A 115,343-nucleotide genomic window follows, 5' to 3' on the forward strand; every position below is an offset into this window, starting at 1 on the left:
GCCCGGTGCAACGCGCGGGACCTCGTCGTCGTTCCCGCTCGCGCTCACTTCGCCTCCCCCGTCCGCTGACCGTTTGCAGGATCGTCGAGGCGCGCGGGGCACAGCTCGCCCGGGAGTCTGCGAACGCGTTGCCCAGCCCCGCCGGACGGTCCTGCAAACGGTCGCACGAGGCGGCTCACTCCGACACCTGCCGGCGGGGCACGCGAGGTCCGACGCGCGTGACGATCTCGTAGTTGATGGTGCCGGCGGCGTCCGCCCAGTCGGTGGCCGACGGCACGCCCAGGGTCGGGTCGCCGAACAGCACCGCCGTCTCGCCCACGGCGACGGGCGCGTCGCCCACGTCGACGACGAACTGGTCCATCGCGATGCGGCCGGCGACGGTGAAGCGGCGTCCGCCGATCACCACGGGCCCGGCACCCGAGGCCTGGCGCGGCACGCCGTCGGCGTAGCCGAGGGGTACGAGCGCGAGCGTCGTGTCACGCTCGGCGCGGTAGTCGTAGCCGTACGACACGCCCTTGCCCGCGGGCACGCGGCGCACCGCGGCCACCGCGCCGCGCAGCGTCATCGCGGGACGCAGGCCGAGGTCGGCCGAGGTGCGGTCGTCGAACGGCGAGAGTCCATAGATGCCGATGCCGATGCGCACGCAGCCCAGGCGCGCCTCCGGCAGGTCGATCGCGGCGTGGGTCGCCGCAATGTGCCGCAGCGGCGGCGCGAGGCCGAGCGAGGCGGCGACGGCCACGCCGTCCTCGAACGCGCGCAGTGCGGCGCGGTCGTCCTCCGTCGAGGCGTTCGAGAGGTGGCTGAACAGCGCGATGACGCGCACCCGGCCGATCCGTTCGAGGCGCGCGGCCTCGGCGAAGACGACGCGGTAGTCCGCGGGTGCGATCCCGTTGCGCGAGAGCCCGGTCTCCAGCTTCAGGTGTACACCGACGGGACGATCGGCGGATGCTGCGGCCGCCGCCTTCTGCAGCTGCTCGAGGCTCGAGACGCCGAGCTCGATGCCGAGTGCGGCCGCCTCGGCGAAGTCCGCGCCCGGGGCGTGCAGCCACGCGACGATCGGGGCATCGATGCCTGCCCGGCGCAGGGCCAGCGCCTCGGTGATGTCGGACACGCCGAGCCGCGACGCCCCGCCCGCGAGCGCGGCGAGCGCCGAGCGCACCGCGCCGTGCCCGTACCCGTCGGCCTTGACGACCGCGATGATCTCCGACTCGGTGAGCCGGCGGAGGTGCCGCACGTTGTCCTCGATCGCGCCGACGTCGACTGTTGCCTCGCGCAGGGCCCCGGTGGGCAGGCGGCTCACGCGTCGGCTCCTTCGGCGCCGCCGGTGCCGCGGGACTCGCGGGTCTCGCGGGGCAGGGGATTCGCACCGGGACCGGGGACATCACCCTCGGTCTCGCGGAGAATCCCCTGGTTCGCGGGCCCCGGCACGGCCTCCGCGATGACGTACGCCGTCGCGAGGCCCGCGTCGTGCGAGAGCGACAGGTGCAGCGCGGTGATGCCCCGCTCGGCGACGACGGCCGCCGTCGAGCCGCGCAGCGAGAACACGGGACGACCGGAGGCCTCGGACGCGATCTCGATCTCGGTCCAGTGCACGCCGTCCGAGCCGCCCAGCGCCTTGATGAGCGCCTCCTTCGCGGCGTACCTCGCCGCCTGCGAGTGCGGCTTGAGCTGCTGCTCGGCCTCCGAGAAGAGTCGCGGCAGCAGCTGCGGGGTGCGTTCGATCGTCCGCTCGAACCGAGGGATGTCGACGATGTCGACGCCGATACCGACGATCATGTGGTCCTCCTGCGCGCTGCGGCCGCAGCATCCGCCACCCTATCGCGCGGCCCCGCAACCGCCGCCTGCCGCCCGGCAGGCGGGACGGATGCTGCCGCCCCGGCGCTTACTCGACCGTGACGGACTTCGCGAGGTTGCGGGGCTGGTCGACGTCGAGGCCCTTCGCCGTGGCGAGACCCATCGCGAAGATGTGCAGCGGAACCACCGCGAGGAGCGGCTCGAAGAACGGGCCGGCCAGGGGGATGCGGAGCACCTCGTCGGCCTTGGGCAGCACCGCGGCGTCCCCCTCTTCGGCGATCGCGATGACGCGGGCGCCCCGCGCCCGGATCTCCTCGATCGAGGAGATGACCTTCTTGTGCATCTCCGACGACTTGCGCGGGGACGGCACGACGACGAACACCGGCTGGCCGGGCTCGATCAGCGCGATCGGGCCGTGCTTGAGTTCGCCGGCCGCGAAGCCCTCTGCGTGGATGTACGCGAGCTCCTTGAGCTTGAGCGCACCCTCGAGCGCGATCGGGAAGCCGACGTGACGCCCGAGGAAGAGCACCGAGCGGGTGTCGGCCATCCAGTGGGCGAACTGCTCGATGCGCGGCTGCTCGCGCTCGAGGATCTGCGCGATCTTGGCGGGGATGGCCTCGAGCTCGCGCACGTGGTCGGCGGCGTCCGCCGCGGTGATCGCGCCGCGGACGCGACCGATGTGCAGGGCCATCAGGTACAGCGCCGTGATCTGCGCGACGAAGGCCTTCGTCGAGGCGACCGCGACCTCGGGGCCCGCGTGGGTGTAGACGATCGCGTCGGACTCGCGCGGGATCGTGGCGCCCTGTGTGTTGCACACCGACAGCGTCTTCGCGCCGTGCTCGCGGGCGTACTTGACGGCCATGAGCGTGTCCATGGTCTCGCCCGACTGGCTGATCGAGACGACGAGGGTGTCGGGGCCGATCACCGGGTCGCGGTAGCGGAATTCGTGGGCGAGCTCGACGTCGACGGGGATGCGGGTCCACTGCTCGATCGCGTACTTGCCCACCTGGCCGGCGTAGGCCGCGGTGCCGCAGGCGATCACGATGATGCGCGAGACGCCGGCGAACAGCTTGTCGAGTCCGTCGAGCTCGGGGATCACGACCTCGCCGTCGCGGACGCGGCCGCGCAGCGTGTTGGCGACCGCCTCGGGCTCCTCCGAGATCTCCTTCGCCATGAACGACGACCAGCCGCCCTTCTCGGCGGCCGAGGCGTCCCACGTGACCTCGAACGGCTCGACCTCCACCGTGTTGCCGGCGAAATCGGTGACGGTCACGGCGTCGGGGGTGATCGCGACGATCTGGTCCTGGCCGATCGCGAGGGCGTTGCGGGTGTGCTCGACGAACGCGGCGACGTCCGAGCCGAGGAAGTTCTCCCCCTCGCCCAGGCCGATGACGAGCGGCGAGTTGCGGCGCGCGCCGACGACGAGGCCGGGCTGGTCCTCGTGCATCGCGAGGAGGGTGAAAGCGCCCTCGAGACGGGAGACGACGGCACGGAAGGCCTGCTCGAGGTCACCGGCGCGGCGGTACTCGCGACCGAGGAGCACGGCGGCGACCTCGGTGTCGGTCTCGCTGCGGAAGGTGTACCCGTCCGCGATCAGCTCGTCCTTGAGCTCGGAGAAGTTCTCGATGATGCCGTTGTGGATCACGGCGAGCTTGTCGTCGTCGGCGAGGTGCGGGTGCGCGTTGCCGTCGGTCGGCCCGCCGTGCGTTGCCCAGCGGGTGTGTCCGATGCCGGTGGTGCCGTCGGCGAGCGGGTGGGCCGCGAGGTCGTCGCGCAGCACCTTGAGCTTGCCCGCGCGCTTGCGCATGCCCAGTCCGCCGTCGCCGTCGATCACGGCGATGCCCGCGGAGTCGTACCCGCGGTACTCGAGGCGCGAAAGCCCCGAGATCAGGACGGCCTGGCTCTGGCGCGGGCCCACGTATCCGACGATTCCACACATGCGGTCAATGGTAGGCGGGCGGTTTCGCAAGGAACCCTTACGAATAGAGATGCCCTGTTCACGGGCGAGAACGGATGCTGCGCCCCCGCCACCGCTCGGGCGTTTTGGCGACTCGCCAAGAAGGGCACCCACCGCGCCGCGTTCTTGGCGACCCGCCAAATGCCGCCGAGGGTCCTGTATTGGCGATTCGCCAAGAAGTGCGGCTGAACGCGCGGAATTCGGCGACTCGCCAAAAGGCCGCTGACGGCCGCGCCGACACGGACGGGCGCGCCGACACGGACGGGCGAGTTGGCGAGCGAAACGCCCGGACGCGGTCGCAACCCCTCGCCGCGGGGCACGCAGGCCGGGGGTCAGAGCTTGCGGAGGAGGACCGTCTCCACGGTGTGGTCGGCCGCCTTCTGCAGCACGAGGTTCGCGCGGTGGCGGGTGGGGAGCACGTTCTCCTCGAGGTTCGGCAGGTTGATCGTGTTCCAGAAGCCGAGCGCGCGCTCCACGGCCTCCTCGTCGGACAGCTTCGCGAAGACGTTGAAGAAGGAGCTCGGGTTGCTGAACGCGGCCCGGCGCAGGGCGAGGAAGCGCTCGACGTACCACTGCGCGATGTGCGCAGCATCCGCGTCGACGTAGATGGAGAAGTCGAACAGGTCGCTGACGGCGACATCGTTCGGGGTGGGCGGCGGCTGCAGCACGTTGAGGCCCTCGACGATGACGATGTCCGGGCGGCGCACGGTGACGACCGCGTCGGGCACGATGTCGTACCGCATGTGGGAGTAGAACGGCGCCTTCACCTCGGGAGCCCCGCTCTTCACCTCGGTGAGGAACGACACGAGCGCGCGGCGGTCGTACGACTCGGGGAAGCCCTTGCGATCCATGAGACCGCGGCGCTCGAGCTCGGCGTTCGGGTACAGGAAGCCGTCGGTCGTGACGAGCTCGACGCGAGGCGTTCCGGGCCAGCGCGAGGTGAGCTCGCGCAGCAGGCGCGCGATGGTCGACTTGCCCACGGCGACCGAGCCGGCGACGCCGACGATGAACGGGGTGGTCGAGTCCGCCTCGCCGAGGAACGCGGACTCCTCTCCGCCGAGACGCTTCGTCGACTCCGCGTACAGCGACAGAAGTCGCGACAGCGGCACATACACCTGCGCGACCTCGGCCATGTCGAGGCGGTCGCCGAGTCCGCGGATCTGCACGATCTCGGTCTCGGTGAGCGGCTGCGTCATGCCCGACGCAAGGCGGGCCCAGTCGGCGCGGTCGATCTCGCGGTACAGCGAGAGTGCGGGGGCGACAGCGGTCGCTTCGTCGGCGGACATCGCGCCCATCGTAGTCGGTGCCGCGAGGGCGGTGGATTCCGCCGGCCGCGGCGAGTCGACGCCCCGACCCGTCGGGGGGGGGAACGGATCGGGGCATCGCCGTCGGCGTCGCGGCATCGGAACAGATCCGCGCCGCGCGCCGAGTCATCCTCGCGTCGGACCGTCCGCCTCATCTCGGTGGTCGAGTTCGTGCGCGGCGGCGCTCCCGGGCACGAGTCCTGCCGTCTCCGCCGCGGCCTGCACCGCGATCTCGGACGTGAGCGCCTGCTCCATGGCCGCTTCGTACCGGCGGCGGCGCCGCTTGAGCCACAGGCCGCCGACGATCAGCACCGCCAGCACCCCGTACGCCACTGCGGCGAAGGGGTGCAGGAACAGCGACACGACATCGCCCTGGCTCTGCTGCAGCGCCTTGCGGAGGTACTCCTCCCCCATCGGGCCGAGGATCATGCCGACCACGAGCGGCGCGACCGGGTACCCGTAGCGGCGCATGAAGAAGCCGAGCACGCCGATCACCAGGAGGATGAACACGTCCACCGGCTGGAAGCTCACCGCGTACGCGCCGAGCGCCGCGAACGTCATGATGCCCGCATACAGGTACGGGCGCGGGATGCGCAGCACCTTCGCCCACATGCCGACGAGCGGCAGGTTGAGCACGATGAGCATGACATTGCCGATGTAGAGGCTCGCGATGAGCGCCCACACGAGCTCAGGCTGGTTCTCGAAGAGCCTCGGACCGGGCTGGATGCCGTACGACTGGAACGCGGTCAGGATGATCGCTGCGGTCGCCGTGGTCGGCAGGCCGAGCGTCAGCAGGGGCACCAGCACGCCCGCGGCGGCGGCGTTGTTCGCCGACTCCGGACCGGCGACGCCTTCGATCGCGCCGTGGCCGAATTCGCTCTTGTGCTTGGAGAGCTTCTTCTCGGCCGCGTACGAGAGGAAGGTCGCGACGTCGGCGCCGCCGGCGGGGATCGTGCCGATCGGGAAGCCGATGGCGGTGCCCCGGAGCCACGGTGCCCACGACCGGCGCCAGTCGTCGCGCTTCATGGAGTGCCGCCACGAGCCGCCGACCGGCGTCACCGGGATGGAGCCGTGGCGCAGCCGCGCCGCGACGTAGAACGTCTCGCCGACGGCGAAGAGTCCGACCGCGACGAGCACCACGTCGATGCCGTCGGCGAGGGGCAGGAGACCGAGGGTGTAGCGTGCCTGGCCCGACAGCAGATCGGTGCCGATGAGGCCGATGAACAGCCCGATGCCGAGCGACGACATGCCCCGCGCGACGGACGACCCGAGGAGGGCGCCGACGGTGATGAAGGCGACCACGATGAGCGCGACGTAGTCGGCCGGCCCGAGGCTCACGGCGAACTGCGCGAGCACCGGCGCAAGGAGCGTGAGCCCGACGGTCGCGATCGTCCCGGCGATGAACGAGCCGATCGCGGCGGTCGCGAGGGCGGTGGCGGCTCGTCCGAGCCGCGCCATCTTGTTGCCCTCGATGGCCGTGATGATGGATGCCGACTCGCCTGGCGTGTTGAGCAGGATCGACGTGGTCGAGCCGCCGTACATGCCGCCGTAGTAGATGCCCGCGAAGGTGATGAGGGCGGCCGTCGGATCGAGCGTGTAGGTGAGCGGCAGCAGCAGGGCGACCGTCATGGCCGGCCCGATGCCGGGCAGAACGCCGACGGCGGTGCCGACGAGCACGCCGAGGAACGCGAAGAGGAGGTACTGCGGCTGGAGCGCCGTCGCGAATCCCTCCAGAAGGAGCGAGATGTTGTCCATGTCCGTATCCGTCGCCTCAGACGAGGGGGCCGAGCCAGCTCAGCAGGGGACCGAGCGGCAGAGAGAGTCCGAGCAGCTCGCCGAAGAGGATCTGCACAGCGAGGCCGATGATGAACCCGATCACGAATCCGAGCCACCACCGCTTGGTGCCGAGCGCCCACGCGACGCCGCCGAAGAGGAGCGTCGCCGACAGCGTCCAGCCGATGTACTCGATCAGCAGCAGCTGCGCGAGCACGAGGGCCGCGATGATCGCCAGGGTCCGCCAGTCGGTGCGGGCGTTCGGGTCGGTGTCCTCCGACTCCTCGGGCGTGCCGAGGTGTCCGCGGATCACTCCGATGAGCACAGCCGTGCCGGCTACCAGCAGGATCAGCGACACGAAGATCGGGAAGACGGTCGGCCCGACCCGGGAGCCCGCGGGCACACGGATCGTGAACGCGCCGATCAGCGCGAACACGCCGAGCCCGATGACGAGGAGCGCGAAGACCAGCTCGCCCACGCGTCGCGACGAGCGCGACGGCGTCGCCACCGCGAGCGACGGCTTGGTGATCGGGGGCGGACCCCCTTCCGATCCGGAAGGGAGCCCGCTCGAGGCCGGGGTGCTCATCCCACGAGCCCGATGCTCTTCAGCGTGTCGGAGACCGAGGTGACGTTCTCCTCGATGAAGTCGTCGAACTCCTCCCCGACCAGGAAGGCGTCGGTCCAGCCGTTCTCCTCCAGGACCGCGGCCCACTCGCCGCTGTCGTGCATCTCGGTCATGAGATCGGTGAGCGCCTGAGCCTCGGCATCCGTGATGCCTCCCGGTGCGAGCACGCCGCGCCAGTTGGTCAGCACGACGTCGTACCCCTCGTCGACGAGCGTGGGGGTGTCAGGCAGCAGCGCGGCGGGCTCCTCCGAGCTCACGCCGAGGGCGCGCATGGAGCCGTCCTCGACGAACTCGGCGAACTCCGCGACGCCGGAGATCCCGGCATCCGCGTTTCCGCCGAGGAGCATCGTCACGGCCTCGCCGCCACCGGCGTTGGGGACGTAGTTGAGCTTCTCGATGATCTCGTCGGAGTCGAGGCCCGCCTCGGTGAGGAGCAGGCCCGCGAGGATGTGGTCCGCACCGCCCGCGGAGCCTCCGGTGACCACGACGTCCTGTCCGTTCTCGGCGATGTCGTCGACCAGGTCTTCGAGCGAGTCGTAGGGCGACTCGGCCGGCACGACCACGACGAGCGGCTCGTCGGTGAGCCGCGCGATGGGCGTCGTGTCCTCGATGCGGGTCGCCGACGCGTTGGTCTCGACGGCGCCGACCATCACGAGACCGGTCACCATGAGCGAGTACGGGTCCCGCTCGTTGGCGAACGACGCGAGGCCGACCGTTCCGCCGGCGCCGCCCTCGTTGGTGACGGGCGCGGCCGAGACGAGCTCCTCGCCCACGAGAACGTTGCTCATGGCCCGGCCGGTCTGGTCCCAGCCTCCGCCGGGGTCGGCCGGCACCAGGATGCCGACCTCTTCGACCGCGGCGGCCTCCTCTTCGCCCCCGCCGCCGCCGTCGCCGCCCCCGCCGGTGCCGGCCGTGCAGCCGGCGAGCGCCAGGGCGCCTGCGGCGATCATCGTGGGGATCGCGTATCTGCGCATTCCACTCCTCCTCGAGTGCGTACGGGGCGACGTCGCCCCGCGCTGTGTGGACCCGACGGTAGGGGCGCATGGCCCCGCGATCGAGATTGCGTAAGTAATACGGAGCTTCGGAAACTATTGGTCACGGTCGACGGATGCCGCGACCCTGCCCCCGCGGGGATGACCGACCTACACTGGCCCCGTGACGCCGATGTCGCTCAAGGTGCAGCTCCTGGTTCTACAGGCGGTCATCGTGTGCCTGGCCACCCTCATCACCGGCGTCATCGCGGTGACGCTCCAAGAGCGCGCCATCCGCACCTCGTATCAGGACCGCATGATCGCGGTCGCGCAGTCGGTCGCCCGGCAGCAGGTGATCCTCGACGCGCTCGACGACGCCGACCCCGCGAAGGTCATCCAGCCGGTCGCCGAGCTCATCCGTCAGGCATCGGATGTCACCTACGTGGTGGTGACGGATGCCGACGGCATCCGTCTCTCGCACCCGGATCCGGATCGCATCGGGGAACCGGTGTCGACCGATCCCTCGGTTCCGCTGTCGGGCGAGACGTTCGTGGGCACGCAGGAGGGCACGCTCGGGGTCTCGTGGCGGGTGAAGGTGCCGATCTTCGCGGAGGTCGACGGCGGCGAGGTCGTGGGAACCGTGTCGGTCGGCATCCTGGAGTCCGAGATCAGCGCCCAGTTCCTCTCGCAGGTGCCGTGGCTGCTCGTGGCGATGGGCGCCTCGGCGGTGATCGGCGTGTTCGGGGCGGCGTGGGTGACCTCGGTGGTGCGCAAGCGCATCTTCCGGCTGGAGCCGGGCGAGATCGCGTCGCTGGTGGAGCAGCGCGAGACGGTGCTGCACCGCATCGGCGAGGGCATCATCACGGTGGACCAGCACGGTGTCATCACCACCGCCAATGACGCGGCCGCGCGACTGCTCGGGGACGACGACCTCGTCGGCCGTACCGCTGAGGAGGCGCTCGAGCCCGCGGTCGCCGACGTGCTGCGGCGGGGAGAGCCCGACGGCGCCCTCGTCCTCGTGGGCGAGCGGGTGCTCATCGCGCGCAGTACCGGCACCGACGTCGACGGCGAGGCGACGGCCGCGACGCTGCTGCTGCGCGACCACACCGAGCTGCACCAGGCGCTGCGCGAGATGGACGGCGCACAGTCGCTGACGGACGGGCTCCGGGCGCAGGCGCACGAGTTCGCCAACACGATGCACGTGCTGTCGGGCCTGCTCGAGCTCGGACTCGTCGACGACGCCCGCGAATTCATCGCCGGGTCCACGCCCGGCGGCGCCATGGGCGACGGAGAGACCCGGCCCGTCCTCGGCCAGTTCGAACTGTCGGCGCTGCTCGCGGTGAAGACCGCCCAGGCACGCGAGGTCGGCATCACGCTCGACGTGCGGCGGCGCCCGGGCGACGCCGACGATGTGCCGCGCCTGTCGGAGGACGTCGGCCACGACCTCGTCACGATCGTCGGCAACCTCGTCGACAACGCCGTCGAGGCCTGCGGTCTGGGCGACCGGGTCGAGGTGTGCGCTCGGGTGGACGACGACATGATCGTGGTCACCGTCGACGACAGCGGCCCCGGAGTGCCCGAGGAGGAGCGCGCACGCATCTTCGTGGAGGGCGTGAGCTCGAAGGCGCCGGCCGGCGCGCGCGGTCCGCATCGCCGCGGAATCGGGCTCGCTCTCGTCCGCCGCGTGGTGCGGCGCCGGCGCGGCGACGTCTCCGTCGCGGACTCGCCGCTCGGCGGGGCACGCTTCGTCGTGCGCCTCCCCATCGACACGCCGTCCCCCACGGCGAGCACACACGAGGCGGTGCCCGCGTGAGCCGTCCGGTCAGGGTCGTCGTCGTCGACGACGAGCCGGCGGTCGCCCGGCTCCACACGCGGTTCGTGTCGGCCTACGACGGGTGCGAGGTGGTCGCCGTCGCCAGCACCGGCCCCGAGGCGATCGCCACCGTGCACGAACTGGAGCCCGACCTCGTGCTCCTCGACCTGCACCTGCCCGGCTGCTCAGGGCTGGATGTCCTGCGGGCCGTGCGCGCCGGAAGCGGTCATCAGCCGGAGTTCATCGCCGTGACCGCCGCGAGGGACTTCGACAGCGTGCGGGTCGCGCGCCTCGCCGGCGTTCGTCACTACCTTGTGAAGCCGTTCTCCGCACAAGACCTCTACACACGCATCGACGACGTCGTGAGGGAGATCGCCGCAGCGACCGCGCCGGCCGCCGCCCTGGACCAGGACGATATCGACTCGCTCATCGGCGGGGCGCCGGCCGCGACGGTTCTCCCCAAGGGCTTGAGTTCCGAGACCCTCGCAGCCGTGCGCGACGCGCTCGCGTCCGCGCCGTGGTCGTCGGCTGCCGACATCGCCGGGGCTGTCGGCATCTCCCGCGTCACCAGTCGCCGGTACCTCGAGCACCTCGCGCAGACGGGCGCCGCCGCGCGGCGGCTCGACTATGCGACGGCGGGCCGCCCGAGCACGCTCTACGCGCCCCGCTAACCTGAACGCGTGCGCCTCGGAGTTCTCGACATCGGCTCGAACACCGTCCACCTGCTCGTCGCCGACGTCCGCCCCGGCGGCCGGCCTCTCGCCACGACGAGTCAGCGCACGGTGCTGCGGCTCATGCGTTACCTCGCACCCGACGGCTCGATCACCGAAGAGGGCGTCACGGCGCTCGTCGCCGCGGTGACCGAGGCGCGCAGGATCGCGGCGTCCGAGCGGGTCGACGAGCTTCTCGCCACCGCCACGAGCGCCGTGCGTGAGGCGAAGAACGGCCCCGAGGTCATCGCGCTGATCGAAGAGGCGCTCGGCCAGCCCTTGCAGGTGCTCGGCGGCGAGACGGAGGCACGGTACACGTTCCTCGCGGTCCGTCGCTGGTTCGGATGGGCAGCCGGGCAGATCCTGCTGTTCGACATCGGCGGCGGCTCGCTCGAGATCGCGGCCGGAGCCGACGAGCTGCCCGAGCGGGCAGCATCCGTCCCCCTCGGCGCGGGGCGCATGACGGTGCAGTTCCTTCCCGACGACCCGCCGGGTGAGGCGGCGGTCGAGAAGCTGCGCGACCACGCACGCAAGACGCTCGCGCCTGTGGCGAAGTCGTTCAGCAAGCTGCCGTCGCCCGACCACGTGGTGGGCTCGTCGAAGGCGATCCGGTCGCTCGCGAAGCTCGTGGGCTATCCGGTTCCCGGTTGGTCGGGAATCGAACGGATGCTGCTCCCCCGCGCCTCCCTCGGCTCGTGGATCCCGCGCCTGGCTCGCATTCCCGCGTCCGCCCGCCAGGAGCTTCCCGGCATCACGCCGGACCGGACGTTCCAGATCGTCGCCGGCGCCGTCGTGCTGCACGAGGCGATGCGCGCGATGGACGTCGACGAGCTCGAGGTCTCGCCGTGGGCGCTGCGCGAGGGCGTGCTGCTGCGCTACATCGAGTCGCTCAGCTGGAGCGCGCCGAGCGCCTGACCGCCTGACCGGCTGCGCGGCGGGTGCGCGCTACGCCTCGATCGCCTCGGTGTACGCGGTGTAGATGCCGTAGACGGCGATCCCGGCGAGATGCCACTCGCGAGGACCCTCGGGACCGAGCGCGGCGACACGCGGCGCGTCGACCATCGCCGGGTTGATGCGGCGGTGGTCGCTCATGCCGTCGACCATCGCCATGATCGCGACGGCCAGATCGCGTTCGTCGACGCCCTCGCGCATGCGGAGCCCGAAGGCAGCGTTGAGCGCCCGGTACGTCTCGGCCATCCGGGTCAGGTACCGGTCCTCGATCTCCGACAGCAGCGCGCGAATCTCCTCACCGCCGGGAACGGCGTCGCCACTGGAGAGCGCAGCAGACATCGCCCGGTATGCGCGGAACGCCACGATGTGCTCCACCGCGGTCATGTTGTGCGACACGGTGACCCGCAACGCCTCGCGGAGCGCCATCTGCCGGCCCTCGGGCGTGCTCATCGTCGCCGCGTCCCCGTTGACCGCCTGCTCGAGGTGCTGAAGCGTCTCGCTGTCGAAGCCGGTGTCGAAGCCCGGGTCGGCTTCGAACAGAGCGCGCACGAGGTCCGCGACGAAGGCCACACGGTCGGGCCAGATGCGGAAGACGGTCGATCGCGGCACCCCCGCGGTGCGGATCAGATCCTCGAGCTCGATGTTGGCGTAGTCCAGCAGCAGGCCCTCATCTCTGACGCGGTCCACGGCGACCGCGAGCATGAGTGCGCGCGTTTCGCCCGCGGGCCTCCGCGACCGGGATTCGGGTTGCTCCACCCCTTGATTATCGCCCTCAGCGCGCTGTCCGGTAGGCCACCTCGCCTCCGCAGAAACTCGCGGTGCCGGGTCCCCACAACCCGGCACCGACCAGATCGAACGCGACGACATGGGGCCGCCGGCAAGATCGTTGTGCGCGAGCCCCCCGACTCGTGCACCTCTCCAGACTAGAGACTGGAAGTCTCATATCTCAAGTCCATTTCCGAAGACCGTCGCGCTGCCTCCGTCAGTCCCTGCAGAAGGACCTGGCCGACCGTGAGGTGTCCCACTGTCCGGTCGCGTCGTCCACGATCTGGAGCTGCCGGCGCTCGTCTGCGAATCCCGGCCCCGAGCGTCAGGCGGAGGCGCCCACCGCCTCACGACGGACGAGCCGCCCGTCGTTCCACTGCACCGGCATCGGATCGGTGACGCCGCCCACGAACCACCCGTCCTCGCCGATGTTGCGGAAGGCGAACAGCAGCCACTCGCCGTCGGACCGGCGCTGCAGCAGGCGCCCGACGTACAGGCGCTCGTCGGTCAGCGGGTACGCGGCGTCGATGTCGAACGGTCCGAGGAGGCTCTCGGCCGGAGCCGCCCACGTGCCTGCGGCCGCGGCACGACGCGACTCGGTGCTCTGCTCCTTCAGGCAGGAGAAGATCACCACCGGCCGCCCGTCGACGATCTCGACCTGCAGGACCTCGAGCTGCCCGAACCCGTCGACGGAGGGCGCGCTGAGCGGTTCGCGCAGCTCCCACGTGCGCAGGTCCGCCGACCAGGCGTGCCCGATGACGCCTCGCCCGTCGACCGGCCCCTCCGGCGCACGGGCGGTGATGAGCATGTGCCAGCCGTTCCCGTCCGGGTCGGCGAACACCCACGGGTCGCGGAACGCCTCGTCGTGCCACGCGCCGCTGGAGAGCTTCTCGTACCAGGGGCCCGTCGCTTCGAGCACGGGTCCGCCCGCCTTCGTCCACGTGAAGAGGTCGGACGACGTTGCGTAGCCGATCCGCTGGACGTTCTGCGCGCCGGGAGCGAGCGTCGAGCCCGTGTAGAACATGAACCACGTCCCATCCGGGTGTCGCACGACCGACCCGGTCCACGTGGCGAGCTCGTCGAAGGCCGGAGCATCGCCGCGCACCAGCGCATCGGCGACCCGCGTCCACTCGACGAGGTCCGTCGAGACCGCGTGCCCGACGGACGCGCGGTAGTGGCGGGCTTCGGGGTCGTGGAGCGCGCGCGAGGCGTAGAGGAAGAACAGGTGATAGCGCTCGCCGTCGTCGGCGAACCAGTAATCCCATACCCAGGAATCAGGGAGATCGAACACGAGAGTTCCTTCAAGAGTCGTGCGCGGTGGATCGCGCGATGGTGTGCCCTCCGCCCGGCGGGCGGGAGTGCGGGTCGGAGATGCGGCGGGTTACCGCGTCGCGGCGGGCCACGCCGGCGCGACGCGCTCGGCGCGACGGGGTGGATCGACCAGGGCTTCGCCGACGACCACGAGGCGCAGCATCCGTTCGCTCATCCCTTCACCCCGCTCGCGGCGATGCTGCTGACGAACGCCCGTTGGAAGACCAGGAAGACGATGAGCACCGGGATCGTGATGAGCGAGGTGTAGGCCATCACCTCACCCCACGCCGTGTTGAGCTGGAAGAAGTACTGCACACCGACCATGACCGGCCGCAGCTCCTCCTTCTGCACGACCATGAGCGGCCAGAGGTACTGGTTCCACGCGGGCAGGAAGGTGAGGATCGCCACGGTCGCGAACGCCGGTCCCGACAGGGGCACGAGGATGCGGCGGTAGATCGTGAACCAGCTCGCGCCGTCGATGCGCGCTGCCTCGTCGAGCGAGGTGGGGATGGTCGAGAAGTACTGCGTGAACAGGAAGATCGAGAACGCATTCGCGATGAAGGGCACGATCTGCACCTGGTAGGTGTTCAGCCAGCCGAAGTCGTACTTCAGCACGCCGCCCTCGATCACCAGCGTCGGCAGCTGCGCGACCCAGTAGACCATGGGCACCGCGATCGTCTCGAAGGGCACGATGAGCGTGGCGATGATGACCGCGAGGACGACGAGCCGGCCCTTCCACGCGAGACGGGAGAGGGCGAAGCCGGCCATCGAGTTCACGATCAGCCCGAGCCCGACGGTGAGCACCGTCACGAGCACGGAGTTGAACATGAATTGCGCGACCGGCACCCGGTCGAAGACCCCGAAGTAGTTATCGAGGCTGATGTCGCCGACCGGCAGGAATGCCGCGGCGGAGTCGATGTCCTGCAGGATCTGGCTGTCGGGCTTGAGGCTCGACACGAACATGAACACCAGCGGGAACAGGAAGATGATCCCGAACAGCGACAGGGCGATGTAGAGGAACACCTTCCCCCATCGTCGCTGGGCCTTCGCGCTCCGGTCCGCAGGAAGCGGCCGCGCGATGCGGCGGGATTCGGCGGGTGCCGTCGTGAGGGTTCTGGTGGCGGTCACGTCAGTCCTTCTCTCGCGTGAGCCGGCGCTGGATGAGCGCGATGGCGAGGACCGCGACGAAGAAGATCAGAGAGATCGCCGCGGCGTAGCCGATCTCCTGCTGCGCATACCCCTTGCGCACGGCGTGGAAGACGATGGTCGAGGTGGAGTTCACCGGTCCGCCCTGGGTCATGACGCTGATCTGCACGAACAGTCCGAGCGCGGCGATGGTGATGGTGACGAGGACGAAGACCATGGTGGGCCTGAGGCCCGGCCAGGTCACGCTGGTGAATTGGCGCCACGGGCTCGCACCGTCCATCTTCGCGGCCTCGTAGAGCTCCTCGGGGATCGTCTGCAGGCCCGCGAGCCAGATGATCATGTGGAAGCCGACGGCCTGCCAGATCGACAGCACGATGATCGCGCCGAGCGCCGTGTTCGGGTCGTTGAGCCAGTCCACGCCCTGCCATGCGCCGAAAGTGAGGGCGTCGATCATCGAGTTGATGAGCCCGTCCTTCTGGTACATGAACTTCCACAGGATCGAGACGACGACGATCGAGGTCACGACGGGGATGAAGAAGATCACGCGGAAGGCGGTGATGCCGCGCATCCGGCGATTGACGAGCACGGCCAGAAGCAGCCCGAGCCCCGCCTGCAGCGGCACGACCACGAGGGCGAAGACCGCGGTGTTGCCGACGGACTGCAGGAAGACCGGGTCGGCGGTGAAGGCGCGGATGAAGTTGTCGAAGCCGACGAATCGCGGCGGGTTCGGCGAGATGAGCCGCGCGTTCGTGAACGACAGCGCGAACGCGAGGATCACCGGGACGATGAGGAACAGCACGAGGAGGATGCCCGCGGGGGCGATCATCCCGAAGCCGGCCCACGTCTCGCGGCCCTTGATGGAGCGGAAGCGACGGGAGGCGCGCCGAGGCTCTTCGGCGGCGACCGTCGGAGGAGTGACAGTCATGACAGATCTCTCGGGGAGTGCGCCGGCGAGGGCACGTGCCCTCGCCGGCGCGGTGGATCACTGGAAGCCGTAGCCGTCGTTCGACTCGATGTTGGCGTCGATCTCCGACACCGCCTGGTCGAGCGTCTGCTGAACGTCGGCGCCGTTCATGATGTCCTTGGCCGCCGTCTCGAACGTCGTCGAGATGACCGCGTACGCGGGCGTCTCGGGGCGCAGCACCGCGTACTGCTGCGAGAACTCGACGAACGGACGCAGGGCGCCGTCCTCGCCGAAGTACTTCGACGCCTCGGCCGCGGCATCCGTCGCAGGAATCACGACCTGCTTGTCGGCGAACTCGGTGAGGTACTTGTCCTGGAAGCTGAACTCGAGGTAGGCGCGCGCACCGTCCGCGTCGTTGCACGACGAGGAGATCGCCCACTGCCACGAGCCGCCGCCGATCTTCGGGCCGTTGCCGAGGTCCGGCGGGGGCAGGATCAGCAGATCATCGCCCACCTCGTCGAGCGCGGTCACGGCGTTCCAGACTCCGGTGTAGCTGAGGGCCACCTCGTCGTCGATGAACTCCTGGTTGCCGATCGTGCCGCTGTTGTTCGCGTATCCGTCGGTGAACAGGCCCTGGAACCACTCACCCCACGCGACCGCGTCGGGGCCGTTGAGGGCGCCGTCGGAGGAGAGCATGGTGGAACGGTCGATCAGGTCGCCGCCGAAGCTCTGCAGGAACGGCGAGTAGGCGTAGGGCCACCACTCGCCCTTGTCCTCGGCGCCGATGTCGATCGGCGTCTCGTACCCGGCGGACTTCAGCGTGGCCAGGACCTCGGCGAACTCGTCCTGCGTCCAGGGCTCCTCGACGGTCGGGATGCGGATGCCGTTGGCGTCGAGCACCGACTTGCGGGCGAAGATGCTGAGTGCGGCATCCCAGTAGCCGGCCGAGTAGATCTCGTCGTCCCACACGCCCACGGCGGTCGGCAGCAGCGCGTCGGTGATCTCGGTCGGCAGTCCGAGCGGCTGGAGGTACCCCGCCCAGGCCCAGTTCGGCATGATCGGGCCGTCGAGGTCGAGCAGGCAGGGAAGATCACCGGATGCTGCGGCCGCGACGATCGCGTCGTTGTACGCGCCCTGCGGGAACGACTCGTGCACGACCTCGTAGTCGTCCTGCGACGTGTTGAAGTCGGTGATGATCTGCTCGTAGACCTCGAGCTCGGCGGGGTTGCCCGCGGAGTGGGTCCACATCGTCAACTGGGTGCGGCCGTCGGCGGTGGTGGTGTCACCTTGGCCGGCCTGCCCGCAGCCGGTCAGGGCGATCGCCGTGACCAGGCCCGCGGACACGAGGATCGGGGTCCTTGTGCGCATTGTTGTGGTTTCCTTTTCTTGGTGACTCACGCCCGCGTGGGTCACCGATCGGGGGCCGCCTGCGGCGGCCGTTCGGTGCGTGAAGCCCGTCGCCGGTTCGGTTTGGCGACTTGCGCCGGCGGCGGGCCTACGGAGTCTCGTCGGATGACGGGACACTCCATGAGGTGCGTGGCGTCCTCATCCCCTTCCGCGCGGACGCCGAGCGCGACCTCCATCGCCCAGCGGCCCATGGCGTAATGGGGCAGAGCGACGGTGGTGAGTGGGGGATCCTGTTCCGACGCGATCAGCTGCTGGTCGTCGAAGCCGACGACGGAGAGATCGCGGGGGATATCGAGGCCGCGGCGGTGCGCGGCGATGTACACGCCGGCCGCCATGCGGTCGTTGAAGCAGAAGAGGCCGGTCGGCCGCTGCTCTTCGGGCAGGTCGAGCAGGAGCTCGGCCGCCGCGCGCCCGCCGTGGGCCGAGGTCTCGGCGGTGACGTGCAGCGCCGGGTCGGCGGCGATGCCGGCCTCGGCGAGCGCCTCGAGGTATCCCTCGTGGCGCAGTCGCGAGGCGATCGGAAGCGGGTCGTCGGTGTCGAGGTAGGCGATGCGCCGGTGTCCGGCGGCGACGAGCTCGCGCACCGCCGCAGCTCCTCCGGCACGGTCGTCGGGGACGACGCTGCGGTAGCCGCCGTCCGCGGGCCGGCAGTCCAGCAGCACGGTCTTGGGCAGCACGCCCTGCGGGACGTCGACGACCCGGTGCCACATGCACGCGTAGATCATCGCGTCGACCTGCTGCGCGGTGAGCGCGTCGATCGCCGAGCGCTCGATCGCCTCGTCGCCTCCGGTGTCGAGGAGGTAGACGAGGTACCCGCTGTCGCGTGCCGCATCCTGCGCGCCGGCGAGCATGCGCCCCGCGAACGGGGTGGTCGCGATCTGGTCGGAGATGAGTCCGACGGTGCGGGTCCGCTGCGTGCGGAGCCCTCGGGCCACGGAGCTCGGGGCGTAGCCGACGGCGCGTGCCGCCTCCCGCACGCGCTGACGTGTCTCGTCCGAGATGCGCGATTCGACGTCGTTCATGACGAGCGAGACCGTGGTGACCGAGACGCCGGCGGCCGCCGCGACGTCTGAGATCCTGGCCCTCGTCATCCGAGACACTCCCTTGTGATAAATCGATTTATCGAGCGGGATGATTATGACCTGCCCGACGGCGGGACGTCAAGTGCCCGGTGTCGCGAACTTCATGCACCTGGATCCACATGTGCGCTATCGCGTTGCACATGAGACTATGAGTTTGCGATGCAAATCGATTTGCATCGCTGAGAATCCAAGGAGCGAATCAGAAATGCACACTCCCCCGAAGAAGGTCGGGCGCGTCCTGACCGGCGGTCTCGCCGCCGCGGCGGTCGCAGCATCCGTGCTCGTCGGCCTGCCCGCAGCAGCCGTTGCGGCCCCCACCGCGACGGCCGTCCCCGACCTGCAGGACGGTCCCCAGCCGACCGTGCACACGCAGGAGGCGCACGCCCCCGAAGACGACTTCACCGCGAAGTGGACCCGGGCCGACGCCCGGCAGCTCAAGCGGCTGTCGGACCCGACCGCAGGCTCGAAGCAGAACTCGATGCCCGCCGAGCTCACCATGCCCGCGGTTCCGCAGGACTTCCCGGACATGAGCAACGAGCAGGTGTGGGTCTGGGACTCGTGGCCGCTGACCGATGAGGACGCCAACCAGTACAGCGTCAACGGCCAGGAGATCATCTTCTCGCTCGTGGCCGACCGCAACCTCGTGTTCGACGAGCGCCACGTGTTCGCGAAGATCGGCTACTTCTATCGCCCCGCCGGCATCCCCGCCGACGAGCGTCCCGAGAACGGCGGCTGGACGTACGGCGGCCTCGTCTTCGACGAAGGCGTGACCGGCAAGATCTTCCCCGACCAGTCGTACAGCCACCAGACCCAGTGGTCGGGCTCGGCGCGCATCTCGAAGGGCGGCGAGATCAAGCTGTTCTTCACGGACGTCGCGTTCTACCGCAACGAGGACGGCAGCAACCGCAAGCCCTACGACCCGCGCATCGCGCTGAGCGTCGGCAAGGTGCACGCCAACAAGAACGGCGTGAAGCTCACCGGATTCGACAAGGTCACCGACCTGCTGCAGGCCGACGGCACCTACTACCAGACCGGTGCGCAGAACGAGTTCTTCAACTTCCGCGACCCGTTCACGTTCGAGGACCCGGCTCACCCCGGTGAGACCTTCATGGTCTTCGAGGGCAACTCCGCCATGCCGCGCGAGTCCGCCACGTGCAACGAAGAGGACCTCGGCTACCGCGAGGGCGACCCCTTCGCAGAGACGGTCGAGCAGGTGAACGCCTCGGGCGCCACCTACCAGATCGGCAACGTCGGTCTCGCGAAGGCGAAGAACAAGGACCTCACCGAGTGGGAGTTCCTGCCGCCCATCCTGTCGGCGAACTGCGTCACCGACCAGACCGAGCGGCCGCAGATCTACATGAAGGACGGCAAGTACTACCTCTTCACCATCAGCCACCGTGGCACGTTCGCGAACGGCATCGATGGCCCCGAGGGCGTCTACGGGTTCGTCGGCGACGGCATCCGCAGCGACTACCAGCCGATGAACTCCGGCTCGGGCCTGGCACTGGGCAACCCGACGAACCTGAACTTCGCGGGCGGGCAGCCGTTCGCCCCGGACTTCAACCAGCCGATCGGGCACTTCCAGGCGTACTCGCACTACGTGATGCCGGGCGGACTGGTGCAGTCGTTCATCGACACGATCGGCACTGAGGGCGACTTCCGCCGCGGCGGCACGCTCGCGCCGACCGTGAAGATCGACATCGACGGCGCGTCGTCGGCGGTCGACTACTCGTACGGCAACGGCGGGCTCGGCGGCTACGCCGACATCCCGGCGAACATCAACATCAACCCGGGCGGCAAGGTCACGCCGCTGCCGTGACCTGACCTGTCCTGACGGTCGAGCGGATGCCTCGGCACGACCCCGTGCCGAGGCATCCGTTCTCCCGTTCCCCGAGTCGAGAAGGAGACCGAATGCCCACGCAGAACACCCGATCCGCGGCGCCCCGGCGCCTGCTCGTCCTGGTGGCAGCCGCAGCCGCCGCGATCCTGCTCGTGGTCGCGATCGCGGTCGCGCTCTCACCGCGGACGGGGACGGATGCCGCGCCCACGCCGTCCGCGACGACCGACGCGTTCGAACGGCCGGCGGACTGGTCGCCGCATCGACCCGCGATCCACCTCACGCCCGACGAGAACTGGATGAACGACCCGCAGAAGCCGTTCCTCCTCGACGGCGTGTGGCACTACTACTACCTCTACAACGCCGACTACCCCGACGGGAACGGCACCGCGTGGTACCACGCGACTTCGACCGACCTCGTGCACTGGAGCGACGAGGGTGTCGCGATCGACAAGTACACGAACGGGCTCGGCGACATCTGGACCGGCACCGCAGTCGTCGACGAGAACGGCACCGCGGGATTCGGCGAGGGCGCCGTGATCGCGCTCGTGACGCAGCAGGTCGACGGCGTCCAGCGCCAGTCCCTGTTCGTCTCGCGCGACGGCGGCTACCACTTCGACTCGTTCGAGGGCAACCCGGTGATGGACAATCCCGGCGTGGCCGACTGGCGCGACCCTCGCGTGTTCTGGGACGAGGCGGCCGGGCACTGGGTGATGGCGCTCGCCGAGCACGACCGGATCGGGTTCTACACCTCGCCGAACCTGCGCGACTGGACGTACACGTCGGACTTCGTCACCTCGGATCTCGGGGTGCTGGAGTGCCCGGACCTCTTCCCCATGGCGGTCGACGGCGACCCCGAGAACGTCCGCTGGGTGCTCGTCGCGGGCGCGAACGGCGCTGCGGAGGGCAAGACGACCGGCACCGCGTACTGGGTGGGCGAATGGGACGGCGAGCGCTTCGCCGCCGACGGCACCGGCCACCAGTGGATGGATCACGGGCCCGACTACTACGCCGCCGTCACGTGGGACGACCCGCGCCTCGACGAGGACGACCGCCTCGCGTCGCGGTACGGCATCGGCTGGATGAACAACTGGGCCTACGCGGGCGGGCTCCCGGGCGAGGACTGGCAGGGCGGGTCGGACTCGCTCGTGCGGCAGATCACGCTGCGGGATGACGGCGGGCGCGCGACGCTGCACTCGTCGCCGGCGCCCGAGCTGGCTGCGCTGGAGGGCAAGCCGGAACACCTCGACGATGCGCGGCTGGCCGACGGCGACACCGTGGACGTCGCGGTGCCGGCATCGGGTGCGTATCGACTGCGATTGGATGCTGCGGGCCAGGCCGGCGAGGTCCGGGTGAAGGTCCTCACGGGTGACGGCGGCTTCGCGACGGTCGGCTACGACTTCGAGGCGCGCTCCGTGTTCGTCGCACGGGATGCCGACGCCGTCGCCGACGCGATGCCGGAGGCGTACCGCGAGGTGCGCACCGCGGCGGTGGACCCGGCCGATGGCCGCATCGAGCTCGACATCGTCGTGGACGCCGCCTCGATCGAGGTCTTCGCGGGCGGAGGCCGTGCCGCGCTCACGATGGCGACCTTCGGGACGACGGGCGAGCGGGGTCTGCAGCTCGAGGGTGCCCGGGACGAGGTCGCGGTCACGGACGCGAGCCTGACGCCGTTGCGGGTTGCGCCGATTCGAAAGGGAGTCGCCGCGCGGCTAGCGGCTAGCGGCTAGCGAGGCGGCGGCACCGCGACGGACTGACGCTCGACGAGCCAGCCCCGGAGCAGGTGCACGCCGTCGCCGAGCGCAGGCGCGGTTCCGTCGATCCGGTCGAGCAGGCGCGTCATCCCCCACCGCCCCATCTCGTCGTGCGGCAGCGCGACCGTGGTGAGCCCGGGGTCGAGTGCGTCGGCGACGGGATGCAGATCGTCGATTCCTACGACGGAGAGGCCGTCCGGGACGGGGATGCCCCGGCGGGCGGCTGCCTGCATCACGCCCATGGCGATCTGGTCGTTGAAGCAGATCACCGCCGTCGGCGGGACAGGCTGATCGAGGAGCCGCCCGCCGGCTTCGCGACCGCCTGCGGCATCGGACGCGCAGAAGTCCAGGCGGCCGTCGGTCAGGGCGATGCCCGAGTCGCCCAGGGCGGATCGCACGCCGATCAGGCGGCCGCGCGCTGCGCGGGACTCGTCGGTGGTTCCGACGTACGCGATGTCGCGGTGCCCCTCTCGCGTGAGCCGTTCGCAGGCGAGGGAGGCGATCTGCGCCTCGTCGGGCACGACCGCATCGACCTCCCAGCCAGGTTCCGGCGCCGCGTCGACGAGCACGACCGGCACGCCGTCGGGCACGTCCGGCCGCTCGACGCGCTGGTGGTACATGCGGGCGATCAAGAGGCCGTCGACCCGCTGGGCGAGCAATCGCGCGACGAGGTCGCGTTCGGCCCCGGCATCGCCGCCGCTCTCGGCGACCATCAGCAGCACGTCGCGCTCGAGCCCGGCCCGGCGGGCGCCCTCGATGATCCGACCCGCGAACGGGGTCGCCGCGAGGTCGTCCCCGATCAGGCCGACCACGCCGGTGCGGCGGCGACGCAGGCCGCTTGCCACCCGGTCGGGGACGTAGCCGAGCTCACGGGCGACCGCGAGGATCCGCTCGCGGGTCTCGGCGTTCACCGCGCGCGCACCGCTCAGGGCATGCGAGACCGTCGTCGCCGAGACGCCGGCGGCCGCGGCCACATCGCTGACGCGCGCGCGCCCCCCGGCCTTCCCAGACATACACCCAGCCTATGGCGCTGGCCAGGCGCGATCCGGATTTCGGAGGAGGACCCTCGGCCACCTCCGAACTCCGGATCCGCGCTGATGCGACCGCGCGTGAGAGGGGACGGATGCTGCGGCCCTGCGCGCTGCCCGATCCTCAGCGCACCACGGCGGTCACGGTGGCGAGCCGCCCGAGAACCTCCTGGCTGATCGAGCCGAGGAGGAACCGCGCCAGCGCACCGCGGCCGTGCGACCCGACGACGGCGAGCCGCGCAGAAGCGGCGAGCTCGTTGATGACGTGCGACGGATAGCCGCGCTCGACGCGGCGCTCGATCTCGAGGTCGGGGTAGCGCGAGGCGAGTCCCCCGAGCGAGAGCGCAAGCGCCTCGCTGGTCAGCTTCTCCATGTTCTCGAGGTACTGCACGGGGTACGCGCCCATGTTGCGCGGAACCTCGAGCGGCGTCCACACCGCCACGGCGATGAGCGGCTCGCCGAGGCGGTCGGCCTCGGCCGCGGCGAACGCGACGGCCTTCTCCGACACCGACGACCCGTCGACGCCCACGACGACTCCGGTGCGACGGGAGACGTCCACGTCGGGCACGACCACCACGGGGCAGTGCGCTCCGGCCGCGATGCGCAATCCATGCGCGCCACGGCGGTGCGACCCGCTGCCGGTGTGATCGCTGCCGATGACGAGGAGCGAGGCGTGGGCGGAGGCCTCCGTCAGCACCGCGACGGGATTGCCGCGGTCGACGCGCATGTACACCTTGAGCCCGAGACGAGGAAGGACGGATGCGGTGGCTTCGACCCGCTCCCGCGCCGCCGCGACGGCGGCATCCAACACCTCGTTCTCACCGACGGCGCCGACGGCTCCGCCGACGACCTCGATGAGCTTGAGGGGCAGGCGATGGGCGGACGCGCGCTTCACCGCCCACTCGACGGCACGCTGCGCGGCAGGGCCGTCTGTGATTCCCACGACGATCGGTTCACCCACGTTGGCTCCTCTCGGATGCCCCCACGTTAGCTCGCCAAGGCGCCGCAGCGGTGGAGGTCGGACCGTGAGAAATTCGCGCGTCGATCAGGAGTTGTCGGGCCACGGCCAGGGCCACGGCCACTCGTCTCCGGGGTCCGGGCCCGGTTCAGGTTGAGGTTCGGGTTCGGGCTGCGGCTCCGGTTCGGGCTGGGGCGCCGGTTCGGGAACCGACGGCTCGTCTGCCCCCGGCGCCGGCTGCGGCGCGGGTGCGGGCCCAGCGTCTTCCGTTCGCGGAGCGCGTGGCGTCTGCGCGCGCTGCTCCTGCAGCTCGCGGATCCGCAGCTGCTCCGCGGCGATCCTCGCCTGCTCGTCGCGCAACGCCGCCACGGCGGCGACGTATGACCCCATCCCCTCGAGCGCAGCGGCCTGTTCCGTGGCTGCTGCCGCCGCTCCCGCTGCGGCACGAACGGCGTCCTGCAGGTGGGCGGCGGGCAGGGGGTTCTCTGCCACGATCCGGTCAGCCCACGCGGGCAGCGTGCCACCGAGGGCGAACAGCGCCGAATGCGCGTCGTCGATTCGGCCTTCGAGTGTCGCCGCGGCAGCGCGCGCGTCCGCCGCGGCGGCGCCGAGCTGCTCCCCATGGGCATCGGCGGCCGCCGCCGCGGCCGTGACCGCCTCGAGATCGGTGGTGTCGACCTCGGCCGGCGCGTATGCGGCAGTCTCGGCGACGGGCCCGGTGGCCCCCTGCGCCGTCAACGCGTCGAGCGCCGCCTGCACCGCGAGCCGTGCGGATTCGTCGCTCACACCCGCGAGCTGGGCGAGTACCGGACCGGCCGCGGCAACGGCTTCGGCACCCTGCGCACCGAGCGCGCTGTACTCGCCGATCGCGGCGTCCAGGTCGCTCTGCGCGGCGGCCGCCGCCTGCTCTGCGGTGTCCCATTGAGCGACCGCCGCCACGAGGCGATCGCGAGCCTGAGCGGACTGCACGGCGAAGGTTCCGGTGATGGCGATCGCGGCGACGATGATGACGGATGCCGCGGCCAGCCCCCACTTCACCGCACCCCTCCGGCGTGCCGGGCGAGAGACGCGGGGCGTGGCCGAGTCCGCGAATCGCGCCGTCGCGAGGGGGGAGGCAGACTCCCCCGTGTCCGCGACCGGCGCACCCGTCCCCTGCGCCGGCGTCACCGGCGCCGTCGGCAGCACGGCGGCCGGAGCCCCAGCTCCGACCACCGCGGGCGCCGCGGGCGCCATCCCCAACCCAGCGGTCGGATCTCCAGCCTCGACCACCGCGAGCACCTCGGGCGCCGTCCCCAACGCCGCAGCCATATCCCCAGCGCCGACCACCGCGAGCACCTCGGGCGCCGTCCCCAACGCCGCAGCCATATCCCCAGCGCCGACCACCGCAGGCACCTCGGGCGCCGTCCCCAACGCCGCAGCCATATCCCCAGCGCCGACCACCGCAGGCACCTCGGGCGCCGTCCCCAACGCCGCAGCCATATCCCCAGCGCCGACCACCGCAGGCACCTCGGGCGCCGTCCCCAACGCCGCAGCCAGGTCCCCAGCCCCGCCCCATGCAGGCATCTCGGGCGCCGTCGACGGCGCGGCGGCCGGGTCCCCAGGCCCGACCGCCGCAGACTGAACAGCGACGTCGAGCCGAGCGGGCTCGAGCATCGGATCCGCGACCTCAGAAGCGACTGCCGCGGGCGCGACGGCGACCGGCACGGTCGTGCGCACGGTCACCGCCCTCGAGGGAACGCTGACCAATCCGCCGACGGTCGGCGCCGACGGGGGCAGGGCCACCGCCGCTGCCCCATGGCGGGCCATCAGGCGAGCACTGGCAGCCGCCATCGCGATCGGCTGTTGGCGCTCTCCCTCTGCGAGCGGGCCGAACAAGCCGGCCAGCGCCGCTTCGCGCGCGCGCTCCGCCTCGAGGTCACTCTGATCCGCGGCATCCCGCGGTCGATCGCTCTGCGGCACGCCCCGCTTGCTGTGGACGCCCATGTCGATCCCCCCTCCTCATCGCTGAGAAGGACGCCAGTGTATGTCGGCGTCGAGACACGTCACATGGGGGTTTTCCCCTGAACCCCCTGCCCGACGATAGGGGTCGGCGGGGCTCCCATCGCGGCACCGAGTCGCACACGGCGGTGAACCCTCGATGAGCAGGCATCGATTCCGTTCGCGGCATACGCCCCGAATCGCGGTCAGCCCACATCTCAGGAACAGCGAAAGGCGGATCCTCGCACGACTGGGGCGCGAGGATCCGCCCTTCACGGTCGCGGGTGGGCAGACCCCGACCGAGGCGAACTACAGCGAGAGGCGGGCGCGGACGACGCCGGCGAGCTCGTCGGCGTGACGGCGGGCTTCATCCTCGGAGGATGCCTCGACCATCACGCGCACGAGCTGCTCGGTGCCCGACGGGCGCAACAGCACGCGGCCGGAGAGGCCGAGCTGGGCCGAGGCGCGGGCGACGGCATCCTGAACTCCCTCGTCGGTCGCGGCGCGAGAGCGGTCGACGCCCTTCACGTTCACGAGCACCTGCGGGTACACGGTCATGATCGACGCGAGCTCTTCGAGCGTCTTGCCGGTGCGGGCGATCTCGGCGACCAGGTGCAGGCCGGTGAGCAGGCCGTCGCCGGTCGTGGCGTAGTCGCTCATGATGACGTGGCCCGACTGCTCGCCGCCGAGCGAGAAGCCCTGCTCGTTCATGCGCTCGAGCACGTAGCGGTCGCCGACCGCGGTGGTCTCGACGTGGATGCCGTGGGCCGACATCGCGCGGTGAAGTCCGAGGTTGCTCATCACGGTGGCGACGAGGGTGTCGTCCTTCAGCTGGCCGCGGCTCTTCATCGACACCGCGAGGATCGCCATGATCTGGTCGCCGTCGACGACCCTGCCGTTCGCGTCGACCGCGAGGCAGCGGTCGGCGTCGCCGTCGTGCGCGATGCCCACATCCGCACCGACGCGGACGACGTGCTCGGCGAGCTGGTCGAGGTGAGTCGAGCCGACGCCGTCGTTGATGTTCCAGCCGTCGGGGTCGGCACCGATGACGGTGACCCGTGCGCCGGCGTCGCGGAACGTCTCGGGCGAGACCCCGGATGCCGCGCCGTGCGCGCAGTCGAGCACGACGTGGATGCCGTCGAGTCGGTGCGGCAGCGAGCCGAGCAGGTGGATGACGTAGCGGTCCTCGGCGTCGGCGAAGCGACGGATGCGCCCGACCTCGGCGCCGGTCGGCTGCAGCTTGGGGCCGGCCATGGCGGACTCGATGCGCTCTTCGACGACGTCGGGGAGCTTCACGCCGCCTCGTGCGAAGATCTTGATCCCGTTGTCGGGTGCGGGGTTGTGGGATGCCGAGACCATGACGCCGAAGTCGGCATCGATGTCGGCGATCAGGAAGGCCGCTGCGGGGGTCGGCAGCACGCCGGCGTCGAAGACGTCGACGCCCGACGACGCGAGGCCGGCTTCGACCGCGGCGGAGAGGAATTCGCCGGAGACGCGGGGGTCGCGGGCGACGACGGCGGTGAGCCGCTTGCCCGCGGCGCGGCGCGCCTCGGCGGAACGGCCCTGGCCCAGGACGACGGCGGTCGCCTGGGCCAGGGACAGTGCGAGATCGGCGGTGAGGGGGCCGTTGGCCAGCCCCCTCACCCCGTCCGTGCCAAAGATCGGCATACGGAGTGGACGCCGATCAGCGCTTCGAGTACTGCGGAGCCTTGCGGGCCTTCTTGAGACCGGCCTTCTTGCGCTCGATGACGCGAGCGTCGCGCGAGAGGAAGCCGGCCTTCTTGAGGGTCGGGCGGTTGTTCTCCACGTCGATCTCGTTCAGCGCACGGGCGATGCCGAGGCGGAGCGCACCGGCCTGGCCCGAGGGGCCGCCACCCGAGATGCGGACGATGACGTCGTACGCATCCGTGAGGTTGAGCACCGTGAAGGGGTCGGTGATGAGCTGCTGGTGGAGTTTGTTCGGGAAGTAGTCCTCGAACGCACGGCCGTTGACCGTGATGGTGCCCGAGCCGGGGACGACGCGCACGCGGGCGATGGCCTGCTTGCGGCGGCCGACTGCGGCGCCCGAGACCGAGAGCACGGGGCGCTCGGCGGCGACGACGGTCTCGTCGACGGTGGACTCGGTGGAGTAGCTCGTGGGGGTTTCTTCGATGTTCGCCATCAGTGTGTCCTGTTCTGTGCGGCGCTTACTGGGCGACCTGGTCGAAAACGTACGCGGTGGGCTTCTGCGCGGCGTGCGGGTGCTCGGCACCGCGGTACACCTTGAGCTTCGACAGCTGGTTGGCGCCGAGGCTGTTCTTCGGGAGCATGCCACGGACGGCCTTCTCGACGGCGCGGACCGGGTTCTTCTCGAGGAGCTCCGAGTAGGTGACCGACTTGAGGCCGCCCGGGTAGCCCGAGTGACGGTAGGCCTTCTTCTGCTCGAGCTTCTGGCCCGTCAGCGCGACCTTCTCGGCGTTGATGATGATGACGAAGTCGCCCATGTCGATGTGGGGGGCGAAGGTCGCCTTGTGCTTGCCACGCAGGAGCGCGGCAGCGTGCGAGGCGAGGCGGCCGAGGACGACGTCAGTCGCGTCGATGACCAGCCACTCGCGCTGGGCTTCGCCAGCCTTGGGGGTGTAAGTGCGCGTCACAGTAGTGCTGCTTTCTTGATTCGAACGGAGAGGTTCGTGAATCCCACTCCGGGGTGGTTCTGTCTTCGTCCCCTCGCTCGTGAAGCGAGTCGAAACGCAGAACACGCCAGTGGAGGGCTCACGTTCGCGGTACCGGGTCAGCTGAGCCGGACACCAAAGATCAATAGTACGCGACACGGATGCCTCGACCAAACCGGCGCATTACCCGCAGATCTCCTCACATCAGGAGCGCCACGCCGTGAGCGTCACGCGCCGGCTCGTTCATGCGGCACATCGTGCGACATCTGTCACACCTCGTTCACACGATGTCTCTAACCTTCTTCTCATGAATGCACCGTCGATCAAAGCAGTGATCCCCGCCGCAGGCTTGGGCACGCGCTTCCTCCCTGCCACCAAGGCGATGCCGAAGGAGATGCTCCCTGTCGTCGACAAGCCCGCCATTCAATACGTCGTCGAAGAGGCGGTGGCCGCGGGCATCGACGATGTGCTCGTCATCATCGGACGCAACAAGAACGCGCTCGCCAACCACTTCGACCGGGTCACCGAGCTCGAGGACACGCTCCACCGCAAGGGCGATATGACGAAGCTCGAGCGGGTCATGCATTCCAGTTCGCTCGCGGACGTCCACTTCGTCCGCCAGGGCGACCCGCGCGGTCTCGGTCACGCGGTGCTGCGCGCCCGCAAGCACGTCGGCAACGAGACCTTCGCCGTTCTCCTCGGCGATGACCTCATCGACGCGCGCGACCCGCTGCTCTCCCGCATGATCGAGGTCTCGCAGGGCCAGTCGGCGACGGTCGTCGCGCTCATGGAGGTGGATCCGAGCCAGATCCACCTGTACGGGTGCGCCGACGTCGAGAGCACCGACGAAGCCGACATCGTGAAGATCAAGGCTCTGGTCGAGAAGCCGTCGGCCGACGAGGCACCGAGCAACCTGGCGATCATCGGTCGCTACGTGCTCAAGCCTGAGATCTTCGACGTGCTCGAGCGCACGGAGCCCGGCAAGGGTGGCGAGATCCAGCTGACGGATGCCCTCGAGGTGCTCGCCGACGACGAGCAGGTCGCCGGACCGGTGCTCGGTGTCGTTTTCGGAGGTCGCCGCTACGACACCGGCGATCGTCTCGATTACCTGAAGTCGACCATCCGGCTCGCCCTCGACCGCGACGACCTCGGCCCCGAGCTGGCCCAGTGGATCAAGGAGCTCGCACCGCAACTCGACTGAGCCGGACACGGTGAGCACGGACGGATGCCGCGACCCGAGGCATCCGTCTCCGGCTGTGTCACCACGCGGTCTGCGTTGCAGAGGACGCGCAGGCTTCCTCCTGGTAGCCCTCTCCCCGGGGTACGGGCACAGCTCTCTTGCGCTACGAACACACCTCTCCTACATGTGCGCGCTCTCGTCTCGGTGTGCGCTCCGTCCGCCACCCCTGGCGTGCCCCGCGAGGTGCGACCCTTCGGGGATCCACGCGCCCGGGGTCCCGGGTCTCGGCGGAAGATCCGGTGGTTGCCGCCACTCGGCGCGGTCGGGTGGTCGGGGTGGATCCCACGCCCAGCTCCACGCCGACTTGGAGCCGAGCACGATCGGGCTGCCCTCGCCGGTCGGCGGGCGCAGCATGAACGGCCCTCTCCCGTCTCGGGTGATGCGCCACCCGGTGTTGTGCAGCTTCATATGGTGGAACCTGCAGAGCAGCACGCCCCGATCGACGTTCGTCTCCCCGCCCTCAGCGAAGTGGTCGCAGTGATGCGCTTCGCAATATGACGGAGGCCGGTCGCAGCCCGGCCACACACAGCCGCCGTCGCGGACGGCGAGCGCGAGTCGCTGCGCGGCGGAGTACATGCGGGCTTCACGCCCGAGGTCGAACGGGTTGCCCTCGGGATCGACGATGACCTCGACCAACCCGTTCGCGCATGTATTGCGGTCGATCACCGAACCGGGCAGCGCGCATCCGCCGTCCATGTCGTGTCCGACCGCGACAAGTCGACCGAAGGCATCACGGGGTCCGGCGTCCTTGACGACGACCATCCGCACACCTGGCTGCCGGGATCCGAACACACGCTTCGTCTCGGCGAGCGCGCCGGCGCGAGTCATGTCCATCAGCAGGTCATACGCGAGCTGGTCGTTCGTGCGCGGGTCGTCGATGAGGCTCTCCGCGGCCGCACGCTCTTCGTCGGTCATGAAGCGAGGTCCACCGCGGCGTGGGCGCAGTCCCGCGGCGAGCATGGACCGCACGAACGCCCCCATCTCATCGTCGAAGGCGATCGTGCCGCGTTCCTGGCCATCCGGGTCGACCCACATCCGGAATCCGCGATTCTCGAACCGCCGACCGTAACGCTCCTCGGCCCCGACCGGGTCGAGCATGTCCCGCATGGTCCGCGCGCGCTTCGCCAGCTCCTCCACCGGCAGCCGTGACGCCTCCGCCGCGAGCGCTTCCGCCGCCAGCGTCCACGCCTCACGCACCATCGCTTCGCGCACGGTCTGTTCAGCCGGGTCCACCGGCGGGAACAGCATCGACGCCGCCCCCGGATCCCCGTCGTCGCCGGGCGCATCAGCCCCACCCGGGCCCGCAGCACCACCCGGGCCAGACTCGCCCGGCGTGTCGATCGCGCCAGGCACGGCACCGCGCTCAGCGGTCGCCACCCGGGGCTCACCCAGCCCCCGTCGGATCGCGTCATGCTGTGCCGTCGTCAGCCGCCCATCGAGCAGTCCCCGCCGCAGCGGCTCGTCCCACGCCACCACCCGCACCGGCGTCTTCTCATCCGGCGTGCCACCGCCGACCTCGTCGTCAGCACCGGCCCCCGGATGTCCATCACCCGAGCCGCTGCCGACCCCGTCGGCACCGAACCCCGGCAGCCCGTCAGGCACCCCCGCAACCTCGCCACCCGGCGCGACCGCGGGAGGCGCAGCATCCGTTCCCTCCACGAGCGACTTGCCGACGCGCACCTGGCGCACGGCGTCGGCCCTCGTGCCGCCGGTGATCGACTGGATCAGCTTCTCGGGCGTGGAGAACCCCTGCCCCGCGGCGAGTCCGCCCTGACCGCGGTCTCGCGAGGAGCGCGTGGCCGCGACCCCGGCGAGCACCGCCTGCAACCGGTCGGCGTCGTTCGCGATCGCGCCGACCTCGGCGAGGACCTCGAGCACCGACGAATCACTCAGCCGCGCCGCGCTCGACGGGAGCGCCTCAGCATCGACATCCAGCTCCGACCATGCCGCGAGCCGGTCGAGCCGGCCCCGCAGATCGGTGAGGATGTTCATATCTGAAGCATCTCACCCACCTCCGACATTCGAATCTCTGTTCGCATATGCCGGACCCGAATGCCCCACCGCACCCGCGGCTTCACACTCGAACTCTCCCCGCTCTCAGCCGCACGCGACATTCCCCCTATATAGAGAGGAACGGATGCCGCGCCCCCGCCGCCTCACCAGATCAGCAGCGCCGCCCCGACCGCGTTGAAGACGACGTGCGCCGTCAAGGCCCCGGCGAGCCTCCCGGTCAGCAGCGTCAGCACGCCGCATCCCAGCCCCACCGCCACGGTGCCGAGAAGCAGCCCGACCGGCACGAACGGTCCTGCTGCAAGTGCGTGCAGTCCCGCGAACAGCGCCGTCGAGAACAGCACGGCGACCGCACCGGCGACCCACCGCCCCGCCCCCGCGAGCGCATCGCCCAACGCGCGCTGGAGCAATCCCCGGAAGAACAGCTCCTCTACTAAGGGGGTGACGAGCACGGCGCCTGCGAGGGCGAGGAACGTCGCAGCCATCACGCCCGAGTCATCCGCGGCGAACCCGCCTCCCAGGCCACCGGCGGAGGGCGCGACGAGCTCCACGAGCGCTCGCGCGATGAGCCCGACGCCCAGTCCAGCGACGACGTCGATCCACGAGAACCCGCGCAGCCCGGTGGCCACCGTGAATCGCTCCTGTGTCACCCGCACGGCTACGATGACAGCGCCCAGCAGCGGAGCCGACAGCAGCACCAGGTCCACGAGCGCGACCAGGACGAGCGGCCAGCCCGCGATCGCCGTGCGCATCGACGGCAGCCAGAGGATCATCGCCGCGGCGAGCAGCGCGCCGACGGCGGCGACCGCGAGGGCCACCCACGGATGCTGCCACGCGCGCCGGCGGCCCGGCGCATCTGCCGACACATCGGCCCCGTCGTTCACCACCGCACCCCCGAAGCTCGCCGGATAAGACGAAGACCCCGGGCCGGAGCCCGGGGTCTTCGTGATGTCGTAGGTCAGCGGTTGGCAGCCGCGCGACGACGGGCGACCGCAGCCGCGACGGCGATGCCGCCGAGGCCGATGGCGCCGACGCCGAGCCAGATCATTGCCCCCGGAACCTCGCCACCCGTGGCGGGCAGCTGGCCCGAGCCACCGGCAGCGGCCGTCCCGACGGTGAGCGTCTGGGTGGCGACCACGTTGCCCTCGCCGTCCGTGGCCGTGACCACGTAGGTGCCGGTCTGGCTGGCCGTGAACTGGACCGAGGCCGAGCCGTTTACGACCTGCTTCTCGACTCCGCCGCTACCCGCGGCGTGGACCAGCGAGGCGAGCGTGACGCCCTGGCCGGGGGTGACGGTGATGCGGATGAAGGGAACGTTCAGGTTGTTGAACGTGATGGTGATGGTCTGTCCCACGGCAGGCGTGGTGTCGCTCACGACAACCGTCGGAGGGTCAGGGGTGTAGTCGGCGGATGCCGCACCGGCGCCGCCGAGAACCAGCAGGCCGGCGACAGCAATCGCGGCGAAAGTCTTCTTGAACATGGCAGAGATCTCCCGAGTTATTTGCACGTCATCGGCTGGGGGGATTTGTGTCGGGCAAGCACTCCCCGGTTGCCCGACGCGTGCCACGCTATCGCATTCTGAGAGTTCAGTGAGAGGCCCAGGGTTTCCAGAAAGTAACAAATTGTCGTCCGTGTCCCCCGAATGGAGGACAAAAACCGAAATGCCTGTCCCCCATATGGGGGACAGAACCATTCGACATGCACCAATGCCGCCCTTTCGGGGGACAAATCAAGCGCGAGATGCGAAATGTCCCCCATTCGGGGGACAAAGCGAGCCGCACGGAAAGCCTGAACGTCTAGGTCAACGCGGTCGCGAACGCCATCACAGCGACGTACGAGGCGTTGTAGACCGCGTGCACGAGCACGGCTCCCCAGAGGCGTCCGGTCAGCAGCACGAGGAGCGCGCACACCATCCCCAGAAGCGAGAGCGACACCACGCCGCTCACGTCGCCGGCAGACGAGATCCCGTGCATCAGCACGAAGAGCGCAGTCGACGCGAGCGCGGCCGCGAGCCCCGCGGCGAACTTCCCGAACGGCCGCCGCAGCACCGTGTACAGCGCGACGAGCAGCACGCCACGGAAGAAGAACTCCTCCACCACCGGCGCGACGACGACCGGCGCGACCACGTCGAACACCACCGTCGACAACGGCACCGCCCCGTCCACCTGCGTCAAGGTCGGCAGGGCAGCCGGCGTTCCGTCAAGCCCCTCGAGCCACCCCTGAGTCGTGCGCAGCAGCGCGCCGAGCACGAGCCCGTAGAGCACGTCGAGCGCGCGGATCCGCAGCAGGCCGATCGGGCGCGACCGGGTGAAGGCCCACACGATGGGAAGGAGCATCCCGATCCAGACGATGACGGTGGCGGATGCTGCGGCCCACGGCGAATCCCACACCGCGGCGACGGCCGCCCCGAGCAGCACGCCGGCGCCGAGCGAGATGAGGGCGACCGCCAGCAGGCCTTCGCGCCACCGGTAGACCGTGCGCCCGCCGAGCCGCCAGTCCGTGCGGGCCTCATGCGCACCGCGCCGCGACCGCCGCGGAGCGGCCGCCTCGTCGACGGGCGCTTCCTCCGCGGGGACGGCCGCGGAAGCAGCCGCCGGCGGCTCCAGCGACCACAGATCGACCACGGGTGCGGCGTCGCTAGGCTGATCGGGCACGCGCCTACGTTACCCGCCGTGTGGAGGCCCCTCTTGTTCGACATCCTCACGGTGTGCACGGGCAACATCTGCCGTTCACCCCTCGCCGAGCAGCTTCTGCGCGCACGGCTCGCCGATCTCGCGCCCCACGTCTCGAGTGCCGGCACGCGGGGTCTGCCGGCCGCCCCGATGACCCCCGAGGCTGCACACATCGCCGAAGCGCTGGGCGTTCCGGCGTCCGAGACGGCCGAGCACCGGTCGCGATTCCTCACCGAGCAGCACCTCGTGACGCCCGACCTCATCCTCGCGATGACCCGCACGCATCGCCGTGCGATCGCCGAGCTGGCGCCGTCGCGCCTGCGCTCCACGTTCACGATCCGCGAGTTCGCGCGCATCGCCGCAGCCGTGCCCGAAGACGAGATCAGAGGGGCGACGGATGCTGCCGCCTACCCCTCCGAGAAGCTCAGGGCCGCGGCATCCGTGATCGCGTCTTACCGGGGTCTCGTGCCGTCGCCGGAGGATCCCGCGGACGACGACGTCATCGACCCGTACCGTCAGCCGTGGGAGACGTACCTGCTGTCGGCCCGGCAGTTGGAGCCGGCCGTCACCGTGGTCGCGGCCACCGTGCGCACCGCACTGGCGTAACGCTCTCCCGGCGTCGAGCTGGCCCTGTGCAACAATTCACGGAGCACACGCCCAACCCCCACGAGAGGCGACATGGAGCTCACCGACTACATCCGGATCCTGCGCAAGAACTGGGTGATCATCGTCGTCGCCACCCTGGTAGGGATCGGGGTGGCAGCCGCATGGTCGCTCACCCGCGCCCCTCAGTACGAGGCGCAGAGCACGGTCTTCGTGTCGACCCAGTCGGGCTCGACCATCCAGGATCTGCAGCAGGGATCGAACTTCACGCAGTCCCGCGTGCAGACGTACACGAACCTCGTCAAGACCCCGATCGTGATGAACCCGGTGATCGCCGAGCTCGGACTCGGCTCCACCGCAGAAGAGCTCTCCGCCACGGTCGACGCGACCGCTGCTCTCAACACGACCCTCATCACGATCACGGTGACCAGCACTGATCCGGTGAAAGCGGCCGACGTCGCGAACGCCCTCGGCGCGTCGCTCAAGTCCGTCGTCGAGCGGCTCGAGACGCCGAACGGCACCGACACGAGCCCGGTGCGCGTCGAGCGCGTGAAAGACGCGCTGCCGCCGCTCAAGCCGTCGAGCCCGAACGTTCCGCTCAACCTCGCGCTGGGCGCGCTGGTGGGTCTCGCGCTCGGCATCGGCGTGGCCGTGCTGCGCGCCGTACTCGACACGCGCATCCGCACGCCGCGGGACGTGGAGCAGGTCACCGACCGCCCGCTCCTCGGCGCGATCGCCTTCGATCCGAAGGCGAAGGAGCGCCCGCTCATCGTGCACGCCGACCCGCTCAGCCCGCGCGCCGAGTCGTTCCGCGCGATGCGCACGAACCTGCAGTTCCTCGACACCGACGGGCACGCGTCGTACGTGATCACCTCGAGCGTGCCGAGCGAGGGCAAGTCGACCACGACCATCAACCTGGCCATCGCACTGGCCGATGCCGGCAAGCGCGTCGCGCTGCTCGACACCGACCTGCGCAAGCCGAAGGTGGCCGAGTACCTCGGCATCGAGGGGGGCGCGGGCCTCACCGACGTGCTCATCGGCCGCGCGCGCCTTGCCGACGTCATGCTGCCCTGGGGCAACCGCAGCCTCTACGTGCTGCCCGCGGGCAAGATCCCGCCGAACCCCAGCGAGCTGCTGGGCTCGAAGAGCATGCACCAGCTGCTCGAGGTGCTCGAGCGCGACTTCGACGTCGTCCTGTGCGACGCTCCTCCCCTGCTTCCCGTGACGGATGCTGCGATCCTGGCGAACGCGACCAGCGGGGCGATCCTCGTGGTGCGCGCCGGTCACACCAACCGCCACCAGCTCACGGGCGCGGTCGAGGCGCTGAACGTCGCCGGCGCGCGCATCGCCGGTGTGGCGATGACGATGGTGCCGACGCGCGGCCCGGACTCGTACGCCTACGGCTACGGGTACGGCTACGGCGCGTACGGGTACGTCGCCGACGCCCCGGCCCCGAAGAAGGCCAAGCAGGCCAAGAAGGCCAAGCAGGCACCGCCGAAGGCACCGGTCGTTGAGCGAGCGAGGAACGAGCGAGTCGAAACGCCCCACGCCCCGGCACAACCGGTCGTTGAGCGAGCGAGGAACGAGCGAGTCGAAACGCCCCGGGTCTCCGCGGTGCGCTCGATCCCGGCAGCCGACCAGGCCGGTCAGCCTCAGGCCGCCCCCGACCCGAAGCTGACGATCGACGACATCGTCCGGCAGGCGGGCGGGTCGTCGCCCACACCCGGCCGCAACGACCCCCTCCCCTGACCCGGAGGCACGTCATGCAACGTCTGGGCGCCGCGAGATGGGTCGCGGTCGCGGGAATCGCCGTGCTCCTCGCCGCCGTCGCCGTGCTCGTCTTCGCCGCGCTCCAGCACGCGAGGCCGGAGGTCGCGAGGGGTAGCGCGGAGCCTGTCCCGACGTTCACCCTCGGTGTGCAGACCCCGACGCCCACCCCGACACCCACCGAGGCCGCCCCGAGCCTCGAGCAGACCCGCCTGCTCGCGCTCGGCTCCGAGGCGTGGTGGCGCGCCACGGCCGGCTCGTGCACCGGCCCCGCGCCGCTGATCGAGCGCTCGGACGACCAGGGCGCGACCTGGACCAACGTGACACCCGTCTACCGCGGCATCGCCCAGGTGCAGACGCTCGAGGCCTTCTCGGCCCGCGACGCCGAGATCGTCGCCGGGATGGCCGGCTGCGAGCCGCAGGCGCTGCGCACGTACACGCGCGGAGAGTTCTGGGACTCCTACCCCGACGTGCTCGCGGCATCGCGCTACGTCGACCCGAGCGACCCCGGCGCCGTCCACCTCCCGTCCGGCCCGGTGCCCGCGCCGTGCCCCGCCGCGTTCGGTCTGCACGCTGTCGGCGACGTGATCGCGCTGACCTGCGACGACCGCGCGTGGTCGTGGTCCGCCGGCGAGTGGGTCGCGCTGCCGCCCGAGAACGCACTGGCGGTGACGGTCGACGGGTCAGACGTCCTCGTCGCTCATCGTGCCGAAGACTGCGCGGGTGTGGCGATCGCGCGTGTGGCCGCCGCCGCTCCCGATGTCGCATCGCCGGTGGGCTGCGCGGAGGGAACGGATGCTGCCGCCCCGGTCGCGATTGCGGCTCGGGGTGATGGCGTCGTGGTGTGGACGGGCGACGCGCTCGTCGGCATCCCGTGACTTCTCACCCGCTCCCCCGCTTCCCGCTCGTTGAGCGAGCGAGGAACGAGCGAGTCGAAACGCCCCGGGCTGGCGAGTAACGCCGGCGCCCGCATTGCCCTTGACGTAGGCGGCGTCGGCGAGGAACATGTCTCGCGTCCGGCACACTGGGGCTGCCGGACGGGGCCGTCCGGTTTGCGCTCACCCGAGGCGCAGGACAGGAGCCGAGGTCGATATGCCGAGACAGCGACACCGCATGCGAGTCGCGCTGAGCGCCGTGGGCATTGCCCCGCTCAGGGGGACGGGCGCGAGCCTCCTGGCGATCGCCCTCGAGTAGCAGGCCCAGACCGAGTCCGCCGCGACTTCCCGAGAGCCGCGGCGGGCTCCCTTTTTGTCCGGTTCCCTCTGTGCCCGCCGGCTCGGTCGTTGAGCGAGCGAGGAACGAGCGAGTCGAAACGCCCCCTCTCCCCGCTCGTTGAGCGAGCGAGGTACGAGCGAGTCGAAACGCCCCCTCTCCCCGCTCGTTGAGCGAGCGAGGTACGAGCGAGTCGAAACGCCCCGAGCCTCCCAGCAACCCCGCCCCCAGACGTCCCAGCGCGCCCGCCCAACCCCGCTCCGTGCGCCACCCGACGGAATTCGACATTGTTACATTCGCGCGCGATATAGCACACCGCTCAGGCTGGTCAAAATCGACGCCGCGCGCCGGCACATTGGCCGCACCGGGGCCGCCGTCACCCTCGAGCCTTGAGCGAATCCTGAGCCCGAGCGCCACGGAGCGAAACATTGACGTGAGGAGGATGAGAGGGCTCTAATACTGGGTACGGCGCTTTCCCTCCCCCAAGGGCTCGAGTACCAATTTCGTCTATTCGGCCGTAACAACTAACTGATACCCTGCCCATGGTGGCCGGGTAATCCACCAAAAAGCGAGAAGGCACTGTGTCGTCGAATCCCCACATCGACGCGCCAACGGAGTCGCCAGCCCATCCCCAGGCACGGGCAGCCGCTCCTTCGGCGAGCCGTCCGTCCGCCCCGGGCTCGTCGTCCGCGGCATCTCCCTCGGATTCGTCGTCCCCGACGTCTCCCTCGGACCCGGCGCCGACCTCCCTCTCGGTCGTTGAGCGAGCGAGGAACGAGCGAGTCGAAACGCCCGACCTGTCCCCGCTCGTTGAGCGAGCGAGGAACGAGCGAGTCGAAACGCCCCGGGCCTCCGAGCAACACCGCCCCTGGCGCCGCGACTACGCCGCCCGCCTCTGGATGAGCGACGCCTTCGTCCTCATCTGGGCCGTCTACGGCACACAGCTGCTGTGGTTCGGCTGGGGCAATGCGCAAGTCGCCATCCGCGAAGACTCTCGCTTCAACGAACTCTCGTATTGGGGCTTCTCTGCGGTCGTGATCATCGCCTGGATGTGGGCTCTGTCGCTCATCGACTCCCGCGACCACCGCATCATCGGTGCCGGCAACACGGAGTACGTGCGGGTCGCCCGTGCAAGCTTCACCCTCTTCGGCGCCATCGCGATCCTCGCCTTCCTGCTCCGCGTCGATGTCGCCCGCGGCTACCTCCTCATCGCGCTCCCGCTCGGCATCTTCGTCCTCCTGCTCGAGCGCTGGCTGTGGCGCCAGTGGCTCATCGCCGAGCGTTCGCTCGGGCGGTATTCGGCGAAGGTTCTCCTGGTGGGATCGGAGGAGTCCGTCGCCGCAATCGCCCGCGAGTTGCACCGTTCACCGACAGCCGGGTACCAAGTGGTCGGCGCCTGCGTCCCGTCAGGCAAGGTCGCGGACGTCATCGCCGGGACTTCCGTGCCCGTGATGGGCAGCGTCGACAACGTAGGACTCGCTATCGCAGCTACCGGTGCAGACACGGTCGCGGTGACGAGCACCGACGACTTGCCACCGATGAAGGTCAAGCAGATCTCGTGGGCGCTGGAAGCGGGCCACCAGCATCTCGTTCTCGCGCCGAGCATCGTCGACATTGCTGGCCCTCGCCTCCACACTCGCCCGGTCGCCGGTCTGCCCCTCATCCACGTCGAGACTCCGAAGTTCAGCCGCGGTCAACGCCTCGTGAAGCGTGCTGTCGACCTTGCGGCATGTCTGGTTGGGGTCGTACTACTGAGCCCACTGCTGGCGTTCCTTGCCATCAGCGTCCGTCTCACAAGCCAGGGTCCGGTCCTCTTCCGTCAGACCCGCATCGGCCTGCGCGGCGACGAGTTCACGATGCTGAAGTTCCGTTCGATGGTCGTCAACGCGGAGGATCTGCTCGAGCAGCTTGCGAAGCAAGAGCGCGACTCCGGCAATGAGGTCCTCTTCAAGATGAAGAACGACCCCCGGGTCACACCCGTCGGACGCATCATGCGCAAGTTCAGCCTTGACGAGCTGCCGCAGCTCTTCAACGTCATCGGTGGATCGATGTCCCTCGTGGGCCCGCGTCCGCCTCTGCCCACAGAAGTCGCGAAATATGCCGACCACGTGCACCGGCGCTTCCTGGTGAAGCCCGGCATCACCGGCCTGTGGCAGGTGAGCGGCCGCTCAAGCCTGTCGTGGGAGGACACTGTGCGACTCGACCTCTCGTACGTCGAAAACTGGTCGCTCGTCAGCGACTTCGCGATCATCGCGAAGACCGCGAAGGCGGCCCTGGCCCCGGGAGAAACAGCATCATGACGACGATTCAACCGACGCCGACGAACAACGCTGCCTGGGCCGAGGTGCCGGCGCTCGAGCTGGCGGTGACGCCCTTGACCTCCGAGGAGGTGCTGGCGAGAATCTCGGCCGCAGTCGCAGATGAGAAGCGGGTGCTCCTCGCCGGGCACAACCTCCACAGCGCCTATCTTTTTCATGCCGATCCAGAGTTCAGGAAGTTCTACCAAAAGGCCGACATCGCCGTTCTCGACGGCTGGCCCGTCCTCGCACTCCTGAATCGAGCTCGCCGCCAGCGCGGCCACACCCCGCTGCCCTCGGACTACCGAATCGGCTCGACCGACTGGCTACCCGGCGCGATCGGATTGCCTGAAGTGAGTCGTGTGTGCGTCGTGGGCGCGACGGAAGCCGCGAACACCAAGTTCATTGAACGCGCACAGCAGTTGGCGCCGGCTACCTCGTTCCTGGGCATTCCCGGGAATCCCTGGGCGCCGGAACATCTGGACGCGGTAGCGACGAGGGTCGGAGATTTCTCCCCTCAACTCACTGTGATCGGCATGGGCATGCCGCTGCAGGAGTCGATCGCAGTAGAGCTAATGTCACGAGGGCTTGGCGGCGTTGTCGCCACCGTGGGTGGCGCGATCGACCAGCTCGCGGGCGAACAGGCTCATGCCCCCCGATGGACGGGCCGCCTGCGCGTCGAGTGGCTGTGGCGCCTCGCGAGCAGCCCTCGGCGCCTGGGACACCGATATCTCGTGGAGCCGTTCAAGCTCATCCGGCTCCTCCGTACCAACCGAGGGGCCCTGTGAAAGTCTCTGCTGTCATTCCTACGATTGGTCGCCCCGAGCTGGTACGCGCAGTCAAGTCGGTGCTCGATCAGACGGTGCCTGTAGAGCCGATCGTCGTGTTGGATCGCCCGGATATGGTGGCCGATGTCACGCATCAGCTCGACGGGCTACGTCACAAGCTCGTCCTCACCGACGGCTCACAGGGTGGGGGCGCGGCACGGAACATCGGCGTGGCAGAGGCCGACTCCGAAGTGATCGCGTTCCTTGACGACGATGACGAGTGGACGCCGACGAAGACTGAAATGCAACTTGAGCTGTGGCGGGAACGTCCCTCCGCCGTGATTACCAGTCGGGCACTTCTGGTGGGCAGCTCCGAGCGAACAGTACCGGAACGGCCATTCAGCCAGGCAGGGACGATGTCGAGCTACCTTCTGGACCGTTCCACGATCACCCTGCGACGGCACTTCATCCAGAGTTCGACCCTCCTCATGAGCCGGAGCATCGCCCGCGAGGTGCCCTGGAGCGAGTCCCTCGCGCGTCATCAGGACTGGGGACTCCTCATCGAGCTCGACCGCCGGGGTACGCCGATCCTCACTCATGATGACGCCCTGGTCCGTGTATATCAGGGGTCGGCCAGCTCCATCTCGCGCTCCAAGAACTGGCGGGCGAGCCGAGCATGGCTCGAGGACTACGCGGCCGACGCGAGCACGCGCGCCCGCGGTGACTTCATGTGCTCGATCGTGCTCCGCTCCGCGTTGGCTGCTGGTGCTTGGAGAGATTCGCTCGGCATCCTGGGCTCGGCGCTGACGATGCGACCTCATCCTGCAGCCGTCGTAGTGGGGCTTTCCGAACTGGCGCGCGTCCCCTCGCACAGGTCTCGGTCATGACACCCCGGCGAGGCCTCGTCTTCCCGGCAACCATCGCATCACGATCGGAACAGAGTTGAGACGCATCTTCGTCAATCCCGCGGGGCAGCGAGACAACCTCGGTGACTCGATTCTCCGCCGCCCCTACCTGGACGCCCTTCGAGACCGGGGCGAACTGCATGTTCTTGCCGGGAAGGACCGCGATTACAGCTCTGGCCTGGGTATCCGTGACGGCGACGTCGTCTACGAATCGCGTGCGAAGTGGTTCGCAGGCGCCTTGGCATCAGGGCTGGTGGGAAAGCTGATATTCGCGTCAAACGCCGGGGAAGTTGTGGGAACCGACGCCGAGAAGCGTCGAGCGCGCTGGCAGCCGCTGATCGCGAGCCTTGCGAGGCGGACCGGCGGCGACGTCATCGTTGCGGGGGTAAGCGTCCGACCGGGAACGGACGCCTCAGCGACTCAACTGCCGAGACTCGTTCGCTCGGCGACGGTCGTCACATGGAGGGACGAGGCTGCGAGACAAGCGCTACGGATAGGTAGTGTTCAACCTGACTGGGCCTTCGCTCTTGGTGGTACCGAGAGCTTCGCTGACCGCAGTCGGCTCGCGATCGCTCTTAGAGGCGACCGTCCGCCGCTCAGCGACAGGATGGTGTCCGTTCTCCGAACATACGCCGAGCAGCACGGCCTTTCCCTGTGGGTGGTCGTTCAGGTGCGCCGCGATGCCGCAGCAGCGCGAGAGTTGCGGTCACGGCTAGGCGCCGAGATCTTTGATTGGTCTGCCGACACCGATCATGCCCACCACGAGCGAGCGCTCCGCGAGTTCTATCGCACATGTCGAGTGATTGCGAGCGACCGGATTCACGCCCTGATCATCGCTGCCACGGAGGGAGCAACTCCGATCGGTTTGGCCACTTCAGATCCTGCGAAGCTCGCCCGCACCTTCGACCATGTGTATCCGCTGCCGATCATCGACGCGCGAAGCGAAACAGCGACGCTCAGCGATCTTCCCGTAGACGACCCGACGTTGAGCAGTCACCTCGCGGCGGCACGACAGGCTCTCGAATGTGTGCGCGCATCCATCGCCGATCCGGAGGGACGGCAGCCGCAGGACACGGGGATTCAACCAGTGAGGGCATCGCAGTGACTTCGCTTTCAAAATCGTTTCCTACATACACGGGCTTCGAACCGTCCGTTCCAGTCCGCCTCGTTTCGCGGCCTGGCGAGTCGGCTATCCATCGCTTCTACGACACATCGCCAGTCAGCCCCTCTGGAAGGCTTCTCGCGTTGACAGAGTTCGAATTCGAAGATCGTCTGCCTTCACCTGGCGACGAAGCGTCTGTCGTGGTCGTGAACTTGGTGAGTGGGGAGGAGGTCTTCCGCTCTCGCACAAGCGCTTGGGACACTCAGCTCGGGGCTCAGGCCCAGTGGGGATCCTCCGACGACGAGCTCTTCTTCAATCGGATGGCGCCCGACTGGCAGCCATACGGAGTCAAGGTAGATATAGCCCGAAAGACGGAGTTCGCGCTTGACGGGCCAATCTATGTTGTGTCGCCGGACGGCAGGACAGCGCTCTCACCGGATCTCGTGCGGATTTGGCTGATCCAGCCTGGCTACGGCGTGATTGTCCCATCGTCTGAGCTCACCGAGCCAGTCGGGGCCCCAGACAACGACGGCCTATTTGCGACCGACACGCTGTCTGGGACTACCCGACTCGCAGTATCGATGCGGGAGATCTACGATGCGTTCCCCGACGAGTTTCGGAGCGTCGATCTCAACCGCGGTGGGTTCTATGGCTTCCACGCAAAGTGGTCCCCCGACGGCCGCAGGATCATGTTCCTTGTCCGTTGGAAGGATCGGCTCGCAAGGAAGGGACACAGTCGCAACTGGATCATCACCATGCGTGATGACTTCTCGGACCTTCGCATCGCGCTTACGCCGGAACGCTGGGCTGGTGGACACCACCCGAACTGGTGCCCGGACAGCGAGCACATCGTGATGAACCTCGTGTTCCCCACGCGGAAGGCGCTCATGCCGAAAGTCGAAAGACTCGTCGATCGCGCGGCTCGGAAGTTCCGCATCCCGTTCTACCGGAGCCCGTACCCGTTGCGGTTCGCCATGTTCCGGTACGACGGCAGCCAGATGCGACCGATCTCCACTAGCCACATCGGATCTGGCCACCCGACCTGGCATGAGGAGCTCCAGGCAGTCCTGAGCGACGCCTACCCATGGGAGCCGGTGACCGCGGGCGATGGCACCTCACCGATCCGTCTTGTCTCGTCCCGGACCGACACGGAGGAAACGATCGTGAGAGTGAGGACGATGCCTGAGTTCATGGGGTCTCGCCGCGAGTGGAGGATCGACCCTCACCCAGCGTGGAGCCGGCAACTCGACACCATCGTGTTCAACGGATTCGCACATGGCAAGCGTGCCGTCTACGTCGCGGATCTCCGATCACGCCTAGCCTCGGCCTCGTCTCGGGTTTGAGTCGGGACCGTCGAGTTCCTGACCCGCCCGATGCCTCGCCTCCGACAAGCCGCCGAGAAGAACCTATGACTTCGTCCAACACGACTGACACCGCGACCGCGCGCCGCGAGGACCCTCCTACGACTGCTAAGAAGAAGCGCTCACGTGAGCTGATCATCGCTCAGTTGATCGGACAGGTGGCCCTTCTCCTTGCCATTCCTGTATTGACCCGTCTGTTGTCTCCTGCGGAGATGGGGATCTATCAGACCGGCCTCTCCGTTGCGTTGATTCTCCAGCCGCTCGCGACTCTTCGCCGCGAGCTCCTGATTCCGTTCGCGGGTGTGCGCGACGCTCGCAAGCACCGGTGGATCGGACTCGGTTTCGCAGCTACTCTGAGTGGCGCAATCGCGCTCGTTGCGCTCCCCGCGTGGGCGCTGGGTAATGCGACTCTCGCCGAAACCCTACTTGCGACGGCTCTCATACTGCCGTCGTTCGCGCTCATGTACGTGGAGAATGCGTTCCTGATTCGCCACAGCGCGCAGGGTCGACTTGCTGTGCGGAATCTGGTCGGCGGTGTGCTCTCGGCCGGGCTTCAGGTCGTCGCTGCACTCATCCTGCCGGGCGCCATCGCCATCGCGGCTGCGCTGTTACTCGGTCGTGCAGCAGCGACATTCGTGACCGTGGCGAGGCGCACACCTTCATCCGACGTGGAGAGTCCTGGAGAAAAGAAGAGCCAGCGATCGATCAGCGCGATCTTGTCCGCAATGATCGCGGCAGCGTCGAGTCAGGCCGTGGTCATCGTTTCCTTTGCCAGCCTAGGGCCTTCGGCGGCCGCGCAGGTTGCGGTCGGACAACGAGTAGCGGGCGCCCCTGCGAGCCTGATCGGTCAGGCTCTGACCCAGATCGCCCTTAGCTCGGCTGCACCGCTAATCCGCGAGCAACGGCCTGGGATGACTTCTCAACTTCGCTCTTTGACCATCCGAACGGGTGCGGCTGCCGCCGTGACCGCCGCAGCATTAATGATCGGTGGCCCGCTCCTGGCCGTCCCGATTCTCGGGCCAGGCTGGGAGGTCGCTGGCGTCATGACAGCTGTTTTCGCTGTCCCCCTCAGTCTGACGCTGGTTGCCCTTCCGGCTACCACTTTGCTGATCCCGCTCGGCCGCGAACGACTGCTCGTGTCGCTTCAGACGGTGCGGCTTGTCGCGATTGTTGCGGCGATCGTGGTCAGTTCGGCGCTCACGCAGGACGTGTTTACGACAAGCATCGTGACGGCTGCCGTCTGGACGCTCGCGTATGTACCACTGATGACTGCTGCTTTCACCGCAACGGTCGCCCACGACCGACTCTGCGCACAGGTCGTGAATCAGAGTTCAGCGCCGTAACGTCGCGCGGCCGACGAGTGATATCCGTTCTCGCTCGTCCGTTCGGGCGATCTAGTCCCATCCCTGGAAGGGCATACTCATGCGTCTGTCTGTCATCGGCTGCGGGTACCTCGGCGCCGTCCACGCGGCCGCGATGGCCTCGATCGGTCACGATGTCGTCGGCATCGACGTCGACGCGCGCAAGGTCGCGTCGCTGTCCAAGGGCGAGGCACCGTTCTTCGAACCCGGGCTGCAGGAGATCCTCACCGAGGGCATCGCCTCCGGACGACTCCGGTTCACCACCGACATGGCCGCTGCCGCCGGCGCGGCGGTGCACTTCGTGGGTGTCGGCACCCCGCAGCAGAAAGACGGCTACGCCGCCGACCTCACCTACGTCAACGCCGCCATCGACTCCCTGCTGCCCTACCTGTCGGCCGGTGACATCGTGGCCGGCAAGTCGACCGTCCCCGTCGGCACCGCCGCCGACCTCGCCCCCCGCGTCGAGGCGACCGGCGCGACGCTGGTGTGGAACCCCGAGTTCCTCCGCGAAGGGTTCGCGGTCAAGGACACCATCGACCCCGACAGGCTCGTCGTGGGCGTGCCCGCCGGCGAGGCCGGCCAGGCCGCCGCCGACACACTCCGCGAGGTGTACCACCCGTCCGTCGCGAAGGACACCCCGTTCATCGTCACCGACCTCGCCACCGCCGAACTGGTCAAGGTCGCCGCCAACGCGTTCCTCGCCACCAAGATCTCGTTCATCAACGCGATGGCCGAGATCGCCGAGGTCACCGGCGCCGACGTCACCCAGCTCGCCGACGCCATCGGCCACGACGCGCGCATCGGCCGCCGCTTCCTGGGCGCCGGCATCGGCTTCGGCGGCGGCTGCCTGCCCAAAGACATCCGCGCGTTCTCCGCCCGCGCCGAAGAACTCGGCCGCGGCGAATCGGTCGCGTTCCTCCGCGAAGTCGACGCGATCAACCTGCGCCGCCGCGAACGCGCCGTGCAGCTCGTCCTCGAAGCCCTCGACGGATCCGTGTTCAAGAAGAACATCACCGTGCTCGGCGCCGCGTTCAAGCCCTACAGCGACGACATCCGCGACTCCCCCGCCCTCGACGTCGCCGTGCGCCTGCACGGCCTCGGCGCCTGGGTCACCATCACCGACCCCGCCGCGATCCCCAACGCCCAGCGCCTGCACCCGCAGCTGAACTACGTCGAAGACCGCGACGAAGCCCTCCGCGAAGCCGACGCCATCATCCTCGTCACCGAATGGGACGAATACCGCCGCGAACTCACCCCCGAACACGCCGCCACCCTCACCCGCGGCAAAGTCGTCATCGACGGCCGCAACGGCTGGGACGCCACCGCCTGGCGCAACGCCGGCTGGACCTACCACGGCATGGGACGCCCCTGACCCCCACGACCGTCCCCGCGAGCCCGTCCGTTGGCGCAAACTCCGTTCGAGTGTACAACCAAGGATTTTCCGTCGTTTTACAGTCGACCGGCACAAGTGGCGACGTGGTCACGTTCAACCACGGGCGCTAGCCGCGCCGGATCCAGACGTGAGACCCGCCGACTTTCGGGACGCTCGGCGCCGGAGTTACCTAAGCGACGAGGGCGCTTCGCGCATGCCTCGGCGCGTGCGCTGCGGACGGTGGGCCGACGTCGTCCCGCGTGCCCGGGCGTACGCGAATTGCAGCACGCTTATCATCGTGGACTATGTGCGGCTCCACGGCGCATGGTCACGCCGATACATCCTCGACGAGCACCTGGCACTCCTCTGGACGTGGCGTTCCGCAACAGCGCACGGGCCACGGACGGCCGCGCGGGATGATCGATGGGCGCCCACTCCAACAATTGAGCTGTCCGAACTCAGGAAAGGCACACAGACAGGGTCGACCATCGGACCGGTTTAGGTGACGCGCGGCATCAAGGCGAACGCGTCCCAGCTTGCCCGGGTTCAACAATCAAGTCTCTGCGCGTTGGTGCCATCGAAGGTCTACGAGGGGTGCTGCTGGTAGAGCGCATCTGGCGCAGTCGTGTGTCGCTTGGACGCTGACGACCTCAACCGGTCGTAGAGGTCCGCGCCGACGGCCGCCTTCATCTTTCCGGCGACGAGGATGGCGAGGAGGATCGGGAACGCGACGTAGGGGTTATTGAGCCCTGACACGGAGACGCTGTTCGAGATCGCGATGCCGATGAGCGTGAGGGCGAGGCTGGCGCGCACGCTCGCTCGGCGCATCGTGAACCAGGCGACGCCAAACGCAATCGAGGCGCCGAGGATCCCAGCGTCGAACACAACGCGCATTAGGAACGCGTGAAGGATCACGGAGTAGCAAGATCCGTCCCCCTCGGACGAGAACAACGACTGGTAATACGAGAGCCGGAAGCACGCCCCTGCGCTCAGCGGCGTGATCGGAGTGGTGCCGAACATCCACTCGACGGGTCCCCACTGCGACGTCTCGGCGAGAAATACCTCGAGAAAGTTCAGTCGGTCGAGCTGGGTCGAGTTTGCTGCTCGCTCGGAGAAGATCCAGAGCGGGATGGCAAGCATGATTGGCACGGCTATCAACGTGAAATAGCGGATGGCGATATTCTTCATCGGCACCTGGGAGAGCGCGTACACTGCGAGCACCGCAAACGCGAGCGAGCCTGATCTGGAGCCTGACAGCAGGGTCGCGCCGCCGAGGAGAACCACCGCGAGCCACCGTCGTCGCCCTATGTGCGGGTAAAGGACCGCGACTAGTCCGGCGAACATCGGAAGCTCGAAGTTGTTCTCGAGCATGAGACCGGGTCGGTCGCCTGGCACGACGACATACGTCACGGCGCCCTTCAGCAGCGACATGGTGAGCAGGAACCACATCAGTCGGACCAGCGGTTGCACCGGTCCCCATTCGCGGCCCACTGCCACGGAGAACGCGATGAGGTACAGCAGCCACCTGTATGCCTGCGCAAAGTCCTCGAGTGGCGCATCCGTATACACCGCGGGCAGGATTCGGGTCATCAGGTAGGCGATGAGGAGCAGGAATAGACCCCACATCGCGGTGCGGCCGCGGATCACCGATGCGACAACGAAGAGGATGATCCACGTGTCCAAGATCGTCGTCATTGGCAGAGGGGTATAGTCGCCTATCCGCGGCAAACTCGTGACGACGCCGACGACGATCGCCGCGTAAAACAACACTCGCAGCACGCGTGGGATGACGAACGTACTCGTGTCCCGCTGAGCGCGCGCGTGTGGCTCGGATCTTGTCATGGCCGTCCCAGTATCGCCGACGGACGCGGCGGGTGGGTTTCAGCCCGGACGCGATACCGTGCTCGCCCGGGAGATCCGGTGGTTGAGCGCGCTACTGGCGCGTATCGTAATCGCCTCCCGGCGATCTGCGTGGGTGACGCCGTGATCGGGCGGCTCGTGCCTCCGGCCCTTCCCATCCGGTGGGGCCCATAGTGGCGATACTGCGCGCGTCTCCCCAGTTGGTCTACCGGTGCTCCGAAGTGCCGACCCGCGTTATGCCGCGACACTCGAGGCCAGCCTCGGCTGCATGCGAGTCTCGAGACGCTTGCGGACCTTTCCGAGTGGCTTCTCGACGGCGACGTACATCAATTGCGCACAGACGATCACGATCGCCAGAGATAGGACGTCAACGATCGGTGCGATGGGCAGGATCTGCTTGACGAGCGCGATCACTAGCCGGTGCAACAGGTAGATCGAGAACGATAGAACGCCGATATGTGCGACCCACCGATTGTTGAGCACGCGTCCGGAGAGCCCCTCGGGATGCGCGATCACGAGCCAGAACAGGGGAACCAGGCAGAGGTAGATGAGCGAGTCGCCCACCGAGAGCCCGAATGCAGACGGCGAGAGCGCGGCAACCACGATGAGGACAGCAGCGACCGGGCTCACGATGTAGCGCAGCGTGCGATCGCTGAGCCGGAAGGGACGGCCGTCGTGCATCGCCGGGTTCGCGAGGAGAGCCAACGCGGCTCCGGCGAGGAGTCCGTCAAACCGCGTGTCGGTCGACACATACAGGCGGTAGAAACCCGCGCCGGTCGCGCCCAAGTAGATCCGCCAGAGCGGCGCAACCAAGCACGCGCCGACCAGGATCCATCCGATGGTGCGGTAGTTCAACTTCCTCCAGAGGAGGCCGATCAGTACTGCGGGAAAGATCAGGTAAAAATGCTCCTCGACAGCGAGTGACCAGAGCATGCTCGTCTCGGGCGGCAATCCTAGGTGCGGGTCACCAGTGGTCGCGTTCTCGTAAACGATGTAGTAGTTCGTGTAGTTGAACACCTCGGCAAAGATGCCCCATACGTTCATCGTCGACGGCAGGATCCCGAGCACGCCGATCACGATGGCGATGCCGATGGTGATGAGCGCTGGCGGCTGGATGCGCAGGAGACGGCGCAGGTAGAACTTGCCGAGCGAGATACGGCCGGATTTGTCGTACTCGCGGCGCAGCAGTGTGGTGATCAGGTAGCCGCTGAGGAAGAAGAAGATCGTCACGCCCACGTCGCCGGGCCAGGGCCCCCCGATAGTCATCCCATGGCCGATGAAGACGATGAGCACCGCCAGGCATCGTATACCGTCGAGGGAAGGGATCGCGAACGATCCGTGGACGCTTTTCACCGGGCCAGCAGGCATTTGTCCAGCTTATGGGGTTGTCGGTTTCCGGCACGTAACACTCCAACCAACGAATGCGGACTACCGAATGGGCTGCACGCGCAGCCAGAGGGACGCCCTCGTTGGCGCCTGCACGAGATCGGACGCCGGGAGTGCAACCGGCGGACGCTGCCCGCGAGCTCCCATACGCCGCTCACCACACGCACGGCGGCATCCATGGGCGACAGGAGCCTAAGCTTGACCCGCACCCCGACCTCGCCGTCCCCCATCGGAGCCTCGCCCCCACTGTGATCCGAGTCCTCACCACCGTCGCGCTCGCGCTCGTCGCCCTCGTCGCGACGGCTGCCGTCACCCTCTACGCACTCCTCGTCATCGACTCCCGTGAATCCGTCCGGCACTACTACGGGGACACCCCGGCGCCCCAAACGCCTGAACACGGGGCTTAACCGAGACGAAACGCGGAGGTAACCCCCCGCGGGCTGGATCGCCGTAGCGTGGCACCCAGATGGGGCACTGCCGCCCGGAGCCGGAAGGGAACGGCCCCGGGCGTTCTCTTTGGGCTTGGGGAGCACATGTACAGAGGCAGACGAGTCACAATCCTGGCCGCCGCGATCACTCTCGGCCTCGGCGGCGGGGCACTCGCCGCCGTTCACGCGGCATCGGCAGAGAGCAGCGACGTGGTCGGCGACGTCAGCGTCGTCATCGAATTCACCTCGCCGAAGGTCGCAGAGATCTCGGTCTACACCCGCAACGCATCCTCGGTTCCCGCCTGGGGCACGGCACGCGTCAACGGCCCCGACGGCAAGGTGTACACCTTTGGGCCGACCCGCTTCGAACCGGGCGAAGTGCGTACCCACGACGTGACCATCACCGGGCACCCCTGCGCCGATCTTCACCACACCTCGGCGATCGCCTACGGGTACGCCGCGCCCGGCGATGCTGAGCCCTCGTGGACCACCGGTCTCATCACCTACACGAGCCCGCTGGTCACCGTCATCGGCTGCGGGCCCACCCCGACACCGACACCGACACCGACTCCGACACCCACCCCGACGCCGACTCCCACTCCGACCCCCACACCCACCCCGACGGCGTCGCCGACTCCCTCTCCGACGACCCCTGTGCCGACGGCCTCGGCGACGCCAGTGCCGTCGGCAGCGGCGACCCCCACGTCAGCCGCTGCCGACGGTGCGCTCGCCTCTACTGGCGCAGCCATCGGCTGGACGGTCGCCGCGACAATCGCCGCCGCGGCAGCCATCGTCGTCGGAGTCGCGCTGAGCCGGCGCCGGAGAACCTGAGCGGGGCCCGAGCCCCGGGAACCAGATGGCAGCGGTCGAGAAGTCGCGCATCGAGTGGATGGACGTCCTCCGCGGGACGTCGATCATCCTCGTGGTGTTCAACCACGCCGTGCTCTTCGCGAGCTCCTCCCCGCTCGGCGCACCCGAAGCCGCATGGGTGCTCAACACGATCTTCTCCCCCGTGCGCATGCCGCTCATGGTGTTCCTGTCGGGCCTGCTCGTCGCCGGCTCGCTCGCCCGCGGCCCGCGCGCCTACGTCACCGGCAAGGTGCGCCGCGTGCTCTGGCCCTACCTCGTGTGGTCGATCATCGCGCTCGCGCTGCTGTACGGGTTCGGCATCCGTGAAGGCATCGTCGGCGGCGTCACCGACCACACCGTCACCGCGTGGGACATGCTGCTGCCGCTGTACGACCCCGTCGAGCACCTGTGGTTCCTGTACGACCTGTTCCTCTTCTATATGGTCGCGCTCGTCACACCCCGGGTGCCGCCGCTGTGGATCGCCGGGGGCGCACTCGTCGCCGCGGCACTCGTGCCCGACTTCGGCGCTCGGCGCTTCTTCCTGCTGCTCGTGTTCTTCATGATCGGCGTGTGGTTCTCGCAGCACGTCGGCGCCCTCGAGCGCACGCTCGCCCGCCGTTGGGTGGTCTGGGCGTGCGCGGCGCTCGCCCTCGCCACCGTCGCCGCCGCGGCCGTGGGTGTGGGCCTGCGCTACACCGCCCTGTCGGCGCCGTTCGCGGCCGGCGGCATCGGCATCGCCATCGTGCTCGCGCGCCGGTTCGGATCGGCACGGATGCTGCGTCCCCTCCGCACCGTCGGACGCGACTCGCTCGTCTACTACATCGTGCACTGGTGGCCGGCGAGCGCCGGCGTGGCCCTCGGCGCCCTCACCGGGAACGCCTGGATCGCCCTCGCGGTCGGCTTCACCTTCGGGCTCGGCGCCGGCGTCTTCACGGTGCACCTGTTGCGCATACTGCCCGCCCTCGACCTGCTGTTCGCGTGGCCCGCCCGCCGTTCGGGAACCGTCGCGCACTCCTCCGGAACGTTCTCCACCACCGACGGAAGGCCCGCACCATGACCACGAACCCGTTCAGCCGCCGATCGTTCGTCCGACTTATCGCCGTCACCGCGCCGGCCGCGGCCACCGCCATGTGCGCACCGGCCAAGACATCGGGCGCGCCGACGGCGACAGCATCCGTCCCCTCCTCCTCCGCGACCGCCGTCGCGCCCACGGGCGCGCCCGCCGCGATCGTCGGTGGCGCCCGACCGGCGGTGGTGCGGTCGTTCGGACCCAACGGCACCCACTGGCCCGCCCACACGCCGTGGATCAACGACGCCGTCACCACCGTCGAAGTCCCCTGCGACTGGGCCGCGATCCGCACCGCGCTGCTCGCAGTGACCGCCTCGCAGGCCGCCGCCGGCGTGCACATCAAGGTGCGTCCCGGAACCCTCCGCGGCCTCGGCGCCTCGTCGGGGTCGAAGGCGGTGCTGCAGGGCCTCGGCAGCCCGCAGTGGAGCAAGAACGTGCTCGTCTCGCCCCGCGACGGCTGGGGCTCCGTCGTCATCACCGAGCCCGCGCGCCTGCGCGAGGTGTACGGCGTGACCTTCGCCCGCATCAACGCCGTCGACGTGCTGCTCACCAACTGCACGCGGAGCGCCTGGGCGCAGTCCGTCATGTCGGAGGGCCTCAGCATGGCCTCGTCGTACGGCGCGACCACCCGAGAGGTCGGCGCGTACGAGATCGTCATGAGCAACGTGAAGGCCGACATCTCCGACCCGCTCGGCTACGCCGCCGGCGCCGACTGCGTCCTCACCGACAGCGTCTGGGACGGATGCTATTCAGCTCCGGTGTTCCGACCCACCGGCGCCACCGACCACGTCGACACCCTGCAGATGTACGGGTCGGGCTGGTACCGCGGGCTCACGGTGCGCGACACGACGTTCTTCGGATCCCTCAACTGCGCCCTGCAGATCGGCGGCATGCGCGCCGACGACCCGAACAAGGGCACGCGGTTCCTCACGGTGGATCACAGCATCATCACGTCGCAGGCCACCGCGATCAAGGTGCGCTACCCCAAGCCCTCGGGCGCCGACACGCCCTCGCTCGCGCAGGCCATCAACGGCATCGGCGAGGACTTCCAGCTCTACGCGAACGACTCCTACATCTTCGGCTCGATGTACCGCAGCAAGTGGGGCGGCGTCTCGAACACGAAGGTCTCGTACGACCAGGCGCTGACGCGCAACCCGGTCGCCTCGGGCAAGTGGACGTACGACAGCTCGATGAACTCGTGGGGCGCCTCGCAGTTCGACGCGCTCGTGCCCACGCCCACCGACGCGTATCTGAAGTCGATCTGGACATGACCGACCTCGCCCACCGCGCCTCGCGCGGCATCGTCGTGACCATGGGCGGGATGTGGGGCAAGACCCTCATCCAGATGGCCGCGATCATGCTGCTCGGGCGCCTCCTCAGTCCCGAGGACTTTGGTCTGGTCGCGATGGTCACGGCGATCTCGGGCATCATCGACCTGGTTCGCGACTTCGGGCTCACGGGCGCGATCATCCAGGCGCGCGAGATCTCTGAGCGCGCCTGGCGAAGTCTCTTCTGGCTCGCGCTCGGGCTCGGTGTGGTCTTGGGTGGCGTATTGGCGGTGTGCGCGCCGCTCATCGCCGACCTGTACAACGAGCCCCAGCTCGTGCTGATCACGCTGGTGATCGCGCCGAGCCTCATCGTCAACGGGCTCACCATGCCCCTGCAGGCCCGCGCGACGCGCGAGCTGAAGTTCGCGCTGCTCGCCCGCATCGACGTCGTGTCGATGGTGGGAGGCGTCGCTGCGGCGATCACCGGCGGCCTGCTGGGGTGGGGGTACTGGGCGCTCATCCTCATGGTGGGCACCGGACTCGTCGTACGGCTCGTGATGCTGTGGGCGGCTCTCCGTCCTCACCCGGGCTGGCCGCGGATCCACCGCGACGTCGTGCCTCTCGTGTCGCGCGGCGGCAGCATCTTCGGCGCCGAGCTGCTCAACTACATCGAGCGCAACGCCGACACCGTGATCATCGGCCAGCAGCTCGGACCCGCCGTGCTCGGCCAGTACTCGCGCGCGTACGCGCTGTTCCTCATGCCGCTGCAGCAGCTGAACGGACCGATCGGCCGGGTCGCCCTCCCCGTGCTCAGCAAGCTGCAGGACGACGGGGACCGCTACCGCCGGTACATCCGCGGCGCCCTGCTCGTCATCGGGTACCTCACGCTGCCGACGTACGCGATCCTCGCGACGATCTCGGAGCCGTTGTTCGCGATCCTCCTCGGGCCCGGCTGGGAGCAGGCGGCCGTGCTGTTCAGCATCCTCGCGATCGCCGGCATCGCCCAGGGCATCGGCAAGGTGCGCGGCTGGCTCTTCATCACGATGGGCCGCTCGCACCAGCAGTTGCTCTACGACCTCGTCGCCCGGCCGCTCGTGGTCGTGGGCTTCTTCGTCGGGATCTGGTGGGGCGGAATCTACGGGCTCGCCCTGACCTACGGCATCCTGTCGGCCCTGCTCCTCATTCCCGGGTTCGCGTTCGCGATCCGCGGCACGTTCGTGCGTGGCAGCGACATCGTCTTCCCGGTGCTGCGCCCTCTGGTGTTCGCCCTGCTCGCGTTCGGCTCGGCTTACGCCGCGACGCGGGCGGTGGATCTCATCGCGATCCTCGAGATCCTCGTCGGCGGCGCCGCGGGCGCGCTGGTGCTGGGGCCGCTGCTGCTGATCCCGGCGTACCGTCGCGATGCGGCGCAGATCATGGGGTTCGTGAAGCAGATGCGCAAGCCGAAGCCCCGTGCCGAGGCAACGGAGGGGACCGACGCCCCGGCCGCTGCCGAAGCGTACGAGGCGGTGCTGCTGGAGGACGCCGCCACTCCCGGGGATGTGCTGGACGCCGAGATCGAGAAGCGCCAGCTCGAGCAGAACCGCTGACGCTCCTGACCCGTCCGAAGACCCGGGGCGTTTCGACTGCGGGCGCCAGAGCGCCCTCCGCTCAACGACCGGTTACCTCGACTCCCGTCGTTGAGCGAGCGAGGAACGAGCGAGTCGGAACGCGCCGTGCACTCCCGGACACCCGGGGCGTTTCGACTGCGGGCGCCAGAGCGCCCTCCGCTCAACGACCGGTTACCTCGACTCCGGTCGTTGAGCGAGCGAGGAACGAGCGAGTCGAAACGCGCCGTGCACTCCCGGACACCCTGGGCGTTTCGACTACGGGCGCCAGAGCGCCCTCCGCTCAACGACCGAGGACTCGGTCGTTGAGCGAGCGAGGAACGAGCGAGTCGGAACGCGCCCCTCCCGGACACCCGGGGCGTTTCGACTGCGGGCGCCAGAGCGCCCTCCGCTCAACGAGCGGTTACCTCGACTCCGGTCGTTGAGCGAGCGAGGAACGAGCGAGTCGAAACGCGCCATGCACTCCCGGAGACCCGGGGCGTTTCGACTACGGGCGCCAGAGCGCCCTCCGCTCAACGACCGAGGACTCGGTCGTTGAGCGAGCGAGGAACGAGCGAGTCGGAACGCGCCCCTCCCGGACACCCGGGGCGTTTCGACTGCGGGCGCCAGAGCGCCCTCCGCTCAACGACCGGTTACCTCGACTCCGGTCGTTGAGCGAGCGAGGAACGAGCGAGTCGAAACGCGCCTGACCCGTCCGGAGACCCAGGGCGTTTCGACTACGGGCGCCAGAGCGCCCTCCGCTCAACGAGCGTGGGGCGGCGCGGGGGGCTGCGAGCCGCGCTTGCTCCAGCCGATGACGGCGTCGATGCCTCCGGCGATGAACGCGTCGCGCTTGGCGTGGCTCCACCCTTGAATCCGCTTCTCCCAGGCGAAGGCGTCGGCGATGCGCGCGTACTCCTCCGTCCATGCGAGCTCCACTGGGAGCCGCCGTCGCGTGTATGCCGACCCCATGCCGGCGTTGTGCGCCTCAAGACGCCGGGTGAGGTTGATCGTGCTGCCGACGTAGAACGTGCCGTCGGCGCACCGCAGGATATAGACGAACGCCATGGGGTCAGCCTGCTCGCGGTGGACGCGCCATGGGCCGGTCCCGGGTGCTGCGTGGAGAGTGCGCCCGCGGGGGTTCCTGTGGAGGAGTAGTGCGTGGCCGGACACTCCCGAAGACCCGAGGCGTTTCGACTGCGGGCGCCAGAGCGCCCTCCGCTCAACGAGCGGGGGTAGGGGCGCCGGCCCTTGTCTCGGTCGTTGAGCGAGCGAGGAACGAGCGAGTCGAAACGCGCCGCACCTGCGAGCAACACCGCGCCGCAGCATCCGTCACCCACGACGCGTTTCGACTGCGGGCGCCAGAGCGCCCTCCGCTCAACGAGCGAGGAATCGGTCGTTGAGCGAGCAGACCCGACGCGTTTCGACTTCGGGCGCCAGAGCGCCCTCCGCTCAACGAGCGGGGGTCTTGGCACCGCCTCTCAGTTGCGGAGGGTGAGCGAGATCGTCGGGCTGTAGCCGGTGTTGCCGGCGGCATCCACCGCCCGCGCCTGCACGGGGTAGGTCGCGTTCGGGTAGCTGCGCGACGACAGCGTGCCAGCCCACGAGCCGTCGGACTGCTTCGCCAGCGTGCCGAGCTTCGTCGCTCCCGACCACAGCGTCACCCCGGTGACCGCCACGTTGTCGGCGGCCGTCACCCGCACCGTCACGGTGCCCGACACCGTCGATCCCGAGGCCGGAGCGGTGATCGTCGCGGTCGGCGCCTGCGTATCCGGCGTCGGAGTCGGGGTCGGCGTGGGAGTCGGGGTCGGCGTCGGAGTGGGCGTCGGGGTCGGAGTGGGCGTCGGGGTCGGGGTCGGCGTCGGGGTGGTGCCCGTCGGCACGGTCGACGCGAGCCAGCCCGCGTACCGACCCGAGATCGGACTGAGCGGGTCGCCCGCGAAGCGCTTGCCGCGCGTCGTGGCCGCCGCCTGCGCCTGGGCCTCGAGGATCTGGAAGACCTCGCGCGGAGTGCGCCCCTCGCACGAGCCCTCGGCGAAGCAGGCGAGCACGACGCCCGACATCACCGCTGCAGACATGCTCGTGCCCGACGCGATGTATCCGTACCGGTTGCCCTTCTTGGTCGTGTACGGGCACGTGCCCGGCGCCGCGATCGTGTGCGCGCGGTCGGCCGCGCTCACCGCCCAGTTGCTCTTCGGGTTGATCGTGTCGTCGGCAGGGGCCGACGACTCGGTGCAGGGCTTCGTTCCGCGCGACCCGGGCTTGCCGTCGTAGTCGGCCACGTTGGTGGCCGTGATCACCTCGTCGAAGTTGCCCGGCGAGTACTGCGCCAGGTCACGCGTCGAGTTGCCCGCGGCCGCGACCACGACGACGCCGTCCTCGACGAGCGCGCAGATCGCCTGGTGGATGACGTCGCCGTTCGCGTACCCGCAGTTGCCGTCGTCGGCCTGGCCGAACTGCATGCTCATGTTCATCACGGCGATGTCGTAGCGCTCGTGGTTCTCCATGACCCACTCGAGGCCGCACATGAGTGTGGCGAGCGTGCCCTGCATCTTGCTGTCGAGCACGCGCACCGACGTGATCGGCGCGCCCGGCGCGATGCCGACGAGGCCCACGGTGTTGTTGATCGCCGCGGCCGCACCGGCGACGCCCGTGCCGTGGCCGTTCGCGTCGGTGCCGTCGCCGCTGCCGAAGCAGTTGATCTGCCGGGCCACGTTGAGGTCGGTGTGCACGCTCACGCCCGAGTCGATGATCGCGAGACCGGGTCCGTCCCACGCGCCCGCCGAGGTGGCGCTCGTCGGGGGCAGATCGGCCTCCACCGTGCCCACGGCGGGCGGCACCGTCTGCGCGGCACCCGTTACGACCTTGTTCGAAGAGATGCCGCGCACCGTCGACGACACCCGCAGCAGGGCGACCTCGTCGGCCGTCAGATACCCGGTGAACCCCTTCACCACGCTGTCGTAGACGGCGTCGGGCTCTGCCGCGATCCCAGAGAGCGCAGCATCCAATCCCTCCGCCGACCGGAAGCTGACGGTGTACACGCCCGGCTCGTCGCCCGCGGCGAACGAGGCGGTGGCGATTCCGCCGCCCACGAGCGACGCAACGACCGCGGTCCCCACCGCGAGTCCCGCGATGCGCATCGCCCTAGCCGACTCTCTCCTCCTGAGCTTCCCCATGGCTCTCTCCCGCTTCCTGACCCGAGGGCCTCTCGCCGATGACCCGCGCCGGAACCCCTCCGACGATCGAGAACGCCGGAACATCCTTCGTCACCACGGCCCCGGCCGCGACCACGGCGCCCTCGCCGATCGTCACGCCCGCCAGAACCACCACGTTCGCCCCGAGCCAGGAACCCGCGCCGATCACCACATCGCGCTCGATCTTGGGCTGGTCCATGATCGGGACCGGGCCCATCTCGACGCCGTAGTTCGACGCCGTCACCATCACGTGCGGCGCGAACAGGCACTTCTCGCCGATCTCGATGCGACCGGTCTCGTTGCCCGCCCAGATGAGGCTGAACTCACCGATGTGGGTGCCCGCGCCGATCGAGATGCGCTCGCCGTTGCGGAACGACACGTTCGGTGCCATCGAGACGTCCGGCCCCATCTGGATCAGCGGCACCTGCCGCACGAACGAGTAGCCGTGGAAGTGGGCAAGACGCAGCCCGTGCAGCAGCGTGCGGGGGTCGAGCACCGACCCGAGCGCGCCCCGGAGGCGGCTCATCGCGCTGCCCCCGCAGCATCCGTCCCCACCGGAACGGGTGCCGGCGCAAGCAGCTCGCGGTAGACCGCCATGAGCGCGGGAAGGTCGACCGACGAGCGCGCGGTCACGCTGATCACGAGCTCGCGGCGGTACGAGCAGGCCAGGCACGCGACCTCGTCGCGCGGGTCGCCCGCCGGCCACCCGGTGACCGTCTCGACCGGAGCCGTGCCGAAGAACCGCTCGTCGCGGCCCCACGTCACCGAGGTGGCGTAGCCCACCCAGTCCTCGGCGCCCTCGACCACCGAGCCGCCGGACTCGACCGCCGCCTGAACCTGGGCCCGCACGCTCGGCACGATCTCTTCCAGCGGAGCGGATGCTGCGACCGAGACCTTCACGACGCTGATGTCGTTGCGCACCCCGCCGTCACCGGCCCCGCGTCGCGAGATCGGCACGAGGATCGACAGCGTCTCGGCGTCGGGGCGCTGACGCGCCATCGCGATCAGAGTGGCGGCCGTGACCAGGTCGTTGACGGTACCGCCGAGCTTGTACGCGCGGCGCGTGGCGGCGGCGAGGTCTGCGACCTCGTACGCCGATCGGCGACCCTCCCGCACGTCGGCGAGGAGACCGGTGCGCGCGATGCGCGCGTTCTTGACCGGGCGCAGCATGCGCCCGCCCCAGCGGCGCAGCCGCATGCGGAACGACTTGCGCCAGTACGCCCGCCACGCCTGCCGCAGACCCGGATTGCGCTCGCGCCACTGCGCGAACGCGAGGGCGAGCACCTCGAAGCCGTTGCGCGGCGCGATGCCGAGCTCGGCGTACTCCGCCTCGCCCGGCTCCGGCGGTTCGGGCGTGGGCGCGGTGCCGGCGATCACGTCGCCGATCCGCAGGCCGTACATCGCGTCGCCCACCACGTGGTGGTAGCGCATGACGATCGCCACGCGCCCGGAGTCGAGCTCGACGAACTCGAAGTCCCACAGCGGCCGCGACGGGTCCATCGTGGGGCTCAGGCGCCCCGTGAACCGCTCGACTCGGGTCGGGTCGTCGGGCTCGACGTCGTCGGCGAACCGCACGTGGTAGTCGAGGTCGAGGCTCGTCACGGGCACCCACGCCGGCGTCGTCAGGCGCAGCGGCGTAGACACCAGCCGCTGACGCATCGCCGGCGCGAACCAGCTGAGGCGCTCGACGCGCCGGCGGATCGCATCGCGGTCGAGGGTGCCGTCGGGCCCGCGCAGCGGCGCGCCGTCGACGATCAACGTGCCGGCGGCGTGCATCGCGGCGAACGTGACCGCGTTCGACACGTACTTCTCGTCGAGCGAGCTGATCAGCTGCGCCCGGCGGGCGAGTTCGGGGTGCGCGCTCATTACTCTCCTCCGTGCGTCGCGACGCCGAGGGTGATCGGCGCCGGCGGGTCGTCGTCGACGAAGACGCGCCCGTCGAGTGTGAAGCGCACGGCGGTGAAGAACCCGCCGAGGAATCCGCGGAACAGCGCGAGGTCGGCATCCCGGCGCCGATGCTCGCGCCGGTTGTGCACCGCGCGCGACAGGGTGCGCTTCGCGACCACCGCGAACAGGCGCACCCCCACGCGGACCCGCAGCCGCACCCACTTCGCGGTGAGCGCGCCGAGGCCCAGCCCGTAGCCGTGGTGCAGCTGCGTGTAGGCGTCGTCGGCGCGCGTGTGCACGTGGTGCACGACACAGGTCGGGTCGTAGACGATGTGCGCGCCGCTGTCGAGCACGCGGCAGAACATGTCGAGGTCTTCGGCGCCGGCCAGGCGCCGCCCCGCACCCAGCACCGGGTCGAAGCCGCCGAGCACGACGAGCTGCTCGCGCCGGAACGCCATGATCGCGCCGTGCCCGGCGTCGATGCCTTCGATCGTGCGGGTGAACCGCCGGGGCGGCGGCGCCTGCTGCGTGCCGACCAGGGTGTGGTCCAGCATCCGTCCCGTCACGGCGCCGACGGCCGGATCGTCGAAGTCGGCGAGGATCGGCGCCATCCAGCCCTCGACCGCCGCGCAGTCGTCGTCGGTGAACACCACGATCGGCCGCCGGCTCGTCTCGAGGGCGAGGTTGCGGGCGATCGAGAGCCCCTTGATGTCGCTGCGCACGTAGTCGACACTCGCGGTCTCGGCGACCTCCCGGGTCGCCGACGTCGTCGACGCCGAGTCGACGACGAGGATCTGCACGCCCGGCGGCGTCACCGCCGTGAACGAGGCGAGCGCCGCGGCGAGCATCTCGGGCCGCTCGCGCGTGCAGATGGCGAGGGTCACGTCCTCAGGCCGCGGCATCCGTCGTTCCCCTCACCAGGCGCGCCGCCTCGCGGTACGCCGCGAGCGTCGCCTGGGTCGCCGCGGCCCAGCTGAGCTGGTCAGCCCGTGCCATCGCGGCGCTCGACATGCCGGCGAGCACCTCCGGGCGTTCGGTCAGCAGGTCGAGCTGCGCCGTCAGCACCTCGACGTCGCCGACCTCGTGCGTCATCCCGGTGACGCCCTCGTCGATCACCGCGCCCGCGGCGACGGAGACGAGCGGGACGCACCCGGCCACCTGCGCCTCGTATGTCACGAGGGCACTGCCCTCCTCGATGGTCGGGAGCAGCATCACATCGGCCGAGGCCAGCACGCGCATCGGCTCGGACGTGACGCCCCGCACGTCGACGCTCGGGTGCGCGAGCAGCGGTGCCAGATGAGCGGCGTAGTCGTCGTCGAGCCGGCCGTAGACGAGGAACCGCCCGTCGGCGGCGGCCTTCGACGCCGTCCACGCCTGCAGCGCCGTGTGCAGACCCTTGCGCGGGGTGCCCCGGCCGAGGAACACGGCGGTGAGGCGCCCGTCGCCGGCGCGCGCGGGCGGCGTGGTCACCGTGCACCCGTAGCGATGCCGGAGCAGCCGGTCGTCGTCGAACCCGCGAGCGAGGAACGTGCCGGCGACCGCCTCGCTCGGCACGAGCAGCCCGGCTGCGGCCATGTACTCGCTCTCTTCGGTGGCAAGGCGTCGCGGGTCGGCGGTGTGGCTCTCGCCGCGACGCGGCTCGAGACCGAGGGACGCGTACTCGCGCGCCACGACCTCGTACGCGTGCGCGGTATGGGTGTTGGGCACCTCGCGCACGCCGGGGATGCCGAGCCGCCGCGCCGCCTGCAGCGTGCGGACTGACGCGAGCGGCCACGCGTGCACGACATCGCTGGTGTCTGCGCTCAGCAGCCGCTCGACGAGACCCGCTGCGACGGCGTCGTGATAGCGCAGGGCGCGGTCGCGCCCGAGGAGCCGATGCGGGACGCGCCGGCCGCGGAGGGCGAGGGTCGTCCGCACGGACGCCGCCCCCTCGACCGGCTTGGCCATGGAGGCCGCGACGATGTGCACGTCGACGCCGGCGCGAACGAGTTCGTTCGCCTGGTTCCACGCGGTCCAGCCGATGCCCGGGGCTCCGAGCGCATGCGGGAAGCTGTACAGGACTGCCAGAACGCCACCTCCCCCAGGACGAGGCCCGCCTCCATAGGAGCCGTGCCGGGCTCTCGTTCATCACTCTGTGGGAGCCCTCCGGACGGGCACAACCCGGGCCGTCGAATGTCGCCCAGTCTTTACAACCGTGCAACAAAGACACAGGGCGCCGTTAACAATCCGGCGCGACCATGGCAGAGCAAGTCTTGTCGCAACACCTGAGTTTCTGGGATCGGTGTGCGACGCGGACGGCCCGATGGCGTGCTGGGGGTTTCGGGCGGTCTGCGTCCGGAAGCACACGGAGAGAGGTGTCTGATGGAGACTCCGAAGTACCTGCAAGTGCTGTGGAACTACAAGTGGGTGCTGGTTCTCGGCGCCCTCGTCGCCGCGGTGGCCGCGTTCTTCGCCGGCTTCGCGATCGTCAACGGTCAGGTCGTGTCGAGAGCTCAGCAGACCTGGTCGGCCGCGACCACGATGCTGGTCACGAGTCCGGCCGACCGGCTGTATCAAGCCGAGGTGCCGGGCGTGCCGATCCAACAAGGCACCTCCGAGCCGCAGGTCATCGACCTGGCCTCGACGGCGCTCGTGTACGCGTACATCCTGTCGGGGGACATGATCCAGGACGCCGTCGAGGCCGAGATCGGCGCACTCGACGACGAGACCGAATCGATCACCGCGCTGCGCCGTACGACGCAGCCGACAGGCGACGAGCGCTTCCCGGGCCGCCTCAGCCTGCCGGTGCTCGAGGCCGTCGGCACCGCCGAGACCGCGGACCGCGCCGAAGAGATCTCGCGCGCCGCGGCCGCCGCCTTCACGACCTACGTCGTCGCCCAGCAGGAAGAGCAGCAGCTCGCGCCCGAGCTGCGCGTGCTGCTCGAGCCGATCGGCGCGAGCCCCGCGGTGGAGGGCGACTCCTCCAACCCCGCGATCCCGGTCGTCGTCACCTTCGTGGGCGTCTTCCTCGCGTTCGTCGTGCTCGTGTTCATCATCGCCGGCCTGCGCTCCCGGTCCGCGAAGCGCAAGGCCGCTCGCGCCGAGAAGGCTGCCGCAGCGGCCGAGGAGCCGGTGGATGAGACGGATGCTGCGCCCGTAACTCCTGCGAAGAGCACCGACGACGTGGCGCCCGAGGCCGAAGCCGGCGAGCTGGTCGGCGCAGGGCCGCCGTCGCGCCGATCCGGCCGAGCCTCCCGCGAGGACGAGACCGCGTAGGCGACGACGGCCCCTCCTCGGAGCACCGACATGTCGACCCGCACCGCGCACGCACCCGCGGACGAGACCGACGCGCCACCCGCCGAGATCGCGCCCGGCGACGGAGCACGGCCCCACTGGGCCACCGTCGCCGGGATCGCGATCCTCTTCGCCGCGATCGTGATCGCCGGGGTAATCTTCCTCCCGCCGATCGCCATGGGCGCGGCCCTCCTCGGCATCACGCTCATCGTGCTGCTGCGCCGCATCCTGTTCACCTGGCCGGCGCTGCTGTTCCTGCTCGCGGCGACCGTCATGTTCATCCCGGCCCGGCGCTATGCGCTGCCCATCCCGCTCCCGTTCGCGCTCGAGGCGTACCGCCTCATGATCTTCATCGCGATCTTCGCGCTCGGGCTCGCATTCCTGTTCGACCGGTCCCGCCGGTGGCGGCCCGTCGCGTTCGGCTGGCCGATCGGCATCTTCCTGGCCACCCTGCTGGTGTCGTTCATCGTGAACGGCATGCGCCTCGCGAACCTGGGACTGGCGAACACCTCGCTGTCGGGCTTCTTCCAGCTCGGTGTCCTGCTGTCGGTGTTCTATTCGGTGCGCCAGCTGCTCACGAGCGAGCGCATGGTGCAGGGCTTCGTGATGGTGCTCTCGTGGATGGCCGTGATCGTCGCCTTCTTCGCCGTCCTCGAGCGCGTGGCGCGCACCAACGTGTTCCTCATGCTCGCGAACTTCCTGCCGCTGATCGTGCTTCGCGACGACGGCGGCGACGCCACGCGGGCCGGTGTGAATCGCGCATACGGATCGGCGCAGCATCCGATCGCTCTCGCTGTCATGCTCTGCATGTTCCTGCCGATCCTCATCTACCTGGCGAAGTACGCGATCTGGCCGCGCAACATCTGGAACCGGCGCATCGCCTACGGGATCGGCACGTTCATCGTGTTCGGCGGCATCATCGCCGCCATCTCGCGCACGGCGGTGGTCGTCATGGGCGTGATGTTCCTGATCGCACTGGTGCTGCGGCCCAAGGTCGCCCTGCTGCTGCTGGCGTTTGCGGTGCCGGGGCTGCTGCTCGCGATGTTCGTCGTGCCGGCGCAGGTCGAGTCCATGCTGCTGTCGTTCCTGGACGTCGACACGCTCATCGCGTCGCAGTACACGTCGGCGGGCATGACGGGCGCCGGGCGCCTCGCCGACCTGGAACCCGCCTTCGTCGAAGTGCGGCAGTACCCGTTCTTCGGGCAGGGGTACGGCAGCCGGATCGTCGTCGGCGACGACGCGAACTCGTTCATCCTCGACAACCAGGTGCTCGGCATCCTGATGGAGGCGGGCGCGCTCGGCGTCATCGGCTATGCGGTGTTCATGCTCGCGCCCGTCGTCATGCTCATCGTCTACGCCTTGCGCTGGGCGGCCGAGCCGCGTCACGCTCTGCTCGCGTTCGCCGTCGCGGTCTCGATCGCCGGGTACAGCGCGGCGCTCTTCTTCTTCGACGCTTTCGGGTTCTTCCAGTCGTTCCTCGTGCACATGATGCTGCTTGCGGTCGCGGCGTGGGTGTACACCGAGGGCTCCCGCAAGGTGTCCGCGCCGAAGGCGGCGTGGACCCCGGAATCGGCGAGCGCGGGGGTCGTGCAGTGAGCGCGCGGGCGCAGTTCCCGCTCGTTGAGCGGAGCGCGCTCTGGCGCGCGCAGTCGAAACGCCCCGGGTCTACGAGATCGCCGGCGCGTTTCGACTCACTCGTTCCTCGCTCGCTCAACGAGCGAGAGTACGAGCGGGGGGACCGGCGATGAGCGCGCGGCTGAGCGTGGTCATCCCGGCGCACGACGAAGGCGCGGTGATCGACCGCGTGCTGGGCGCGCTGTGCGCATCCAGCAGGCGGGACGAGTTCGAGATCGTCGTCGCGGCCAACGGCTGCACCGACGACACCGTCTCGCGGGCGCGTTCGTACGACGGTGTGCACGTGGTGGAGACACCTCGCGCGTCGAAGGTCGCGGCTCTGCAGGCCGGCGACGACGCGGCATCCGTCTTCCCACGCGCGTACATCGACGCCGATGTGCTGATCGACCCCGATGCGCTCGTGGCCCTCGCCGATGCGCTCGACGAGCCTGGCGTCGAGGTCGCATCGCCCCGGCTGCACGTCGACACGTCCGGGGCGTCGTGGCTGGTGCGCCAGCACTACCGCATCTGGGAGCTCAGCGACTACCGCCGCCGCGGCCACATCGGGTCGGGGGTGTATGCGATGACGAGGGCGGGCCGCGCGCGGTTCGACGCGTGGCCCGATGTCATCGCCGACGACCGCTTCGTGCAGCAGCTGTTCGCGCCCGCCGAGCGCGCGACGCTCGCCGACCACTCGTTCAGCGTGCGCTCCGCCGCCGACATGCGCGCGCACCTGCGCCGCTCCGTGCGCATCGCGCGCGGCAACCGCGAACTGCCCGACCTCGTGCAGCACGAGGATGCCGCGCGGCCGACGGCAGGTACTCGCGGCGGGCTGGCGAGGCGCGTCGCGGGGCGACCGGGCCTGTGGGTGCCCTTCGCCGTCTACTGCGTGAGCTGGACACTTCCGAACGTGCTCGCCCGCCGCGACATCGCCCGCGCGCGCACATCGACCTGGAACCGCGACGACACGAGCCGGGTGGTGGCATGACAAGAAGACGCACAGCGACGATCGTGACGATCGGACTCCTCCTGGGGGTTCTCACCGCCTGCGCGGCGGCACCCCTGCCGGAGCCGGTCGACCTCGCGGAGCTCGAGACGAGTCCGGGGATCGGGGACGTCACGACGATCGGCGCCCTCGGAGACTCGATGACCCTCGGGGTGAACGCCTGCGCCGAGCCCGGCCGTTGCATGGCGGCGAGCTGGGCGACCGGAGACGACCCCGCCGTCGGCTCGATCGCGATGCGCGTCGGCGCGGCGTCGGGCGCCGTTCCCGAAACGGTCAACTCCGCGAAGGACGGCGGCACCGTCGCCGACGCGGTCGCCCGCGTCGACGAGGTGATCGCCGCCCGGCCTCAGCTCGTGGTCGTGCTGCTCGGCGGCAACGACGTGTGCGATGCCGACGTCGACGGCATGACGAGCGTCGACGACTTCCGCGCGTCGTACACGGCGCTGCTGGCCGCGCTGAGCGAGGGCCTCCCCGACGCCCGCGTGCTCGCGCTGTCGATCCCCGACCTGTACCACCTGTGGGAGGTCGGCCGCGACGACGAGGGCACCCGGCAGATCTGGGACAGCAGCCCGTCGTGCAGCAACCTGCTGGGCGACGCCGCCGCGACCGACGCGGCCGCCACAGAGCGGCGCGACGCCGTCGCCGCCCGCACGGTCGAGCTCAACGCGGTCATCGCCGAGGTCTGCGCGGCCGACAGCGCCTGCACCTCGGACGGCGGCGCCGTCTTCGACTACGAATTCTCGCCCGCGGAGATCTCGGCGATCGACCACTTCCACCCGTCGGTGGCGGGCCAGCAGGTCATCGCCGAGATCGCCTGGAACGCCCTCGTGGAGGCCGCACCATGACCACGCTCCTCGTCGCGATCTCGGGCGGCCACCTCACGCAACTCACGATGCTCGCGCCGCGCGTCGCCGACGGCGACGACGTCGTGTGGCTCACCGACGACACCGCGCAGAGCCGGTCGCTGCTCGAGGGACAGACCGTCTACCATGTGCCCACCCGGCCGCCGCGCGACTACGCCGGCGTCATGCGCGACACGGGCATCGCCCTGCAGGCGATGAAGCAGCACAGGGTCGACCGCGTCATCAGCACCGGCGCCCAGATCGCCCTGTCGGCGCTCGTGCCCGCGTCGGCGCGACGCCTGCCGTTCACCTACATCGAGAGCGCCACACGTGTCACCGGCATCTCGGCGACCGGCAAGGTGATGGAACGGGTGCCGTGGGTCGACCGGTACGTGCAGTACCCGCACGCGGTCAACTCCCGCTGGCGCTACGCGCTGTCGGTGTTCGACGGCTTCCGCGTCGAACCCGTCGACGACCCCGCGCCGATCCGCCGGGCAGTGGTCACGGTCGGAGGCAACGGCGACTTCGGGTACCGCCGGCTCGTCGACGGCGCCCGCGCCGCGCTCGACGACCTGGACGGCGACGTCGAGACCCTGTGGCAGGTGGGTGCGACCGACGTGTCGGACCTTCCCCTCGACGCCGTCGCGTCGCTGCCGTCGAGCGAGCTCGGCGCGGCGCTGCGGCAGGCGGACGTCGTGATCGGACACGCCGGCACGGGCACCGCGCTGGCCGCGCTCTCCGCCGGGAAGGTGCCGGTGCTCGCCCCGCGCTCGGTCGAACACGGCGAGCACGTCGACGCCCACCAGCAGGATCTCGCGCGGTTCCTCGGGGACCGGGGGCTCGCCGTGGTGTGCGATGCGGACGCGATCCGCCCGTCCACCCTCGACACCGCGCGGCGCTGGCGCGCCGTCCGATCCGAAGACCTCGCACCCGTGCCGCTCTGAGCCCCGCATCGCGCCGCGACAGCATCCTTGAGGAGGGCAGCACGTGCAGACCCCCGACGTCACCGTCGTCATCGTCAACTACGAGACCCGCGACGACACCATCGCCTGCGTCGCGTCGGTGCTCGAGCACGCCGGTCGCCTCGACGAGCAGGTGGTCGTGGTCGACAACGGCTCGCGTGACGGCAGCGCGGCCGCGCTGCGCGCGGCGCACCCCGGGATCGACGTGATCGAGGCCGGAGAGAACCTCGGCTTCGCCCGCGCTGTCAACCGCGGCGTCTCCGTCGCCCGCGGAGAGTTCGTGCTGCTGCTCAACCCCGACGCGGTCATGCTCGAGAACTCGCTCCCCCGGCTGATCGCCTTCGCCCGCGAGAACCCGCAGTACGGCATCGTCGGCGGCCGCACACTGCGTGAGGATCTCACACTGGAGCCGTCGTCGTGCTGGGGTGCCCCGACGCTCTGGTCGCTCACCATGTACGCGACGATGCTGTCGACCGTCTTCCGGCGCTCTCGCCTGTTCGACCCGGAGTCACTGGGCTCGTGGCAGCGCGACACGATCCGCGAGGTGCCGATCATCACCGGATGCCTGCTGCTCATCCGCCGCGACGACTTCGCAGCACTGGGCGGCATGGACGAGGACTTCTTCCTCTATGGCGAGGACGCCGAGTTCAGCATGCGGGCGGCCGCCCGGGGTATGGCCCGGGTCGTGTATCCGCCGGCAGCGATCATCCACACGGTGGGCGGGTCGTCAGCGGGCTCCTCGAAGGGCTCCATGGTGCTGGCGGGCAAGGTCACGTACCTGGAGAAGACCTGGTCACCCCGGCGGGCCGCGATGGGCGTGCTGCTGCTGAAGGCCGGCGTCGCCGTGCGCGCGGGGCTCGAGGCCCTGACACGGCGGCCGAACCGGCCGTGGTCGACGGTCTGGCGCCGGCGCGCCGACTGGGGCTCGGGCTACCCGCACGCCGAGGCGGCGCTGTTCGGCCGCCCGCTGCCGGAGCCCGCAGCCGCCAGTTCTCCCCCCGCGCGTTGAGCGGGGGCTCTCGGGCGCCCGCATTCGCTCGGGCCGGAGTCTCCCCCGGGTGTGGCGCGTTTCGACTCGCTCGTACCTCGCTCGCTCAACGACCGGAGGCCGGAGTACCGCTCGTTGAGCGGAGGGCGCTCCAGCGCCCGCAGTCGAAACGCCCCGGGGTGTGCGCCGGGTGCGGCGCGTTTCGACTCGCTCGTACCTCGCTCGCTCAACGACCGAGTCGCATACGGGAGCGTCGGGGCCGGGGTGTGCGCCGGGCGCGGCGCGTTTCGACTCGCTCGTACCTCGCTCGCTCAACGACCGAGTCGCATACGGGAGCGTCGGGGCCGGGGTGTGCGCCGGGCGCGGCGCGTTTCGACTCGCTCGTACCTCGCTCGCTCAACGACCGGCAAAAGGAGAGCGCACTCCCCTACCCCGCTCGTTGAGCGGAGGGCGCTCTAGCGCCCGCAGTCGAAACGCCCCCGGGCTTGCGCCGGGCGCGGCGCGTTTCGACTCGCTCGTACCTCGCTCGCTCAACGACCGAGTCGCATACGGGAGCGTCGGGGCCGGGGTGTGCGCCGGGCGCGGCGCGTTCGACTCGCTCGTACCTCGCTCGCTCAACGACCGGCAAAGGGAAAGGGACCGCCTTACCCCGCGCTCGTGCTCGGGCGGGCGTCTCTCCCGGGTGCGGCGCGTTTCGACTCGCTCGTACCTCGCTCGCTCAACGACCGAGTTGTACCGGTCGTTGAGCGGAGGGCGGCCGTGCGGATGATGTTCTCTCGCCGAGTGCACATGATCCCTACGCGCACAACGTGTGGTCTCGGCGAGAGCACATGATGTGAACGCGGGTGCGGGCGGCGCCAGCGGCGACGCCTAGGCCGAGACCCTCGCCCCGTCGGCTCGCTCGGAGTCCGGCGCGGCGGCGGAGGCCGAGGGCGCAGCATCCGTTCCGCCCAGCACCCACGTACGCACCGACCCGATGAAGCGGGAGATGTCGAACTCGGCGGCGCGTGCCCGGGCCGCGGCCGGGTCGATGCGGTCGAGACCTGCCACCGCCGCGGCGAGGTCGACCGGGTCGTCGGGGTCGACCGTGAAGCCGGTCACGCCGTCGAGCACCGACTCGGCGGCGCCGCCCACGCGGTTGACGATGACAGGGCATCCGGCGGCCATCGCCTCGACGGGGATGATGCCGAAGTCCTCGACCGGCGGGAACACGAACGCGAGGGCACGCTGGAACAGCGCCCGCATGAGGGCGTCCGAGACGAACCCCAGCATGTGCACGGGCACCGACGCCGACTCGGCGAGCGCCCGCAGGTAATCGCGCTCCGGTCCGGTGCCGGCCACGACCACGGGAACCCCCAGCCGATCGCCCATCCGGATCACGGCGTCGTGGCGCTTGTACGGCACCAGGCGCGAGGCGGCCATCAGGAAGCCGCGCTCGGGAAGCGCCTCGAGCACCGCAGCCTCCTCGGCGGTGAGCGCCTGGGCCCAGTCGCCGCCCTCGATGATCTCGTGCGCCTTCACCGGCGGGTGGATCACCCGGGCGTCGCGCCCCCACGAGCGGAGGATGCGGCGGCGCACGAACTCGCTGTTCGCCGCCAGATCGCCGGCGTGCCGGGCTGCTCCGCGGTCGACGCGCTTCAGCAGGCCGCGGGCGGCGGCGAGTGCCGGCGAGCTCCCCCGCCCGTCGAGCTCGGGCTCCCACAGGTAGCGCGCGGGCGAGTGCACGTACGAGAACTTGGGGACGCCGTCACGGCGCGTGCCGAAGTCGCAGTGATGCGCGAACACGTAGCTGCTGGTGAGCACCCAATCCGGCCGCGACCCCACCTTCGCCGCGCGCCACGTCGCGGGCATCAGGGGCAGCCCCATCGCCTTGTGGTGGCGCAGCGGCGTGCGCGCCATCCACGACTCGCTGACGGTGCTGCGCGGGAACCGCTCGCCGTCGTCGCTCCAGAGCGCGAACATCCGCGAGTCGGGCAGCGCCACCCGAAAGGCGTCGAGCACCTGTTCGGCGCCGCCCGAGCGTTCGATCCATTCCTGAACGATGAGACCAGACATGAGTGCTACGACCTCTCGGGTGAGGATTCAGTAGGCGCCGTCGCTGTGGAGGACGGCTTTGACGGTCTTCGCGAGCACGACGATGTCTCCGGTGATGGACCAGTTCTCGACGTAGTACAGATCGAGCCGGACGCTGTCCTCCCACGAGAGGTTGGAGCGGCCGTTGACCTGCCAGAGCCCGGTGATGCCCGGGCGGGTGAGCAGCCGGCGACTGACCGGGCCCTCGTACTGCTCGACCTCGCTCGGCAGTGGCGGGCGCGGGCCGACGAGGCTCATGTCGCCGCGCAGCACGTTCCACAGCTGCGGCAGCTCGTCGAGCGAGTACGCACGGAGGAAGCGGCCGGTACGGGTGACGCGGGGGTCGTCCTTCATCTTGAACAGCACCCCGTTTCCTTCGTCGAGCGCGCGCAGCTGCGCCAACCGCTCCTCGGCGTCGACGACCATCGACCGGAACTTGAGCATCGTGAACCGGGTTCCGTGGGCTCCGACGCGCTCCTGCCGGAAGATCACGGGGCCGGGGCTGTCGAGCCGCACCGCCAGCGCGATGGCGGCGAACACCGGCGACAGCAGCAGCAGGGCGACCGTGACGATCGACACGTCGAACAGCCGCTTCACCACGTGGCTGTAGCCCGAGTAGCGCGGCAGGTCGACATGGACCATGGGCAGGCCGTTGATGGGCCGCATGTGGATGCGCGGACCCGCGACGTCGGTGAGCCGCGACATGAGGATCAGCTCGACCTGCGAGTTCTCGAGGTCCCACCCGAGCCTGCGGATCGCGTCGTTCCCTCCGGGCAGGCTGCCCGCCACGATGACGGCCCGAGCGCGGCGATGCTTCGACACCCGCGCGACCTCGTCGAGCGGCACGAACGGCAGCACCTCGGCCCGCACGTCGACGGGATGCGCGCGGGGCTCGCCCGGCGTGCTCACCGCGATCGCGCGGTAGCCGATGCGGTAGTGGCTGCGCAGCTGCGACAGCACGCGTAGCACGTCGTCCCGTCCGCCGACGACGATCGCGCCGGTCATGCAGCGCCCCGCGCGCCGGAGCCGGTGCAGGTAGGTGCGCCACACCCCGCGGCTGACGATGAGGAGCACGAGCCCCAGCGGCAGCGCGATGGCGAGGTACCCGCGGGCCGTCTGCAGCTGCAGCAAGTAGGACACGATCGCGAAGGCGCCGAAGGTGAACAGGGTCGCCTGCAGCACGCGCTGGTACTCGACCATGCCCGTGCCGATGTTGCGCAGCAGCCGGCTGCGGGTCGCGGCGAGCGCCACGAGCCACAGCACGACGAGCGCGACGCTGGTGAGTGCGTAGGCGGCTTCGGCCGTCCAGGCGCTGCCCACGCCGGGCCCGCGGATCGGGTCACCGAACCTCAGCAGCTGCGCCGTGAACACGGCGATCGCGATGGATGCCGCATCCGTCGCGATCATTCCCCAGGCGAGGCGCCGTCGCCAGCCCAGCCGGCGCGGCTGCGGCGCGATCTCGGCGACCGTGGAGAAGAGCTCGACCGGAGAAGCGGGTCGGGCGGTGGAGCGAAGATCGAGAAAAGCGGATGACACGGGCGTACCCCCAAAGAACGCAACCGAACACGCATGCCGGGGCCATCGGCCCCAGTGCCCGTCGATGCGATCCCCGCTCGCGAAGGCCACGCTAGCCGCGCGTCCGAGCCGAAGCCAGGGTCGTCACCACCTGTTTACACAGGCTTCGGGCGCGTGTGACACGCGCGAAACACCGCGGGCGTCAGAGGCCGCGGGCGAGCGCGATGATCCGCTCGTGGCGGGCGGTCCACGAGTTGGCCTCGACGAATGCCACCCTCGCGGCCTCGTCGGCGGGCCCCGCCTGCAGCGCGGCGTCGACCACGTCGACGAAGTCCGTCACTGCGGGCGTGAGCCACACGCGGTCGCTGATGCCGCGGACCGGCGGCAGGTCGATCGAGAGCACCGGCAGCCCCGCCGCGAGATATTCGTAGAGCTTCAACGGGCTCATCGCCTCGGTCAGCGGTGTGCGCCGGTGCGAGACGAGCGCGAGGTCGCAGTTGCGCAGCGTCGCGATGAGCTCGGACCGCCCGACGCTGCCGTGCACGTACACATTGGCGAGCTCCCGCAGCGGTGCGATGTACGACGCGTCGGGCAGGGGACCGAGCAGCACCGTGTGCACGTCGGGCCGCGCCCGTGCGAATTCGGCGATGCCCTCGACGTCGAGCCGGCTGTCGAGCGTGCCGACATACACGGCGCGCGATCGCGGCACGCGGGCGAGCCAGTCGGGTTGCTTCGGCGGCGCCTGCAGCCATTCGGCGGGCTCGACGCCGTTCGGGACGACCTCGTGGGGTCCTGTCGGCTCGATCCGCTCGAGGATCTGCGCCGACACCGCGGCCACGCCGCGACCAGAGGCCGAGATGCGGCGGTACGCCTCGCGGAAGGCCGGCCAGTATTCGCTCCGCCCCGGCGAGCTCAGCCAGTCGTCGCGCGCGAAGAACGTGACGTGCCGCGTCCAGTCGAAGGGCGAGAAGCCTGCCACGAGCGGGTTGCACGTCAGCGCCACCGGGTCGCTGAGCCCCCGCCGCTGGGCTTCGCGCCGCAGCGACGCGTCGTACTCCGCGTACTCGGCCGCGACCTCCGCCGGGTCGAGTCGGTCGGAACGGCGGCGGCGGGCGGGCGAGTGGAGCCAGATCCGATCGGATGCCGGAAACCTGGCGTCGCGGTCGAGCATCGGCGACATCGCCACGCGGGGCAGCCACCGGAACGGGTTCGCGACCACCATACGGCCGACATTCGGGCTGCGCATGAGGCTGGAGACGATGCGGTCCGGTGGACGCATCATGCCGCGTCGCACCGCGTCGGCGTAGGTCTCGAACGAGAAGGTGAACACGAAGTCGTCGGTGCCTTCGGCTGTGCTTCCGGCCACCGTGCGGTGGACGCGCGGCTCCGCTTCGGTCACCCCGGCACCAGCTCTCTCACCACGCGCGCGGGCGCGCCGATGGCGACCGTTCGCGGAGGGATGTCGCGGGTGACGACCGCGTTCGCGCCGATGACCGCCTGCTCGCCGATCGTGACGCCGGGCATCACCACGACGTTCTGGCCGAGCCAGGCACCGCGGCCGATCCGGACGGGCCGGGGGTCGGTCAGCGGCTGGTCGCGGATCGGCACGTCGACGCGGTCGAATCCGTGGCTGTGATCGGAGATGTACACCCCCGCCGCGATGCCGACGGCCTCCTCGATGACGACGCTGCGCACCGCCGAGATCGACGCGCCGCGCATGCGCACACGATCGTGCAGCTCGATCACGGGACCGGGCTCGTCACGCGAGGGGACCATGAGCCACGAGCCGGCGCCGATGAGCACGCCCGCGCCGACGGCGATCTTGTCGGGGTTCGCGATGCGCGTGGGCAGCAGGATGCGCGAGCCCGCGCCGAACGACTGGAAGCCGCCGGCGACGAGCCGGCTGTATGCCGAATCGCGCAGGCGCTGGGCCCCCAGCAGCACCCCATACCCATTCATCCGCCCCACGTGGCTCAGAGTAGCCGCCGCGATCCGCGCCGCCAGGAGGGTGCCGGAGAGTTAACGCGCGTGTAACAGCGACGTCGCTTGCGTCGGCCACTCTGTACCACGAGGGTGCCGCAGTGTCGCCGCTGGATCCGTCGGCCGGCACGGCTATGGGGAATTTCGGACGGACTCGCGGGACGCACGGCGTCAGGACCGAGGGGAGTCCGCGATGACCGAAAGAGAAGTGCACATGCCGGGGGCCGAGGCGCCCGAGAGGGAGGGCGGCACCCAGGAACGCGGGAGCGAGTTCGTGCGGCGATTGCGCCGCACCGCCCTGACGTCCGCGGGGCGCGGCATCCGGTTCTATCGTTCGCCCACCGATTTCGCGGAAGCGTCCTACGCGGTGCTCGACGCCGATGCCCGAGCCCGCGCCGTCGAACTCGCCCGCGCCGGTCTCGCGCCCGGCGACGTCGCGATCCTCGCCTTCGAGCCGGGTCTGCCGTTCGTACGGGCGCTGCTCGCGTGTCTCTACGCGGGCGTCGCAGCAGCGCCGGTGCCGATCACGGCGATGCGGAACGCGGATGCTGTGCGCCAGCGTCTGCTCGCGATCCTCCAGGACGCGGGCGCCAAGGCCGTGCTCACCGAGACCGGCGCACTCGACGGGCTCGGGCTCGCGGGCGAGACGTCGATCGCGGATGCCGCTGTGATCCTGGTCGACGGGCCGGCTGCCGTGTCGCCGGATGAATGGGGCATGCCCGACATCGACGAGTCGGCGCTGGCGATCCTGCAGTACACGTCGGGATCGACCGGGCTGCCCAAGGGCGTCATGGTGTCACACGGCAACCTGTACGCGAACCAGCAGGCGATCGGCGGGATCGTCGGCATGACGGCCGACTCAGTCGCCGTCGGCTGGCTGCCGCACTACCACGACATGGGTCTCATCGGGCAGATCCTCCAGCCGATCTTCACCGGCGCGAGCCTGCACATGACCTCGCCGTCGCAGTTCCTGCGCCGGCCGGTGCTGTGGCTGCGGCTCGTCACCGAGCACCGCGCAACGCACACCGTCGGGCCGGACTTCGCGTTCGCACTGTGCAGCCGACTGGTGACCGACGAACAGCTCGCCGAGCTCGACCTGTCGTCGCTGGAGACGGTGATCACCGGCGCGGAGCCCGTGCGCATCGCCACGCTCGAGGCGTTCACGGCGCGGTTCGCCCCCGCCGGGTTCCGGGGCGCGGCTTTCGTGCCGGCGTTCGGCATGGCCGAGACGACGCTGCTCATCACCGCCCACCGCGACGCCCTGCCGCCGCAGGCGATCATCGTCAGCGCGGAGGCGCTCGAGCGCGACGAGATCGCCCCGGCGACCGGCGGCGAGCGCAGCGCGCAGCTCGTGCCGTGCGGCGCGCCCGGAGCGGGCATGGACATCGCCATCGTCGACCCGGCTACGGCGACAGAGCTCCGCGACGGGCGGATCGGCGAGATCTGGGTGCGCGGCACGAGCGTGACCCAGGGCTACTGGCGCCGGCCCGAGCAGACCGCGGCGGACTTCGGCGCAACCCTCGCCGGCGTCCCCGACGAGGTGTACCTGCGCACCGGCGACCTCGGCGCCATGATCGACGGCGAGCTCGTCATCACGGGCCGACTGAAAGACCTCATCATCGTCCGCGGGCGCAATATCTACCCGCAGGACCTCGAGCACAGCGCGGCGGCGCTGCTCGGAGCCGGGTGCCTGAGCGCGGCGTTCGAACGCCCGGGCGCCGCCCCGGAGGTCGGGATCGTCGCCGAGGTCGAGCCCTCGGCGACCCCGGAAGAGCTCGGCGCGCTCACGGCGGCGCTGCGCTCGCGTGTCGGCGGAGAGTTCACGCTGCCCGCGCTGGGCGTGGCGCTCATCCGCAAGGGCACGCTGCCGCGCACCACCAGCGGCAAGGTGCAGCGCGCCCTCACCCGCCGTCTCCTTCACGAGCAGCGCCTGCAGCTCGTGCACCTCGACGGGTTCGAGGCGGTCCCGGCATGACCGCGGTCGCGACCGGCGTGGGCGCCGGCACGCTCGCGCCCGTGCGCGCCTTCGACGCGTTCCTCGGCGATCCCGCCGGCGACGACGCGGTGATCTCGACCTCGCGGTCGGTGCTGCTCGACGAAAGGGCCGCCTTCCCGGACGATGAGATCGGCGCCGTGACCGCCTTCGGGCTGCAGCGGTGGTACATCCCCGCCGCCCACGGCGGGGCGTTCACCGACGCGCTCGTGCCGCTCCTCATGATCCGCCACCTCGCGCGCCGCGACTTCACCGTAGCGGCCGCGCACGGCAAGACCTTCCTCGGCGCGATCTGCGCGTGGGTGGCCGACGGCTCGATCGCGACCCGCATGGCGGGGCTCGTCGAGACCGGCCGGCCGGTGTCGTGGGGACTGACCGAGCGCGGGCGCGGCTCGGATCTGTCGCGTTCGGCGACGACCGCGCGGCTCGGTGCGGACGCCGTCCGCGTCGACGGCGGGAAGTGGCCGATCAACAACGCCGTCCGCTGCCGCGCGATGACGGTGCTCGCCCGCTCCGACGAGCGGGGCGGCCCGCGCTCGCTGTCGCTCGTGCTCGTCGACAAGGACGAGGCGGACCCCGCGACGATCGGGTACGAGCCGAAGGTCGCGTCCCACGGCCTGCGCGGCGCCAACCTCGCCGGCATCCGCTTCGAGGGATCTGTCGTCGGCCCGGACACCGTCGTCGGCCCGGAAGGCCACGGCCTCGAGATCGTGCTGAAGAGCCTGCAGCTCACCCGGCCGTTCACGACCGGGCTGTCGATGGGCGCCGTCGATCGGGCGCTGCAGACCGCGTTGGACGCCGCCGCCGTGCCCGACGGCGCGCACGGTCGCCTCCTCGACTCCCCGACCGCGCGGCGGTCGCTCGGCGTCGCCGTGGCCGACGCGCTCCTGGTCGAGTGCCTCATGCTGGTCGGGGTCCGCTCGGCCCACGCCGTCCCCGCGGAGATGGCGCTCGTCAGCGCGCTGGTGAAATTCCTCGGCCCCGACACGGCCGACCTGCTGTTCCGCGACCTCACCCGGCTGCTCGGGGCGCGGGCGCTCGTCGTGGGAACGGAGGCCTCGGGGGCGCTGCATCCGTCCGCCTTCGGCGCGTTCCAGAAGGCCGCCCGCGACAGCCGCGTCGTCGGCATCTTCGACGGCAACTCGGTCGTCAACCTGAACATGATCGTCAACGAGCTGCCGAATCAGCTGCGTCCGGCGCCCGCGCCGCCGCTGGCGGAGGTGCTCGCGCCCCTTCGCGCCGACGCGCATTTCGATGCGCTCGACACGACCGCGCTGCGACTGGTGACTCGGCACGGCTCCCGGCTGCTGCGATCGCTGCCGGCGTTCGTCGACGCGCTCGACGACGGGCGGACGTCGCGCGCCGCCGTCGACGCGGCGCGGTGGATCGGCCGCGAGTACACGGCGCTGCTCGCCGAGGCGGAGACGCTCCCCCGGCAGTCGCAGCCCGATCCGCTGGCCTTCCACCTCGCCGAACGGTTCGCACTCGTCTTCGGCGGGGCATGCGCGCTGGCCGTTCATCTCGCGCGGGCGGGCGCGGTGCCCGGCCCGCTGGGTGACAGCGACGTGTGGCTCGCGGCCGTGCTGGAGCGCGTGGCGAACCGCCTCGGCGCGGATCCGGTCCAGGCTCCGGTCGCCGACGCGCTGCTCGACGCCGCAGCCCGGGCGCACGCGGCCGGCGGCGCGGTGACGCTGCTGGGTTCGTGGACGGAGCGATCATGAGCATCGCGGAGAGCGTGGAACGGGCGCGCCTCGCCTTCGGACTCGACGTCGCCGTCGGGCTCGACGTCCTCGAGCCGCTCATCGGGCGGATGCGGCTCGTCATCCCCGGCGGCGGGCGCGCGGTGACGAGCGCACTGCGGACGTACCGGTTCGACGCCTCCGACGTCGCGCCGGAGTCCGATGCCGCCCTGGTCACCGCTATCCGCGCGGCGGTGCCGGCCGCGGCGCTCGGCGCGCTCGACGCCGCGCTGCGCGAGTCCGTGCAGTACTCCCATGCCCGCCACCTGTATGGCGGCGCGGTGCTCGACATCCCGCACGCTCGCAGCCTGCTGGCCGCGGCGCTGGCCGATGCGCTCACCGCCGACGCGCTGAGCAGCGCGGCCGTGTGCCTTGCGGACGCACGCGCCCCCGCAGCATCCGTCGCCGTCGCCCTGAGCGCCCACCTCTCGTGCCTGCTGCTCGCCGAGGCGGCCCAGCAGGTGTCGGTGCTCGCCGGCTCGACGTTCTACGCGCGCATCGCGCCGTTCGAGCTCATCGAGCAGCACGTGCGCGACCTCTCGGCGCTCGCCGTACTCGTTCCGGACCTCGCCGATCCGCTTCCCACGGCGCTCGACGGGCTGGGCGCGTGGTGCGTCGATACGGATGCTGCCGCCCCGGGCTCGCTGCTGCGGCCCGAGGTCGTGGCGGCCATCGCCATGGATGCCCCCGGGGCGGTCGAGGTGCACGTCGCGCTCGCGGCGGCAGCGGCCGAGACCGCGGCGGAGGCGGCGGGCTCGGAGTCACTCGACCCGCACCAGTCGCTCGAGCTCGCCCATCGGGTGTCGCTGCTCACCGCGGCCGCCGCGGTGGTCGACGGCTGGATGCACGCGCGCGGCTCGGAGGCGATCGCGGGCGACCCGCTCGCGATGGAGGCCTGCCTCAGACGCATCCGCGGGCGGGTGGTGCGGCGGCAGCCGCCGCTTCCCGCCGACCTCGTGGCGCGGCTCGTCGCGCACGCCGAAGCCCGCGCCGCGAGCGGCGAGGAGATGGCGATCGGCCCCGCCCGGGCGGCCGTCCCGCCGATGTGAGATGAGAAAGGACGACACATGCCTGTACAGCTGACCGCCACCGAGATCGAGCAGTGGCTCGTCGGACGCGTCGTCGCCTACGGCAAGATCCAGGCCGATGCGTTCACGATCGACACGCCGCTGGCCGAACTCGGACTCGACTCCGTCTACGCCCTCACGCTCTGCGGCGACATCGAGGACGAGTTCCAGCTCGAGGTCGACCCGACGATCGTGTGGGACCACCCCACGATCCGCGAGCTCGCCGAAGGCATCCGTCAGCGTGCCGATGAGTGAAGCCGGCGGCGACGCCCGGCGCACGCTCGTCTCCGCGCGGGGCGTGCACGTCGTGACGGGCCGCGTCCCCGGTATCGGCTCCGGCTTCGACGCCGAGGACGCCGCGCAGCTTCTCGGAACGGATGCCGCCACCCTCGGCTCGCTGGACGAGACCCGTGTCGCGTCGTACCTCACGGCGCGCCGGTGGGTGCGCGACATCGTCACCGTGCGCCTGCGGCGGGCCTGGAGCGGGTTCGAGGCGACCCCGCGCGGTGTGAAGCCGCGACTCGCCGACTCGACGCTGGATGTCAGCATCGCCCACGCGGGAGACCGGCTCGTCGTCGGGGTGGTCGAACACGGGCGGATCGGCGTCGACGTCGAGCTCGTGGCATCCGTCTTCGATCAGCCGTCGCTCGTCGGTCGCCTCTGCACCCCTGCCGAGCGCCGACGCGCCGACGCGCTGGGGCCCGCCGAGCGGCGGGCGTGGCTCACGCAGCTGTGGACGGTGAAGGAGTCGTACGCGAAGGCGCTGGGGGCGGGTCTGTCGCTGGACTTCCGGCAGCTCGACGGCGCCGGTCTGCGTCACAGAGTCGCCGTTCGCGGTGTGCTGACTCCCGCGACGGGGGCGAGTCATGCAAAGATCGCTGTCAGCTGGGTCGATGCTGCCCCTTCCCGTTCTCCCTCGTCCATTCGGGCGATCTAGTCCCATCCCTGGAAGGGCATACTCATGCGTCTGTCTGTCATCGGCTGCGGGTACCTCGGCGCGGTCCACGCGGCCGCGATGGCCTCGATCGGTCACGATGTCGTCGGCATCGACGTCGACGCGCGCAAGGTCGCGTCGCTGTCCAAGGGCGAGGCACCGTTCTTCGAACCCGGGCTGCAGGAGATCCTCACCGAGGGCATCGCCTCCGGACGACTCCGGTTCACCACCGACATGGCCGCTGCCGCCGGCGCGGCGGTGCACTTCGTGGGTGTCGGCACCCCGCAGCAGAAAGACGGCTACGCCGCCGACCTCACCTACGTCAACGCCGCCATCGACTCCCTGCTGCCCTACCTGTCGGCCGGTGACATCGTGGCCGGCAAGTCGACCGTCCCCGTCGGCACCGCCGCCGACCTCGCCCCCCGCGTCGAGGCGACCGGCGCGACGCTGGTGTGGAACCCCGAGTTCCTCCGCGAAGGGTTCGCGGTCAAGGACACCATCGACCCCGACAGGCTCGTCGTGGGCGTGCCCGCCGGCGAGGCCGGCCAGGCCGCCGCCGACACACTCCGCGAGGTGTACCACCCGTCCGTCGCGAAGGACACCCCGTTCATCGTCACCGACCTCGCCACCGCCGAACTGGTCAAGGTCGCCGCCAACGCGTTCCTCGCCACCAAGATCTCGTTCATCAACGCGATGGCCGAGATCGCCGAGGTCACCGGCGCCGACGTCACCCAGCTCGCCGACGCCATCGGCCACGACGCGCGCATCGGCCGCCGCTTCCTGGGCGCCGGCATCGGCTTCGGCGGCGGCTGCCTGCCCAAAGACATCCGCGCGTTCTCCGCCCGCGCCGAAGAACTCGGCCGCGGCGAATCGGTCGCGTTCCTCCGCGAAGTCGACGCGATCAACCTGCGCCGCCGCGAACGCGCCGTGCAGCTCGTCCTCGAAGCCCTCGACGGATCCGTGTTCAAGAAGAACATCACCGTGCTCGGCGCCGCGTTCAAGCCCTACAGCGACGACATCCGCGACTCCCCCGCCCTCGACGTCGCCGTGCGCCTGCACGGCCTCGGCGCCTGGGTCACCATCACCGACCCCGCCGCGATCCCCAACGCCCAGCGCCTGCACCCGCAGCTGAACTACGTCGAAGACCGCGACGAAGCCCTCCGCGAAGCCGACGCCGTCATCCTCGTCACCGAATGGGACGAATACCGCCGCGAACTCACCCCCGAACACGCCGCCACCCTCACCCGCGGCAAAGTCGTCATCGACGGCCGCAACGGCTGGGACGCCACCGCCTGGCGCAACGCCGGCTGGGCCTACCACGGCATGGGACGCCCCTGACCCCCACGACCGTCCCCGCGAGCCCGAGAGATGAGGCGGGTTTCAGCCGATCATGAACACTTGACGCTCGCCTTCACGGAAACCGTGCGAACGGTAGAAGTCGAACGCCGGCACGTCGCTGTCCTGCGACGGCGACGAGGCTGGCTGATCTCGGGATTCCGCGAAGTTCGCTCAGGTACAGCGCTGCGGTCGCGAGGCTCCATGCGTCGTTCCACGGCGGCCTGTTGTAGGCACGAAGCCCGCGAGCAGGGCGTCGTCGCCGCCAGGCTCCCACGGTCGGATCACGACGGTCTGCGCTTCGGTCATCTCATTCCCGCGTCGGGCGGGGTCCACCGTAGCCGGTTGAGCGGATGGTGCCAGACGCAGGGGGTATCGGCGGGGCGGGGTGTCGGGGCGCCACCGGCGATGTCGGGGGCCCCTGTCATGATGGGCGTAGCAAGGTCATCGAGTGCCCCCCGGTTCGCCGGGTCGATGACTCCCTTGATGGGGAGCGAGAGTCGCGCGTGGCGCGACGGAAGGGCACATCGTGGACCACGAAGAGCGTGATCGGGCCGAGGCGCAGAGCGCCGGCGCGTTCGCCGACGAACTTCGCGCGATCCACGCCGACGAGGCAGCGCTGCAGGCCCGCAAGCTGCGACTGCTCGCCCGAGCGTTCGAGCTCGCAGAGACCCAGAAGGCCCGTATCCCGTCGATGCGGTCGCGGGAACGCGATATGCCGCTGCGGTCGCTGGCCGCCGAACTCGGCCTCGCGGTGCGCATGAACGACCGTACGATGCAGTCCCACCTGTGGGACGCTCACCGACTCGTCACCGACTTTCCGGCGACCGTCGACGCACTCGGCAGCGGTGACATCTCGCGCGCACACGCCTCGGCGATCCTCGACGCCGGCGCCGACATCGACGACGCCTCAGCCCGCGGCGCCTACGAACAGGCAGTGCTCGACCACGCCCGCGGCACGACCGCGGCACGCACGCGCTCCTTCGCCCAGCAGCAGGCCGACATCCACAACCCCCGCACCCTGCAAGAGCGCCACGACAGCGCCGTCCAGGGTCGTCGCATCTGGGTCACCGACCTGGCCGACGGCATGTCGCAGCTCAACCTTCTGACGTCGACCGCGCTCGCCCACGGCATCCTCGACCGCACCACCAGGCAGGCGAAACTCATCAAGCGGCTCGATGCTGCCGCACGTCGCGACTCGATGAGTGCGCCGGTCGAGGGTGACGGGGCGGGCGGTGACCACGTCGCACGAGGAGAAGACGCGTCGACGGGTGCCGCAGCCGACGACACCTGGTTCGACCAGCGCACGATCGACCAGACCCGCGCCGACCTCGTCATCGACCTGCTGCTCACGGGATCACCGGCGATCGACCCCACGCTTGACGCTTCGCCGGGCGGGCTCGGCGCGATCCGCGCGATGGTGCAGGTCACCGTGCCGGTAACCACGTTGACGGGGGTCACGACCGGCGGCGCAGAGCTCGACGGCCGCGCCCCGGTCGACGCCGAGACCGCACGGCGACTCGCCGGCGACGCGCCAGGGTGGGATCGGGTCATGACCGACCCCGTCACCGGCATCGTTCTCACCGTCGACCGATATCAGCCAAGCGCCGAGCAGAAGCGGTTCCTCCACGCGCGAGACCAGCATTGCCGATTCCCGGGCTGCCGCAGACCGGCCAGATCATGCGACCACGACCATACGCAGGACTTCGCGCTCGGCGGACCGACCGAGATCTGCAACCTCGCGTGCTTCTGCAAGCGGCACCACACCCTCAAACACAACACCGACTGGACCGTCCGGCAGCTGCCCGGCGGCACCCTCGAGTGGACGAGCCCGGCCGGCGCCCATTACCTCGAAGACCCACCAGCTCGCGTCGTCTTCGTGCCGAGCGCCGACCCGCCACCGTTCTGATGTTCTCCCTCACTCCGGACCCATGTCGCAGACCGGCGCCCGCTGCTAGCATCACGCTCAAGTCCGCTGGGGGGACGGGATGCGACGTGGGATCCGGGTGCTCCTCGCGACGATCGTGTCGGTCGCCGCGCTCGGCGTCGGCGCCCCGACGGCGCAGGCCGCGACGGGCGACTTCGAAGACGCGCTGGCCGCGTGGGTGCCGCCGGACGCCGACGGCGCAGCATCCGGGATCCCCGCCATCGAGTTCACCGAAGAGTCGCTCGCGGGGTGCGAGAGCGGCGCGTATCGCGAGCTGACGCTCAGGTCGGGCGGCATAGTGCGCGTGATCTGGATGGAGTGCGGCACGCCGGCTAGGTGTGATGTCCAGGGACGTTGTTTCGGGACACGCCCGGAGTAGCTGAGTAGCGAAGGCCTCCCGGTTGTGAAGTGGAGCTGTCTAGTTCAACCGCTTCACGAACGCAGGAGGCCCTCGTGTCCCACGCTAACGCTGCTCTGACTCCCCGTGCCCGACTGCGCCTCGCGCGCCTTATCGTCGACGAGGGGTGGCCACTGCAGGTGGCAGCGAAGATGTTCATGGTCTCGACCGTGACAGCCCGGAAGTGGGCGGCCAGATTCCGATCCGAGGGGCCGGCGGGGATGTCGGATCGGTCGAGCCGCCCCCGCTCGATGCCTGCGAAGACGCCGTCGCCGGTTGTGAAGAAGATCGTGAAGGCCCGCTGGCGGCGTCGGCTGGGCCCGGTCCAGATCGCCGGTGAGCTCGGTCTGGCTCCGTCGACCGTTCACGCGGTTCTGGTGCGTTGCGGCCTCAACCGCCTCTCCGCGATCGACCGGGTCACCGGGGAGCCGATCCGCCGTTATGAGCACGACCATCCCGGCGCACTGATCCACGTCGATGTCACCAAGTTCGGTCGCATCCCCGACGGCGGCGGGCACCGGTTCGTCGGACGGCAGCAGGGCGCCCGGAACAAGCTCGAGACGCCAGGACTGCCGCGCGGCAAGGACCACAAGCCGAGGACCGGCACCGGGTTCTTCCACACCGTCGTCGACGACAACTCGCGGGTGGCTTATGTCGAAGAGCACGACGACGAGCGAGCCGAGACTGCCGTCGGCGTCCTCACCCGCGCGATCGCGTTCTTCGCCGATCACGGCGTGACCGTCGAGCGCGTCCTTTCCGACAACGGCTCCTGCTACCGGTCCCTTGCCTGGCGAGACGCCTGCGCCGACCTCGGCATCAGACACAAGCGCACCCGCCCGTACCGCCCGCAGACCAACGGCAAGATCGAGCGCTTCCACCGCACGCTGGCCGACGGATGGGCCTACGCGAAGTTCTACCCGTCAGAGACCGAACGCCGCGACGCCCTGCCCGGCTGGATCCACTTCTACAATCACCACAGGCGACACTCCGCAATCGGAGCCCCACCCATCAGCAGGATCAACAACCTGCCTGGACATCACAGCTAGGGCGGTCGAGCGCGTCAGCGCCGAATGGTCGGACTACGGCCTGCTGCCTGCTCCCGCGGTGGCCCCGGCTCTCGGCGAGGGGTTCGAGCTCACCGCGCGATTCGTCTCGGCCGAGACCTCGCCGATGCTCTTCCGGATCTGGGCGCAAGGCACCCACGCCGTCGGCGTCGGCCGCACGTGCGAAACCGGCGATCTCGCATGCGAAGACGCAAGCGCGCAGGACGCGCGCGCCCTCGCAGCGCTGACGCCGACCCCGGTGAGCGCGACGGCGTTGCCGGAGCGGATCGACGACGACCCCCTGCGCGACTTCGCACCGGCCGAAGAGGACGGTCCGTGGATGCTGCGGTTCTCGCTACCCGCCGACACCACTGTGCAGGGCGCCCCCGACGCGCGGTGCGGCGACGGCATCGCGACGCAGTTCGTCAATCCCGTCGGCGAGACCGTCAAGGTGTTCTGGGTCGACTGCGCGACGGTGGCCCGGGCTCAGGAGCTCTCGACCGACTACTGGCGTATGACCGACAGCGCCGGTCTGAGCCTTGTGTACATCGCGGGATACGACGGCGTCACGCGACTGCAGGAGTCGAACGGATCACGCATCCTCCGGTGGTGGATTCAAGGATCGCAGTACATCCAGGTCGAGCAGTCGTGCGCCGACGCCGACGAAGCACGCTGCGCGGAGCGCACAGCCGCCTACCTGCACGAGATCACGGCGTCGATGACCGGAGACGTGCAGCCACTCACGAACTGGAACAAGGCCCTCTGGGCGGTCGTGGTGCTCGTCGGTGTGCCGATCGCGACCTACCTCGTGATCCTCATCCCCCGTCGCGTGATCGCCCGGCGACGGCAGCGCGAGGCCGACCCCGGGACGGAGCCGGAGGCGACCGCGGCATACGTGTCGGTCGACCGGCTGATCCGCCGGGCGCGCACCGGGCGCACCGTGCGCCGCATCATCGTGGTCGTGCTGGGCACGGTCGCCTCGATCGCGGTGGCGGTGCTCGGCCTGTACAGCGGCCAGTTCGCCGTTCAGCTGCTCGGCCTCTTCGTCGCACCCGTGTTCGTGTTCGTCGCCATCGGCGCGCTGGTCGACCTGGTGTGGCGCCCCCATCGGCTCGTCCGGCCGCCGCGCCGACGCGGTCGCCCTTCACTGCAAGGACTCGTCGGGATGCTGCTGCGCGGCCTCGCCGCGCTGGTCGCCGTCTCGACGCTCATGCTCTACCTGCTGGCCGTGCTCTTCATGTGGTTCAACGGTCAGCAGACCGCGGCGACGTTCCGCGCCGAGATCGAGCAGATGCTCGCACAGGCGGAGGGCGCCGCACGGGTGCTGCCTCTCGCGCTGCTCTGGCTGCAGGACCTGCAGCGCAGCGGGTGGATCGTGGCGCTCTTCTTCATCATGGTGGCGATCCCGATCTTCCTGGCGTATCTGCTCGACCGGCTCGGGCGGCGGCTCGCCCGCCGCTCCCTCACCGATACCCTCGCGCACGACGACCGCCCGTACTTCCTGTACCTGCGCGGGTTCGACGAGGATCGGCTGCGCATCGATGAGTCGCTGGGGCGGCGTGGGTTCCTCGAAGTGTTCTCACCGTTCGGCCGCCCCAGGTTCGAGGAGGTGCTGGCGGAGCAGCTGAGCGGGTGGGGTCCCGTCATCGCGATCTCGGGCACGAAGCGCCGGATCCAAGACCTCGGTGCGGCGAAGATGTCGTTCGAAGGCGACGAGTGGCGTGACGAGGTCGAGAGATGGGTCGGCGGCGCACGCGCCGTGGTGTTGTCTGCGACCCCGAGCGAAGTGCGCGCCGGGCTGGAGTGGGAGATCGCTCACCTCGCGTCGCGTCCCGACGCGCCGCCGGTGGTCCTCGTGATCTCGCCGTGGCCGCGGTCCACGCGCGAGGCACGGTGGCGAGGATTCCTCACGAGCGCCGGGCGATGGCCGCTGTTCCGGCAGCTCATCGACCGGCCCGTGCCCTCGGCGACCACCATCGTGACCCACCGACCGGGACGCGGGTGGACGGCCTACGGGGCGCGCCGACGGTGGGACTGGTCGTACGCCGCCGCGCTGCTCACCGCGATCGGCAACGGCGACCTCCAGCGGGCGGGTACGGGGGTTGACGCCCCGGGTGCGCCGGCCTCGGCGGAGCATGAACCGGAGCCGGCATGAGCGAAGTGTCGTGGTGGCCGGCGGTGCGGCGGATCGGGATCGTCGTGTCGGCGGCGGGATGCGCCGTGCTGGCGGTGCTGCTGGCGGTCGCCGCGCTGCGCCCCGATCACCCGCTCGCGGAGCCGCTCGCCGAGTTCTGGGATCCGCAGTCGTGGCAGATCGTCACGCTCTCCATCGTGTGGGATGGACTGCTCAGCGCGTTCATCCTCGTGGGAAGACGACCGCGGCAGTCCGCACGCCCACTTCTCGCGCTCGTGCTGATGGGCGCCGTCGCCGTGGGGCTGGGATTCACGGCCTACCTCCCCTGCACGGGCGACGGCGTGCCGTTCTGGACGCCGCTCAGCTGGGGGCTCGCCGTCTTCGTAGGAAGCGCCGGCGACCCCTTCGGCGCCACCGCAGGCTGCCCCGACCAGGCCCCGCTCGCCCTTCTCGTCGCCCGCTATCTCGCCGTCGCCACGGTCGGTCTCGGGTTCGTGGCCGCAGCATCCGTTCTCTTCCGATCACAGCTCGACGTGCTGCGCATGCGGCGCTCCCGCTCGCGCATCGTGATCGACGGCCCGCTCGATGTGACGCTGCGCGCGGCCACCCGGATCCGTGATCGAGTGGGGCGCCGCACGCTGATCGTCGTGCGTGCCGACGCGAGCGATCCCCCGCCACCCGCGCATCGCCAGCAGGGCATCGTGCTGCTCCGCTGGCCCGACCCGGTCGACGCCGCCCTCCGCGCCTTCTCACTCCGGCGCGGGCGCGTCGCCTTGACCGCGCTCTACCTGCTGGGCCCGGAGGCGAGCGTGAATCTCACCCGCTTCGAGCATCTGGCAGATGGCCTGGCGGCAGCATCCGCCGCTCCTCGTGACATCCGCGCAGTCGTGCGCATCGACGACGTCTGGGTCGCGGAATACTGGCGCCGGCAGAACGTCGACCGGCCCGGGTGGGCGCTCGACGCCATCAGCGTGTTCGAGGCGACCGCGGAGCGGCTGGTGGCGCGGTGGATGCACGACGGCCACGACCGGGTGGCCGTGCACGGCGACCCCGATCTCGTGCTGGCGATCGCGGCGGAGGTCGCGCAACGCGCCCGCGAACGCGAGGCCAGTCGGGTCCCCGGCCCGCCGCCGCCGCAGATCGTGATCGTGGGGACGGATGCTGCGACCCTGCGTCGGCAGCACGAACTCCACCAGCGCGCGTTCGGCAACGTGGGCGCCGGCATCGCCGCGCACACGTGCGACGACATGGCGGAAGGGTTCGTCGACGCGCTCGCGGGCGCGCGATCCCCGCGGTCATGACGGCGCCCGTCGTGGGCGCGCCCGCCGGAGGTGACGTTCGCCCAGCGGAGCTGGCCGCAGCGCACCCGGACTGGGCGGTCTACGCGCGCGTGAACGAAGGCAGCGCCATTCCGCGCGTGCCGGTGATGGAACGTCTCTACCCGTTCGCGGTGAGCTTCGGGGAAGCACGCGTCATCGATCGCTGGGAACGGGTCGCCCGCGTCGCGCACGCGAACTTCCTCGCCGACCACGGCGAGGATCCCGCAATCCCTGCCCGCCGGCCCTGGGACAAGGGCCTCGCCGACTTCTACAAGGAGAGCAACATCCGCCTCGTGCGCACCACCCTCGCCTCGGCGGTCGCCGTCGGCAGGACCTGGGGGCCGCTGCCGTCAGACGCCGACCCGGATGACGTCGCCCCGACGCCGGAGCAGTTCGACGCCATGGTCGAGCGCGAGCACGAGTCCTGGCGGGCCACGCTGCTCGCGGCTGGGTGGCGGCCCGCCGCGCGTCGCGACGACGCGCGGCGCACGCATCCTTTTCTCGTCCCGTGGGCGGCCCTCGACGAGGACGGGAGGGCGAAGACGCGGAGCTCAGTGCACGACGCGCTCGAACTCCTTCGTGCGCTGGGGTACGCGTCCCGCCCGCAGCGGACGGCGGTGGCGGTCGCGGTGGGCCCCGGCCCCGGGTCAGCGGCGGGGGCGGGGTCGCCGGGGAGCGGCCGCTACCGCCGCCGCGGGGAGGTCACCGCTCAGCGGGTCAGCGCGCCATGGCGCTGGACCACGCAATCCGGGAGCGTGATGGAAGCACAGGCCGGCGACTGGCGCGTCAGCGATGGCGAGCGGAGCTGGTCCGTCCGGCCCGCGGAGTTCGCCGCGAGCTACCGGAGCGCAGGCGACGGGCGCTGGCGTCGCATCGGGACCGTGAACGCACGCCGCGCGGAGGAGGCGGAACGCATCGAGACGCTCGAGGGAGTAGCGATCGCAGCGACCGGCGACTGGATCGTCGAGGGCGACGGAGGCGAGCGCTGGATCGTGCCCGGCGAACACTTCGCGGAGTCGTACGAGGCTGCCCCTTGACCGACCCGTCTCAGCGTTGCGTCATTGCGGCCGCGACGCGACGGTCGGGGTCATCGAGCTCGGCCGGCCACCAACCGAAACGTGGTCCGCGGGACCGCGAGTACCCTTGCGCTGAAGACGAGTCAGCCTCAGAGCTCGTGGACACTGAGCAGCTGCCAGCCCTCCGGAACTTTGGCTTCGAGGGCGGCCATGTCGTGGGCCTCGATCTCTTCGACGTCGCCGCGGCGCGCCTCCGCCCTGTTTTCCGGGGGCAGCCTGCGGTATCGTCACTCTATTCTCGACGGTGAGACAGCTCCCGACAGGTTCACCGAGAGCCTGGCTGCCGCCGTCACGGAATCCGTGACCGGTGCGGAGACGCTGTACGCCCTCCGCGGGTCGCTGGGGGACGGAGTACGACGTGAAGCGTGCACTCATCACCGGGATCACCGGTCAGGATGGCTCTTACCTCGCCGAGCTTCTGCTCGGAAAGGGCTACGAGGTCCACGGCCTGATACGCCGGGCGTCGACCTTCAATACGCAGCGCATCGACCATCTCTACGTCGACCCACATGACCCGAGCGCACGGCTGTTCCTCCATTACGGGGACCTGAGCGACGGCGCAGGGCTGGTGAGCCTGCTCGTGAAGATCCATCCGAGCGAGGTGTACAACCTCGCTGCCCAGTCGCACGTGCGGGTGTCGTTCGACGAGCCCGTGCACACCGCCGACACGACGGGGATCGGCACGGTCCGCCTTCTCGAGGCCGTGCGATCGTCGGGCATCGACACGAAGTTCTACCAGGCCTCCACCTCGGAGCTGTACGGCGCCACGCCCCCGCCGCAGAACGAGCTGTCGCCGTTCTCCCCGCGGTCACCGTACGCGGCCGCGAAGCTCTACAGCTTCTGGATCACCAAGAACTACCGCGAGGCCTACGACCTGTTCGCCGTCAACGGGATCCTCTTCAACCATGAGTCTCCGCGACGCGGCGAGACCTTCGTCACCCGCAAGATCTCGCGTGCGGTCGCCCGGATTCAGGCGGGTGAGCAGAAGGACCTGTACCTCGGAAATCTCGACTCCATCAGAGACTGGGGCTATGCGGCCGAGTATGTGGAAGGAATGTGGCGGATGCTGCAGGTCGATGAACCCGAGGACTTCGTGCTCGCGACGGGCCGGGGTTACACGATTCGCGACTTCCTGGAGGCATCGTTCGGGCATGTGGGCTTGGACTGGCAGGAGTTCGTGAAGTTCGACGAACGCTACCTGCGCCCGACCGAGGTCGACGCCCTCATCGGCGACCCGGCCAAGGCCGCCGAGAAGCTCGGGTGGGAGGCGACGCTCGATGGCAAGGACCTCGCGAAGCTCATGGTCGACGCCGACATCGAGGCACTCGAGAAGCGTCCGGAGTGGATCGACTCGGTCAACCTCGCCTCGTGGACGCCCGAGCCGTCGCTGGTAGGCCCGTGACATCGGCGCATGACACCGTCACCTACGCCCCCGGCGAGCTCGCCCGGGACGCCACGTTCTATGTCGCGGGCCATCGCGGACTTGTCGGCTCCGCCATCGTGCGCCGGTTGCAGGCCGCGGGCTTCACGAACATCGTCGGCAAGACGTCCGCCGAGCTCGACCTGAAGAACCGCGATGACGTCTTCGACTACGTGGCGGAGGTCAGGCCGCGGTACCTCGTGCTCGCTGCGGCCAGGGTCGGCGGCATCCTGGCGAACAGTACGTATCCGGTCGATTTCCTGAGCGACAATCTCCGGATCCAGTCGAACGTGCTCGACGCGGCGCTGGCGAACGACGTGGAGCGGGTCGCCTTCCTCGGCTCGTCGTGCATCTATCCGAAGTTCGCGGAGCAGCCGATCCGCGAGGACTCGCTGCTCACGGGACGTCTGGAACCGACGAACGACGCGTACGCGATCGCGAAGATCGCCGGCATCCTGAACATCCAGGCCGTGCGTCGGCAGTACGGGCTGCCCTGGATCTCGGCGATGCCCACCAACTTGTACGGGCCCAACGACAACTTCTCGCGGAACGGGTCGCACGTGCTCCCCGCCCTGATCCGCCGGTACGACGAGGCGGTGAAGTCCGGTGCGTCGTCGGTGACGAACTGGGGCACCGGCACACCCCGGCGCGAATTCCTGCACTCCGATGACATGGCCGACGCCGTGCTGCACCTGCTCGAGCACTACGACGGTCCGGAGCAGGTCAACGTCGGCACCGGGTCGGACGTCACGATCCGGGAGGTCGCGGACACGATCGCCGGGGTGGTGGGATTCGACGGCGAGACCGAGTGGGACACGTCCAAGCCCGACGGCACTCCGCAGAAGCTGCTCGACGTGTCGAAGCTCGCCGGGGCCGGATGGACGTCGAAGATCCCCCTGGAGGAGGGACTCGAGCGAACCGTGGCCTGGTACCGCGACCACGCCGGCGCGGTTCGGGAGTAGTTTGTGGAGCAGCGGCCCTCAGCCTCGGGGGAGAGTGAATTCTGAGAGCCGCTGCACGCGTCACCGTAGATGCGACGGCGGGAGCATCGTCCCCGGGTTGACAGCGGATCCGCGCACGCGTACTAGAGGCGACGCGGCGCACTGTACCGCTACCTTGGAGCCACTGCCGGCCCCTGTCTCGCCACGGAGGATACGAAATGACTCAGCGCCCGCTCGGCGTCACGCTCGTCGCCATCATCGCCTGGATCTCGGGCTTCCTGCAGATCGTCGGCTCGATCTTCGTGATCATCGCCGGCCTCTTCATCACATGGCCGGCGATCGTCGGCTGGATCAGTCTCATCATCGGCATCGTGACGCTGGCCGTCGGCGTCGGGCTCTGGCGCGGCAACCACACCGCTCGCACGATCGCGACGATCGTGTTCATCGCCAACATCGTTCTCGAGGTGCTCGGGATGTTCAACGGCGAGAGCCTCTGGTCGGCCATCGGCGGCAGCATCCTGTCGATCATCGGCCTGATCCTGCTCTACACGCGCCCGGCGCGGGAGTACTTCGGGTCGTGAGCACCCGCCGACGAGCCGTCGATCACACGAACGGAAGCTCGCGCTCCATGCTCGCCAAGGGATCCACCACCCGCATCACGGCGGTCTGATAGGGGTTGTTCACGAAGCGCGACGCGTAGTCGTACCACGTGCTGTAGCTTCCCCGATTCGCGGGCGTGTCCCACGAGCGCAGCAGCTCCCGCGTGAGTACTCCCTGCACCTTGTTGCCGAACGAACGCTCGCGTGCCTGCTGCTCCTGCATCGACGCCGAGATCAGCAGACGACGGGGTCCGGCGCTGGTGGTGTCGTAGTGGATCACGGGCTCGATGGGCGCCGCGCGGTAGGCGACCGAATCGGAGTGGCACGAGTCCACGATCACGACCGCCTTCATGTCGGTTCGGGCGCCCTTCCAGAACGGAACCCACCAGTCGTCGATGAGCGGCAGATCCGAGAGCGCGAACAGCTCGTCCATCCGGTCGGGCTCGCTGACGTCGTACGACCTCCACCGGAAGCCGTGACCCACCATCACGACCACCAGCGTCGAACACGTGCACGGATGCTGCGGGTCGACGTGACGCGTTAGCTCGGTCGTGACGGATGCCAGGGTCGCCAGCGACGGCTCGTCGAGCCGTTCCACGTGAAGCTCACCGCTGTCGATCTCGGAGTTCTCGAGGATCCTCGCGTACGCATCGAGATCGTTGGCGACGCCGTTGAGCGTCGCGAACGCGATGTCGCCCTCCCGCGGCGCCCCGGCGGCAGGCTCGAACCGGTTGCGAGTGGACGACCAGCGGAGCGCCTGGGGCGCCGCGACGCCGATGAGCACCGCGTGCGTGGTCATGACCGGCTCAATCCCGCGGCGCGGGGGTGGAGACTGCCGGATCGGGCGTCGTAGCCCCCGACGACATCAGTGCATCGCCACCCAGCAGTCCTCCGAGCCCGAGCACGATCAGGATGACGCCCACGACGTAGGCGGCGATCGTACCCCGCACCTTGCTCAGCGCGGCGGCGAGCTTCTCGATGTCTTGGATCGGCAGGCCGATGCCCCCTCGGGTCGTCTCGGCGGCGAGCATGGCGCGAGCCCGCTGCCTTCCTCGCACCTCCAGGACCGACAGCCACACGCCCATCAGCACCGCCACGGCGCCGGCAACCAGAGCGAGGATGCTGCCGGCCGCGATGATGCGCTCCTGGAAGTCGACCTCGGTGCAGCACCCCGACCCGCCCATCGGCAGGGTCCACAGGATGATCCAGCCGCCGAGCGCCAGCACGACGAACGCCAGCGCGCGGAACACGCTGCCGGTCCACCGGGCGAACTCGGGGTCGTACTCGCCGACCTGGATCTCGGCCGGCGTCCCCGTCGGGTTCTCCGCAGGAGCGGGCGGTGTGGTGCTCGCGAGCGCGACGCGGATCGGCGGTGATTGGTGCATCACCGTACCGACCGTGACGCTCGCATAGAGGTCGTGCTCGGGTGCTTCGGTGAATGACGTCGTCGCCTGCCACGTCGTCGACGTTGGAGCGTTCGCGTCGTTCGTGAAGGTGACCGAATCCAGCTTCTGAGTGCCGGCGAACAGCGCCGGGACGGGAATCGCCGACGCATGCGCGACGACGAACGTCACCTTCTTGCCGGGCGGGAGGTCGTTGAGCGGCTTGGGCGCCACCGTCGCGTTGCCGCCTTCCGGCGTGGCCGACAGCACGAGCGGCGTCGGCTGCCCTCCGCCTGGCGCAGGGCCGACCGGCGCGGGTCGGCCGTGCGGCGGCTGAGGCTGCGCCGGCTGATCCTGCGGGGGTTGACCCGCTGCCGGCTGCTCGGGTGGCACGCCCTCCGCCGGATGATCCTGCGGTGCCAGGGCTTCGTCCTCAGTCATTTCTCGCCCCCAGTCGTCCTTGACGAAGGCGCGCCGAATACCGGTGACCCGTAGTCACGGCGCGATACCCCCTCGGCCGCTCGGTGCCCAGGCGACCGATGGCCGCATCGTAGCGACGCACTGAAGCCGCCACAAGAGCGTGCGCGATCACCGGCCCCAAAGGGTGGGGCGCAGCATCCGTCACTCCGGAATCTTGCGCCGCTCCATCAGGTGCACGATCGCGAGGCCGATCGCAGCGCCCAGCACGTTGGCGACGATGTCGCGCAGGCTCGGCGTGCGCTCGGAGAGGAGCAGCGCCTGCCCCGACTCGATGACGAGCGTGGTGGCGACGGCGATCGGCACGACGAGCCCCCGGTGCAGCGGAAGCGCGAGCGCCAGCAGCACGCCGAACGGCATGAACAGCGCCACGTTCGCGACCGTCTCGATGAGGTCGTACGTCAGCCACGGAACGGCGCGCGTGATCGCGTCGAGGAGGGCGGACGCTCCACGATCCACGGGTGTCGGCCAGAACGCGATGAGCGCGAGCACCCCACCGTAGACGACGAGCAGACGGATGCCGCGCCCCTGCGTGCGACGAAGGTGCACCGTCGCGACAGCCGCTGTCGGGGTCTGCGCGGGCGCGAGAGGGGATGCATCGGCGATGGCGGACTCCCCTCGATCGGGCGCCGCGACACTGCGCGCAGTGCGGCGAGTCTACTCGCGAGGAGGGGCGGGGTGTGAGCCGGGCGGGCGCGGTCGTGCGCGTGCCGTCATGGTTTCCGCCCCTGCGAGAGTGCGGGCCATCCGGACGCCACGGGTGCCGCGGCGTCACCCCATCACGAGCCAGAGCACGCAGACGCCCACGAGGAAGACGGCTGCCACGCCGATGAGCCACATCGGCGCGCCGCCGTACTCGCGGAGCAGCCACGGCTCCTGCCCGATCTCGTAGCGGCCGCGCCGCCGTCGTGAACCTGCCATCTCGCGCCCCTTCCACTGGTACGCGACGCCGTCGTCACGAGCACAAGGTATCCGCGGCCGGTTGCCGATCGGCGACGCCGATGTTTCGTGCTCGTCGCGGCACGCTCAGGATCAGGCAAAGAATCATCGGTACCAGGGCGACTACGCCGGGGCGGACACCCGCTGACGTCGGAGCGGATGTTCGGAACCGCCCCGTAGGGTGGAGCGGTGACCGACTCTCCCCTGCCCCGCTCCGTGCGCCGCGGGGGCGTCGTGTTCGCCGCCGTGCTCGGCGGCCTGCTCATCCTCGCCGTGGTCGCCACGGTGTGGATCGCGGTGCGCGGCGCCCTCGCCTACAGCCACCTCAACGATGCGCAGCAGACCGCGAGCGCGGTGCGGGAGAACCTCTCCGATCCTGCCGCAGCGAGCGACGCGATCGCCGCCCTCGCCGCCGACACCGAGGCCGCGCACGCGATGACCTCCGACCCGGTGTGGGAGCTGGCCGAGGGGCTCCCCTGGGTCGGCCCGCAGCTGGCCGCGGTATCCACCGTCGCCGAGTCCCTCGACGGCGTCACGAGCACCGCCCTCCGTCCGCTCTCGGAGGTCGCCGCCTCGTTCCAGGTCGACGCGCTCCGACCCCAGGACGGACGCATCGACCTCGCGCCGCTGCAACAGATCAGCGGCGCTGCGCAGACCGCGAGCGACGGGGTCGGTGCGGCGGCAGCATCCGTCTCATCCATCGATCGCACCGCGCTCGTCGCGCCCGTCCGCGAGGCCGTGGAAGAGGTGGACGGGCTGCTCACCGACGCCGGAGTCGCCACCGACGCACTCGCCCGTGCCACCCAGCTGCTGCCGTCGATGCTCGGCGCCGACGCGCCGCGCGACTACCTGGTGCTGTTCCAGAACAACGCCGAGTGGCGCTCGCTCGGCGGGATCCCGGGCGCGATGGCGCTCATCCACACCGAAGGCGGCGCGCTCAGCCTCGCCGCGCAGGAGTCCTCGAGCGACTACCCCCGTTATGACGACGCGGTGCTGCCGCTCGGCGACGAGGTCACCGCGATCTACGGGGAGCGCCCGGGCCGGTGGATCCAGAACGTCACCCAGGTGCCTGACTTCGCCGTCAGCGGCGCGCTCGCCCGCGAGATGTGGGCGCGGCAGCACGGCGGGCAGCAGGTCGACGGGGTGATCTCGCTCGACCCGGTCGCGCTGTCCTACCTGCTCGAGGCGACAGGCCCCATCACCCTTCCGACGGGCGACGTGCTCGCTCCCGACAACGCCGTGCAGCTCCTCCTCAACGACGTCTACGCCCGCTACACGCGCCCCGCCGACCAGGACGCCTTCTTCGCCATGGCGGCGGCCGCCGTGTTCGAGAGGCTCTCGAGCGGCGACGTCGATCCGGCCGGCCTCGTCGGCGCCCTCACCCGCGCCGGTGACGAGGATCGCCTGCTGCTGTGGAGCACGCACGAGAACGAGCAGAGCCTGCTCGCCGACACGACGCTCGCCGGCGGCCTGCCCGCGTCGGACGAGGACGCCGCGCGGTTCGGCGTGTACGTCAACGACGGCACCGGCTCCAAGATGGATTTCTACCAGAACGCGACGACGGCACTCGCGTGGTCGAGCTGCACCCTCGACGCGGCCGGATCCGCGACAGGCGACGCCGTGCTGACGGTCACGATCGGAAACACCGCGCCAGCGGATGCGGCATCCCTTCCCCCGTACATCACCGGCGACAGCGGCTTCGGGGTTCCCGCGGGCATCACCCGCACCGTCGGGTACCTGTACCTGCCGGAGGGCTTCGAGCTCGTCGACGCGACCATGTCGGACGGCACGGGATTCGGCGGCGGCACGCACGACGGACGCCGCGTGGTGAGCTTCGCGGTCGACCTTCCTCCGGGGGGATCTGTGACCGCGAAACTCACCGCCCGGACGACCGAACCTGCCGCCGCGACGCTCGAAGCGGTCACCACACCGACGCTCACCCCGCCGGCCGCAGTTGCCGCGGTGTGCGGCGGTTCGTAGACTGCTCCCGATGCCCCACATCGCAGATCTCCCCACGCCCAGGCTTTTTCCCCGAACCGCTCTCGTCGCAACGCTCGCTCTCGGAGCGGTTCTCGCGGTGCCCGCGGCGGCGAACGCATCGACCATCTACCCTCCCTCGGGGTCGTGCACGGCGACTCCGACGGCGCAGGCCGGCGGCACCATCTCGTTCGAGTGCGACGCCGAGACCTTCTCGCCCGACGAGGCCATCACCATCACCGTCACCGGTGAGAACGGCGCTGCCGCGCGCATCGGCATGGTGAGGTTCGCGATCACCACGGCGAGCGGCACCGCCTCTTCCGAGGCCGACGGCTCGCTCGCGGCGGTCGACATCACACTCCCCTCGAACGCCACGGGCACCTACAACATCGCCGCGGTGTCGTCGACGTCGGCAGGCGGCACGGCCGCCGTCACCATCACCGGTGCCGATGGACTGCCCGCGACGGGCCTCGACCAGGGTCAGACCCTCGGCCTCTGGATCGGCGGCGGGGCCCTCCTGCTCGCCGGTGCCGCGCTCGCGGTCGTGGCCGCGGTGCGCCGCTCGCGCGACTCGCGCTGACCCGCTGCTCCCGTCGGCGCCGCCGTCGGGGCCGACCGCTATCGTGATCGCCATGGCATCCGCTGCGTCGACGTCACTCGAGCGCACCTACCGGTACCTCCGCATCGGACTCGCCGGCACCGTCGTGGCGATCTTCGTGGCGATCCTCCAGGCCGCGGCGACATACGGCTGGCTGACATCCGTCAGCGACTACTTCTACACCCCTGCCCGTGACGTGTTCGTCGGGGCGCTGATCGCCGTCTCCCTCGCGCTGTTCGCCCTGTCGGGGCGCGGCGCCGAGCGCGCGCTCCTCGACGCCGCCGCACTGTTCGCACCGCTCATCGCGCTGGTGCCGACGACGGTGGTCGCAGGCACCGTCCCCGGGGTCGGCGTGACATGCAGCGGACGCTGCTTCCCGCCGGAGTACGAAGCCGATGTCGCGAACGGGGTCGTCGTCTACCTCGTGCTCGGCGTGCTGCTGCTGCTGGTCGCTGTGCTGCTCGGCGCGCTCGGTCAGGTCTCGCTCGCGGCGGTGTGGCCGTCGCTGCTGATCGCGGCGATCGTGATCGCGGTGACCGGGCTCTCATGGGCGTTCGCGCGGGACGCGTTCCTGCAGAACTCGCACTTCTTCGCGACGACGGCGTTCTTCGCACTGTTCGCAGCGGTCGCGGTGCTGGGCGCCTTCCCGCGGCAGGGTCCGCCTCCGACGCCGGTGTTCCGGGTGCTGTACACCGCGATCGCGGTGGGGCTGGTGCTGGTGCTCGTGGCGTACGTGGTGCTGCTGCCGCAGGCGAGCGGCTCCGGCATCCCCATCGTCCTCGTCGTCGAGGCGATCGCACTCGCGCTGTTCTTCGCGTTCTGGGTGGTGCAGGGCATCGAGAAGTGGAGCGACCCCGACCCCTCGATCACCGCGGGCTGAGGCCTGCGCCGGGTTTCGGGGCGTTTCGACTCGCAGGCTCGCTCGACGAACGGAAGACGGCCCGGGTGAAGGACGAAACGTCCCCGGGGGTTCGGGAGGGTCCGGGGACGTTCCGCCTGGCTGGTGTCTCGCTGCCTCAGCGATCGGAGGCCGCGGGGAAGAGAGCGGTGCAGCTCGCGTCGACCGTGACGGGAGTCGTGGTCGCCGTCGGGGTATGACGCAGCCGCAGCGGACCGAGCTCGCCCGCGGGCAACACGGCGGTGAACGAGACCGTCTCGGTCGCCCCCTTGCCGATGAACACGGTCTTGCTCACCGCCGTGTTGCCCTTCTCCACGCCGCTGCGCTCCCACCGCGCGACGTCCCCGCGCGCGGGAACCGTCTGCGTGATCTGTGCGCCGGGCGGCGCGAAGAACAGTACGTCGAGGATCATCGTGGTGCGCGGCACCCCCAGCTGCCTGTTGCGGTACCCCAGGGTGTAGTTGCTGCGGATGTCGTCGGTGATCCCGTTGTGCATCGTCATCGTGGTCGTGATGGTGCGTGCCGCGGCATCGCACGTCGCGGTGACAGCGGTGGCGAGGTGGTAGTCGAGCTTGCTGACCGCCGAGTCGTTCAGATAGATCCCCACCTGCGTCTGCGTGGTGGTGTCGCCGGCGAGGGCGCCGTCGAGGCCGAACTCCACGGCGAGCGCCTGCGCCGCCGGATCGGTGAACGCGAGGTTGATGCGCTGTTCCTTCGCCGACTGCTCGAGCGCGGCGAGCATTTGCAGCGGATCCCATGACGACGACGTGAGGTGATCGAACACCTGCCGCGCAGCATCCGCGAAGAAGGCGTCCGAATCGGCTCCGACCGGATAGCGCTCGTACGCGTCGCTCAGCAGCACCTTGACCGCGTTGTCGGCCGTGAGCAGCTCACCGGTGCCGAGCGTCACCGGCCCCGACACCGCGAGCATGTGGGCGAGCACCACGGGATCGATGGAGACGACGCCGTCGAATGTCGCGCCCGTCGTGTGGGTCCACAGCGCCTGGAACAGCTGCGCCGTCGTCGGGAAGTCGGGGGTGAAGGTGAAGTCCTGCGAGTGCCTCGTCAGCGTGGGCAGGTAGATCGCCATGGTCTCGCCGGGAAGGGGCACGTACTCGTTGCCCTGCGTGCCCGCGTCGTAGAACGTCTGCGAGCTGCCCTGATCGACGTAGCCCAGCTTGCCGTCGGTGAGCGTCACGATCATGCTCGCGGCGGGATTGCCGCCCGTGGCACGGATCTCGGCGTTGTTCTGGAACATCAGCAGGTACGTCTTGGTGCCCGCCGAGCCGGCCATGTCGAGCAGCGTCGGCAGATACTTCTCGGCCACGCCCAGGGCGGGCGTCGCGAGGTCGATGAAGCCGAGGATGTCGGAGATCGACTCCCCGACCTCGGGGAGCAGCGTCGAGGTGTCGATGGGCGCCACGATCGCCTGCGCCTCGCTGAAGGCCGCCGCGATCTCGGGAATCGAGCTCTGCACCTGCCGGAAGGGCTCGAGGTCGATCCCGCCGCCCGCCACGGCGAGCCGGTCGAAGTCGGTCGCGGCCATGAACTGCAGCCCGGCCGGCAGCGCACGGTCCACGAGCACGTCGACCGCATGCGTCACGCGTCGCACCGCATCGACGTTCTGCCCGACGAACGGCACGTTCATCGCGATGTCCCACAGTGGCCCGTCGACCGTGCGGACGGCGAGTGTGACGTTCGCCTGGACCTCGTCGGTCACGGCGCGCAGCTGCGCCGTGTCGGCAGCATCGAAATCGGCGCGCAGCGATTCGATCCCGGCCGCCGCCCGCTCGACGGCGGCGCGGGCGCGCTGCGCCTCCGACCAGAACTGCATCGCGAAGGCGCCGGCGACGACGCCACCCACCAGCAGCACGGTGAGCAACGCGACCACGATCCACGGCCACGCGCGCCGGTGGCGCGTCGCTACAGGCGTCGCCTCAGCATCGAGAACGGCCCCAGTTTGCGCACCCTCGGGTTCGGAGCGCGTGACGATCCCCCTCGTCACGAGGGCAATGGTACTCCTCGCACCCCCTGCTGTCAGGGGTCACGTGAGAGTCGCGGGCTCAGGCGGCGCCGGACGTCCCGGTGGCGGCGGCCGCCGCCTCGGGGTCGGCGATCTCGACCACGCGGCGCACACCCGGAGCGGGGTGCGCGGTCACGAGGATCGGCAGGTGGTCGCTCAGCCCCTGCGGCAGCGTGCGCACCCGGTCGATCTCGAACCCGATCGACGTCGCGAAGTCGTAGTGGCCGCGGAAGAAGCGATAGCGCGTGTACGTGCGCGAGTCCGACAGGTTCAGCTCGTACCCCTGCTCGCGGATGTGCTGCCCCAGCCGCTCCTTGAACACCGGGTAGTTGTAGTCGCCGACCATGAGCGCCGGCAGCCCCTCGCCCAGCTGCTGCAGCTCGCCGAGCGCCGTGCGGATCTGGTGCCGGCGCAGCGAGTTCAACGCGGTCAACGGAGCCGCGTGGAACGACGCCACGATCACGTCGGTATTCTCGTCGATGTCGTGCAGCCGGACGCCGAGCAGTCGCTCCTCCGCGGGCTTGAGCACGCGGTCGTGGAGCGACTTCTTGAGCGCCAGCGCCCGCACCTCGACCGCGCGGTACGTGTTCTCGCGGTAGTAGACGGCGAGCCCGAGGCGGTTGCGCTGCGTCGAGTCGGCCAGCCGCAGCCCCGAGATCTCTTCGGGGATGTCGGACGTGTCGGCTTCCTGAAGGCACAGCACATCCGCGCCATGCCGCTCGACCAGGTGGGCAAGCTCCCCCGCCGCCCGGTGCTTGCGCAGGTTGTACGAGATGACCTTCATGACGACCACAGCCTATGCCGTGGACGTTTCGAGCGGATGGCCTTGACAGGAAGTCCCAATGTACGAAAACCGGATGCCGCGCCTCTGGAGTGTTGTGCCGGTTCACGGCATCCGAGCGTGAGACCCGCACCCCGATCCAGGAGGACCCCCATGACCGCTGCATCCCCGAAGACCGTCCGCGCCGAGCTCGCCGACGCCCTCGACGCGAGCCGTGCGGCCCGTGAGGAGGCGGAGCGGGAGCTGCACCGCAGCGTCGCCCTGCGCTCCCGTGCCGGCGAGGCCCTCGAGCGCACCGCGCGCCGGCCCGGACTCGACGAGTCCGAGCGCGCCCGCCTGCGCGCCGAGTACGCCGCCGCCGACCGCGTCGTCGCCGAGCGCCGCGCGGCCGTCGACAAGGCGCAGGAGTTCGAGCGCGCAGCATCCGTCGTCGCCGGCGCCTTCGAGGACGAGGCCGCCTCGGCCAGCCCGCTCGCCGCGGCACTGCTCCAGCTCGTCGGCTCGAAGCGTGGCGGCACCGCACGCCGCGGCGCACTCGCATCCGGACGGACCGCGCCCGCCGCACGCGTGCGCAGCCCGCGCCCGCGCACCGCCTGACGCGACACGCCGGGGTCCCGGGGCCCCGGCGCCGGTCTCGTAGGCTCGCCTTCGTGCCGACCTCGCGACGGACCCTCACGATCGCGGCGATCACGGGCGTCGTGGTCGTCGTCGCGGTCGTCGCGGCCGTCGTGCTCCCGCGCGGGCAGGCTCCCGAGCCGCCGGGCCCGGGTACCAAGATCGTCGCCTCCGAGCTCTCGAAGGCGACGGATGCCGCGACCCGCGCCGCCGACGGCAGCCCCGAGCAGGCCGCGGCGGAGTACCTGAGCGAGCAGCCCACGGCCGTGTGGCTCACGCCCGAGGGCGACCCCGTGGACGTCGTCGGCGAGCGCATCGCGGGCCTCGCGGCCCAGGCGCGCGACCAGTCCGCACGCATCGCGGTGGTCGTCTACGGCCTGCCGGAGCGGGACTGCGGCGGCGAGTCCGCGGGCGGCCTCGACGGCGATGCGTACGTCGAGTGGACGCAGGCGATCGGCGACGCGCTGCGCGAGGCCGCCGACACGGCGCCGATCGTGATCCTCGAACCCGACAGCCTCGCCCTCGCGCCCGAGTGCGGCAACGTCGATGAGCGCATCGCGCAGCTGAGCGCCGCGGTCGAGGCGATCGCCGCGGACAGCACGTGGATCTACGTCGACGGCGGCCATTCGAACTGGCTGGCGCCGGCGGAGATGGCCGCGCTCATCGAGCAGCTCGACCATGCCTCACGCGGGGAGGGCGGCCGCGGCATCCGTGGGTTCGCCACCAACGTGTCGAACTTCCAGAAGACAGACCACGAGGTCGCCTACGCCCACGACGTCGCCGGACGGCTCGACGGACTGCGCGCGGTCATCGATACCGGCCGCAACGGCGCGGGTTCGAACGGCGAATGGTGCAACCCGCCCGGCCGACTCGTCGGCGAGGCGGGCGGCGCGATCGGCGACGACGTCGTCGACACGAACCTGTGGGTCAAGCCGCCAGGCGAGAGCGACGGCGACTGCAACGGCGGCCCGGCCGCCGGACGCTGGTTCCCGGACGCCGCCGTCGAGCTCACGCGGGACGTCGTCGCGGATTGATCCCCGACCAGGCATTACCGGTGTTGTGTAGCATCGGGAGTACTTTGCGCATGCGTCGGGGGCCGCGGCTGGGGTCGGTAATCGGCGCATATCCGGTTCCACCGTCCGAGAAAGATCGCACGCATGAGCACCCCTTCTGACGAGCTGAAGACAGCGGTCATCATCGAGGACGACACAGAGATCCGCCACGTCCTGGCCGAGGTCCTCGAATCGTCGGGGTTCTCGACCGTCTCCGTCGGCAACGGCATCGACGGCGTGCGGGCGGTGCTCACCTACAAACCGGTGCTCACGACGATCGACGTCAACATGCCCGGCATCGACGGCATCGAGGCGGCCAAGCGCATCCGCGCCCAGTCCGACACGTACATCATCATGCTCACCGGCATGAACGATGAGGCCGACGTCATCGCGGGTCTAGGCGCCGGCGCCGACGACTACCTCCTCAAGCCCTTCCGCCCCCGCGAGCTGCGCGCCCGCGTCGAGGCGCTCATGCGGCGCCGGACCACCGACGCGGAGCGCGCCGTGGCCGCGCCGGCCGCGCCCTCACAGGGAAGCGTCGGTCCGTCGTTCCCCGGCGTGCGGCCGACGACCACCGCCGTGCCGACCGCGCCCGCGATCGACGACCGCGACCTCGCGAAACCCGCGACCGTCATCGTGCCGGCGGGCGCAGCATCCGTCGCCCTGAACGGCGACGCCGACGGCGAATGGCTGACGCACCGCGACCTGCGGCTGCACCCCGAGAACCGCATCGTGCTGATCGACGGCGAGGAGCTCGATCTCACTCGCACCGAGTTCGACCTGCTCGCGACGCTGCTGGAGTCCAAGCGGCGCGTGCGCAGCAAGGCCGATCTCACGCTGGTGCTGCGCGGCGAGTCCTACGTGACCAGCTACTTCGTGGGCGACGCCGACAAGCGCGCGGTCGAGGCGCACATGACGAACCTGCGACGCAAGCTCGGCGAGAGCGCCGCGAACCCGCGGTACATCGAGACCGTGCGCGGCGTCGGGTACCGGCTCACGTCCGAAGGCTGACACACCTCAGACAGGGAAGGAGGCATCCGCTCGCCCCACGCGAGCGGATGCCTCCTTCACTTTCGGCGAGGGCGTCCGCTCCTCCCCGTTGCGGACTCCCTCTCCCTTTCCTCCCCCGCGCCGTGCTCCCCAGCTTCGGCGTACCCCAGTGGTGACACGCTTCGGGTGCGTGTCGGACGAGCGGATGCCTCCGCCCCGGCTTGCTCGGTGAGGGTGCCCGCCCCTCCCCCAAGGCGGGACCCTCACCTCCTCCCCCTGCGCCGTGCTCCCCAGCCGCGGCGCTCCCCAGTTCTGACCCGATTCGGGTCCGGGTCAGACCTTGTATCCGTGATGTCGACGGATGAGCTTGAAGAACATGGACAGCGTCTGCAGCGCCGTGACGACGCCGACGATCGGCCAGCCGATCCACAGGACGGTGGACTGCACCATCACGGGGAGCATCATCCAGATCGCGACCATCGCGGCGATGACGGCGACCGCGAGGATGAGCGGCGTCCAGTGGCCGAAGCCGCCGCCGCGCTCGGCCTTCGCCTGCATGGCCCAGTTGTCGACCTTCTTGCGCGACAGGAACCGGGTCCAGGAGCGCACGAAGTGGCTGCAGCGGATCCACATGTAGATCTCCGCCGGGACCAGCGTCAGGCCGAAGATGATGTCCCGCGCATTGCGGTTGTTCATCGTCAGCGCCATGCGGGTGTTCAGCGCGAGCGCGACCACCGGCGGGATGAGCCACCAGTACGAGAAGACGAACGCGCCGATCGACAGCGATGCCGCCAGCAGGGTGATGAACGCCACACGCACGAACATGTTCATGAGCATGTCGAAGTGCTCGAGCCACCGGACGCGCAGGTTCGGGTGGAACGGCTGACCCTTGGTGTCACCGCGCTGGCCCGGCCACATGAGCTCGATCGCGCCGTAGGTCCACTTCACCTGCTGCGCGTCGAGTGCGCGGAGGGTCGTCATGCCGCCGACGTCGGCGCGGGCGAAGGGGCTGATCTTGGTGAGGTAGCCGGCGCTCTTGATCTGCAGCGAGAGCAGCGAGTCCTCGACCTCGGAGTCCTTCACCCACGGCGTCGACTGGTGGTTCTCCTTCATGACGTCACGCAGGGCGTGCGTCGAGAAGATCGAGAACTGGCCGCCGAGCACCGCCATGTTGCGGCCGCGAAGCAGGTTGTGCAGGTTGAAGGCCGCGAACTGCGAGCGCTGACCGGTCGTGAGGAACTTCGCCAGGGCGCCCTTGATCGGCTTGTCGTCGATCGAGTAGATCGCCGAGATGCCGCCGATGCGGGTGTCGCTCGTGGCCTCGGCCTCGAGGTACTCGACGGCCTTCGCGTCGGCCACGGTGTCGCCGTCGACGCCGAGCAGGTAGTCGTAGCCCTCGACCAGCGTGTAGCCGTAGTTGAGCGCACCGACCTTCTTGTCGGGGTTCTTGCCGATGTCGTGGACGAAGACCTCGGTGAACTGCTCACCGAGCTCGGTGACGACCTCGTGCGGGCCGGCGTACTGCGACGCGAGCTTGACGGTCGCGTCGGACGTGTTGTTGACGACGACGTGGATGACATCCGGCACGCGCGTCTGGCCGAGCAGCGACTCGATCACCTGGGCGATCGACTCCTCCTCGTTGTACGCGGGGATCACGCAGCCGATGGTCGAGCGGTGCACCGACGTGTCGTCGAGCACGGCCTCGAAGTCGTCGGCGAATCTGCGGGCGTGACCGTGGACAGTCGTGACGTCCTCGAGCGAAGCAGGGGCGTCACCGTGGCGCGTCCGCTTGCTGCGGCTGAGGGGGACGATGTCGGTCACGTTCGTCGCCTTTCGGATTCTCCGGCCGGTGTCTCCGGCACATGAAGAGCTTCTCCCACCGACCGCAAGGCCCCTCCGAGAGACCGCGAACAGAACCGCAAGGTTTCCGCAAGGCATGCACAAGAGAGCGTTTGCCGATCATCGGCTCGGCACCGAAATGCCGGGTGGCCGGGTCAATAGAATCGCCGTATGGCTACCGGGGCTGCACGACCGACGTTCGCGGTGGGCGCGCCCGACGGCCGTACCCGGTCGATCTGGCTGACGCAGCTCGTGCTCGCCGCGAGCGTGCTCATCACGGCGATACTCGTGATGGCGCTGCAGCCGGCGATCTTCGGCCGCTGGAACTTCCTCGCGGGCACGTTCGCGGTCGTCGTGCTCTCGATCGCCACGCTGGCCGTGCCGTGGTCGCGGCTGCCCACGCTCGCGGTGCTCGTGATCCCGTTCGCCGACGCCGTCGCCATCGGCCTGATGTCCAGCGGCATGGAGCTGCGCCTCGGCTACCTGTGGGGCTTCCCCGTGATGTGGGTCGCGATGCACTTCCGGGCGACCGCGCTCGCGGCGCTCCTCGCGATGATCGGGGTCATCCTCCTGGTCGACTCGGCGGTCTCCACGGGCAGCGTCGCCCCACTGCGCGCCTTCGTCGTGCTGCTGTCGCTGACGTTCATCGGCATCATCGCCCATCTGGCACTGCGCAGAACCCGCTCGCTGCGACGACTGCTCCAGCGGCAGGCCGATCGCCTCACGGCCACCTACACGCGCAGGGCCGACCAGGAGCGGCGCACCAGCGAGATCCTCAACGGCGTCGACACCGGCATCGCCCGCATCTCCGACGACGGCTCCGTGCTCGCCGTCAACGACGCGTACTCGCGTCTGTACGGCCTCGACCCGCTCGACCCGACGCTGCCCGCCCGCTCCGTCGAGTACACGGGGCGGCGCGGCATGCCGGTGCCGTTCTCCGAGCGGCCGTTCGCGCGCGCCGCACGCGGTGAGACCTTCACGGATGCGTCGGTCTGGCTGTTCACCGCAGCCGGCGAGTGGCGCGCGCTCTCGGTGACCGCCAAGCGCCTCGCCGCCGGCGGAGGCGAGGGCTCCAACATCCTCCTCCTCGTCCATGACGTGACCGCCCTCACCTACGCCCAGCGCGAGCGGGAGCGTTTCACCGCGATGGCCTCACATGAGCTGAAGCACCCGCTCACGGTGATGATCGGCAACGCGGAGCTCGCCCTCGAGCTCGACGACCTCACCCCGCGCACGCGTGAGCGATTCGAATCGATCGTCGCGGCGAGCGATCGCATGCTGACGATGGTCCAGACGCTGGGCACGACCTCGAACCGCGGATTCTCGTTCCGCGACGAGGTGGACGACATCGACCTGCGTCAGATCCTGCTCGAGTCGGTCGCCTCGTTCCGCCCGACCGCCGTCTCGGGCGACATCTCGATCGACGTTCAGGCCGACGAGACGCTGCCGATCACCGCCGACGGGTTCCGGCTGCGGCAGGTCGTCGACAACGTCGTGAGCAACGCGATCAAGTACACCCCGCGAGACGGCCGCGTGCGCATCACCGGTGACGTCGAGGGCCACCAGGTCGTGCTGTCGGTCGCGGACACCGGCATCGGCATCGCGGCGGACGATCTGGCCAACATCCTCACGCCGTACTTCCGCACCGAGGAAGCCAAGAAGACGTCCGGCGGCACCGGCCTCGGCCTCGGCATCAGCAACGACATCGTGCTCGCCCACGGCGGCACGCTCTCGATCGACAGCGAGGCCGGGGTCGGCACCACCGTCACGATCCGCCTGCCCCTGGCCGGCGAGCTGGCCGGGGATCCGGCCGCGCGGCCGGAGACCCGGCGCGACACAGAAGGACGAGCATGACCGATCTCATCGCCGGATCCGGCGTGGACCTCGGCATCGCGCAGGCGGTGATCACCACGCTCGCGACGATGCTCACCATCGGCATCGCGTTCCTCCTGCGGCCGGGGCTCCCGACGCTGTACTGGAGCATCGCCTTCACCCTCGCGATGCTCGCCACCTACGGCGTCGTGGCGGGGGATGTCGCCGGCATCGAGCCGCTCCGCCGCGCATCGCTCGGCGCGCTGATGGGCGCCCCCGCGTTCCTGTGGTCGGGCTTCCGTGCCGCGTGGGGGCTGCGTCCGCACGTCTGGGCGGGGGCGGCGATGGCGGCGGTGTCGGCGTTCTCGCTGACGATCGTCGACGACATCGCGTGGTTCACGGTGGCGTACCGCACGGTCTTCTTCGCAGCATCCGTGTTCGCGGGGCTGTTCGTCCTGGACTGGGCTCGGTCCTCGTCACGGCGCAATGACCGCCTGCTGCTGCCGCTCGTGATCGTGTCGGCCGCGTTCTTCGTGACCGGCGTGGGCACGTTGATCTCCGGCCTCCTGTTCCCGCCCTCGGGCGGCGACGACTTCGAGCTCGTTCGCCTGATCTCGTCGGCCGGGATGCTGGTGTACGTGGCCTGTGCGCTGATCGCAGTGGTCGGCACCACGGCGCGCGACAGCGGGCTCGGCCGCGCCGCGACCGTCTCGACGGCGTGGCAGCAGTTCGAGCGGACCGCCGGCGATCGCCTTGCGCGGGCGCAGAAGACCTCGGAGCCCTGGTCGGTCGTCTACCTCGGGCTCGACGACGCTGCCGACATCCGCCAGACGGCGGGGGCGGCGGCGTTCGCCGCCCTGTCGGAGAGACTCGAGGACGAGGTGCGGGCAGCATTCCCCGCCGAGGCCGACGTCGGATCACCCTCAGCGGGCGCGGTCGTGGTGCTCGTGCCCCGGCCCGATGCCGTGGTGCGCGACCTGCTGCGCGCCACGCTGGAACGGGTGACACTCCTCGACGTGCACGGGGCGCTGCCGATCCGCCCGACGGCGAGCGCCGGCTGGGCGCCGGTCTCCGTCCTCGGCTACGACCTCGACACGCTCGTGTACACCGGCCGCGAGGCCGCGCGCGTCGCGAGCGGCAAGGGCGGCGACCGATGGGAGCGCGTCGGCGCCGCCATCGTCAACCGCCTGATCAGTGAGTCAGAGCTACCGTGAGCGTGTCGGTCGCCGTCTGCTTGGCGTACTCGCTCGAGGTCGGCGTCGTCTGCACCAGGAAGTCGTAGCTGAACTGCAGCGTCACGTACGTCGCCTCGGCCGGCACCGCCCCCACGTTGAAGGTCTGCGAGTAGCTGTACGGATCCAGCACGAGGTAGCCGGGGCTCACCGTGGAGGCGTCGACCTGCGGGGCGAGCGCGTCCAGCGCACCCGTCGGCGTCGCCGGGATGGCCGTCATGGTCGCGCGCTGCAGGAACACCTTCTGGCCGTCGTTCGGCGTGACGGTCGTCATGAGCGAGATGCTGACGGGTTTGATCGCCTCGGCGGTCCACTTGTCCATCGAGAGCGTCGACCAGTAGTCGATCGTCGCGGAGACCGCGCCGGCGGTGAGCTCGCGCTGGGTCGCCCCGCCTGACAGGTCGTTGGGCACCGGCGTCGGGATGGCGGTCGACGTCGACGTCGGCGTGCTGCCGCCCGCTCCCTCTTCCCACGGCGCAGGCCCGCAGCCGACAAGAGCCGCCACGCCCACGACCGAGATCGTCACGACACCGGCGAACCGGTTCCACCTGCGCATAAAACCCCCGAGTCGCGCCGGAAAAACGTCCGGTCAGTCTAGCCGGGCGATGTCACTCGCGGTCGCGCCGCGCGCGGGTCTGCTCGGCGCGCTGGGCGAGCAGGTCATCGGCGGGGTAGCCGACCTCGGTGAGGGTGAGCCCGCGCGCCGAGAGCACCTTCACCTCGGGCACGCGCTCCTGCGCGTCGCGGATGTCGACGACGTCCTCCACGTCGAGCCTGCCCTCGCCGACGGCGACGCAGGCCCCGACGAGCGCCCGCACCATGCTGTGGCAGAACGCGTCGGCCTTGACGTTCGCGACGAGCACGCCCGCGGCGTCGCGGTGCCAGTCGAACTCGAGCAGTGTGCGGATCGTCGTGGCCTCTTCACGCGGTTTGCAGTAGGCGGCGAAGTCGTGGAGTCCGATGAGGGCGCGGGCCGCAGCATCCATCGCCTCCGCATCGAGAACCGCGCGCACCGAGGTTGTGCGATGGCGCTCGAGCGGGTCGTACCCGGTGACGGTGTCGCCGATGCGGTACTCGTAGCGGCGCCACACCGCCGAGAAGCGCGCGTCGAAGCCTTCGGGCGCGATGCGCGAGCCCGTGACGGCGACGTCGGAGTAGGCGCCCACCACCCCCGTCATGCGCGCGGCGAGCGCCGTGGCCCGGCCTTCGGCGGTGGGGATGCTGTCGGCCGGGCGCGCGTGCCGCGCCAGCATGCGCTGCTGCTGGCTCTCGTCGAGGTCGACGTGCGCCACCTGGCCAGTGGCGTGCACGCCCGCGTCGGTGCGCCCGGCCACCACGAGCCGCGGGTCACCGCCGAGCACGCGCGCGAGCGAGGTTTCGAGCGTCTCTTGGACCGTGCGAAGTCCGGGCTGGCGGGCCCACCCCCGGAAATGCGTGCCGTCGTAGGCGATGTCGAGGCGGATCCGCACGGACTCCAGCCTACCGACGCGCCGTCAGCCGACGACGAAGCGGCCGCGGGGCAGGGTCTCGCCGACCGCGGCGAGCGCGGCAGCGGCCTGGCGGAGGCGGTTCTCGCTCTCGCGGACGATCTCGCGCGCGACCACGGGATGCGCGCGCACGATGTCGTCGAGTGCGGAGACGGGCACGACCACGACGTCGACCTCGCTCGTCGCCAGCGCCCGCGAGATCGTCGGCGTGCGGGAGAGGGCGGTGAGACCGACGGCGTCGCCCGCCGTCAGCACCCCCACCTGCACGAAACCCTCGTCCTCGGTCGGGATGCCCAGCACGACCGAGCCGGCGAGGATGAAGCGGGTCTCCACGGGAACGATGCCGGGCCGCAGCAGCGACTCCCCCGCGCAGTACCGCTCCAGCCGCGCGTGAGCGGCGAGCGACTCCGCCTCGCGGGGCGCCAGGCTCAGCGACGGCGCGATCTGCCGCAGCGCGTCCTGCAGCCGCGCGGGTGTTCGCCAGTCGTCGGTGAGGTCGCCGTCGAGGTGCAGGTCGGCGCGGCGCGCGGCGTACCAGATGCGGGTCGCGAAGGCATCGAGGGCGTCGGCGCGATCGCCGGGGGTGCGCAGTGGGATCGCCACCTCGTACCGCGAACCGCCCACGGTCACCGCCGAGGGTTCGAGATCCGGCGACAGCAGCGGGATGTCGCGGGCCACCGCCACGAGCAGCTCCCGCACGCGGCCCGGCGGGTCGTCGGTGCCGAACTCCACCTCGAGGGTCGCGGCGTACGGCTCCGGATTGCGCGAGAGGTTGACGAAGGAGCCGCCGGCGAGTTCCGCGGTGGGGATGATGACCGTGCCGTTGCCGGTCTCGAGGTGCACCGCGCGCCAGTTGACCTCGACGATCTGCCCGCGTGTGCCGCCGGTCTCGATCCAGTCCCCGAGTTCGAACGGCGCCTCGAACACCAGGAAGAGGCCCGACACGATCGACCCGACCGCGTTCTGCAGGGCGAGCCCGACCACGATCGACGTGATGCCGAGTGCGGCGAACACGCCGGCGACGTCGGCATCCCACACCCACCAGAACACCGCCGCGATGCCGAGGATGATGAAGACGAACCGGATGAGGTCGCTGAAGATCGTCGGGAACCGGTCGCGCCACGATCCCTTCTCCGCGCGGTGGAAGACCAGGTGGTTGACGGCGTTGATCGTGACGACGATCACGAGCAGCCCGAAGATCGTCCACACGACCTTCGGCCACGTGCCGGACCCCTCCCACGCGCCCGGCTGGCTGAGCAGCACCAGGATGCCGGCGACCGGCACGAGGTAGTTGCGCACCATCAGCACGATCGGCGCCGCGCGGCTGCCGCGGCGGGCGAGCGCGTTGTGGAACTCCGTCAGTCCGATGAGCGCGAGCGGCAGCCCCACCGAGACGACGACGGCGGGCCAGAACCACGGCTGCGAGACGATATCGGCCACGGATGCCTCACCCCTCCGCCACGACGACGCTCGGGGACTCGACCTTCCAGACGCGCTGGCCGCCCGACTGCGTCTCGATCTCGCCGGCGGGCAGCACGGTGATCGAATCGGGCAGCCGCTCCGCCACGCGCTGCGTGATGTAGATGCCGGGTTCGTCCGAGTCGCCCTGGACGCGGAATGCGAGATTCACGGCATCCCCCCACATGTCGTACACGACCCGCGCCCGGCCGATGAGTCCGCTCGTCACCTTGCCGGAGTCGAGACCCGCTCGCAGCGACAGGGAGACACCCTGCTGGGTGGAGTAGCGCTCGAGGATGGTGTCGAGCTCGAGCGCGAACTCGACGGCGCGGCGTGCGTTGTCGACGCGCGGTGTCGCCAGCCCGCAGCTGGCGAGGTAGCTCTGCCGAGTGGTGCGCACCCGCTCGACGCCGTGCCGCTCCGCGGCCTCGTCGAACGCGCGGATGAGGTCGTTGAGGCGCGCGATCGCGTCGTCGGACGACATCGACAGCGCCAACGCCTCGAAGCCCACGATGTCGGCGAAGACCACCGTGACATCGTCGCTGTCCTGCGTGATCGCCTCGTCGCCGAGTTTGTAGCGGCTCGCCATGCCCTCCGGCATGAAGGAGAGGATGAGGTCCTCGTTGGCCTTCTCCTGCTGGGCGATCAGGTGCGACTTGACCTGCAGGCTGCGGCTCATGTCGTTGAACGCGTTCGCGACGTCGGCGAGCTCGTCGCTCGAGCCGGCGTCGACCTGCACGCCCTCGTCGCCCCCGGCGATGCGCTGGGCGGCGGTCTTGAGGCGGCGCAGCGGCCGCACGAACACCTGCGCGAGCACCAGCGAGAGCACGCAGACGAAGATGATCATGGCCGCCGTCGACAGGATGAGGTTGCGCGTGAAGTCCTCGACGGGGACCATCGCCTCGTGCTCGGTCTCCTGCGCGACGATCACCCAGTCCAGGCCGTCGACCTCGAGCGGAGCGTACGCGGTCAGGCTCGGGCGCCCCAGATAGTCGCTCTCCAGCAGCGTGCCCGAGTCGCCGGCCAAGGCCCGGGTCACGGCGGTGCCCGCGATCGTCTGGTTGAGCAGCGTGTTCCCGTTGCTCACGGCGAGCGCGGCTGCGGCGGGCGGAAGGCCTGCGGCCACAGCATCCGTCTCGTATGCCTCCGCGTCGGCGAGCAGGGCGCGCGAAACCGACCGCATCGTGCCGTCGGCGCCCACGAGGTACGTCTCGCCCGTCGCGCCGAGGCCGTTGAGCTCCCACTCGCCCGCGACCGTCATGACGTCGTCGATGCGCTCGATCGGCAGCTCGATCGCGAGCGCGCCGAGCACCTCGCCATCGTCGGCGATCGGCACCACGGCCCAGCCCGCCGGGGCGCCGAGGCTCGGCCCGTACGACGCGAAGTCGGCGAGCACGACGTCGCCGACGATGTTGCGGTCCATCGCCTCGCGGTACGCGACGGCGAGGTTCGACAGCCGGTAGGGCCCGTCGAAGAGGTTCGTGCCGAGATCGACCCCTTTGTAGGCGGTGTAGACGACGTTGCCCTCGGTGTCGAGCATGAGCACGTCCTCGTACTCCTGCAACTGGGTCATCGTGCGGTAGTAGTCGTGGTACTTCGCGTGCGCCGCCGACCACGCACTGCCGTCGCCCGCGTCCTCTGTGACGATCGCGTCCTCCCACGAGTCGTACGGGATCACGTAGTGGTGCTGCAGGTAGGTCTCGGCCGCCCCTCGTGGGGCGAACGCCGAGCCGTCGACGTCTTCCCCGGTCGCCTCCTCGAGATCGGCGGCGAACGTGTCGCGATAGTACGAGTCGACGGCGGCGGATGCTGCGGCATCCGTCTCCTGCGCGTTCAGCTCGTCGAAACCCTCGGTGAAGGCGCGCACAGCGGCCTTGCTCGTGTCGTTGAGCGCCGACAGCCTCACCGAGTTCTCGATCGAGCGGAACAGCTGCGACACCTCGCGGGCGCGGTTCTCGCGGATCTCGACGAGCTTCTCGTACGCGATCGCACGCAGCGCCTCGGTGCCGTTGACGTACCCGATGATGCCGACGACGATGCTCGAGAGCACGCTCACCGACAGCAGCATGATGAGCAGGATCGAATAGATCGACAGTCCCGCACGCGTGCGGACGCGTGGCGTGCCCACCCAATGCGCGGGTGTCTCCCCGGGCATCTCCGATCCGGACACGCTCTCTCCCCTCGTACGCCGCCGTTCGATCACGTGCAGCGGCGCTGGAAGCATCCCCAAACACCCCGGCCCGCCGAGGTTGGGGCAAGAGTAGCGCCCGGCCTGCCTCTGGCATAGAGGCGCGACCGCGCGCCGTGATACGCCCAGGGACGCCACGTACAATTGCCGTCTCCCCCCACCTTCGTTCGCGAGAACCCATGACGTCGACTGCGCCCGCCACCGCCCCGCCCGCCCGCTTCGCCGGGCTGGACGGCATGCGGGCGATCGCGGTCCTGCTCGTGGTCGTCTACCACCTGTTCCCGCCAGGGCTGCTGCCGGGCGGCTTCGTCGGGGTCGACGTGTTCTTCGTGATCAGCGGCTTCCTCATCACGAGCCTGCTGCTGCGCGAGCGGATCCCCACCGGACGAGTCGCCCTCGGCCGCTTCTGGCAACGGCGTGCGAGACGCCTGCTGCCGGCGCTCGCCGTCGTGGTGGTGGTGTGCTCGGCGCTCGCGTGGGTCGTCGGCGGCGACGTGCTCGTCG

95 protein-coding genes and 2 pseudogenes (1 of these 97 only partly in view) are annotated in these 115,343 nt (G+C 70.0%); 51 read left to right on the forward strand and 46 right to left on the reverse strand.

Going from position 1 to position 115,343, the window contains the following annotated elements; genetic code table 11:
- Positions 1–175: 175 nt before the first annotated feature.
- The 7 genes and pseudogenes from alr to MRBLWH7_RS09900 form a co-directional block, all read right to left on the reverse strand.
- On the reverse strand, positions 176–1,300 hold the full coding sequence (alr, locus tag MRBLWH7_RS09870) for an alanine racemase (RefSeq protein ID WP_342001648.1): 1,125 nt from the start codon (positions 1,298–1,300) through the stop codon (positions 176–178).
- A gap of 128 nt (positions 1,301–1,428) precedes the next feature.
- Positions 1,429–1,776, reverse strand: a pseudogene (locus MRBLWH7_RS09875) (holo-ACP synthase); the annotation flags it as partial.
- A 106-nt stretch (positions 1,777–1,882) separates the two neighbouring features.
- Positions 1,883–3,733 carry a glutamine--fructose-6-phosphate transaminase (isomerizing) gene (gene glmS, locus MRBLWH7_RS09880; protein ID WP_342001650.1) on the reverse strand — a complete coding sequence of 617 codons (1,851 nt, stop codon included), beginning with the start codon at positions 3,731–3,733 and terminating at the stop codon, positions 1,883–1,885.
- A 350-nt stretch (positions 3,734–4,083) separates the two neighbouring features.
- Positions 4,084–5,037: a type I pantothenate kinase gene (gene coaA, locus MRBLWH7_RS09885; RefSeq protein ID WP_342001652.1), complete on the reverse strand. Its 954-nt coding sequence runs from the start codon at positions 5,035–5,037 to the stop codon at positions 4,084–4,086.
- Between the two features lie 144 nt (positions 5,038–5,181).
- On the reverse strand, positions 5,182–6,810 hold the full coding sequence (locus MRBLWH7_RS09890) for a tripartite tricarboxylate transporter permease (RefSeq protein ID WP_342001654.1): 1,629 nt from the start codon (positions 6,808–6,810) through the stop codon (positions 5,182–5,184).
- Positions 6,811–6,826: 16 nt separating this feature from the next.
- Positions 6,827–7,414 (reverse strand): tripartite tricarboxylate transporter TctB family protein, encoded by a 588-nt coding sequence (locus MRBLWH7_RS09895; protein WP_342001655.1) that lies wholly within the window; start codon positions 7,412–7,414, stop codon positions 6,827–6,829.
- A complete protein-coding gene (locus MRBLWH7_RS09900; protein ID WP_342001657.1) occupies positions 7,411–8,427 on the reverse strand; it encodes a tripartite tricarboxylate transporter substrate-binding protein in 1,017 nt (338 codons plus the stop codon). The genes MRBLWH7_RS09895 and MRBLWH7_RS09900 overlap by 4 nt, the downstream gene beginning before the upstream one ends.
- A gap of 190 nt (positions 8,428–8,617) precedes the next feature.
- Between MRBLWH7_RS09900 and MRBLWH7_RS09905 the strand changes: the two genes are divergently transcribed.
- Genes MRBLWH7_RS09905 through MRBLWH7_RS09915 form a run of 3 tightly spaced genes read left to right on the forward strand, consistent with a single transcriptional unit; the run spans position 8,618 to position 11,862 of the window.
- Positions 8,618–10,237 (forward strand): sensor histidine kinase, encoded by a 1,620-nt coding sequence (locus MRBLWH7_RS09905; RefSeq protein WP_342002009.1) that lies wholly within the window; start codon positions 8,618–8,620, stop codon positions 10,235–10,237.
- Positions 10,234–10,908, forward strand: coding sequence for a response regulator (locus tag MRBLWH7_RS09910; protein ID WP_342001658.1), 675 nt, complete (start codon positions 10,234–10,236; stop codon positions 10,906–10,908). The genes MRBLWH7_RS09905 and MRBLWH7_RS09910 overlap by 4 nt, the downstream gene beginning before the upstream one ends.
- 9 nt (positions 10,909–10,917) lie before the next feature.
- The gene (locus MRBLWH7_RS09915) at positions 10,918–11,862 is read left to right on the forward strand and encodes a Ppx/GppA phosphatase family protein (RefSeq protein WP_342001660.1); all 945 of its coding nucleotides are present in this window, start codon (positions 10,918–10,920) and stop codon (positions 11,860–11,862) included.
- A gap of 30 nt (positions 11,863–11,892) precedes the next feature.
- Here the strand turns inward: MRBLWH7_RS09915 and MRBLWH7_RS09920 are convergent, their stop codons facing one another.
- The 6 genes from MRBLWH7_RS09920 to MRBLWH7_RS09945 all read right to left on the reverse strand — a co-directional run bounded on the left by MRBLWH7_RS09920 (position 11,893) and on the right by MRBLWH7_RS09945 (position 18,522).
- Entirely contained in the window at positions 11,893–12,585 is a 693-nt protein-coding gene (locus MRBLWH7_RS09920) for a hypothetical protein (protein ID WP_342001662.1), read from the reverse strand.
- 403 nt (positions 12,586–12,988) lie between these two features.
- Complete coding sequence (locus tag MRBLWH7_RS09925) at positions 12,989–13,954, reverse strand: glycosyl hydrolase family 32 (protein WP_342001663.1); 966 nt, start codon at positions 13,952–13,954, stop codon at positions 12,989–12,991.
- Between the two features lie 191 nt (positions 13,955–14,145).
- Positions 14,146–15,102 (reverse strand): carbohydrate ABC transporter permease, encoded by a 957-nt coding sequence (locus MRBLWH7_RS09930; RefSeq protein WP_342001665.1) that lies wholly within the window; start codon positions 15,100–15,102, stop codon positions 14,146–14,148.
- Position 15,103: 1 nt separating this feature from the next.
- Positions 15,104–16,045: a sugar ABC transporter permease gene (locus MRBLWH7_RS09935; RefSeq protein WP_342001666.1), complete on the reverse strand. Its 942-nt coding sequence runs from the start codon at positions 16,043–16,045 to the stop codon at positions 15,104–15,106.
- A 57-nt stretch (positions 16,046–16,102) separates the two neighbouring features.
- The gene (locus tag MRBLWH7_RS09940; protein ID WP_342001668.1) at positions 16,103–17,392 is read right to left on the reverse strand and encodes an extracellular solute-binding protein; all 1,290 of its coding nucleotides are present in this window, start codon (positions 17,390–17,392) and stop codon (positions 16,103–16,105) included.
- A gap of 41 nt (positions 17,393–17,433) precedes the next feature.
- Positions 17,434–18,522 (reverse strand): LacI family DNA-binding transcriptional regulator, encoded by a 1,089-nt coding sequence (locus MRBLWH7_RS09945; protein ID WP_342001670.1) that lies wholly within the window; start codon positions 18,520–18,522, stop codon positions 17,434–17,436.
- Between the two features lie 196 nt (positions 18,523–18,718).
- Here MRBLWH7_RS09945 and MRBLWH7_RS09950 point away from each other — a divergent pair, with 196 nt between their 5' ends.
- A complete protein-coding gene (locus MRBLWH7_RS09950) occupies positions 18,719–20,332 on the forward strand; it encodes a glycoside hydrolase family 68 protein (RefSeq protein ID WP_342001673.1) in 1,614 nt (537 codons plus the stop codon).
- Between the two features lie 92 nt (positions 20,333–20,424).
- Positions 20,425–22,080 (forward strand): glycoside hydrolase family 32 protein, encoded by a 1,656-nt coding sequence (locus tag MRBLWH7_RS09955; protein WP_342001675.1) that lies wholly within the window; start codon positions 20,425–20,427, stop codon positions 22,078–22,080.
- Here MRBLWH7_RS09955 and MRBLWH7_RS09960 read toward each other — a convergent pair.
- From MRBLWH7_RS09960 to rplM, 6 genes are all read right to left on the reverse strand, one after another.
- Positions 22,077–23,117 (reverse strand): LacI family DNA-binding transcriptional regulator, encoded by a 1,041-nt coding sequence (locus MRBLWH7_RS09960; RefSeq protein WP_342001677.1) that lies wholly within the window; start codon positions 23,115–23,117, stop codon positions 22,077–22,079. The genes MRBLWH7_RS09955 and MRBLWH7_RS09960 overlap by 4 nt on opposite strands.
- Before the next feature lie 139 nt (positions 23,118–23,256).
- Positions 23,257–24,093, reverse strand: a complete 837-nt coding sequence (locus tag MRBLWH7_RS09965; protein ID WP_342001679.1) for a universal stress protein — start codon at positions 24,091–24,093, stop codon at positions 23,257–23,259.
- Between the two features lie 84 nt (positions 24,094–24,177).
- Entirely contained in the window at positions 24,178–26,073 is a 1,896-nt protein-coding gene (locus MRBLWH7_RS09970; protein WP_342001681.1) for a hypothetical protein, read from the reverse strand.
- A 303-nt stretch (positions 26,074–26,376) separates the two neighbouring features.
- Positions 26,377–27,735 carry a phosphoglucosamine mutase gene (gene glmM / locus MRBLWH7_RS09975; RefSeq protein ID WP_342001683.1) on the reverse strand — a complete coding sequence of 453 codons (1,359 nt, stop codon included), beginning with the start codon at positions 27,733–27,735 and terminating at the stop codon, positions 26,377–26,379.
- 16 nt (positions 27,736–27,751) lie between these two features.
- Positions 27,752–28,228 carry a 30S ribosomal protein S9 gene (rpsI, locus tag MRBLWH7_RS09980; protein ID WP_342001685.1) on the reverse strand — a complete coding sequence of 159 codons (477 nt, stop codon included), beginning with the start codon at positions 28,226–28,228 and terminating at the stop codon, positions 27,752–27,754.
- 25 nt (positions 28,229–28,253) lie between these two features.
- Positions 28,254–28,700 (reverse strand): 50S ribosomal protein L13, encoded by a 447-nt coding sequence (gene rplM / locus MRBLWH7_RS09985; protein ID WP_310288502.1) that lies wholly within the window; start codon positions 28,698–28,700, stop codon positions 28,254–28,256.
- 325 nt (positions 28,701–29,025) lie between these two features.
- Between rplM and galU the strand changes: the two genes are divergently transcribed.
- The gene (gene galU / locus MRBLWH7_RS09990) at positions 29,026–29,919 is read left to right on the forward strand and encodes a UTP--glucose-1-phosphate uridylyltransferase GalU (RefSeq protein ID WP_342001690.1); all 894 of its coding nucleotides are present in this window, start codon (positions 29,026–29,028) and stop codon (positions 29,917–29,919) included.
- Positions 29,920–30,078: 159 nt separating this feature from the next.
- Here the strand turns inward: galU and MRBLWH7_RS09995 are convergent, their stop codons facing one another.
- From MRBLWH7_RS09995 to MRBLWH7_RS10010, 4 genes are all read right to left on the reverse strand, one after another.
- Positions 30,079–31,950 carry a DUF222 domain-containing protein gene (locus tag MRBLWH7_RS09995; protein WP_342001692.1) on the reverse strand — a complete coding sequence of 624 codons (1,872 nt, stop codon included), beginning with the start codon at positions 31,948–31,950 and terminating at the stop codon, positions 30,079–30,081.
- A gap of 164 nt (positions 31,951–32,114) precedes the next feature.
- A complete protein-coding gene (locus MRBLWH7_RS10000; RefSeq protein ID WP_342001693.1) occupies positions 32,115–32,852 on the reverse strand; it encodes a CPBP family intramembrane glutamic endopeptidase in 738 nt (245 codons plus the stop codon).
- Between the two features lie 74 nt (positions 32,853–32,926).
- A complete protein-coding gene (locus MRBLWH7_RS10005) occupies positions 32,927–33,448 on the reverse strand; it encodes an LPXTG cell wall anchor domain-containing protein (protein ID WP_342001694.1) in 522 nt (173 codons plus the stop codon).
- A gap of 316 nt (positions 33,449–33,764) precedes the next feature.
- Entirely contained in the window at positions 33,765–34,622 is an 858-nt protein-coding gene (locus MRBLWH7_RS10010) for a CPBP family intramembrane glutamic endopeptidase (RefSeq protein ID WP_342001696.1), read from the reverse strand.
- A gap of 18 nt (positions 34,623–34,640) precedes the next feature.
- On the opposite strand from MRBLWH7_RS10010, the gene MRBLWH7_RS10015 reads away from it, so the two are divergent.
- The 10 genes and pseudogenes from MRBLWH7_RS10015 (at position 34,641) to MRBLWH7_RS10060 (ending at position 47,387) form a co-directional block, all read left to right on the forward strand.
- Entirely contained in the window at positions 34,641–35,246 is a 606-nt protein-coding gene (locus MRBLWH7_RS10015; protein WP_342001698.1) for a low molecular weight phosphatase family protein, read from the forward strand.
- A 72-nt stretch (positions 35,247–35,318) separates the two neighbouring features.
- The gene (locus tag MRBLWH7_RS10020; protein ID WP_342001700.1) at positions 35,319–36,992 is read left to right on the forward strand and encodes a polysaccharide biosynthesis tyrosine autokinase; all 1,674 of its coding nucleotides are present in this window, start codon (positions 35,319–35,321) and stop codon (positions 36,990–36,992) included.
- A gap of 14 nt (positions 36,993–37,006) precedes the next feature.
- On the forward strand, positions 37,007–37,888 hold the full coding sequence (locus MRBLWH7_RS10025; RefSeq protein WP_342001702.1) for a hypothetical protein: 882 nt from the start codon (positions 37,007–37,009) through the stop codon (positions 37,886–37,888).
- A 1,200-nt stretch (positions 37,889–39,088) separates the two neighbouring features.
- Positions 39,089–40,522: pseudogene (locus MRBLWH7_RS10030) on the forward strand (sugar transferase); the annotation flags it as partial.
- On the forward strand, positions 40,519–41,307 hold the full coding sequence (locus MRBLWH7_RS10035) for a WecB/TagA/CpsF family glycosyltransferase (protein WP_342001704.1): 789 nt from the start codon (positions 40,519–40,521) through the stop codon (positions 41,305–41,307). The pseudogene MRBLWH7_RS10030 and the gene MRBLWH7_RS10035, both read left to right, overlap by 4 nt.
- The gene (locus MRBLWH7_RS10040) at positions 41,304–42,173 is read left to right on the forward strand and encodes a glycosyltransferase family A protein (protein WP_342001706.1); all 870 of its coding nucleotides are present in this window, start codon (positions 41,304–41,306) and stop codon (positions 42,171–42,173) included. The genes MRBLWH7_RS10035 and MRBLWH7_RS10040 overlap by 4 nt, the downstream gene beginning before the upstream one ends.
- A 55-nt stretch (positions 42,174–42,228) precedes the next feature.
- Positions 42,229–43,296, forward strand: a complete 1,068-nt coding sequence (locus MRBLWH7_RS10045) for a polysaccharide pyruvyl transferase family protein (protein WP_342001708.1) — start codon at positions 42,229–42,231, stop codon at positions 43,294–43,296.
- 140 nt (positions 43,297–43,436) lie between these two features.
- Positions 43,437–44,636, forward strand: a complete 1,200-nt coding sequence (locus MRBLWH7_RS10050; protein ID WP_342001710.1) for a hypothetical protein — start codon at positions 43,437–43,439, stop codon at positions 44,634–44,636.
- Positions 44,637–44,701: 65 nt separating this feature from the next.
- The gene (locus MRBLWH7_RS10055; protein ID WP_342001712.1) at positions 44,702–45,997 is read left to right on the forward strand and encodes an oligosaccharide flippase family protein; all 1,296 of its coding nucleotides are present in this window, start codon (positions 44,702–44,704) and stop codon (positions 45,995–45,997) included.
- 79 nt (positions 45,998–46,076) lie between these two features.
- Complete coding sequence (locus MRBLWH7_RS10060) at positions 46,077–47,387, forward strand: UDP-glucose/GDP-mannose dehydrogenase family protein (protein ID WP_342001714.1); 1,311 nt, start codon at positions 46,077–46,079, stop codon at positions 47,385–47,387.
- Between the two features lie 585 nt (positions 47,388–47,972).
- Here the strand turns inward: MRBLWH7_RS10060 and MRBLWH7_RS10065 are convergent.
- Both MRBLWH7_RS10065 and MRBLWH7_RS10070 read right to left on the reverse strand, forming a co-directional pair.
- Positions 47,973–49,229, reverse strand: coding sequence for a hypothetical protein (locus MRBLWH7_RS10065; RefSeq protein ID WP_342001716.1), 1,257 nt, complete (start codon positions 49,227–49,229; stop codon positions 47,973–47,975).
- Positions 49,230–49,481: 252 nt separating this feature from the next.
- The gene (locus tag MRBLWH7_RS10070; protein ID WP_342001717.1) at positions 49,482–50,615 is read right to left on the reverse strand and encodes an acyltransferase; all 1,134 of its coding nucleotides are present in this window, start codon (positions 50,613–50,615) and stop codon (positions 49,482–49,484) included.
- Between the two features lie 266 nt (positions 50,616–50,881).
- Between MRBLWH7_RS10070 and MRBLWH7_RS10075 the strand changes: the two genes are divergently transcribed.
- The 5 genes from MRBLWH7_RS10075 (at position 50,882) to MRBLWH7_RS10095 (ending at position 55,836) form a co-directional block, all read left to right on the forward strand.
- Positions 50,882–51,040, forward strand: a complete 159-nt coding sequence (locus MRBLWH7_RS10075) for a hypothetical protein (protein ID WP_342001720.1) — start codon at positions 50,882–50,884, stop codon at positions 51,038–51,040.
- 126 nt (positions 51,041–51,166) lie between these two features.
- Positions 51,167–51,892 carry a hypothetical protein gene (locus MRBLWH7_RS10080; RefSeq protein ID WP_342001722.1) on the forward strand — a complete coding sequence of 242 codons (726 nt, stop codon included), beginning with the start codon at positions 51,167–51,169 and terminating at the stop codon, positions 51,890–51,892.
- 25 nt (positions 51,893–51,917) lie between these two features.
- Positions 51,918–52,967, forward strand: coding sequence for an acyltransferase (locus MRBLWH7_RS10085; RefSeq protein WP_342001724.1), 1,050 nt, complete (start codon positions 51,918–51,920; stop codon positions 52,965–52,967).
- A complete protein-coding gene (locus MRBLWH7_RS10090; protein WP_342001726.1) occupies positions 52,964–54,250 on the forward strand; it encodes a hypothetical protein in 1,287 nt (428 codons plus the stop codon). The genes MRBLWH7_RS10085 and MRBLWH7_RS10090 overlap by 4 nt, the downstream gene beginning before the upstream one ends.
- Entirely contained in the window at positions 54,247–55,836 is a 1,590-nt protein-coding gene (locus MRBLWH7_RS10095) for a lipopolysaccharide biosynthesis protein (RefSeq protein WP_342001728.1), read from the forward strand. The genes MRBLWH7_RS10090 and MRBLWH7_RS10095 overlap by 4 nt, the downstream gene beginning before the upstream one ends.
- A gap of 759 nt (positions 55,837–56,595) precedes the next feature.
- Here the strand turns inward: MRBLWH7_RS10095 and MRBLWH7_RS10100 are convergent.
- The 6 genes from MRBLWH7_RS10100 to MRBLWH7_RS10125 all read right to left on the reverse strand — a co-directional run bounded on the left by MRBLWH7_RS10100 (position 56,596) and on the right by MRBLWH7_RS10125 (position 62,981).
- Positions 56,596–56,901: a GIY-YIG nuclease family protein gene (locus tag MRBLWH7_RS10100; protein WP_342001730.1), complete on the reverse strand. Its 306-nt coding sequence runs from the start codon at positions 56,899–56,901 to the stop codon at positions 56,596–56,598.
- Positions 56,902–57,314: 413 nt separating this feature from the next.
- Positions 57,315–58,973: a S8 family serine peptidase gene (locus MRBLWH7_RS10105; protein WP_342001731.1), complete on the reverse strand. Its 1,659-nt coding sequence runs from the start codon at positions 58,971–58,973 to the stop codon at positions 57,315–57,317.
- A gap of 4 nt (positions 58,974–58,977) precedes the next feature.
- A complete protein-coding gene (locus MRBLWH7_RS10110; RefSeq protein WP_342001732.1) occupies positions 58,978–59,553 on the reverse strand; it encodes an acyltransferase in 576 nt (191 codons plus the stop codon).
- On the reverse strand, positions 59,550–60,893 hold the full coding sequence (locus MRBLWH7_RS10115) for a wax ester/triacylglycerol synthase domain-containing protein (RefSeq protein WP_342001734.1): 1,344 nt from the start codon (positions 60,891–60,893) through the stop codon (positions 59,550–59,552). The genes MRBLWH7_RS10110 and MRBLWH7_RS10115 overlap by 4 nt, the downstream gene beginning before the upstream one ends.
- A complete protein-coding gene (locus MRBLWH7_RS10120; RefSeq protein WP_342001736.1) occupies positions 60,893–61,816 on the reverse strand; it encodes a glycosyltransferase in 924 nt (307 codons plus the stop codon). Before MRBLWH7_RS10120 ends, MRBLWH7_RS10115 begins: the two co-directional genes overlap by 1 nt.
- Complete coding sequence (locus tag MRBLWH7_RS10125; protein ID WP_342002011.1) at positions 61,803–62,981, reverse strand: glycosyltransferase family 4 protein; 1,179 nt, start codon at positions 62,979–62,981, stop codon at positions 61,803–61,805. The genes MRBLWH7_RS10120 and MRBLWH7_RS10125 overlap by 14 nt, the downstream gene beginning before the upstream one ends.
- A 294-nt stretch (positions 62,982–63,275) precedes the next feature.
- Here MRBLWH7_RS10125 and MRBLWH7_RS10130 point away from each other — a divergent pair, with 294 nt between their 5' ends.
- From MRBLWH7_RS10130 to MRBLWH7_RS10155, 6 genes are all read left to right on the forward strand, one after another.
- A complete protein-coding gene (locus tag MRBLWH7_RS10130) occupies positions 63,276–64,169 on the forward strand; it encodes a hypothetical protein (RefSeq protein WP_342001738.1) in 894 nt (297 codons plus the stop codon).
- A gap of 30 nt (positions 64,170–64,199) precedes the next feature.
- Positions 64,200–65,783, forward strand: coding sequence for an O-antigen ligase family protein (locus tag MRBLWH7_RS10135; RefSeq protein ID WP_342001739.1), 1,584 nt, complete (start codon positions 64,200–64,202; stop codon positions 65,781–65,783).
- 148 nt (positions 65,784–65,931) lie between these two features.
- Positions 65,932–66,789: a glycosyltransferase gene (locus MRBLWH7_RS10140; RefSeq protein WP_342001741.1), complete on the forward strand. Its 858-nt coding sequence runs from the start codon at positions 65,932–65,934 to the stop codon at positions 66,787–66,789.
- Positions 66,786–67,652, forward strand: a complete 867-nt coding sequence (locus tag MRBLWH7_RS10145; protein WP_342001743.1) for a GDSL-type esterase/lipase family protein — start codon at positions 66,786–66,788, stop codon at positions 67,650–67,652. Before MRBLWH7_RS10140 ends, MRBLWH7_RS10145 begins: the two co-directional genes overlap by 4 nt.
- On the forward strand, positions 67,649–68,593 hold the full coding sequence (locus MRBLWH7_RS10150) for a glycosyltransferase (protein WP_342001745.1): 945 nt from the start codon (positions 67,649–67,651) through the stop codon (positions 68,591–68,593). Before MRBLWH7_RS10145 ends, MRBLWH7_RS10150 begins: the two co-directional genes overlap by 4 nt.
- A 43-nt stretch (positions 68,594–68,636) precedes the next feature.
- Positions 68,637–69,620, forward strand: a complete 984-nt coding sequence (locus MRBLWH7_RS10155) for a glycosyltransferase family 2 protein (RefSeq protein WP_342001747.1) — start codon at positions 68,637–68,639, stop codon at positions 69,618–69,620.
- A gap of 849 nt (positions 69,621–70,469) precedes the next feature.
- On the opposite strand, the gene MRBLWH7_RS10160 is transcribed toward MRBLWH7_RS10155, so the two are convergent.
- The 4 genes from MRBLWH7_RS10160 to MRBLWH7_RS10175 all read right to left on the reverse strand — a co-directional run bounded on the left by MRBLWH7_RS10160 (position 70,470) and on the right by MRBLWH7_RS10175 (position 75,146).
- Entirely contained in the window at positions 70,470–71,654 is a 1,185-nt protein-coding gene (locus MRBLWH7_RS10160) for a glycosyltransferase (protein ID WP_342001750.1), read from the reverse strand.
- Between the two features lie 27 nt (positions 71,655–71,681).
- The gene (locus MRBLWH7_RS10165; RefSeq protein WP_342001752.1) at positions 71,682–73,208 is read right to left on the reverse strand and encodes a sugar transferase; all 1,527 of its coding nucleotides are present in this window, start codon (positions 73,206–73,208) and stop codon (positions 71,682–71,684) included.
- Between the two features lie 181 nt (positions 73,209–73,389).
- Positions 73,390–74,586 (reverse strand): glycosyltransferase, encoded by a 1,197-nt coding sequence (locus MRBLWH7_RS10170; RefSeq protein ID WP_342001753.1) that lies wholly within the window; start codon positions 74,584–74,586, stop codon positions 73,390–73,392.
- The gene (locus tag MRBLWH7_RS10175; RefSeq protein ID WP_342002013.1) at positions 74,583–75,146 is read right to left on the reverse strand and encodes an acyltransferase; all 564 of its coding nucleotides are present in this window, start codon (positions 75,144–75,146) and stop codon (positions 74,583–74,585) included. Before MRBLWH7_RS10175 ends, MRBLWH7_RS10170 begins: the two co-directional genes overlap by 4 nt.
- A 214-nt stretch (positions 75,147–75,360) precedes the next feature.
- On the opposite strand from MRBLWH7_RS10175, the gene MRBLWH7_RS10180 reads away from it, so the two are divergent.
- The 15 genes from MRBLWH7_RS10180 (at position 75,361) to MRBLWH7_RS10250 (ending at position 93,073) form a co-directional block, all read left to right on the forward strand.
- On the forward strand, positions 75,361–77,142 hold the full coding sequence (locus MRBLWH7_RS10180) for a fatty acyl-AMP ligase (protein WP_342001754.1): 1,782 nt from the start codon (positions 75,361–75,363) through the stop codon (positions 77,140–77,142).
- Positions 77,139–78,881, forward strand: a complete 1,743-nt coding sequence (locus MRBLWH7_RS10185; RefSeq protein ID WP_342001756.1) for an acyl-CoA dehydrogenase family protein — start codon at positions 77,139–77,141, stop codon at positions 78,879–78,881. Before MRBLWH7_RS10180 ends, MRBLWH7_RS10185 begins: the two co-directional genes overlap by 4 nt.
- The gene (locus tag MRBLWH7_RS10190) at positions 78,878–79,948 is read left to right on the forward strand and encodes an acyl-CoA dehydrogenase family protein (protein ID WP_342001758.1); all 1,071 of its coding nucleotides are present in this window, start codon (positions 78,878–78,880) and stop codon (positions 79,946–79,948) included. The genes MRBLWH7_RS10185 and MRBLWH7_RS10190 overlap by 4 nt, the downstream gene beginning before the upstream one ends.
- A gap of 18 nt (positions 79,949–79,966) precedes the next feature.
- Positions 79,967–80,221 carry an acyl carrier protein gene (locus MRBLWH7_RS10195; protein ID WP_342001761.1) on the forward strand — a complete coding sequence of 85 codons (255 nt, stop codon included), beginning with the start codon at positions 79,967–79,969 and terminating at the stop codon, positions 80,219–80,221.
- Positions 80,214–80,903, forward strand: a complete 690-nt coding sequence (locus MRBLWH7_RS10200) for a 4'-phosphopantetheinyl transferase superfamily protein (RefSeq protein WP_342001763.1) — start codon at positions 80,214–80,216, stop codon at positions 80,901–80,903. Before MRBLWH7_RS10195 ends, MRBLWH7_RS10200 begins: the two co-directional genes overlap by 8 nt.
- Before the next feature lie 24 nt (positions 80,904–80,927).
- Complete coding sequence (locus MRBLWH7_RS10205; RefSeq protein WP_342001765.1) at positions 80,928–82,238, forward strand: UDP-glucose/GDP-mannose dehydrogenase family protein; 1,311 nt, start codon at positions 80,928–80,930, stop codon at positions 82,236–82,238.
- A gap of 526 nt (positions 82,239–82,764) precedes the next feature.
- Positions 82,765–84,144: a DUF222 domain-containing protein gene (locus MRBLWH7_RS10210; protein ID WP_342001767.1), complete on the forward strand. Its 1,380-nt coding sequence runs from the start codon at positions 82,765–82,767 to the stop codon at positions 84,142–84,144.
- A 79-nt stretch (positions 84,145–84,223) separates the two neighbouring features.
- The gene (locus MRBLWH7_RS10215; protein ID WP_342001768.1) at positions 84,224–84,541 is read left to right on the forward strand and encodes a hypothetical protein; all 318 of its coding nucleotides are present in this window, start codon (positions 84,224–84,226) and stop codon (positions 84,539–84,541) included.
- Between the two features lie 74 nt (positions 84,542–84,615).
- Positions 84,616–85,605, forward strand: coding sequence for an IS481 family transposase (locus tag MRBLWH7_RS10220; protein ID WP_342001770.1), 990 nt, complete (start codon positions 84,616–84,618; stop codon positions 85,603–85,605).
- Between the two features lie 58 nt (positions 85,606–85,663).
- Complete coding sequence (locus MRBLWH7_RS10225) at positions 85,664–87,757, forward strand: hypothetical protein (protein ID WP_342001772.1); 2,094 nt, start codon at positions 85,664–85,666, stop codon at positions 87,755–87,757.
- On the forward strand, positions 87,754–89,037 hold the full coding sequence (locus MRBLWH7_RS10230) for a hypothetical protein (RefSeq protein ID WP_342001774.1): 1,284 nt from the start codon (positions 87,754–87,756) through the stop codon (positions 89,035–89,037). The genes MRBLWH7_RS10225 and MRBLWH7_RS10230 overlap by 4 nt, the downstream gene beginning before the upstream one ends.
- Positions 89,034–90,092 (forward strand): RyR domain-containing protein, encoded by a 1,059-nt coding sequence (locus MRBLWH7_RS10235; RefSeq protein ID WP_342001777.1) that lies wholly within the window; start codon positions 89,034–89,036, stop codon positions 90,090–90,092. The genes MRBLWH7_RS10230 and MRBLWH7_RS10235 overlap by 4 nt, the downstream gene beginning before the upstream one ends.
- 397 nt (positions 90,093–90,489) lie before the next feature.
- On the forward strand, positions 90,490–91,533 hold the full coding sequence (gene gmd, locus MRBLWH7_RS10240) for a GDP-mannose 4,6-dehydratase (RefSeq protein WP_342001779.1): 1,044 nt from the start codon (positions 90,490–90,492) through the stop codon (positions 91,531–91,533).
- Positions 91,530–92,513: a GDP-L-fucose synthase gene (locus MRBLWH7_RS10245; protein WP_342001780.1), complete on the forward strand. Its 984-nt coding sequence runs from the start codon at positions 91,530–91,532 to the stop codon at positions 92,511–92,513. Before gmd ends, MRBLWH7_RS10245 begins: the two co-directional genes overlap by 4 nt.
- A 197-nt stretch (positions 92,514–92,710) precedes the next feature.
- A complete protein-coding gene (locus MRBLWH7_RS10250) occupies positions 92,711–93,073 on the forward strand; it encodes a hypothetical protein (RefSeq protein WP_342001782.1) in 363 nt (120 codons plus the stop codon).
- A 22-nt stretch (positions 93,074–93,095) separates the two neighbouring features.
- Here the strand turns inward: MRBLWH7_RS10250 and MRBLWH7_RS10255 are convergent, their stop codons facing one another.
- The 4 genes from MRBLWH7_RS10255 to MRBLWH7_RS10270 all read right to left on the reverse strand — a co-directional run bounded on the left by MRBLWH7_RS10255 (position 93,096) and on the right by MRBLWH7_RS10270 (position 95,871).
- On the reverse strand, positions 93,096–93,890 hold the full coding sequence (locus tag MRBLWH7_RS10255) for a caspase family protein (RefSeq protein WP_342001784.1): 795 nt from the start codon (positions 93,888–93,890) through the stop codon (positions 93,096–93,098).
- 7 nt (positions 93,891–93,897) lie between these two features.
- Complete coding sequence (locus MRBLWH7_RS10260) at positions 93,898–94,914, reverse strand: hypothetical protein (protein ID WP_342001786.1); 1,017 nt, start codon at positions 94,912–94,914, stop codon at positions 93,898–93,900.
- 180 nt (positions 94,915–95,094) lie between these two features.
- Positions 95,095–95,499 (reverse strand): VanZ family protein, encoded by a 405-nt coding sequence (locus MRBLWH7_RS10265; protein ID WP_342001788.1) that lies wholly within the window; start codon positions 95,497–95,499, stop codon positions 95,095–95,097.
- A 222-nt stretch (positions 95,500–95,721) separates the two neighbouring features.
- On the reverse strand, positions 95,722–95,871 hold the full coding sequence (locus MRBLWH7_RS10270) for a hypothetical protein (RefSeq protein ID WP_342001790.1): 150 nt from the start codon (positions 95,869–95,871) through the stop codon (positions 95,722–95,724).
- Positions 95,872–96,078: 207 nt separating this feature from the next.
- On the opposite strand from MRBLWH7_RS10270, the gene MRBLWH7_RS10275 reads away from it, so the two are divergent.
- The 3 genes from MRBLWH7_RS10275 to MRBLWH7_RS10285 are packed head-to-tail and all read left to right on the forward strand — an operon-like array spanning position 96,079 to position 99,344.
- The gene (locus MRBLWH7_RS10275; protein ID WP_342001792.1) at positions 96,079–97,869 is read left to right on the forward strand and encodes a DUF4012 domain-containing protein; all 1,791 of its coding nucleotides are present in this window, start codon (positions 96,079–96,081) and stop codon (positions 97,867–97,869) included.
- 10 nt (positions 97,870–97,879) lie between these two features.
- Positions 97,880–98,446 carry an LPXTG cell wall anchor domain-containing protein gene (locus MRBLWH7_RS10280; RefSeq protein WP_342001794.1) on the forward strand — a complete coding sequence of 189 codons (567 nt, stop codon included), beginning with the start codon at positions 97,880–97,882 and terminating at the stop codon, positions 98,444–98,446.
- 52 nt (positions 98,447–98,498) lie between these two features.
- Entirely contained in the window at positions 98,499–99,344 is an 846-nt protein-coding gene (locus MRBLWH7_RS10285; protein WP_342001796.1) for a hypothetical protein, read from the forward strand.
- Positions 99,345–99,480: 136 nt separating this feature from the next.
- On the opposite strand, the gene MRBLWH7_RS10290 is transcribed toward MRBLWH7_RS10285, so the two are convergent.
- Positions 99,481–101,367, reverse strand: a complete 1,887-nt coding sequence (locus MRBLWH7_RS10290; RefSeq protein WP_342001798.1) for a DUF4012 domain-containing protein — start codon at positions 101,365–101,367, stop codon at positions 99,481–99,483.
- A gap of 58 nt (positions 101,368–101,425) precedes the next feature.
- On the reverse strand, positions 101,426–102,169 hold the full coding sequence (locus MRBLWH7_RS10295; protein WP_342001800.1) for an endonuclease/exonuclease/phosphatase family protein: 744 nt from the start codon (positions 102,167–102,169) through the stop codon (positions 101,426–101,428).
- A gap of 150 nt (positions 102,170–102,319) precedes the next feature.
- Here MRBLWH7_RS10295 and MRBLWH7_RS10300 point away from each other — a divergent pair, with 150 nt between their 5' ends.
- The 3 genes from MRBLWH7_RS10300 (at position 102,320) to MRBLWH7_RS10310 (ending at position 104,844) form a co-directional block, all read left to right on the forward strand.
- Entirely contained in the window at positions 102,320–102,763 is a 444-nt protein-coding gene (locus tag MRBLWH7_RS10300; protein ID WP_342001802.1) for a hypothetical protein, read from the forward strand.
- A gap of 53 nt (positions 102,764–102,816) precedes the next feature.
- Positions 102,817–103,815, forward strand: coding sequence for a glycoside hydrolase family 6 protein (locus MRBLWH7_RS10305; RefSeq protein ID WP_342001803.1), 999 nt, complete (start codon positions 102,817–102,819; stop codon positions 103,813–103,815).
- A gap of 123 nt (positions 103,816–103,938) precedes the next feature.
- A complete protein-coding gene (locus MRBLWH7_RS10310; RefSeq protein WP_342001805.1) occupies positions 103,939–104,844 on the forward strand; it encodes a response regulator transcription factor in 906 nt (301 codons plus the stop codon).
- A 312-nt stretch (positions 104,845–105,156) separates the two neighbouring features.
- Here MRBLWH7_RS10310 and MRBLWH7_RS10315 read toward each other — a convergent pair whose 3' ends face one another.
- Positions 105,157–106,644 (reverse strand): glycosyltransferase family 2 protein, encoded by a 1,488-nt coding sequence (locus MRBLWH7_RS10315; protein ID WP_342001807.1) that lies wholly within the window; start codon positions 106,642–106,644, stop codon positions 105,157–105,159.
- A gap of 189 nt (positions 106,645–106,833) precedes the next feature.
- On the opposite strand from MRBLWH7_RS10315, the gene MRBLWH7_RS10320 reads away from it, so the two are divergent.
- Together MRBLWH7_RS10320 and MRBLWH7_RS10325 are read left to right on the forward strand one after the other, a co-directional pair.
- On the forward strand, positions 106,834–108,516 hold the full coding sequence (locus tag MRBLWH7_RS10320; protein ID WP_342001809.1) for a PAS domain-containing sensor histidine kinase: 1,683 nt from the start codon (positions 106,834–106,836) through the stop codon (positions 108,514–108,516).
- Positions 108,513–109,688: a hypothetical protein gene (locus MRBLWH7_RS10325; protein WP_342001811.1), complete on the forward strand. Its 1,176-nt coding sequence runs from the start codon at positions 108,513–108,515 to the stop codon at positions 109,686–109,688. Before MRBLWH7_RS10320 ends, MRBLWH7_RS10325 begins: the two co-directional genes overlap by 4 nt.
- Here the strand turns inward: MRBLWH7_RS10325 and MRBLWH7_RS10330 are convergent.
- Genes MRBLWH7_RS10330 through MRBLWH7_RS10345 form a run of 4 tightly spaced genes read right to left on the reverse strand, consistent with a single transcriptional unit; the run spans position 109,666 to position 114,806 of the window.
- Positions 109,666–110,262 (reverse strand): hypothetical protein, encoded by a 597-nt coding sequence (locus tag MRBLWH7_RS10330; protein WP_342001813.1) that lies wholly within the window; start codon positions 110,260–110,262, stop codon positions 109,666–109,668. The genes MRBLWH7_RS10325 and MRBLWH7_RS10330 overlap by 23 nt on opposite strands.
- Positions 110,263–110,314: 52 nt before the next feature.
- Complete coding sequence (truA, locus tag MRBLWH7_RS10335) at positions 110,315–111,175, reverse strand: tRNA pseudouridine(38-40) synthase TruA (RefSeq protein WP_342001815.1); 861 nt, start codon at positions 111,173–111,175, stop codon at positions 110,315–110,317.
- Positions 111,176–111,199: 24 nt separating this feature from the next.
- Positions 111,200–112,633, reverse strand: a complete 1,434-nt coding sequence (locus MRBLWH7_RS10340) for a mechanosensitive ion channel domain-containing protein (RefSeq protein ID WP_342001817.1) — start codon at positions 112,631–112,633, stop codon at positions 111,200–111,202.
- A gap of 7 nt (positions 112,634–112,640) precedes the next feature.
- Positions 112,641–114,806, reverse strand: a complete 2,166-nt coding sequence (locus MRBLWH7_RS10345; protein ID WP_342001819.1) for an adenylate/guanylate cyclase domain-containing protein — start codon at positions 114,804–114,806, stop codon at positions 112,641–112,643.
- 212 nt (positions 114,807–115,018) lie between these two features.
- Here MRBLWH7_RS10345 and MRBLWH7_RS10350 point away from each other — a divergent pair, with 212 nt between their 5' ends.
- On the forward strand, positions 115,019–115,343 hold the start of the coding sequence (locus MRBLWH7_RS10350) for an acyltransferase family protein (RefSeq protein ID WP_342001821.1). It continues 1,592 nt past the right edge of the window; only the first 325 of its 1,917 coding nucleotides appear in the window; its start codon is at positions 115,019–115,021; its stop codon lies beyond the right edge, outside the window.

The sequence above is a fragment of the Microbacterium sp. LWH7-1.2 genome, assembly GCF_038397755.1.
Lineage (GTDB): Bacteria > Actinomycetota > Actinomycetes > Actinomycetales > Microbacteriaceae > Microbacterium.

Bases quoted from the DNA above. Each gene is read 5' to 3' on its own strand.
- glmM (WP_342001683.1), bottom strand. From the start codon at position 27,735: ATGCCGATCTTTGGCACGGACGGGGTGAGGGGGCTGGCCAACGGCCCC.
- MRBLWH7_RS09945 (WP_342001670.1), bottom strand. From the start codon at position 18,522: ATGACGAGGGCCAGGATCTCAGACGTCGCGGCGGCCGCCGGCGTCTCG.
- MRBLWH7_RS10255 (WP_342001784.1), bottom strand. From the start codon at position 93,890: ATGACCACGCACGCGGTGCTCATCGGCGTCGCGGCGCCCCAGGCGCTC.
- MRBLWH7_RS10110 (WP_342001732.1), bottom strand. From the start codon at position 59,553: ATGAGCCGCCTCCGGGGCGCGCTCGGGTCGGTGCTCGACCCCCGCACG.
- MRBLWH7_RS10145 (WP_342001743.1), top strand. From the start codon at position 66,786: ATGACAAGAAGACGCACAGCGACGATCGTGACGATCGGACTCCTCCTG.
- MRBLWH7_RS10250 (WP_342001782.1), top strand. From the start codon at position 92,711: ATGACTCAGCGCCCGCTCGGCGTCACGCTCGTCGCCATCATCGCCTGG.
- coaA (WP_342001652.1), bottom strand. From the start codon at position 5,037: ATGTCCGCCGACGAAGCGACCGCTGTCGCCCCCGCACTCTCGCTGTAC.
- MRBLWH7_RS10195 (WP_342001761.1), top strand. From the start codon at position 79,967: ATGCCTGTACAGCTGACCGCCACCGAGATCGAGCAGTGGCTCGTCGGA.
- MRBLWH7_RS10130 (WP_342001738.1), top strand. From the start codon at position 63,276: ATGGAGACTCCGAAGTACCTGCAAGTGCTGTGGAACTACAAGTGGGTG.
- MRBLWH7_RS09955 (WP_342001675.1), top strand. From the start codon at position 20,425: ATGCCCACGCAGAACACCCGATCCGCGGCGCCCCGGCGCCTGCTCGTC.
- MRBLWH7_RS09900 (WP_342001657.1), bottom strand. From the start codon at position 8,427: ATGCGCAGATACGCGATCCCCACGATGATCGCCGCAGGCGCCCTGGCG.
- MRBLWH7_RS10280 (WP_342001794.1), top strand. From the start codon at position 97,880: ATGCCCCACATCGCAGATCTCCCCACGCCCAGGCTTTTTCCCCGAACC.
- MRBLWH7_RS10205 (WP_342001765.1), top strand. From the start codon at position 80,928: ATGCGTCTGTCTGTCATCGGCTGCGGGTACCTCGGCGCGGTCCACGCG.
- MRBLWH7_RS10180 (WP_342001754.1), top strand. From the start codon at position 75,361: ATGACCGAAAGAGAAGTGCACATGCCGGGGGCCGAGGCGCCCGAGAGG.
- MRBLWH7_RS09890 (WP_342001654.1), bottom strand. From the start codon at position 6,810: ATGGACAACATCTCGCTCCTTCTGGAGGGATTCGCGACGGCGCTCCAG.
- MRBLWH7_RS10025 (WP_342001702.1), top strand. From the start codon at position 37,007: ATGCAACGTCTGGGCGCCGCGAGATGGGTCGCGGTCGCGGGAATCGCC.
- MRBLWH7_RS10200 (WP_342001763.1), top strand. From the start codon at position 80,214: ATGAGTGAAGCCGGCGGCGACGCCCGGCGCACGCTCGTCTCCGCGCGG.
- MRBLWH7_RS10065 (WP_342001716.1), bottom strand. From the start codon at position 49,229: ATGACAAGATCCGAGCCACACGCGCGCGCTCAGCGGGACACGAGTACG.
- MRBLWH7_RS09895 (WP_342001655.1), bottom strand. From the start codon at position 7,414: ATGAGCACCCCGGCCTCGAGCGGGCTCCCTTCCGGATCGGAAGGGGGT.
- MRBLWH7_RS09960 (WP_342001677.1), bottom strand. From the start codon at position 23,117: ATGTCTGGGAAGGCCGGGGGGCGCGCGCGCGTCAGCGATGTGGCCGCG.
- MRBLWH7_RS10310 (WP_342001805.1), top strand. From the start codon at position 103,939: ATGAGCACCCCTTCTGACGAGCTGAAGACAGCGGTCATCATCGAGGAC.
- MRBLWH7_RS10215 (WP_342001768.1), top strand. From the start codon at position 84,224: ATGCGACGTGGGATCCGGGTGCTCCTCGCGACGATCGTGTCGGTCGCC.
- MRBLWH7_RS10095 (WP_342001728.1), top strand. From the start codon at position 54,247: ATGACCGACCTCGCCCACCGCGCCTCGCGCGGCATCGTCGTGACCATG.
- MRBLWH7_RS10235 (WP_342001777.1), top strand. From the start codon at position 89,034: ATGACGGCGCCCGTCGTGGGCGCGCCCGCCGGAGGTGACGTTCGCCCA.
- MRBLWH7_RS10085 (WP_342001724.1), top strand. From the start codon at position 51,918: ATGGCAGCGGTCGAGAAGTCGCGCATCGAGTGGATGGACGTCCTCCGC.
- MRBLWH7_RS10270 (WP_342001790.1), bottom strand. From the start codon at position 95,871: ATGGCAGGTTCACGACGGCGGCGCGGCCGCTACGAGATCGGGCAGGAG.
- MRBLWH7_RS10175 (WP_342002013.1), bottom strand. From the start codon at position 75,146: ATGAATGGGTATGGGGTGCTGCTGGGGGCCCAGCGCCTGCGCGATTCG.
- MRBLWH7_RS10080 (WP_342001722.1), top strand. From the start codon at position 51,167: ATGTACAGAGGCAGACGAGTCACAATCCTGGCCGCCGCGATCACTCTC.
- MRBLWH7_RS10285 (WP_342001796.1), top strand. From the start codon at position 98,499: ATGGCATCCGCTGCGTCGACGTCACTCGAGCGCACCTACCGGTACCTC.
- MRBLWH7_RS10035 (WP_342001704.1), top strand. From the start codon at position 40,519: ATGACGACGATTCAACCGACGCCGACGAACAACGCTGCCTGGGCCGAG.
- MRBLWH7_RS10070 (WP_342001717.1), bottom strand. From the start codon at position 50,615: ATGCCTGCTGGCCCGGTGAAAAGCGTCCACGGATCGTTCGCGATCCCT.
- MRBLWH7_RS10230 (WP_342001774.1), top strand. From the start codon at position 87,754: ATGAGCGAAGTGTCGTGGTGGCCGGCGGTGCGGCGGATCGGGATCGTC.
- MRBLWH7_RS10120 (WP_342001736.1), bottom strand. From the start codon at position 61,816: ATGCCGCGGCCTGAGGACGTGACCCTCGCCATCTGCACGCGCGAGCGG.
- MRBLWH7_RS10190 (WP_342001758.1), top strand. From the start codon at position 78,878: ATGAGCATCGCGGAGAGCGTGGAACGGGCGCGCCTCGCCTTCGGACTC.
- MRBLWH7_RS10020 (WP_342001700.1), top strand. From the start codon at position 35,319: ATGGAGCTCACCGACTACATCCGGATCCTGCGCAAGAACTGGGTGATC.
- MRBLWH7_RS10295 (WP_342001800.1), bottom strand. From the start codon at position 102,169: ATGAAGGTCATCTCGTACAACCTGCGCAAGCACCGGGCGGCGGGGGAG.
- MRBLWH7_RS10055 (WP_342001712.1), top strand. From the start codon at position 44,702: ATGACTTCGTCCAACACGACTGACACCGCGACCGCGCGCCGCGAGGAC.
- MRBLWH7_RS10345 (WP_342001819.1), bottom strand. From the start codon at position 114,806: ATGCCCGGGGAGACACCCGCGCATTGGGTGGGCACGCCACGCGTCCGC.
- MRBLWH7_RS10300 (WP_342001802.1), top strand. From the start codon at position 102,320: ATGACCGCTGCATCCCCGAAGACCGTCCGCGCCGAGCTCGCCGACGCC.
- MRBLWH7_RS10160 (WP_342001750.1), bottom strand. From the start codon at position 71,654: ATGTCTGGTCTCATCGTTCAGGAATGGATCGAACGCTCGGGCGGCGCC.
- rpsI (WP_342001685.1), bottom strand. From the start codon at position 28,228: ATGGCGAACATCGAAGAAACCCCCACGAGCTACTCCACCGAGTCCACC.
- galU (WP_342001690.1), top strand. From the start codon at position 29,026: ATGAATGCACCGTCGATCAAAGCAGTGATCCCCGCCGCAGGCTTGGGC.
- MRBLWH7_RS10140 (WP_342001741.1), top strand. From the start codon at position 65,932: ATGAGCGCGCGGCTGAGCGTGGTCATCCCGGCGCACGACGAAGGCGCG.
- MRBLWH7_RS10330 (WP_342001813.1), bottom strand. From the start codon at position 110,262: ATGCGCAGGTGGAACCGGTTCGCCGGTGTCGTGACGATCTCGGTCGTG.
- MRBLWH7_RS10090 (WP_342001726.1), top strand. From the start codon at position 52,964: ATGACCACGAACCCGTTCAGCCGCCGATCGTTCGTCCGACTTATCGCC.
- MRBLWH7_RS10135 (WP_342001739.1), top strand. From the start codon at position 64,200: ATGTCGACCCGCACCGCGCACGCACCCGCGGACGAGACCGACGCGCCA.
- MRBLWH7_RS09995 (WP_342001692.1), bottom strand. From the start codon at position 31,950: ATGAACATCCTCACCGATCTGCGGGGCCGGCTCGACCGGCTCGCGGCA.
- MRBLWH7_RS10150 (WP_342001745.1), top strand. From the start codon at position 67,649: ATGACCACGCTCCTCGTCGCGATCTCGGGCGGCCACCTCACGCAACTC.
- MRBLWH7_RS10325 (WP_342001811.1), top strand. From the start codon at position 108,513: ATGACCGATCTCATCGCCGGATCCGGCGTGGACCTCGGCATCGCGCAG.
- MRBLWH7_RS10005 (WP_342001694.1), bottom strand. From the start codon at position 33,448: ATGTTCAAGAAGACTTTCGCCGCGATTGCTGTCGCCGGCCTGCTGGTT.
- MRBLWH7_RS10115 (WP_342001734.1), bottom strand. From the start codon at position 60,893: ATGAGCGCGCACCCCGAACTCGCCCGCCGGGCGCAGCTGATCAGCTCG.
- MRBLWH7_RS09935 (WP_342001666.1), bottom strand. From the start codon at position 16,045: ATGACTGTCACTCCTCCGACGGTCGCCGCCGAAGAGCCTCGGCGCGCC.
- MRBLWH7_RS10260 (WP_342001786.1), bottom strand. From the start codon at position 94,914: ATGACTGAGGACGAAGCCCTGGCACCGCAGGATCATCCGGCGGAGGGC.
- MRBLWH7_RS10320 (WP_342001809.1), top strand. From the start codon at position 106,834: ATGGCTACCGGGGCTGCACGACCGACGTTCGCGGTGGGCGCGCCCGAC.
- MRBLWH7_RS10185 (WP_342001756.1), top strand. From the start codon at position 77,139: ATGACCGCGGTCGCGACCGGCGTGGGCGCCGGCACGCTCGCGCCCGTG.
- MRBLWH7_RS10060 (WP_342001714.1), top strand. From the start codon at position 46,077: ATGCGTCTGTCTGTCATCGGCTGCGGGTACCTCGGCGCCGTCCACGCG.
- MRBLWH7_RS10105 (WP_342001731.1), bottom strand. From the start codon at position 58,973: ATGCGCATCGCGGGACTCGCGGTGGGGACCGCGGTCGTTGCGTCGCTC.
- MRBLWH7_RS10100 (WP_342001730.1), bottom strand. From the start codon at position 56,901: ATGGCGTTCGTCTATATCCTGCGGTGCGCCGACGGCACGTTCTACGTC.
- MRBLWH7_RS09950 (WP_342001673.1), top strand. From the start codon at position 18,719: ATGCACACTCCCCCGAAGAAGGTCGGGCGCGTCCTGACCGGCGGTCTC.
- MRBLWH7_RS09970 (WP_342001681.1), bottom strand. From the start codon at position 26,073: ATGGGCGTCCACAGCAAGCGGGGCGTGCCGCAGAGCGATCGACCGCGG.
- MRBLWH7_RS09905 (WP_342002009.1), top strand. From the start codon at position 8,618: ATGTCGCTCAAGGTGCAGCTCCTGGTTCTACAGGCGGTCATCGTGTGC.
- glmS (WP_342001650.1), bottom strand. From the start codon at position 3,733: ATGTGTGGAATCGTCGGATACGTGGGCCCGCGCCAGAGCCAGGCCGTC.
- MRBLWH7_RS09940 (WP_342001668.1), bottom strand. From the start codon at position 17,392: ATGCGCACAAGGACCCCGATCCTCGTGTCCGCGGGCCTGGTCACGGCG.